We start from the raw sequence: 113,327 nt of genomic DNA, 5'->3' as shown, positions 1-113,327 counted from the left end.
TCTAAAAAAATCAATTTATTAATGGTTTAAACGGCTCTCTTGAGATAGGGAGCGCAATTTATTTACATATGAAAAACTTTAAATCAGGCACATACATAAACCAAGGTTACTACAAGAGTTTTCAACCGAACTTAATTAACAACCCTTGGGTAATTGAAAACATGGAGATAGTAACATTGTTAAGCAAAGCAGACAGAATGCTTGGCAGACTAGACATGTATTCAGAACATATACCCAATATCGATCTTTTCATTAGCATGCACATAATGAAAGAAGCGACTCAATCTTCTAAGATAGAAGGTACTCAAACAAATATGGAAGAAGTACTCATGTCTAAAGAAGATTTGCCATTGGATAAAAGAGACGATTGGACCGAAGTTCATAACTATATATCTGCGATGAATGAAGCTATTAAAATGCTCGAGACATTGCCTTTTTCTGCAAGGCTTATAAGAAATGTACATAAAGTATTACTTGCCGGGGTCAGAGGTGAATATAAACAACCAGGAGAATTTCGGAAAAGTCAAAACTGGATTGGAGGTTCTTCTATTAACGATGCCATTTTTATTCCTCCGGTTTGTACTTCAATCCCTGAATTAATGGAAGATATAGAGAAATTTGTACATAATAATTCTATTTTCTTTCCTGAACTATTAAAGATAGCCCTGATACATTATCAGTTTGAAACGATTCACCCTTTTTTAGATGGTAATGGCCGAACAGGGAGATTACTAATTACCCTGTACCTTGTAAGTAAAGGTATATTAAAGCGTCCTATTTTATATTTATCCGATTATCTGGAAAGGCATAGAAGTTCATATTATTCTAATCTGATGAAAGTTAGATTTGAAAATGATATTGAAGGTTGGCTTAAATTCTTCCTCCAGGGAGTTATTGAAACAGCAGAAAACGGAGTAAAAACATTTGAGGAAATATTACTTCTACAAAAAGAATATGAAGAGTGTATAAAACAATTAGGCAGCCGATCAGCCAACGCTTTAAAAGTAATAACCGAACTGTATAAAAAACCGATTATAGATGCAGCCCAGGTTTCAACTATAACAGGTATAAGTCAGGCATCCTCTTACAAACTTATTGAAGAATTAGAGAAGCTTGATGTTTTAAAAGAGATTACAGGTGGAAAACGTGGACGAATCTATATCTTAAAAAAATATGTAGAGATATTCAGATGATATTTTTTATCTTTGTTCCTGTGAACCTTAAATTGAATAAAATGTACATACGAGTAATTCTCTATCTGTTGCCATTTCTGATACTATCCGGAAATATATCCGGACAAACTATTTCTGCTGAGACTGAGAAAATGCTGGCCAGCCTGGACTCGTTGTTGGCTAAAAATGAGACTTTTGTCATTGCCAAGGAAAAAAGAATCGAGGACCTGAGGAAAATGGAACAGAAAGTTGCAACAGAGGAAGAGCAATACTGGATGAACAAACTGTTTTATGAAGAATATATGGTCTATGACAGCGACTCTGCATTTAGTTATATCCATAAAAATCTGGAAATAGCACAACAACTAAACAATCCCCAATGGGTTGCACAGTGGAAGATCGAACAGTCGTTCATCCTGACAGCCACCGGTTTTCTGAAAGAGGGACTGGATGCCCTGAATGAAATAAACCCCGAAAACCTGTCGCCTTATTACAGAACGGACTACTATGGACAAATGATGTATCTTTACTCTCATTACGGGCAATATTCCGGTGAAAACACCGCTCAAAGTACCTTCTACTATGCGAAAGAACAAACCTATCGGGATTCGATCTTCGCCAGTATTCCTGACAACCATCCATATGGTTTATGGTACAAAGGCTGGCAATACAACAAGACTCCACAAGCTGCAGAAGTAAAAGAGCAATTGAAAGAAGAACTTGCTTCCGCCTCCTTCGATTCCAGAAAAGACGCCATGAACGCTTATATCCTGGCAATCATGTATAGGGACGAAGGTAACGAAGATGAATATTTTCGTTACCTCATTTTATCAGCCATGGCTGATATACGGTCGGCCAACCACGATATCGCTTCGCTGGAAGAACTCGGAAAAACCTTGTATGAAAGAGGTTACATCGACCAGGCATATTCTTATCTGAACTACTGCCTGGGATGTGCACAACTCTATAAAAACAGGATACGTATGGTCGGCATTTCGTCCGCACTGGACGCCATTCACAAGACATACGAACAAAGAAACAAAAAGCAGGAAGCCGACTTGCGCCGGTATCTGTACATCGTCAGCACCTTGTCGCTGGTCCTGCTGGCAGCACTGTTCTTTATCGGACTACAGATAAAACGGCTGAAAGAGTCCCGCAGAAAACTGAACGATGCCAACCAGACCCTGAACAAGCATGTAAGCGAACTGGAAAAAGCGCATACGCAACTGGCAGAAGTAAACAGCCAGCTCCAGTCACTGAACGAACAATTACTCGACACGAACTCCAAGCTGACGGAATCCAACTATGTAAAGGAAGAATATATCGGTTACGTCTTCAACATCTGTTCCAGCTATATCAGTAAACTGGACGAATACCGAAAAAATATCAACCGGAAAATCAGGACCGGTATGGTCGACGAAGTCAAAAAGATGACAGACTCCTCCACGCTGGCTGTCAACGAACTAAAAGAGTTTTACAGTAATTTCGATGCCATCTTCCTGCATATCTATCCTGACTTTGTCTCGGATTTTAATGCTCTATTACAACCCGACAAACAAATCATACCCAAAGAGGGAGAACTGCTGAACACCGAACTTCGTATCTACGCTCTGGTACGCCTCGGCATCAGCGATAGCGTGAAGATTGCCGAGTTCCTGCACTGCTCCCCTCAGACGGTCTACAATAATCGGCTGAAAACGCGCAGCAAAGCAATCGTTCCTAAAGAACATTTTGCAGATATTGTGAAATCTTTAGGGAAAATAGAGCGTTGAAACCACTCGAAAAAGCCTCCCAGACTACATTCGGAAACTTACTTTTTACGTATCAAACCACATATTCAAACCACTATATATCAACAATATAACAATTTTATAGATTTACCGATCCGGTTTACCAGTCCATTGGCACCGGTTATTCGCGCTATACTTTTGCAAGTACAAAAAGTGTAGAACAAATTAGTACGTTAACTTTAAAAAATGTATTCGTCTTATGAAAAACATTTTATTAAAAAAGAGGCTTCTTAAAGGTATGATACCTTTGTTGTGCCTATTGTTATTTCCAACATTTGTGTTTGCCCAAAAACTGACAGTCAGTGGACAGGTCAAAGACGCCCTCGGCGAACCGGTCATCGGCGCCAATGTAGTAGTAAAAGGAACCACCAACGGGGCCATGACGGACCTGGACGGTATGTTCACCATCAATGAGGTAGAAAAAGGCTCTACCATCGTCGTTTCTTTTATCGGTTATTTACCCCAATCCATCGTTGTCTCAGGCAATGCGCCATTATCCGTTACGCTGGCGGAAGACAACCAGGCGCTGGATGAAGTGGTCGTTATCGGTTACGGTGTGCAGAAAAAGAGTGTGGTAACGGCCTCCATCGCCAAAGTAGGTGCGGACGAATTGGCCCAGACAGCTCCCGTCCGTGTCGATAACGCGTTGAAAGGACTGGCAGCCGGTGTACAGGTGACCACACAGAACGGCCAACCGGGTACAGGTTCAGTTATCCGTGTACGCGGAACAGGCACCATCAACACCGCCGACCCTCTTTATATCGTAGACGGCATGCCCATCAACGGAGGTATCGACAACATCAATCCGGCCGACATTGCTTCTATCGAAGTATTGAAAGATGCCGCTTCGGCAGCTGTGTACGGTTCACGTGCCGCCAACGGGGTCGTTTTGGTTACGACCAAGCAAGGGGCCATCGGCAAAGTTAAAGTGTCTTACGACTTCTCTTATGGCTGGCAATCCGCCTGGAAAAAACGCAGTATGCTGAATGCGTCCGAATACGCGACCCTGATGAACGAAGCACAGCAGTATTCCAACGGCACCGACCGTTTTTCAAACACCAATCTGGGTGTAGGCACCGACTGGCAGGATGTATTGTTTAACGACGGCGCTCCCGTACAGAACCATCAGTTAAGCATCAGCGGGGCAAACGAGAAAGTAAGTTACTATTTCTCCGCCGGTTATTATAACCAGGAAGGTATTATCGGTGGAAATTATGACCGTTCCAACTACGAACGCCTTTCATTCCGCAGCAACACCCTTTATACCTTATTCGACGAAACGAAGAACCGCAGCTGGTTAAGAAAAATGACCGTCGGTGTCAATATGTCTTATTCCCGTATAAACAATATAGGGGTAAGCGCCGGTAACCTGACCGGTTCCCCGCTGGGAGATGCCCTTTTCCTGGACCCGACCATGGAAGTCTACGCACAGGATGAGGACCATGTAAACGGCTATACGGCAGATATCCGCAGCAAGTACGGCGACCCTGTACGCGACCAGCTCACCGGACAGGTATTGCAGATTCCGGAAAACTTCAACGAAATTACGAATCCGCTGGGCCGCATGTCCGCACAGCCCGGAAGAAAAAACAATTCAGACAAAGTCATTGCCAACCTGACAGCCGAACTCGGTATCTGGGATAACCTGAAATATAAGTTCTCCTGGGGCTCCGACCTTGCATTCTGGGGATATGACGAATGGAACCACCCTTATTATCTGGGCAGAAACTGCAACCAATCCATTGCAGACGGACGTTCCAGCGTGATGTCCGAAATGAATCGCGGCTATACCTGGCAGATTGAAAATGTGTTGACTTACGATAAAACAATCAGCCAGCATACTTTCAATGTGGTATTAGGACAGTCTGCCGAACGCAACACAGGCCGCCGCCTGTACGGTATGGCAAAAGATTTGATTGCCTACATGGGTGATAAGGCCAATATAGACTTTACGACCTCCCTTCCGAACAACGGAAACCGGAATACCGAAGGAGGATTAACCGACCCGCACTCGCTGGCTTCTTATTTCGGACGTTTAAGCTACAACTTCGCCGAACGTTACATGTTGCAGCTCACCGTACGCCGCGACGGTTCATCACGCTTCGGTGAAAATAACAAGTGGGGTACTTTCCCTTCCGTTTCTTTAGGATGGAATTTAACGAACGAATCGTTTATGGAAAAACGCCCGGACTGGCTGACCAATACAAAAATACGCCTTTCATGGGGTAAGAACGGTAACGAGGCTATCGGTAACTTCCGCTACACGGCGAATGTATCGATGAATAATAACTATCCTTTCGGCGCTTATGGCAGAGGCCAACAAATCGTAATGGGTTCCAAACCTTCCGGCACTCCTAATGCCGATTTGATGTGGGAAGAATCAGAACAGTATGATGCCGGTATTGATTTCGGCTTCCTGGGCAACGCATTGACCTTTACGGTCGATTACTACCAGAAGAAGACCAACGGTATGCTGAAAGAAATGGCCATACCGAACTATCTGGGCGAATCCAAGCCCTGGGGGAATGTCGGTTCGATGAAAAACGAAGGGGTTGAATTTGAAGTCGGTTATAAATATAGCCACAAGGACTTCCGTTTCGGCGTCAACGCCAACCTCTCTTATTTGAAAAACAAATTGGTAGACTTAGGCACAGCCGACGGTTTCGAGATGATGGACCAGGTACATATCCTGGGAAATGTCGGCCGTGCGGAGAACGGTATGCCTTATCCTTACTTCTACGGTTACAAGACAGCCGGTATCTTCCAGAATCAGGCGGAAATCGACGCTTATACAAACAGCAAGGGAGAGAAATTGCAGCCGCTTGCCGTTCCCGGAGATGTGAAATTCGTAGACTTTGACAATGACGGTACAATCGACGATAAAGATAAAACCATGATTGGTAAAGGTACTCCGGACTGGACTTTCGGTCTGAACCTGACGGCCGCTTATAAAGACATTGACTTTTCAGTCTTATTTTCCGGTTCATTGGGACAGGACATTATGGACGTAACCCGCCGCCTGGATGTGTCTTCCGTAAATGTGCCCCAGGAGTTTATGAAACGCTGGCATGGAGAAGGTACTTCCAACACAATGCCCCGCTTCTGTTACCCGGGTGACGACATGAACGGTAACTGGAAGAAAGTTTCCGATTTATACGTCCACAACGGTAGTTTCGCCCGCATTAAAAATATGCAGATAGGTTACACCTTGCCGAAGAACCTGACACGCAAATTCTTTGTCGACAGACTTCGTCTCTATGTCGCCGCCGAGAACTTGCTGACACTGACCTCCTATAAGGGTCTTGACCCGGAAATAAATGCGACAGACGTAGCCGGAGATAAATCAAACGGCATCGACCGCGGCTATTATCCGCAAGCACGTACATTCACAGTCGGCTTAAATCTTAATTTCTAATCACTAAAAAATGGAATCGATATGAAAAAGAATAAACTATATACTTTCGCCGCTGCCATACTACTTGCATCAGGACTTGTTTCGTGCGGCGACAGTTTCTTAACCGAAGAACCGGCAAGCAGTGTGCCCATCACAGGGTATTATACTGACAATGCCAAAATGATAGAAGCCATGGCAGCCGCTTACGACCCGATGCAGTGGTTCGATTACTATAACGGCTGGTTCCCTCTGAACCTCGCCTGGGATGCTGCAAGCGATGATATTTACCCGGGTGGTAGCGACACGTCCGACCAGGGTTATCTTCACGAAATCTCCTGGTATGGCTGTAGCCCTACCAATGACATAAAAGGAGCATGGACCGTTGCCTACTCCGGCATCAACCGCTCCATCCGCTTAATGGACAATGCTGAAGAGGCAAACATATCCGAAGCAGATAAAAAGTCTTACAACGCAGAAGGACGGGTATTGCGCGACTGGTATTATCTGGTATTGTGGAAAACCTGGGGGAATGTTCCATTTTATACGGAGAACCTGACTTTCCCGTATATCGCAGAACAGTTGAAAGCAGACGAAGTATACAATAACATGGTAACCGACCTGGAAGAGGTGCTGGATTCCAAAATTCTTCCGATGAAACGTGAACTAACATGGGCCGGACGAATGACTCAGGCAGCCGCTGCCATGATCTATGCCGATTATGTCATGTATCAGAAAGACGAAAGCCGTTACTCCAAAGCATTGGGTTATGTAAAAGAGGTTATCGCTTCGGGACAATATAAACTGGTTACGGACTACGACGACCTGTTCACTTATGCTACGGAATGGTCCGATGAAATCATCCTCGATATCAACTACATCTCTGCCGGTGGTAAACGCGGCTGGGGCAATGCTGGGGCCTGTGGGGGTACTGTAATCCCTGCTATGATTGGTGTAGACGGTTTGACTTACGTCGGCGGTCAGGAAACGGGACATGGCCCGTATACCGAATTTGAAGGTGGCTGGGGTTTCTGTGTGATTACTCGGGATGCATATGAAGCCTTCGAACCGGGAGATATCCGTCGGGATGTAGCAGTCCTGAACCTGGATACGTACCAGGAGGAAATGATGAACAGGGGAATCGCCGTGAATTATACGGGACGTTACCAGAACACCGGTTATTTCCTGCGCAAATATCTGGGCCGTCCGGGTGGTAAGGCCGACCAGGCTGGCGATGCGGACCTGAACTGGGAAAACAACTTCCACCTGTATCGTTATGCAGAAACTCTGCTGGTTGCAGCAGAACTGGCATGGCGCACCAATTCGGGAGAAGCACAAGGTTATTTCGACCAGGTACGCGAACGTGCCGGTCTGAGTCCCAAAGCAATTTCCGAAGAAGCCATCATGCAGGAACGCCGGGTAGAATTACTGGGTGAAGGAAAACGTTATTTCGACCTGGTTCGTTTCGGTAAAGCCGCTGAAGTCTTGAAACCGGGTGGCGGTGCTATTTATGTGACAAAGGATGCCCATCGTTTTGTCTGTACGGATGGTACCGTTACGCAGGACAAGCCGAAAGGCGAAGTTAAAACCAATGCAGACGGAAAACCTCTCAACCTAGTTATCAACGGCGAACTGAAATGGACAGGGAAAGGAGCTGCTATTCCGCAGCGTCCGCAGTGGACCGAGAACAAAAAGTATCTTCCGATTCCCCAGATTGAAATTGAATCATCTCATGGAGCTACTGTTCAGAATCCATATTAATTGATTATTAAATAGGGGATATCCAAAGAATGAAATAAGCTGTTTCATCCCGGAGGATATCCCTGTTTATCTTACTATGCCATGAAAATAAAACGATTATCTGTCTACCTGCTGCTTTTGCCATTCTTATCATGCGCAGAACCCCAGGGAACCCAAGAAGGAGATATTGAAAGCCGGGTGAATGCCTTGTTAGGGCAAATGACCTTGCAGGAAAAGATTGGCCAGATGAACCAGTTAAGTCCTTTCGGCGGCCTGGAAGAAATGGCCGGGTTAATCCGGGAAGGGAATGTCGGTTCGCTGTTGAACCTGACCGACCCGGAGCTGGTAAACAAAGCGCAAAGAATTGCAGTGGAAGAATCCCGCCTGGGTATTCCCCTGCTTATGTCGCGCGACGTCATCCACGGTTATAAAACCATCTTCCCCATCCCGTTGGGACAGGCGGCGACTTTCAACCCGCAACTGGTGGAAGACGGTGCCCGTGTGGCGGCTGTCGAAGCGTCGGCCGACGGCATCCGCTGGACCTTTGCCCCGATGATCGATATATCGCGCGACCCACGGTGGGGACGCATCGCCGAGAGCTGCGGTGAAGACCCGTATCTGAGCTCCGTGATGGGGGTAGCCATGGTGAAAGGTTTCCAAGGCGATTCCCTGAACAATCCGACGGCTGTTGCTGCCTGTGCCAAACACTTTGTAGGCTACGGTGCATCGGAAGGAGGACGCGATTACAATTCCACCTTTATTCCCGAACGCCAGCTGCGCAACGTCTATTTTCCTCCGTTCGAAGCGGCTGCCAAAGCCGGATGCGCCACGTTCATGACTTCTTTCAATGATAACGACGGAATTCCCTCGACAGGGAACAGTTTCATCCTGAAAGATGTGCTGCGCGGCGAATGGAATTACGACGGACTGGTGGTAACAGACTGGGCATCCTCGGCCGAAATGATTTCCCACGGTTTCTGCAAAGACGAGAAAGAGGCAGCCATGAAGTCCGTGAATGCCGGCATCGACATGGAAATGGTAAGCGGCACGTTTATCCGTAACCTGGAAGAACTTGTCAAGGAGAAGAAAGTATCGGAAGCAGCGATTGATGAAGCAGTCCGTAACATCCTCCGTCTTAAATTCCGCCTGGGACTGTTTGATAATCCATATACAGACACAGACCAACAAGTAAAATATGCGCCCGCCCACCTGGCAAAAGCCAAAGAGGCGGCAGAACAATCGGTTATCTTATTAAAGAACGACCGCGAAACCTTACCTTTTACCGATAAGATACGTACCCTTGCCATAATAGGCCCGTTGGCCGATGCCGCCCACGACCAGATGGGAACCTGGGTATTCGACGGAGAAAAAGCACATACGCAAACGGTTCTGACCGCTTTGAAAGAGATGTATGGCGATAAAGTACGAATCATCTACGAACCCGGATTAGGTTATAGCCGCGACAAGCATACAGCCGGCATCGCCAAAGCCGTGAATGCCGCTATGCGTGCCGATGCCGTACTGGTATGCGCCGGAGAAGAATCTATCCTCTCAGGCGAAGCGCACTCGTTAGCCGACCTGCATTTGCAGGGAGCGCAAAGCGAACTGATAGCCGCCCTGGCAAAGACAGGGAAACCGCTTGTGACGGTGGTTATGGCAGGCCGTCCGCTGACAATCGGACAGGAAGTCGAACAGTCCGACGCCGTTCTCTACGCTTTCCATCCGGGAACAATGGGCGGATCGGCCCTTGCCGACCTGCTCTTCGGAAAAGCGGTACCAAGCGGAAAAACACCCGTTACCTTCCCGAAGATGGTAGGTCAGATACCTGTCTACTATGCACATAACAATACGGGCCGCCCCGCCTCCCGCCAGGAAACATTGATAGACGATATCCCGCAGGAAGCCGGACAGACCTCCCTGGGCTGTACATCCTTCTATATGGATGCCGGTTTCGACCCTTTATTCCCGTTCGGTTACGGATTGTCTTACACCACCTTCGGCTATGACAACCTGCAATTGGCAACGAATCAGTTGGCTGTCGACGGAACACTGGAAATCAGCTTCGACCTGACAAACACCGGTAAGTATGAAGGCACGGAAGTCGTGCAACTGTACGTACAGGACAAAGCCGGCTCCATCACCCGTCCGGTCAAAGAGCTAAAAGGCTTCCGGCGGATTCCTCTGAAGCAGGGTGAGACAAAGACAGTCTCTTTCTCACTCCCCGTCGAAGAACTGGCCTTCTGGAACATCGACCGGCAAAGAGTAGTCGAACCGGGCGAATTTAACCTCTGGGTCGGCCCTAACAGCGCCGAAGGATTACAAACAACATTCACAGTAAAATAACAGACATGAAAAAGAATATCTATTTAATGCTCATGCTCCTGCTGGTATCCGTTACCGGATGCTGGCAGCACACCGGCACTACAGATGCGGATACGGCCGACCTGCCGCCGGAAGCATTCATGCGTATCTCCGGCACCGACCTGATTACCCCCAAAGGGCAGAAGTTCTTTATCAAAGGGACGAACCTTGGCAACTGGCTGAACCCGGAAGGGTATATGTTTGGCTTCAACAAGACAAATTCGCCGGGACGCATCAACCAGATGCTCTGCGAACTGGTCGGTCCCGACTTCACCGCTGAGTTCTGGAAAGCGTTCAAAGATAACTATATTACCCGCGACGATATACGGTTCATTGCGGCGACCGGTGCTAATACCATCCGTCTTCCCTTCCATTATAAACTCTTCACTGACGAGGATTATATGGGATTGACGGCCAATCAGGACGGTTTCGCCCGCATAGACAGTGTAGTCGGTTGGTGCCGCGAGGCAGGCCTCTACCTGATTCTCGATATGCACGATGCTCCGGGCGGACAGACCGGTGACAACATCGACGACAGCTACGGGTATCCCTGGCTATTCGAGAGCGAAGCCAGCCAGCAGCTATTCTGCAACATCTGGAAAAAGATTGCAGCCTATTACAAGAACGAGCCGGTTATCCTCGGCTACGAACTGGCAAATGAGCCTATCGCGCCCTATTTCAGCAATATGGAAGAGTTGAACGGCAAGCTGGAATCGTTGTATAAACGAGCCACAGCCGCCATCCGCGAGGCAGACACCAACCATATCATCCTGCTGGGTGGCGCGCAGTGGAACGGTAACTTCCGCCCGTTCACCGACTTCACCTTCGACGATAAAATCATGTACACCTGCCATCGTTACGGAGGCGACGCCTCCAAAGCAGCCATCCAGGAGATTATCGACTTCCGCGACCGGGTAAACCTCCCCATGTATATGGGCGAAATCGGACATAACACAGAAGCCTGGCAGAACGCTTTCTGCCATGTGATGGAAGAGAACAATATCGGTTGGACGTTCTGGCCGTACAAGAAAATCGACAAATCCTCCTTTGCCGGCATCAAAGCACCGGCCGGCTGGGACACTGTCGTTGCCTTCTCCGAAGCTCCCCGGGGTACATACCAGGAAATCCGTGATGCCCGGCCGGACCAGGAAACAGCCAAAGCAGCTTTAAAGGAGTTTATCGAGAACAGCCGTATACAGCAATGCGTCATACAAAACGAATATATCCGCTCACTAGGTTTAAAGACACAATAACAATATGAAACTGATTAAATACATCGCTTGCAGCCTGTTGTTGCTGCCCGGTTTCGGGCAGGCACAGCAGGAAGTCCCCACTTATCTGGACAGTAGCAAACCCATTGAAGAACGTGTGGAAGATGCCCTGTCGCGCCTCACGCTGGAAGAAAAGGTAGCACTGACACATGCCCAGTCCAAGTTTTGTTCGCCGGGCGTCGCACGCCTGGGCATTCCTGAATTCTGGATGACCGACGGTCCCCACGGCATTCGTCCCGAAGTCTTATGGGATGAATGGGAGCAGGCGGGATGGACCAACGACTCCTGCGTAGCCTTCCCAGCTCTAACCTGCCTGGCTGCCAGCTGGGACCCGGAAATAGCCAGGTTATATGGCAAAAGCATCGGTGAAGAAGCCCGCTATCGGAATAAAACGGTCTTGCTGGGCCCCGGTGTAAACATCTACCGTTCGCCACTGAACGGACGCAATTTCGAGTATATGGGCGAAGACCCTTATCTGGCCGGAAAGATGGTAGTCCCCTATGTGCAAGGCGTCCAGCAGAACGGCGTGGCTGCCTGTGTGAAACATTATGCACTCAACAACCAGGAAGTAAACCGCCATACGACCAACGTCATCATAGACGACCGTGCCCTCTATGAAATCTACCTGCCCGCCTTCAAAGCGGCCGTTCAGGAAGGAAATGCCTGGGCCATCATGGGCTCCTACAACCTGTATAAGAATCAGCACGGTTGCCATAACCAATATCTCCTGAACGATATACTGAAAGGTGAATGGGGTTTCGACGGCGTTGTCGTCTCCGACTGGGGAGGGGTTCATAACACGCAGGAAGCCATCACCAACGGACTCGATATGGAGTTCGGAAGCTGGACCAACGGATTGTCCAACGGAGCAAGCAACGCTTACGACAATTATTACCTGGCAGATCCTTACCTGAAACTGATTCGTGAAGGCAAAGTCGGAACAAAAGAACTGGACGACAAGGTAAGACGCATCCTGCGCCTCGCCTACCGCACTACGATGGATAGAAACCGTCCGTACGGCTCGCTCTGCTCGGAAGCCCATTTTGCCGCAGCCCGCCGTATCGGTGAAGAGGGCATCGTGTTGTTGCAGAACCGGAATAACCTGCTCCCTATCGACCTGAACCGGGCAAAAAGAATAGCCGTCATCGGCGAGAATGCCATCAAGATGATGACTGTAGGCGGCGGTTCTTCTTCCCTGAAAGTAAAATACGAACTCTCCCCGCTGGACGGCATCCGGAAACGGGTGGGCGACCAGGCGGAAGTCATTTATGCACGTGGTTATGTAGGCGACCCGAGCGGTGAATACAATGGTGTGAAATCCGGTCAGGACCTGGAGGACAGCCGTTCGCCGGAAGAATTGATAGCCGAAGCCGTTGCCGTTGCCAAAGAGGCCGATTACGTCATCTTTATCGGCGGCCTGAATAAGAGCGCGCATCAGGACTGCGAGGATGCAGACCGTAAGGAACTCGGTCTGTCTTACGGCCAGGATAAGGTAATAACCGCCCTGGCAAAGGCTAACAAGAACCTGATTGTAGTAAATATCTCAGGCAATGCCATCGCCATGCCGTGGGTGAAAGAAGTCCCCGCCATCGTGCAGGCATGGTATCTGGGGTCGGAAGCAGGCAGTGCCATTGCTTCGGTATTGACGGGCGATGTCAATCCGTCCGGCAAGTTGCCGTTCACTTTCCCCGCTTCTTTGCAGGATGTAGGTGCGCATAAGCTGGGCGAATATCCGGGTACTCCCCGCAACTACGGCAGCCCTATCGTGGATCAGAAGTACAACGAAGGAATCTTCGTCGGCTATCGCTGGGCGGACAAGGAAAAGACAAAACCGCTGTTCTCCTTCGGTCATGGCCTGAGCTATACTACTTTTGCCTATGGGAAGGCCATAGCCGACAAGAAAGTGATGGGACAGGATGAAACGCTTACCATTACCCTACCTGTCACCAATACTGGCAGTCGTGAAGGATCGGAAGTAATACAGCTATATATCAGTGATTTGAAATCATCCCTGCCCCGTCCTGTAAAGGAACTGAAAGGCTTCAGCAAGGTAAAACTGGCTCCGGGAGAGACCCGGGAGGTAACCTTCACCATTGGAAAAGAGGCGTTGAGTTTCTTCGATGACGCCCGCCATGAATGGGTAGCCGAACCGGGTAAGTTCGAAGCATGGATCGGCGCTTCCTCAACAGATATTCGCAATAAAGTAGCATTTAAATTGAAATAAATTCCCCCAAACTTTCCCTAAGAGATGCTTATCCGACTTAAGGTTTGGTAAGTATCTCTTTTACAGAATCTATGAACAGGCTGGCCTGTGGGTATAATTCTTCGACCATGCTTTGGTCGCAATAGACAAAGTCATCATAGTCACCACTCTGCCTCTTTTCAAAGAGAGTAGAGAAAGTCTTGCCTATTTTTAATGACAGCTTTCCTGTAGAAATAAAATGCAACCCAAGCATTGTTTTCACACCATTATGAGTCTGAGTCTGAATATCATATTTCAGTAATAAAGCTACAGCTGCATAATAACATGCATAATACATACGGTTAACGGCTGCATTATAAAATGATTCCCGTATCATGACCTCTGCCTCTTTCAACGTCTCATAAGCCCGTTGAAGCCTGTAAGCTATCAAAGCTTTCCGGCTTTCTTCATCCAATATTTCTTTCATAATACAATCCCTTCATTTATAATGTTGACATAAAAAGGAGTTTTGAAAGGACGGTTATCCCATAACTTTTTTAAAACGATCATTGGACTGATAGAGACGCCTGTTCGTAACTCCAACTCATAGAGAGGAAGCGTTATTTCTTCTTCCTGTGCCAGTGTCATTGTATCACCGTCAACCAGAATAAGAAGATCGATATCGCTGTCGGGACGGGCATCACCCCGTGCTTCCGAACCATACAAGATAGTCTTTGCACCGGGAGCAATACGACGTATAGTCTCTTTTATTAACTCTACAACTTCAGAACGTTTCATATCTCAATGGTTTCTTTAATACAGTTATAATCAGTAATAATGCAAAGATATAGAATCCTCCAGTCATATACAAACAAAAGGTGCGCCTCCGTTTTGGAAACGCACCTATCTATTCAAAGCTTAGTATCAAGCTTTTATTCGGCGGCAACAAACGTATACACGTTTCCTCCGAAATCAACAGCTATCAACGTATTCCCCGAAACGGCTACCGAACCGAATACCGGAGCGCCTGTCGCATGCTTCCAGGCAAACCTTCCGGTCTCCTTATTCACGCCATAGATAGTACCGTCGGAAGCTCCTACATAAACCGTATTGCCTGATAAGACAGGACTTGTCTCGATAGTTGCAGATACTTTACGGGAGTAAGGGGAAGTATATACCAATGCATCTCCGGTATTAAACTTCCATTTAATCTCTAGCGTCTCGCTATCCAATGCGACCAAACCGTCTTTTGCGGAGCCGAAGATGATCTCCTTATCTGTCAGTAACGGTGTTGAGGTTACATCGACACTGAAAGGCAGTTCCTTGCGAACAATCACACGGCCTGTATTGGCATCGAGGATAAAGAAAGACTTGTCGGAGATAAGGTAGAGCAGGTCACCATGAACGGCTGCCGATGCGCCGCGGTTACGCAGACCGTTAGTGTCGGCTGTCCATTTCAACTCACCGGTCTTCAGGTCGTTGCCGTAGAGGGCACGCCATTGGGAAGAGGCGATCAGCATATTCTTTCCTACGGAGAAGGTGGTGGTGGTGCCTTCGCCCTGCCCCCAGTCTTTATTGCGCCAGATCTCACGTCCGTCTTTAGTGTCGATGGCACAAAGACCTTTGCCTGTCCCGGCATACACAACACCGTCGGAAGCAACCAAACCTTCGATCAGAGAAGGCAGACCAGCAACCGGCAGTTGTTTCTCCCAGCTTAATTTACCGCTTTGGGCATCTACGGCATACAGATATCCCTGGGCGTCTTGTGCCAACACACGACCATTGTCGATAGCGATAGTGTTTTTAATGGAATTACGTGTCTGGTATTTCCAAAGCAACTCGCCCGTTTGTCCGTTCAGGGCATAAATATGAGCATCACCTTGCAGGTTCTCATCGACAGAGGCAACATAAATCATACCGTTGTAAACCAATGGGGAAGTCATATAGATATTGGCCCCAATATTCTTCACCCAGGCCATTTCGAGAGGCGGGTTTACGCTCGAAGAAGCAGTTACAACATGTTCGGGAGTACCCAGCAGGTTATTCCAGTCGGCTGACAAATCCGGTTTTACATTTGTTGGTTGATAGGTGAATACCGCTTCGGTTTCCGCCACTTCGCCATTGTTGAAGAGTGCTCTTACTTTCAGGGTAGCCATCTTCCCACGTTGAGCGGCAGTAAAGGGTACTTCGGAGTTCCAGCACCAGTCCGTAGCCTGGCTCAACTTACGATTGCTGACAAATGTCTTTCCATCTATCTGACAAGAATAAGAAACCTCTTTCACGGGAGAGACTGACGAATAGACATTCACTGTCACAGGCACAGCACCCGAAGCCAATACCGGAACTTGTCCTTCGGCCGGAGTAGAGATTTGGATACTTTTATCAAGATAAGTGTAACGCAATTCAGAGGTGAAATCACCTTTCTTGTCCACGTGCAGCACGCGAAAAGCGCTGGTAGAATGGTCGATACCTCCCTTGTCCAGGGTAGCAGTAGAGACAGAGTAGACGTTACCCTGTTTCTTTATGTAATTGATATGCCAGTGACCGTATACCCAGGCTTTCAGGTTATGGTCATTCAAGTTAATTTGTTCCTGGTCGTTGATACCGAAGATAAACTGGTCGCCGTAAGTCAGCAAGTCATGATTGAATACGACAATGGGCTTGCCTTGCGGGATTTGCGCCAGATCGTTCTTCAGCCAGCGATAGACATCTTCCTTCGTATAGCCCGGCTGATAATCGCCGCCCGCCATCGGAGTCACAATATAATGCACGCTACCGGCATCAAATGAATAAAAGACCGGACCGTAGATGCTTTCGAACAGTTCCTCACCGTATTTTCCTTTTACCAGGTCGTGATTGCCGACACAGTAGAAGATAGGGCAGTTCATATTGGCCGTATTCATCAATTTGATATGGGCTTTCAGACCGTTCTCATAACAGATATCGCCGGTATGGATAATAAAGGCGGCCTCCTCGTTGGAGGTATAATCGCGTACGTTGGATACCCAGTCACCATGATTGTCGGTGTTGAATATCTCCGTATCGGCGATATGCACATATTTATGACTGCCGTCGGATTTTATACCTCCGCTATAGGGTTGCAGCCCGAAATCGTACGAAATTTGGTCGCCATCAATACGGTGATAATGCTTATTGTTTGTTTTATAGCCGGAAGGGGTGGTGATAAAGATGAAGCGTTCCCGTTCGTGGCCGGGTAGGGTGAAAGAGCCGTCGCCAGCCGTCTTTACGACGTTCAGACCGTCAGAAACGAGAACACCTGCCATAGCTTTCTCGCCTTTATCAAATACTCCATTGTTGTTTTTATCGACAAAGACATGCCCAGTGTAGGCTGCATTGGCAAAAGAAGCGATGCCGCTCAGCAGGGCGATGCTCAAGATTGTTTTCTTCATGTTATTAATGTGTTTATTTAGAATATTAGTAGTAAGTTTTCTATTTTCTAATCGTAAAGGTTGTCAACACAAACCCGTGATCAGAAGCATAAAAGAAGTCTTCCCCTTTGAAAGAAAATGTTTCACCCAGAATATTGTCATAGCATTGGGACTCTACCGCCTGTATCGTCTTTCCTTGGTAATAAATGAAGTCGATACGATCCTGGCGATTGACTGTTTCCAGCGAATCGGCATCCGTCAGCCAAGTCGTCCCGATATTCTTCACCGGATCGGGATTAATCTCACGGAAGCTATCCTTGAAGTTAGCAGCCTGCATTTCTTTAGAGACAGTCCAGTTCACGACGGCACCACCGTGATTATACATATCTTTGGTCGCCTCTGTCCAGTCCAGATGCGAGTGGCTGTTGAAATCGCCGCCCATGACGATAGGGATACTATCTGATTCGGCAATCATTGGTTTCAAAACTCCGAGTATCTTTCGGATTTCTTCATCGCGTGTTCCGGCATCATCCCAGGCCAATATTTCTTCTTCTGATTTATCGGTCGGAACAAGGCGCATATCCGGCAAATAGTGAATCCAAGTATCGAACAGACGGACAGGAGTCCCGTCCATATCGATCTCTACACCTCCGAAATTGAAGGTATCTATCACATCCGGAAATGTATATTTCTTTATGATCGGATAACGGCTGAAGATACAAAGATTACTGGATATCAAATAATAATCATAACCGAGCGAATCAGCAATCATAGGAGCGGCTCCATATGTTTCCACCATCAAGATGACATCAGCCTGACTTTTTTCAGGATACCGATCGTCCCATCACAGGCTTGCTGTCCATAAGCTTTGGAATGCCCTGCATGCCAAACGTTCCAAGCAAGGACAGTGAGTTGTTGTTCTTTTTTCTGTTCAGAGCAAGAAATAAAAACACTCAAAACAAGTACTACCAAGGTAATACTAACAAAACTTTGTGTTTTCATGTATATAATTTATCAATATTAAATGTAATTCAACCGCAAAGATAGAAAGATAAAAATGATTCAAAAATATATCCCAAAAGTTCACACCTAAAATAAAAGATGTAACTTTTGAGATATATAATATTCATTTCCTACTCAAAGAGTAAAAAAGCGCTCCCGACTATTTAGTCCAAAATTTATTCTGAATTAAGTTTTTGTTCAGTACGATATCTTTTGTTGATATCGGACTATAATAATACTTCGGTTCAATAAAATTCCATTTATTAACCTGAGAAATCAAACGAATATATCCTTTATCTCCACCAGTCAGTTCAAATGTATTTCCTGCCAAAATCTCTATATTCAATTTATATTTTTCCTTATCTGCCTGTGGAATAGCATCGGCATCTGCCTGTGTTGCCACAACTGCATAATCAGGTTGTCCGTCACCGGTCAAGTCAATATAGCCTAATTTACCGATATACATACCCTCCGGAGCTTTTTCCATTAACTTACCAGCACCCCAACGCATTAAATCCGCATAACGGAATCCTTCGCAAGCCAATTCAATACGTCTTTCACGTCTAACTTCCAAAATTGCACCTTTTTGTGCAGAAGTAACATTCGGATAACGATTAGCCTGAACCGGGTCGACATTTGCCATCCAATCTGCCAAAGTAGCCCGAGGCACACCGGCACGATCTCTAATTAAATTGATACTCAAATCAATATCCTCCTGAGTTAATTCTCCTAACTCAGCTTTCGCTTCTGCATACATCAATAAGACCTCTGCATACCGGATCAATGGCAAGTCTGTATAGGCTTTACCCCATTCTGTCTGATCGAATGTCAGCGGAGAATATTTCACCTGCGGATAACCACCGATCGTTATTTTCTGGCGATGAGGTTCTGTTTCACCCGGACGCATAAAACCAGGCATCATGAAAGTTTGTCCCAGGCGGGGATCTCTGTTTTCAAAGATCTCAAGAAATGTTTTCTTATCATAACCAGGCACATCCTGAAATCTTTTTGTCTTACCATCTTCAATTACATAATAATCTTCCATTAAGTCGCGTGACAAGCCGGTTGTCCAATCAAACCGGGCACCGGCACCATGCTTACGTCCTAATTCATTACTGTAATCTTCAAAAATGATCATCTCCTTATTAGAAGAAAGATCCTGACTATTAAACAAAGCCTCATATGCGCCTTCACCGGTAGACAACTCATAATTACCTGTATTCATAATCGCTTTACAAGCATCAGCAGCCACTTTAAAGAAACGATCAGCATCATTCAGTCCTAATTCCGAATGATATTTGCGCCAACAACCTTCTGACAAGGCGATACGTGCCTGCATAGCCAATGCACCACTTCTATACCAACGTGTTCGTGCACCACTTTCATCCTTCATATGAGTTACAGCGAAATCCAGATCGGCCATGATGGAATCAACAACCAACGCACGCGGATCCTGCGGTTTAAATAATTCTTCCGTATCCGTAGTCTGCAAATCACGACTATACCAAGGTACATCCGAATAAGACAATACTTTATCATAATATAACTTTGCTCTGAACATACGAGCCAAGCCGATATAGTGATTAATTTCCGCCATATCACCTTCTGCTTTATCTGCTCTTGCCAGCATAAAATTGACATTGCGAATACTACCCCATCCCCATACACTTGCATTATCAGGATTCAGCTCTCCTCTCATCTTAGAATAGATACTTGCCTCCTCTACATATATCACATTATCGGATGCGACATCCCAATAATCGGAAGTAACATATCCGTACATATTATTTGTATAGATTTCCAAATCACCAGCCGACTTGAAAAAACCTTCTTCCGTAATGGAAGTCTCGGAATATTTGTCCATAAACGAATCGTTACATCCGCTTAACCCTAAAATGCCAACGAATCCTATCGCAGCTATTTTCATAATATTTTTATTAATAGTCATAACTTTCAGCAATTAAAAATTAGAACGTAACATTTAAACCAAACGAATAAGAACGTTGCAACGGATACATTTGGCCACCCAAACATTCCGGATCCAGTTTATAATGCTTATACAAACCTGTTATTTCACACAAGTTGTCACCAGAGAAGAAAAGACGTAAACGTTGGATATTTGCTTTATCTGTCCACTGTTTTGGCAGTGTATATCCGAATGTCAAGTTCTTCAAGCGAGCATAAGTCGCATTTTGCAAATAACGGGTCTGAGTAAGAGCAGCTTCTGCTCCACCTTCCGCAACATACGATTTAAAACGCGGGAAATAAGCATCCTGACTTGGGTTTTCTTCTGTCCAACGATCATAATAGTTACCATAAGTAATATTAGTCCAAGGTTGTGCATAGATACCCCAGAAATACAAGTCCCCACTCGGACTGTAATTCTTTTTCAAAACTCCCTGTACAAACAGACTCAAGTCAAAACCATTCCAATCTGCATTCATATTGAACCCGAAACCATAACGGGCACGACTATTACCGATAATCTTATAATCACCATGGTCATCAATTGTCCAAGCGCCTTTATCAATTTTGCCGTCACCGTTTAAATCCTTAAATTTCAAATCGCCCGGTGCAATCGGTCGTGTACCGATATAAGAAGCGACCTGTGTCTGGTCGGCATGGTTATCAATATCTTCCTGAGAAGTAAAGAAACCTTCTGTTTCCAACCCCCAGATAGATCCCATTTCCCAGCCTTCATAATAACTATCCAAAGACCCTGTATCATTCGAGAACTTAGTGATCCAAGAACGACTATCACCGATATTGAAGCTTAATCCGTAATTCAACGTTTTCCCTGCCAGCTTCACATTATCACGCCAGCTAACCGTTAAATCCCAACCGGTTGTTTTCAAGTCTGCCGCATTTTCCAAAGGTTCACTGGTTCCTAAAACATTAGGTAACTCTGCACCACCTGTCAACATATCTTTTGTACGACGAATATATCCATCGACAGTGGCAGTCAAACGATTATCTAAGAAATTAATATCCATTCCCCAGTCGGCAGTCGTCACTTTTTCCCAAGTTAAGTTACCAGCAACCAGTCCCGGTGCAGAAACACCTATCGGTTGTTTACCATCTAAAATTTGAGATATCTTTCCGGAACCCATAGTAGCCAGATAAGCATAATAGTTCTCTTTCAAATCCTGATTACCCAAACTACCATAAGAGAATCTGAGTTTCAAGAAATTAACAACATCTCGTACCGGTTCGAAAAAGTTTTCCTCCGAAAGTACCCAAGCCACAGAACCGGAAGGGTTGAATGCATACCGATCATCATGTGGGAAACGTGATGTTCCATCATAACGACCATTAAATGCCAAGATATACTTATTGTTATAAATATAATTCAAACGGCCGAATACACTACGCATAGAAAGTGAATAGATTCGTTGTCCGACATTCATATCACCCGAAGCCAATCCCAATGTAGGCAAAGAAGATGAAATCAATTCTTTACGGCTCGCAGAGGTATAATTATCCCGCCAATCTTCCTGGTTGAAACCAACCATCGCCGTGAAATCGTGTTTGTCATTAAACAACTTGTGGAAAGTAGCATATGCATCAAATGTAAGTGTACGTGCATTGGTATGGTTCAAGTAAGCTTGAGATACCGGGTCTTGCTGAGCAGCCGGTCTATCCGGACCATCATAGTAATCGACAGGCAAAGAATATCCCTCTTCAGCATTTTTATTCGTTGAATAGTTGAACGAACCATTTACAAAAAGAACATCCTTGATAATATCGATCTTTGTTGTAAATTGTGTCGAGAAAGTTGTCTTCTGCTGGTTCCAACGACCTCCGTCTACCAAACGCCCGAATACGCTACTACCAGCCTTTGTCCAAGAACCATCCGGATTATAAGTCACATCCAACGGATTGATACGGTTTACTTCCCAATAATAAGAATCTCCCAGATAGTTTGGAGAATCATAGTCTGAATTTACAAAGCTGGTATTATTACCCAACGTCCACCAGTCAGTCAATTTAAAATCCAATTTGGAACGAAGGTTATAACGGTTATATTTATCAGTTCCGTACTTCACCATACCATCCTGAAAATTGTAATTGGCAGAAAAATAATAATTTAAACGATCTGTCTTACCTGAAACATCGACCGTGTGATTGGTAGAAAATGCCAAATTCTTATAAGCCTCATCAAACCAATCTGTACTACCAAAATAAGAATAAGTACCATCCTGATTTAGATAATAAGGAGAAGTGCTCGGATCTTCCGAAACTTTCTTGGCATATGCCAATTGTTCTTCATTGTATAAGTTATACCAAGGGTAAGACATCGTATTACGGGTGGAAGCTACGATATAAGGATCAGTAATTACATCTGCCATCCCCGTTAACCTACGCATTGCAAAATTATTATTATAATTAATTGTCAACTTTTCCTGTCCTGCCGTCTTAGTCGTAACCAAAATCACACCGAATGCAGCACGCGAACCGTAGATAGCAGCCGACGCAGCATCTTTTAAAACGGAAATACTACCGATATCGGTAGGGTTCATTCTGTTTAACTCTTCTGCTGAAGAAACCACACCGTCTATCACAACCAACGGATTACCACCGTTGATAGAAGTCGTACCACGAATATTAAAGCTAGGTGAATCTGTTGCTTGTCCACTACCGATCGAAACAGTCAAGTTAGCAACCGATCCCTGCAAAGCCTGTCCAACGGTCAAAACCGGACGGTTTTCCAATACTTTTTTCGGCACTGTAGCTACAGCTCCGGACAGGTCCGCTTTCTTCTGTGTACCATAACCGATAACTACCACTTCATCCAAAGCCTCGCTATCTTCACTCAAAATCACATTTACTGCAGTTTTACCATTTAAAGCGATTTCCTGCGTTTTATATCCAATATAAGAAACACTAATAACTGCATTCGGAGCGACATCCGATAGAGAGAAATTACCATTGGCATCCGTTATATTCCCCATGGTAGTTCCTTTTACCATCACATTTACCCCAATCAACGGTTCGCCGGTAGCATCTTTTACATTACCTGTTACGGTGATTTTCTTTTCCTGCTGGGGAGCAACGACTGCTACCTGCTTTTTGTTTGTTTCATTCTTGCGAACGATGATTTGGCGGTCATTGATGATATACTCAATGTCCGTTCCTTCAAACATCTTTTTCAATATGGCTTCAACAGTCTGATTATTGACATCCACATTCACCTTTTTATTCAGATTGATGTTTGAACCATGGTACACAAAAATAAATTCACTGTTCTTTTCGATGTAAGAAAATACATCTTTTACAGTCCGGTTATTCATGCGGACAGTCAACGTGGTTTGTTCCGCATAAGTAGAAGCTGCGTAGATAGCAGATCCTCCATAACTTACCAGACATAAGGCTAAACATGCACTTTTAAGAAAATGAGTCGATTTTCGACTGAATTCTTCATTCTTTTTCATACATTTGTAACGTTTTTTCTTTGATACATAAATTAATAGATTAAACAAGAAACTTTAGAACCGAGTGATATGGCCGTATCGTTCGGTTCTTTTTTTTAACTCTAGGGCTTTTACATAGGCATTTTATTTTGATATTATTATATTATTATTTGCATCTGTCTTATACTGAAGGAACATTGACTGGCAAATGATATTGATTACATCTTCCATATTTTCCCGCAAATCCAACTTCCCGGAAATAGGAATATTTCCAATCTCTTCATTATACCAAATGTTACGACCGTAATAACGGGATAACCGATCCAGTGTCTCTCCAACCTTCCGGCCGTTCAACATCATCATATTATCTTTCCAACAGATATATTCAAAAACATCTACCTCCTTTATATCCGTACCTTTATCATTTACTTTAATCATCTGATTGGGAGAGAGTACTGATCTATTATTCTTTCCGGAATTAACCTCCACACTACCGTTAACCAACACAACAGAAGTGAAAGCATCTTCTTTATATGCACAAACATTAAACTGCGTACCGAGTACCTTTACTTCAAACCTGTTGGTTTTGACAATAAAAGGACGAGAAGGGTCTTTCTCTACTTCCAGAAAGACCTCACCTTCTACAAGTATTTCTCTCTTATCTTTTTTAAAGACAGCCGGATAAAAAACACGTGTTCCGGCATTGACATACATTTTCGTTCCATCCGAAAAAGTAATGTCCGCCCGCCGGCCCTTTGGCACGATAATCTGATTGATTTCCTCTTTTTTCTCTTTCTTCTCTTCTGTTATTTCCTTTTTTACGACATGCTGCTCCGCATTTGATTTTCCATCCATATCATATTTGATCGATGATTCATCTTTCAATTGCATCTTATCATCGCTTTCGATCAAAACAATCTCATCGTCGGCCAAAGACGATGTGTTGTTTTCAAGCAAGGCAAGCGACATAGAAGTATCACTCTTCGTATCCATCCAAAAATAAAGGCCTACAGAAAGAAATACAGCTATTGAAGCTGCCACAGACAATATATAACGGGAACGTAATCTGAATGAAGTGCGTGGCTGAGTCGTCCGGACTTCAATCTCCTTCCACGATGCCAGTGCCTCCAGCAAGTTATCAGACTCTGCATCATGAACTTTCCGGAGTAGGTCTTTCCCGGCCTGCTCAAATGATCTTTTATTTAATATGTTTTGCTTTTTATCCACAAGTAACCTCTTTTATCCCTATTACGGGAGAGGTCTCATTTGGTACTCACTTTTTTTGAATAAAATCAATCTTTTTTCAGATATAATCTCTTAAGACTGGATAAAGATCTGAATAACAGGTTTTTACTGGATTGATAATTTATACCCATTATCTCCGCTATTTCTTCATGCTTCAGTTCATTTACATAATACAAATAGATAATTTCCTGCTGATGGGAGGACAGCAGAGAAAAAACCTGCATGAGACGTCTGGCACGGTCATCTGCTTCCGAATCGTCGAAAGAGAGTAAAGGGAATAACTCGTCTGTTATAAATACTTCTTCATACAAGGTGATATCATCAGTCGGTTTTTCCTTTTCCAATGCATCATACAGCTTGTTACGTAAGGCTTTGATCAGATACCCTTTCACATTTGGAGTTGGAGAAAGAGAGGGATAGTTCTGAATCAGTTTAATGAAAATATCCTGAATGCAATCTTTTACCAGATCTTTATCGGAAACCAGTTTGGAGCCATAATTATACAACAAAGAATAAAAGCGGCAATAGATTTCCTTGAAAGCCTCCTTATCCCCTGTCAAACATGATTCCCATAATTTCTCATCGGATATTTGCATATAAACAATTGCTTATAATTTTGTTATAGCGTCTCAACTATAATTGGTGCGCAAAAATAGATACATAGTATTTCACTCATATTACATCAAAATTAAGTAAGCATTAGTATTAAGATTGTATCATTCATAAACCCATAAATAGTATTTATCTTAAAACATATATCTATCTCTTAAAAGAGTTAGGAAATAGTTCTGTTAGAACTGAGGCATATATCGTTAGTTTTTACTAACAAACAATGATTTTGAGCGCTTATAGCTCTCCAGCTATTAACAGATGTTTCTTAAAACATTCATTCTTCCTGTCTATTTAACCTATTATAATAAAAATGAACTATATTTGCATGCGCAAGGGATTTAGTTCTAACAGAACTAAGGTGAAATTTTAAATATAATTGATTTAGATTGCGTACTAACAGAAATAACATCCGGTTCTATAAATAATTTTCTGCCTTACTAATCTGTTTACGAAAGCTATCGGTAATATAATCGATAACTATCAGTAATATTGTCGACAGCTATAAATAATATTACCGATAGCCATCGACAACCAGTTAGTAAGGCAGAAAATTATATACAGGACGGTATCTGAATAGAAGCCGAACCCTTATAAATAAATCTATATAGCTATTATATGGAATTATTTTACTTTAATATGGTCGAACCCTTCGCCATACACACCGATGACGGCACTCTGAGAGACAAATGCTTCCGGGTCTATATCTTTAATCAAGCGGAAAATAGTTGTCGACTCACGCTTCTTGGCCAATACGAACATCATTTTCACTCCCAACCCGGTGTACATTCCGGTCCCGTCTATCACCGTCACACCACGGTGGAGATCTTTATTGATGCGATGTCCAATTTCTTCATATCTCTTGGAAATAATAAAGAACTGTACAGACTGGCGGGCACTGTTTACCACCTGGTCAAGCACAAAACTAGATATATAAAGCGTGGCAAAACCATAAACGACCTTTTCCCAATCATGCAGTACAAAATAACTGGAAGAAATGATAATCATATCCGTCATCAGAATAACACGTCCTAAAGTGATATCCCTGTATTTATTTATAATAGCAGCGATGATATCCGTTCCTCCCGAACTGCCATTGGCCGAAAAAGCGATACCAATACCACTTCCGCAGAAAGAAGCACCGATGACACAAGCCATAAACGGTTGGTCTTGCAACAAATGCAGATTAGATGTAGCACTTTGAATAATGGGAAGGATAGTAGTCATCACTATTACGGCAAAAATAGTTTTCACACTGAACTTCCATCCCAGAACAATAAGAGAAGCGATCAGCAACCCACCGTTAATTGCAAAGTACGTATACTGCACATTTATTCCGGTCGCCCAATACACGATAGAGGCGATACCAGGCACCCCTCCGGTAGTAATGTCATTAGGCAAAAGGAAAACAGTCCACCCAATAGCATAGAAAAGCATGCCAAGAGCGATCATTAAATAATCGTGCATCTCTCTCAGCATTAACTGCCTTGAGGTAATTGATAATGTTGGTTTCATTTTAAATGTTTATTATATATCCATATTATAAAGATCACCTATCTGCCAAAAAAATTGCAGCCCCACAAAAACGAAGCTGCAAAATTAATGAAGATTAAATCAATTTAGCGGTATGATTTCGATGAATTTACAAAAACATATTGTTAAATTTCAAATACAACAGGACAACGACATCAATAACTCCATTTATCCTGCCATTCGATGATCGGCTGATCTCCTTCAAAACGGATCGGAAGCCAGATGTAACGCCCGTCGATTGCATTCTCGGGCGTCCAGCGGTCACCCATATAGATGAACTGTCCGGGCTTACCGGGAGCCGGCAATACATAGGTACTCTGGGAATGGAAAGAAAGGTCGGAGCCTTCACCGACAAACGGATCCTCTAATTCTTCCCAAGGCCCCCAGATAGAAGGTGCGACAGCCGAACGACCGGCATTCGGAGCCCAACCTGTACAACCGGACATGATCAGATAATATTTTCCGTCACGTTTGAACATCGCCGGTGCTTCCATGAAACGTCCGGGGAAAAAGCGGGCATACGTACCGGAATAATTAGTATAATCGTCCGTCAACAGGGAGATATGCAATGTGCTGTTCTCTTCCGAAGAATAAATATGATAAGCCTTGCCATCGTCATCAACAAAAAGGTTCATATCACGCGCCATCTGTCCACCTTCCATATCACGGCCCAGCAGATTCAGACTGTCCGGGTGAGCCGGCAGACTTCCGCCTGTGAATCTACTCTTGTCAGATTCAGGAACTCTCTGTTTATGAATATCCTGCACATTTGTCGGCCAGGAACCGGCATTCGGACGCACGGCACAAAGAAATTTATAAGGACCTGCCACCTTATCGCTTACGGCAATACCGCTGAGCGCACCGGAATATCCTGCCCCTTTAGGCTCCAGATGGAACCACATCACATAGTTGTTATTCTTTTTATTATAAATTACTTTAGGGCGTTCCAGAATACATCCTTTCGCTATGCTATGTGTAGAATCGTCGGTCACAACGGATAAAGCAACGCCTTCGTCTTTCCAGTTATATAAATCTTTGGAAGAGTAACAGTGAACTCCCACCAGCGCATTATTTCCGGCAGTTCCTTCTGTTTTATGCTCGCCGAACCAATAATAAGTATCGCCGTCATGCAGGATTCCTCCGCCATGCGCATTGATATGCACGCCGTTATTATCCGGCCATAGTTCGCCCGGGGTAAATGCACCGCCAGCCTGTTCCGAACCGGACTTTCCTTTACACCCAGCAAAAGCAACAGCAAACAACAGAAAACAGAGTTGTATAATTCTTGTCTTCTTCATATGGCTAGACATCACAAATACGAATACATTTCTCCAGGGAAGCTATCTTATCCTGCTGGCGGGGAACAAACTCCTGCCCTACAAATCCTTTATACCCGGTTTCTACCAACGCTTTCATAATTGCCGGGTAATAAAGTTCCTGGGTTTCGTCAATTTCCGCCCGTCCGGGATTACCGCCTGTATGGATGTGAGAGAAGTATTCATGATACTTTTGAATATTTTCAATGATATTTCCTTCCATGATCTGCATATGATAAATATCATACAAAAGCTTAAAGTTTGGCGATCCGACACGGCGGCATAATTCTACCCCCCAAACAGTATGGTCGCATTGATAATCTTTATGGCCTACACTGTTCAACAACTCCATCGTCAGGACCACATTATGTTTTTCCGCCAGCGGCATCAGACGTTTCAATCCTTTCTCACAGTTTTCCCATCCCTGAAGATCAGTCAGTCCATTCCGCTTTCCGGAGAAACAGATCAAATTTGTCAGTCCGGCTGCCGCCACCTGGGGAATTACCGCTTCATAACTGGCAACCAGTTCGTCGTGCAATTTAGGATCGTTAAATCCACGATCGATACCCAAACCGGCCCCTTGGCACATAGCGACAGTCAGACCGTTTTTTTGTACAACCGGCCAGTCCTTCGGGTCGAGCAATTCGATCGATTCGATTCCTATATTTTTACATATCCCACAAAATTCTTCCAACGGATAGTCACCGAAACACCATTTACTAACGGAATGGCGTACATTACCCTTCAACGGTTCCTTTGTTTCTGCTTTTTTCTTTTTAGCGGGATTTGCTGCTTCCAAACCTGATACGGCAAGTGCTGCCCCGCCTACTAATGCGGTCTTAATGGCTGTTCTTCTTGAGATGTTTTCCATGTTATTCAGAATTGATAATTAATTAGATGGTACAAATATAAAGAAAAGAATCTATTTCAGAACCTTGTCTATCCACGGCAACACCCATTCCTCCTTAAAATAATGATTCTTCGGGTCGACGTTTACCAAGTTGAAATAGGTATCCCTATCAATACCTTCAGGTACTTGTTCTATTTGTTTTCGGTCTTTTGGGTCAGCAAATTTCTTATAATGATAATATGTAAAGTGATCCGGTTTGCCTGAAATCTCATAGGCTTTCCGGATCAAGTCAAAATCACGGTCGAGTCCTCCTTCCGTACAAATAACCGGACGAGGGGCCAGGGCGACAACCAGATCGGGAAAGTCAAACTGAGTTAAAAAACCGGGAATTAAATGTTCAATAGAATTAGGAAAAAGACGGATACCTTTAGGATCAGGCTTTGTCATGACAAGAATCCTTTCTAGCGTACGACACAAAAAATCATTATAAACAAAAGCATAAATAGAAGGGTCCAAAGTTCCCAAAACCATCAAAGGTTCAGTTCCCAAAGAGAAACCAGAGACAATAAGCCGATCTTTATTCACAAAGTCCAGCTCTTTCATCCAACTCAGGACATTCCAATCCTGATAAGCAGTAAGTCCCAGATAACTCCATCCCATTTCCAATAAAATTCGGGATGTATTCAAATAGTCAAAATGACCGTTATCCGAGAGTTCGGCACATGAGGGATTATCCACTGCAACTGCTACCAGGCCTCTTTTTACATAATGTAAAGCCATTGCTCCCTTCTTTACTGGTTCGACAGGAAATGAGGTCAATTCATAATCCCCTTCGGTTTCACCAGCCAGCCCTTCTTTGCTACCGCCAAATCCTGGAATGCAAAGCACGGCAGGAGCTTTATGGCCGGGATCGACGCCATCCGGAATTAACACCAAATAAGGAACAACACTGCCCGGCAACGGATAAGATTCCCATTTCTCAACCCGGTAACCATCCCGCTGAACCGTTTTGATACAAACCGGAGCAGGTAAATCCGCTATCTCCGGAAAATGCATCAACTCTTTCATTGCTGTACGCAGACCGGATTGCCATTCTTTAAACTCAGCAGGTGTAAAGGATGGATCAAAGGCATAAGCCGGTTTCATTTGTTTCAGCATATACTGAACTGTTCCTCTTGTACTCTGAAAACGCCCGTCCTGACGATCGGTGGTTATTTGAGCTTGTCCTACGACCGGTATAATAAACAACAAGGCTAAGAATAGATTTATAAGTTTATTCATGATGATTATTAGTTTAGATTGTTAACTGATCTACTTTGGGAATACAAAGTACGCTTTTTTTAAGTTTGGCAGCAAAACAATATGCCAGTTTAACTTTTTTCAGAATCTTTTGCACGGAATGAAAATCCGTTATTATCAAACACAAAAAAGCTCCGATACCCCTAAAGAATACCGAAGCCTTTTTATGTCAAGAGTTTTTTAATGTACCAAATCGAAATCAGTCATCAAACCATAATCCAGCATCTGATATTCACTACCTGGAATCTGCTTGTCTATGTTTTTCCAATGCCACGGAGAAGCCAGACCCGGGGCCGGATGACGATAATGCGGACCTAACAGGTTCTTATGGCTACCGATCACCCGGACATCAACTTTATTTTTACCCTCTTTCAGATAAGGGGTTATATCCAGACGATACGGATCATAAGCGATTATTCCGGCTTTCTGATCATTCACATACACTTCAGCCAAAGTACCTTTCCAGTCATTCAACTGAACGGCATACGGGGTTGAAAGAGATTTCACCTCATATTCTTTGGAATAGCTTACTCCCCAGGAATAGAACGGTTGTTTCTGTGCCTTCCAGCTACCTAACGTAAGATTCTTAACCGGAGCACTGATGCTCCATCCTGTTTGTTCAGGAATAACAGCAAAATCACCCACTATATAAACCGGCTCTATCTCTGCAAAAATACTCATCGGACTCACACTCAGTTCTACGGTATTTATTCCTGTTGTCACCTGGCCGCCTATCGAATAGACACCAAAGGAGCGGTCCAGCCACCATTCTCCCGGTATCGGTTTCACCTGTTCGCCGTTGATTTTAACAGTAAACAATTCGGGACGTTCCGCTACCAGTTTCATGTTTGAATAATCGAACTTGTCATTTACTTTAAAGCGGTAAGTCGTTGTGAAACCTCCGGTTTTAAACGTATCCCGGTCTAAAATATTCCGTTTATACTGTACCGAAGTATTCCAGGGATTGCCATTCGTAAAACCATATTCGCGGAAAGCGATATCGGCAGCCTGTGCAAAATAGACATTCTTTGTTGTTTTCCCGTTTACACTCACATCACAGAAATCGACATTCAATGCATTATCCTTCAAACGGGTAACCTGAACCGGACTAATAGCCTGAACCGGGGTAGAGCCGGCAACAGCCGGTATTTCCGGATAAGATTTCAGCGAACCTTTCGAACTATATAACAATAAACTTCCAGCCGGTTCCAAATGGAACTTCATTGTCAATTTGCCATCCGCCTTTGTCGATGGGTACGTATAAATATTTCCACTCATGGCATCCATTTGCACTGCCGATTTCCCGTTAACGGTAACCGTACCGTCTACAGCCTCATCCATGGAAGAATTAACCAAGAACAATAATTCCCCGTTGGTAAACTGACGACGTTGATGGTATAAGTTACCTCCGCTAAATGAGAACCGGCAGTCTGCATTCGAAAATGTGTCCCGGATAACCTCGTTCGTCAACCGGGGAACAGACGTTACAGACTGACCGCCAAGCAGAGTCTTCCAGGCTGTATTTTCTGCTCCGTCAACCAACGTCGGAGAAGAAAAAGTTATCACACGGCCACCCTGTTGTACAAAATTCTGCAATAAATCAAATGTCGGTTTGTTCAATGTCTCCATCATCGGAGGTAATACAACGGTCGTATAAGCGACTTTACCTACAACGAACTTGCCATCGGCAACAACCCCATGATCTTTTATGATATTCTCAGAACCAAGGTCATATTCTACCTGACCTTTTTCCAGAGTCGTTATAAAGTCCTGGAAAGCCTGACCTACTTCCATCAGTTTCGGGCTACTCTTGGTATGTGAATAATAACTCCATAAAGTTGCATTCGGCTCTATGACCAATATATCATTCTGCTGGACACCTTTACTCATCAACAATGACAGGCGGGCAAAATAATCATTCTGCGATTTATAATCGGCCCACCAGGGTGAATGATAAGTAAATACCGGCGGATAGTCGTATTTACGGGCACCGGTCAGTGTCATATGTGCCAGATGCTGGTTCATAAAGTTCACACCCAGGACATATTCCCAATCACCAAGCCGTTTGAAATCCTTGAAAGTTTCATCCCAGCCTCCGCCACCATATGTTTCACTCAATGTACGGGAATATCCCATCTGGTTAGCCACACTACGCAACTCTTTTACCGAACGGACATTACCAAACTGTGCGACAGGACTTTTCTCATCAAACTGATTGAACAGCATATCAATCGCCGGCATCTGATGCCAGGCATACATAGCCATATTATCCGGTCCGTCATTCATGTAAGGCCAACCATGTTCCCAATAATGGCCGGTCCATTCCAGCTTGTTTTCCTCGCAATACTGGTGGAAAGGCTTTGACCAACGGTCGATAAACAACTGCAACAAAGTCTCCATATAGTTATGGCGTACCTTCTTCCAATCTCCTGTTTCTTCCTCCAGCAACGGTAATAACGGTTTCAGGTCATATCCCCACTTCTGCTGAAAGACTTCAAATAAATCCGGTGTCCATCGTAATCCGCCCGGACTGCTGATGTTCGGTTCATCAGAAAAGATACCTTTGATAGATGAGCCGAAATCCTCTTTGAACTTTTTCTCATATCCATTCTTCATCGTTACTTCCAGAAACTTTTCCGTTACTCCCGGAACCAACAGGTCTACATATGAATAACCTCCGTACCAGTCAGACTTACCCATATAAGTTTTCTTATACAGGTAATATTCTCCTTTAGTTCCTTTATAGTCAGCTATTTGGTCTGTAATATCTTTCCAGGCATCGTTTTCCTTTTTTAAACACATGTAATAAGGGGCTGTATCCTCCGGCAGTAATTCGGCCTTTGTCAAAGCCAATCCCTGACCCTGATTATAAGACTCAGGCATTTCCTGTGGCACATGCCCACCGGCAAATCCGCTTGGATAGGAGTTCTCATCATAAATCCAGACATTCATACCTATCTCTTTTCCGAACTCTACCGCATGTTTATAAAGAGAGAACCATTCATCTCCCAGATATTCTGTAATCATACCCGGACGGGGATGAATGAAAAGACCTCCGAAACCAGCCTCTTTCAGCTCGCGCATCGTACGCTCTACTTCGGCCTCGGTCACTTTACTATTCCAGACTGCCAGCGGGGCACTTCTAAAATCGGCAGACGGATCCTTAAAATCCTTTTCTATAGTGGCAAAAGAATCCTGGGTTTGCACGCTGGTATCCTGACAACTAACCAGGCCGAATGATAGGGCACTTCCTGCAATAACACCGGATAAGTATTTTACAATGTTTTGTGCTTTCATATACTTAAAGATTTATTAGTTTGTACAAAAGAATAGATTAAGCCTTTCTTTTAAATTATAAAATTGACAATTTAGTTGATAAAAATGATATTTCACTACTGCCTGTCATTCCCTACAGAACACATGTAATCCGATAATCCCCTGATTGCATTTCCAACTGATCCAATTTGTCCGACTTTACATCATTAATCGAAACACTTTTGGCTTTAACGGGTAACAAAACCGTAGCTTTACAGCCAACAGGAATACTCAGATCCAGGGTAAAAGATACGTCCGTCTTTTCCCATTTTACATCTAACATTCCGAAAGGAGTTTCTTTCGCTGCGTTTACCCATGAAATGCCTTTTACCAGTTGAGGCTGAATAAATACATGCTTGTATCCCGGATTCGCTTCGTCTGGGTTGATACCTCCCAAAGCCTGGTAAAACCAGGAGCCGATACCGTTATAACAGTTGTGGATATGACTACGCTCTCCGTTCCAGTGCTCCCAGGTCGTAGTCGCTCCATTATCCAGCATATACAAATAGCCCGGATACTCTCTCTTCTTCAACATTCCATAGATAAAATCGGCCTGTTTATTCTTCACAGCCCATTCGGTTATTACAGGAATCCCCACCAGTCCTGTTGCCAGATGTCCGTTAAAACGGTCTTTCGTGACACGATACAAGGTATTTCTGACATCAGACTGTTCATCTTCCGGTGTTGCACCGACCAGCATCGGATAGATTAAATCGATCTGCGTACCTGTAGCATAACTCTTCTGCCCTGGATCATAAAATGTTTTATGGATAAGCGCATTCAGATCTTTATATTTAGCCGCATACGCCTGTTTATCCTGTTCCTTTCCCAATACATTCGCTATCTTACACATCGTTTGATAGCAAACCGATATATAGCAATTATCTACGACATCTACCGATAAAGGATTTGTCTGGTCGATCCCGGTCGGAGTAGCCCAATCACCCAGATACCAATTCCGGTAATCGGTGTTCGGCCATGTTTTCAGCAGACCGTTCACGGTATATTTATCCACATACTCCAGCCATTTTTGCATATAAGGATAATAACGTTCTATCAAACGACTGTCTCCATAATTTACATAAGTAGCCCAGGAAGCTGTAATGATAAATCCGCACCAGTACGGGCCTCCTCCTGCCATATAAGGATTAGGGGCCGTATGAGGCATACCTCCGTCTTCTCTCATGCAATCCGCCCATGCCTGCATCCAGTTCATGTATAAAGGAGTAAGGTTATACATTGTCTGAACGGTCTGCGTCGAAGCATTCCCGTCGCCACCATACCCCAATCGTTCGATCTGGGGGCAGTCTACCATATAACCACCTAACGTCAAACAACGGAGTGTATAGTGGATCATATCGTGAATTGCATTTAAGTCTTCATCCGAACAACTAAAAGAGGCACTTCCGTTATAATCCGTATGAACTAGGCAAGCTGTTATATCGGTTAGGGCCGGAGCCTCACTCAGATTCGTCAGTTTCAGATACCGATAGGCCTGGTAATTGAACTTATTAACGAAGCTTTCCCCTGCTTTACCGGAAGCGATATAATAATCTTCATAAAGTCTGTCTCTGAACTGCCCCTCTTCGTTCAAAAAATCACAATAGCTAATCCGTATCTTCTGACCGGAAGCCAATGCCGGAAACTTAATTTTCGTCCACCCCGTAAAGTTCGTTCCCATATCGAAGATCCAGGCTGTGTCACCGGATACCTGGCACGATACCGGATGGAACTCTTTCTGAATCCGGTTCAACTCAGCCATTTGCGGTGTAGCCTTATGGACCGGTATCAAAGCTACTTTCACTTTTCCCCATTCAACGCTGTTCAATGTAGAAGCCGTTAAATCCGGAAGCAGTTCGGAAGCCGTTACAACCTCACCGCCAAACTGATGCGGTCTCCAGTTTCCAGTCGAGACATAACCGCTTTTACGAGCCAGCCAGGAATCGTCCGTAACCAAAACCGTAGTCCAATCTCCTTCGTCTCTGCTTTCCAGCTGGGCGCGGACAAACGGACCACCTTCCACTACCCCCGGAAGTCCGTCGCGGTACCACCCTTTACCTAACCAAAGAACAATCTCATTACTACCTTTCCGGACAAGTCCGGAAATATCATAAGTAACGATCAGGGAACGTTTATCGAACTGGGAGACAGCTGGCGTCAATACAGCATCGCCGACATGTTTCCCATTGACATATACCTCATGGTAACCCAACGAATTCACATGGAGCAACATCTTTTCTCCAGGCGTATTACATTGGAATGTTTTCCGGAATAGCGGCGATTCCATTTGACCTTCAGCCTGGTTCATGCCGATATACCGGGCAGTCCAATCTTCCGGATGCAGTAATCCCACTCCAAAACAAGCAGGTTCACTCCATGCGGACACATTCCCTTTTCCGTCCCAGACACGCACTTTCCAATAAGAAAAGCTCCTGGAACTTAGAGGACTACCCTGGTATAAAACCCCATTGGATTTGTCTGACTCCATCTTTCCCGAATTCCACAGGTCTGCTTTTCCTTCCGACAAATACTTTTTATCCGAAGCGACCAGTATCTGATAAGCTGTTTGTTCGGCACCTTGTTCCTTTGAATTTAACACCCAACTGAAGTGAGGAGAAGTATTGTCGATTCCCAACGGCTCATTTAGGTTTTCACACTGCAAACCATCGACCTCCAACGACGAACGGGTACTGCACGAAACGACTAACAGCGAGATAAATGCAAATAATACTTTTAAAGAAATTCCTTTCATATCCGTAATTATTTATTTACCTCAAATTTATAAGTACCTGCAATCAACTCTTTAGGAGTATTTTCCCCTTCCAGATGCAATGTAGCCGTTGCACCGGGAGGCACAGTTACTTTATAAATAATTTTATCACCCACTCTTTCCCAAGCTGATTTTATCAACCCGTAAGGAGAATTATAAGAAGCTTTTACATAGGTCAGTTCTTCTACAAAATGAGGCTTCAGGATCACATTCTTAAAACCAGGGTTCTGCGGATCGACATTAATCCCCGCCAAGGCCTTATAGAACCATGCACCGATCTCACCATACATTATGTGATTCTGCGAATATCCCCAGGCAAGGCCATTATAATCCCAGTTCTCGTAAAGAGTTGTCGCTCCCTGGCGTAACCAGTTTCCCCATGAAGGATAATCCTGCTGGGTCACCATACGGTAAGCCTGTTCTACATTTCCCGTCTCCGTCAATGCATTAAGGATCGTTTTACATCCCATAATACCCACATCCAAATGATCTTTGTCCGCTTTTACCCGTTTGGTTAACTGTTCTGCAACCTTTTCTTTACAGTCTTCCGGGACTATACCCCAATATAAAGGCATACTAAGCTCCGTCTGATAGCCGTTGGCATAAATACCGGTTTCCCTATTCAGGAACTTCTCATTGATCGCATTCTTTATTTTTTCAGCCGCTGCCTTATAATACTCATAATCTTTCTCAAAACCGAACAGTTTGGCAGTACGGGAAACGATATCCGCATTTTTGTAATGATAAATAGAAGCTGTCAGTTCCTTATCTGCAATCGACTTATGAGGGACCCAGTCACCCAGACAGTAATCTCCGATCAACCCTTCCGGATACTTATTCAGCCAATAATCCGTATGCATCTTCATTGCTTCATAATTATCTTTCAAGCAAGTCGGATCACCGTAAAACTCATACAGGGTCCAGGGAATAATGGTCATCGAGCAAGTCCAGTCAGCGATATCGCCTCCCCAACCTCCGGAAGGAATGATACAACGCAGCCTGCCTCCGTCATACATATTATCCCGATGGTCTGCCATCCATTTTTCATATAGGGTAATTGCATCAAAACTATACAAGCCCGTTTCAATAGCCAGATGGGCGTCACCCGTCCAGCCATTTTTCTCACGATGAGGACAATCGGTCGGATATCCGACCAGATTCGATAAATAAGAATAATTCGTAGCCCTCAGCAATCTGTTGATCAACGTATCTGAACATTCGAAAGATCCGTTTGCCGGTGAATCCGTATGAATAAAATGAGATGTTATATTTTCTGTCGTCAGATGCAGAGGCTTATCCGAGGAGACTTCCACATATTGGAATCCCTTATAATTAAAACGGGGTGTAAATTCGTTTTCCTTACCGTCCAATATCAACACATCCGTCTGGAACAATTCATCTTCAGGGTGAACCCCATATTTCAACGGCTCGTTTACATTTTGATAAAACTGGATATTATTATCATCAAACAATCGTTTCCTGCGGGAATCCAGTTGTTCTCCATGACGTATTTTCACTTTTGTTCCGGGCGCACCCTTCGCCTTAAACGTCGTCACACCTGACCAGTTTTGCCCAAAGTCGTACAAATAAAGCGTATCATTCAACTTTTTCAGATCAACAGGCTTGCAATATTCCGTAGCACGAATCGGATGCATGGTCTGCGATGTTATATTTGCACCCGGCCAAACAACTTCCGTTGCGTTTTTCCAGGAAGAATCATCATAAGAAACCGTATTCCAACCCGGCAGTTCTTTCCTGAAATCATAATTTTCAGCTACATAAATAGCATTGAATGTAATGGGACCGCCTTTCACCTTGAAACTTTCATCGGATGCCAGAATCTCTTTTGTCCCATCCGTATATGTTATATGCAAATTCAGGCAGAAAGAAGGACGCTTACGCCATGGAGCTTTATCAAAGGACCATTCAGCAACCGGCTGATGGTTATACCAGCCATTTCCGAGAATTACCCCCACTGTATTATCTCCTTTACTCAAAAGATCAGTGACATCATACGTAACATACAATAACCGCTTGTCATAATCGGTAAAAGCCGGATCTAAAAAATGGTCACCGACCTTCTGCCCGTTAATGGATAGTTCATATAATCCGGCTGCCACTATGTACGCCCTTGCCGATTGGACGTTCTTGTCTAATCGAATAGCTTTCCGGAAATAGGGAGTCTCACGGGACTCTATATCCTGTCCATCTGAAATAAATGTTCCCTCCCAGTTTGAAGGCGTCAACATACCTGTTTCAAAAGAAGAAATTACTTTCCGGGATTCCTGCTTGTCTTTGTCCCAAACAGTAACACTCCAATAATATTTCGTAAAAGGCTCCAGGGCTTTCCCTTTATAACCTGCCATCGTTTTTCCGTCTGCCTTTTTCTCCTGCCACAAGATCTTCTTTCCTTTGGACAAAGCGACAGAATCTTTTCCTACAGTGATCCTGTAGGCGGTTTGAACGGCTCCGCCCCTGCTATCTTCCAGATGCCACGAAAAACGCGGAGCCTGGCGGTCGATACCTAACGGAGCAACCAGATGCTCGCATTTCAAATCTGTAGGCACACACTCTCCGGCTTTCTCCTGCGCCTCTAGTCCACAGATGTTTACAGAACATAAAAACACAATAACCATCCCCCTAATAATCTTATCCTTTTTCATCTCCTAATGAATTTAGTTTTAACAAACTCGACAGACACTGTATCCGGAATCCTCAACCGAAGGGTCCGTTTCCCTTTCTTTCCTTGGGAATAAAAATGTACTGCTCCTTTTGCTGTGTTATATTAACCGGACCGAGTAAACCTGCGTCAGTCAGTAGAGTACTTCCCCTCAGCATATCGAAACGGAAAACATCATATGTTTTTGTAAAACGCTTCTCTACCGGCAATAGCCCCTTGGCTTTGCATGATCCGGTGGTGAGACAAACAGATCACTAAGGTCACCTACTCTTTGACCTGCGACCGAATTGCAGCAAAAAAATATGACCAGTAAAAAGAAGATAAACCTTAATCCAGTATGTTTCATGGTATTTTTCTAATACAAATATTAACAAAACAAGGAGATTGTTACAAAGAACAATCTCCTCACTACTATCTATTTATCAATATCCCGGATTCTGTTCCAGCAAATAATTGATCTGTCTTTCTCTTAACGGGAAAGCGAATACCAAACGGTTTCCCGTTACCTCAAATGCAGAAGGAAGAATCCACTGATACTTTGCCTTCATCGTCTTTCCAAATTCGGTCATTGTTTCTATGGCTTTACCCGTACGAACCAAATCTGTCCAACGATGGTTTTCAAAGGCCAGTTCATGACGCATCTCATCAGCTACATCCTCTGCAGTAACGCTGGTCAGCGGCTCCAATCCGGCACGGGTTCTTACCTCGTTTATATAAGGCAAAGCCTCTGCATTCCGATTTTGTGCAACCAAATTTTCTGCCAGTAACAACAAAGTACCTGCATAACGGTAAACCGGGAAGTTATCTCCTGCACGCCCAGCATACTGATAAGGAGGGTGATAATACTTCCGGATGAAGTAGTAGAAATTTTTACCAGTTGTCGGAGTAAAATCCGATACCGTCTTGACTTCTTCGCAAGTAAACTGTTCAGCGTCATCTGTCTTACCTTCTGCTACAGCAATGGAAGCATCCAAACGCTTGTCACCCGGTTCATAAGACTGAATCATCTCTTCCGTAGGAACGCACCAGCCACCGCTTGTACCTGCATAGTTCGAAAAAGTGATACCCATCAGGAAGTCATTATTACTACATTTCGGAATCAAACGCCAAGGAATATCATTATGTACGCCTGCATTAGAGCCATCTTCGATGTACTGTATTTCAAAAATAGATTCTTTCGAGTTCTTATTGGCAGGATTAAATACAGCTTCATAACTGTCCAAAAGACCGTAATTCATCTGTGTGATATCTTTCAAATCCTGTTCAGCAGCTTTGTAATCACGAGTAGGCTGTGACATGTAACAATAAGCACGCAACATTTTAGCAGCTCCCATCGTTGCCCGGCCACTCTGCGGGAAAGTGCTTGCAACCGGCAATCCCAAAGATATTGCTTCCGAAACATCTGTAAGTATTTGTTTATAAACATCTTCTGCCGGAGATTTAGCAGCAAAAGCTTCTGCTTCGGTAGTAACCTCTTGCAACATAAGAGGAACACCGCCCCAATGCTGTACCAAATCGAAATAATAGAAGGCTCTCAGGAACAAAGCTTCTGCTTTTACCGTTTTCTTTTCTTCTTCCGTCAATTCGGAAGCATCCAGTCTACCCAAAATCGTATTTACCTTGGCAATACTAGAATAAACGCCTTTATAACGGTCCGGACTCCAACCGACAGTTTCGTCATCTAAAAACAAAGCTAGTTTTTCAGTCGAGTTATAAGGACCTCTATCACCGCTATAGTAGGTATAGAATGTATTATCTGAACGCATCTCATCCATAAATATACCACTCAAGGCGATATTTCTCAAACCTGTATACGAAGCAACTGTAGCTTGTTCAAAATGATCTGCAGTTTTATAAAATGTTTCCGTCGTAATAGTTGTCTCAGGAGTCAGATTCAAGAAAGAGTCACTGCAAGAAGAAAGAGACAACACACTTGCCGCAAAAATATATATATTCAACTTTTTCATATTCTCATGCTCTTTAAAATTTAACATTCAAGCCAATTGTATAAATTCTGGCAACAGGATATGTTGTATGATCCACTCCCTGATATAATCCGCTGGTGTTCTTGTTTACCTCCGGATTCATACCCGGATAAGAACCTACGGTAAACAGATTTTGAGCACTTCCATAAACACGTATTCCCTTGATATAAGGATTTGATTTCATCGGAATCGTATATCCCAACGTGATATTCTTTAACGTTATGTAATTATTCTTGAATACCCAACGAGAATTGGTATATCGGAATAACTCGGTCGTACCTGTTCTTGTTCTCGGAATATTACCATTACCTGGATTATCTTCTGAGCGCCAGCGTTCTGCGACTTCCTTACGAACATTAAATACACCGTCTATATTTTCCGTCCATTCATAAGTTCCGTCTATAATGTCTCCACCTAATGAACCGGTAAATACAACACTTGCATCAAAATCTTTCCATGAGAAAGTATTAGTCATACCAAAAATACAATCCGGATTCGGGTCGCCGATAAAAGTACGGTCATTATTATCAATAACATTATCGCCATTCAAGTCCTTCATACGAACAGTACCGACCATAGAAGAGGCATGTTTAGGTCCGGCTTCATATTCTTCCTGAGTCATGAAAACGCCATCATAGACGTAGCCGTAGAACAGACCTAATGGTTTACCGACTTCCGTACGGTTGTAATCTTCCTGATTGTTATTACCGCCAATCGGCGTATTGTTCGTACCCAGCTTCATTGCTTTATTACGGTTAAATGTCAAATTCAAGCTGGTATTCCATTTAAACTTGCCTGTCATATTCTTCGTTTCCAAGCCAACTTCATGTCCCCAGAATCTGAATTCACCAATATTGGATTGGATGTTTTCGAATCCGGAAGAATAAGGAATATCAATCTGATACAACAAACCATCCGTTTTCTTCCAATAGTAGTCATAAACCAAGAATACACGGTCATTGAATAATCCTAAATCCACACCGAAGTCGAGCTGTTTGGTTGTTTCCCAGGTAAGGTCCGCATTACCGATACCACTTGTTCCACGTCCGGCAGAAATTCCGTTATTGAAGACATAGTTGTAAGTTCCGATCGTAGCCAAATGATTATAGTTACCGATATTATAGTTACCTACGATACCATAACTTCCACGTAATTTTAAATAGCTCAACCTATCGAATCTCTCCATGAAGCTTTCATCCGAAGCAATCCAACCGGCAGAAACAGAGGGGAAATTAGCCCACTTCGCATTCATACCAAAACGAGAACAACCATCCCGACGGAAAGATACAGACAGTAAGTATTTACCCATATAATCATAATTGGCACGTGCCAGATAAGAGATCATTGCCCATGAACTTCTATCACCTTCACCGACCTTTGTTGTGGCGGCATTGAACCAACCCACTTCATCATCAGGATAATCTGATGCATTGATTTTTGCATTTTCAGAGGTCGTCTTCTGAGTTGAATATCCGAGCAAAAGATCAACATTATGCTTATCCGCAAATGTCTTATTGTAGGTCAACATATTCTCGATCAACCAGTTCACATATTTACTGGTACCATAAGAACCGACAGCCGGTTGAGGAGGAGCAGTGAACATGGCACCATTTGCAATAGAAGGAACCCATGATTCGGTTTGATCCGATCCCAAATCAGCATTTGCGCTGATACGATATTTCAATCCGTCTATAATTTTGACATCTGCATAGGTATTGAGAGTACCTCTCATTCTCTTTTTCGGATCGTCGCGTTCATTCAGCACGAGATAGAAGTTTGGATTGGCAAACATACCCGGTTGTGAATAAGATATCGGATATGTCCCGTCATCATTCTTGTATTTCAACTGTGGATCCATCAAGAAGGCAGAACCAATTATATTACGTCCGCCGCCCAATCCGGGAATAATCTGCCCGCTCATATAAGAACCTGATAAATTCAAGCCAAACGTTACACGGTCCGAAGCTTCATAGACATTATTGGCACGTGCCGAGAAGCGTTCCGAATAGGTATTGATAATAACACCATCCTGCTTATTGTAGTTCAGGTTCACAGCCGATTTCACTTTTGTAGTTCCTGACTGCAAACTCAGGTTATAATTCTGCGTCAATGCAGTCTGCAAAAGTACATCGTACCAGTCCGTACCATTCTGCAATGAAGAAGGATTCTGATAACATTCGGGAACTCCTCCGGTATAGCCTTCATACTTAGCCTGGTCTTCATAATACTCTTTTTTGAACTGGGCAAATTCCTGTGCATTCATTACATCGGGACGTCCTCTTTTTGATACTTGTGTTGCACCGAAATAAGCACTGAACTCGACATCAGTTTTTCCTTCTTTTGCTCTTTTAGTCGTTACCAAGATAACACCGTTGGCAGCCCTGGAACCATACAAAGAGGTAGAAGCAGCATCTTTAAGGATTGTAATATTTTCGATTTCTTCAGGACTTATCGACTCCAGTCCTGTACCTTCATTCGGAGTGATCGGGAATCCATCTATTACTACAAGAGGGCTGTTACCGCCATTCACTGAAGCAGCGCCACGGATACGGATAGCCATACCACCACCGGGTTCACCGTTTGCCTGTGTAATCTGTACTCCGGAGAATTTCCCCTGCATTTTCTGACTGATATTCGGAACTGGGATATCTTCCAGCTCCTCATTATTCAATTTGCTCATGGAACCAGTTACCGCACGGGCTTTCTGAGTACCATAGGCCACAACAACAACCTCATCCAGAGCTTCTGAATCTTCCGAGAGCTTTACTGCAAAAGTAGTTTGATTACCAACCACGATGTTTTGTGTATTATAACCAAGATAAGAAATTTGTAGTGTTGCATTACGAGAAATATCCAAAGAAAATCGTCCGTCTGCATCTGTAACAGTTCCGTTTGTTGTCCCCTTCTCCAAGACATTGGCACCGATAACCGGTACTCCCTCTTTGTCTGTTACAACACCCGTAATTTTCTTTTGTTGCTGACTAATTGTTATTGACACATCCTTCAAATTAGAGTCATTAGCCGCATATACATTTGCTCCTGAGAGCATGCTTAAAAGTAATAATGGAAGTGTGGACTTTAATATAGGAGTATATTTACCCCCCCCCCCCCCGTTAAACATTTTTTCATACTTATTTCACATTTGTTATGTTATTAAGAATAGAGTATTTTATCAGTCTTACCTGATATGTTTAAGATTATCAAAATTGTACTTTGTATAAATTTGATACTAGTGCTTTCAATTACAATTAGGGCATAGGCATATTACATTTAAAGTTAAACATGATAGATTCTTTGTATTATATGGCCAGTATATTTACAACAACAAAAGTATTCACTCGGAAATAAATATTGTTTAGAAAAATGACTTTAAATGTTATAAAAATGACAGAATGGTTCTTTTTGTACAAAACGCCCTATACACTTAAGTTTTATAGACAATAAAAGACTTTTATAAAGGACAATAAATAACATATATTTACACACAAATAAAGATAGCCTGCCGGTATCGTTAGATGGGATACCTACTATATTGATACCCATACAATAGACATAGGTATGCTTACACAGACTATGTACCAACCCGGATTCAAACGGGCACAATGCAATTATCCCCATCGGTCAACAGGTCGGTCACGTCGTATGTATAATATCCCAACACCTCGCATTCCGGCATAGCTGTAGTTGCAAAGAAGGTGAATGGCTTTTATATTCATTAGTCTGCCGTAGAAAACAGGCGGACGATCAGATCGAAATTGGAATCACGGAAAGAAGTTTCCCACGGGGTCGTATCCGCTTGTTCATTGCGGGACTTGAGCATTCCGGAGGCTTTTTCCATCTCGCCGCGGTAAACGGCTGCACACCACTGGGTAATCCGGTTTTCAGGGAAATCCGTTTCCCAGGAGGCAACCATACGGTCCGCTTCCACTTCTTTTCCCAGCTCACGCAAGGCCAGTGCAGTCAGGAGATTGCCGGAACCAAACCGGGAACGTGACGTTTTATAACCGGCCACAGACGACAAGAGTGTCGCTGCTTTTTGATTATCCCCCTGCCCCGTCAAGGCTTTTGCTTCCAGATAATCTTCCAGACGGCTATCAATCATATCGTCATAAGGTTTGCCTACTCCCAGGTTTTCGGGCCATTCCTTTGAGGCTTCCACATTTCGCATGACCTGCCTGTAGTTCTTCCGGCTCAGCTGTTCCATTGCCTGGTAGAGGTTAGCGGCACGATAAACGGCACGTCCGGCATACGAGCCTTCATTCGGAAGGACCTGCATCTTGTTCAGTAAGGAAATGCAAGGCTGGTACTGGCCTGTTTCACATAAAGCCTTTGCATATTTCAGGCCGATATAATAATTAGACGGATATTTCTTTATGTACTTCTTTCCGGTCTCTACAGCCTGCTGCCATTGGTTGTTCGCAGTATACTGATTTATCAATGCAAACCCTGTACGCCATGACATTCCGACCTGCTCCGCTTTCAGCAAGTCTACCAACCGCTCTTCACCACTCTTCAAAGAAGCACGGCTCAGATAGAAGGGGGCATAACCGGTCTCCCCGCAATCATTGAACAAAGACAATGCTTTCTCCCTGTTTTGATTTGCCCAGTAGATCAAGCCTTTATAATAACTGATCTTCCAGTCGGGACGCACGGTTGCGGCCCATTCCAACGCTTTCAAAGAGCCGGGGCGGAAAGGGAAGACCATCTCCGGAGAAACTTCATTAGCACGTTGCAGCACGCGAAGGCTTTCATCGTCATTGCCTGTCCGGTGCAACAGGTAAGCCTGTTTGTAGAGGGCAACCGGATAGTTGCCGGCACAGGACAAGAGAGACAAAGCTTCTTCTGTGCAACCGACCGACTCATACCATTCAGCCAGCTCCATATAAGTTTCAAAAGGAAGTTCGTTGCGTATCAATGACTGAAAATCATCTATCGGATGCCCGGAGCCGTCGCCCTGATAGAGTTGTTCAAAACGTGCTGCATGGTACAACGGAAGCTCTTCCAGCAACGGATCGATAAGCGCTTTTGCTTCCGGCAACCGGGCTGTCTTACGATAGACTACCATTAATACCTGATCCGCACTCAGGTTGCGTTTATTAAACTCTTTGCTCTTCAACGCATATTGTTCCGCCTTTGTCCAGTTACGGTCGATCAGATACATCTCTGCCAGCTTCTCATAAGCAGCACTGCGCACGGAGGGGGAATAAGACGCTACCGAGAAACCGTCTTTGGCATCCGTGTTATTTCCTAAAGCCATATTACACAAGCCATACAAATAATTGGTTTCACCCTGATACGTATTGATGCCAAGTGCCGTCCGGCAATGCACCAATGCCTCTTCATAACGTCCCTGACGGTAATACAAAGAAGCCAGGCTTGTCAGTGCCGGAAGGAAATAAGGGTCTGCTTTCAGAGAGGCAGCCAGATACCTCTCCGCTTTGTCATAGACCTTCTGATTCATCCATTGTTCACCCTGCGTATAAAGACCATATACCGAGTTCCAGTCGAAATCGGCAGGCAATTGTTTCGGGCGACTGGTGATGTTATCCGAAGGTACCTCCGAATAAACCAGCAGATCTTCGCCCACAACCACTTTCAGGTTTCCCCGGGCTACAACCCCATTCAACGGAATGGAATCTTTCCAGGTCTCCAATACGCCACAGGCCAATGGGAAAGAATGTACTTCCTTTCCATCGCCGTCATACAACTTTAAGGTCGTGGAAAGTTGCTGTAACGGGGAGAAATATAATTTCAGATAACCATCCTCACGCAATACATTCAATGCCCCGACACGGCCGGCTTTCGACACGCCTTTGATCCCCTTTACCGGGAACCAGTATTCTGTCCAACGGTCTGTCGCCTGAGGGCCGAAAGCGGTATGCTTATAAGGAGTAAAACCACTGTTGGAAGCAGGCTGGTTATACATACGGCCGGATTGCAATTCGATGTACTGCCCGTCGGTATCGGTTAACAGATCTTCCCAGATACCACCTTCACGGGACAGGCCCCAAAGGAAAATCTTCATCCCCAGTTTCTCATCATAATCCGCATGATGGATAGATCCGAAATCATCATCGTGCCAGTAAGCGCCATAGAAGTCATTGTATTTGCCCAGTACATGATAAGACTTCGAGTTTCCGAAATCATTCTTTTCATACCAGGAAATATCGCGTCCCTGTTCATCGAGCGGGAACGAATGGAGTTCGCCGCCATGACCGATATAATTGGTTCCCGGATAACAGAACTGTGCATTTCCGGCCGCCCGATAACCGGCATTCATCCACTGGTAATAAGGCTGATCGATGGAAGATCCGTTATGCCAGGTTGTCGTGGTAGTAAAATAAGCCTTGTCTTTCGGCAGATTCACTTCCACAGTCCAAAACGTACGGGTCACCAGGTCGTAGGAAGAGACGTAGCAGCTTACACTGCCATCGTTCTTCTGTTGCGTCAGGTAATCGACAGGTGTGCTGGAGGTCGGCGCATGGCCTATTATACCGAAATTAAATTCGATACCGCCCGAAGTCCAGGGTCCGCGCATGGCAATATCACGGAACTTCACCACATGGTTATTATAGATAAACTCCTTTCCGGAGGTCTTATCCACAGCTCCCCATATCTTCCCTCCGATCTCCGGGAAAAGGGTCAGGCGGATATAGTCGTTTTCAAGCGTAACGACTTTCCACTCCTTGTCTATTACTTTGGCAGAGAATCCGTCGAAACGGAAATAGGGATAAAACAAGTCGGAAGGATCGGCCACCGGATCGGGGTCGGAGAACGGGTAGGTTTTTACTGTTTGCAACGTTTCCGTTACAACCGCCTGCTGCTGTGCTGATAATGGTTGCAACATAATTATTGCAACTAAAAGAAGGATTATATTACTTTTCATATAATGATATTTAGGCTAATAATACTGTTGAAATGCCGGAAACAATGTTTCTGACCACTTGACGCAGGGTCGAAATGGAATTCACAATGTTTCTGGCAGGTTCACCCAGGGGCGAAATCAAATTTACAATGTTTCTGGCATATTTACTCAGGGTTGAAATGGAATTTACAATGTTTCCGGCAGGTTTACTCACGGTTGAAGTGGGAGAAACATTGTTTCCGGCACTTCAACCGTAAATCACCTCAGCTATTTTTGTTGCACACTAATCAGTAACCCTTTTCCTTTAGGGACAGTGATCTCATCTCCCGGTTTCCAGGTTGTTTCCGGCTGGAAATTCTCTATTTCCGGTGCATACAACGTTACTTTCGACGGATCCAGGCCAAGCGCCGTCCAATCCACGGAAAGAGTCACTTTAGCATCCGTATCTTCCCAGGTTGCCAGCGAGATCAATGTTTTTTCTCCTGTATGGCGGTAGATAGTCGCCAATGTCTTTTCGCTGTTTGTCTTTACCGGATTATCTTTCACCCAGTAGCCGATCATTTCGCTGTGCTGCATACCGAACGAATCCCATAACTTCCACAACGGGCCGTTATCTACACGCGGGCTGCGGCCGGTCATGCCGTACAACATGCCCCGCCACGGGTTGCCGCCGCCTTCCAGCATTTCCCCCATCAGTCCGTAAGGAATACCGGAGACTTCTATCAGCCAGAACTCGGGAGGAAAATCATAATTGAAATACTCGCCGAACCACAGGCGGTCGAGATACGGGAAATGTTCGAGATAAAGGTTCGCACTGTTGGCAAAGCCGTCGCGCTCATTATACTGGTTTGCCGAATGCAGGTCAATCATCGCGCCCGGATTCGTGCGGTTCATGATCTTTCGGATACGCTTCATCGTCATGCGATCGAATGCCAGGTCATCGATATACAAGCCATCGATACCCACGTTCTTTACCAGCCAGTCGAGGCCTTCCAGATAATAATTATGCCAGCGGGAAACGCCGCTGTTTACGATTGCCGCATCTTTCAGGTGGGGCACAAACCAGGCGCCGATGTAGTTCTGGTCCAAATGTTCCTGCAACCAGGAGAAACCGCCGCCGGGACCTTCCGAGAAAATCTCATTCCCCAGGCTCCGCAAAGCGAACATCTCCACACAACTGTTGGACAGTTCGCGAACCGTATTATAAATCTTCACCTTCATATCCCGGGCATGCGCTCCGTCGATATAAGCCTTCATCTCCTTCGTCCGCAGGAACGGATAGTTGATAAAAGGATTGATGCCGTTTGCATGATGTATATTAATCACATTAGCACCCACCTTTTCAACCTTCTCTATAAAATCATAACTATGATAATAACGTTCGCGCCATTGCTTATCGGTATCGACCGGACGGAACGGGGTGATGGCGATATTAAAATAATAATACAGTCTGTCCCCCTTCTTTACCTCCCGCTTCCCGGAATAGGCATTGATCCGTGTGCCGTCGGCAGCCTTGTTGATATCGATGCCGCCGTTTCCGTTATTGCACCAGGAAACGGGCATATGCAGCGGTTTCTGGTGATAGAAATTCGTATTCAACGGACGTTCATATGTATTGTCGTAGAAACGGATCTGGAGGCCGGCATTAACATCGCCTACCCAGGGGCCATCCTGGTTTTTCTCCACGTTCCATTTCCAGCGGAGGTCTTTCGGGCAATAACCGCCTTTCTCTCCCAGCCCCATCATATAACGTCCTATGCCGGGTGCCAGATGCGTACGCAGTCCTATATCTTCCACGGAAGCATCTTCGCGGGCAACCAGCGTCACTTTATATTCGATATTCCCATCCGATTCCATCTCTCCTTCCAGATCCATCAGGAAACGGCTGTTCTGGTTCAAAGCCTTCCAGGCGATAGCTCCCTGTTTGTGCTTCGTGATCTCAAAGTTCAGATTCTCCCAGGCACCGCCATCCGCTGCCAGTTCCATCGGAGCCGATAGGACAGACCGCCCGTCGGTTCCGATTCCCGTCATCGTTTCCTTAAAATAACTGGTAATGCCGGCAGGCAATCCCAAGGACGAAAGCGTAACCTCACGCCCCAGGCAACCGATTGTCTTATCTTTCATCACCAACGGCGTATAAGGAGCGATCACCTCGTCATCAAAACCTATCTGCGAATTGAGCCACCGCAGACGGGAATGGCGCCAGGGTTCATTATCACCGTGGTTCGCTATTACATTTTCAGATACACGCAAGGAGACCTGCACCGTTTTACTTTCCGCATTGGCAGCAGAGACCGTCACCGTCCCCTGATAGGTTCCCGAAGAAAGATGCTCCGGCAGTTGTGTACCGATCCATAAAGCCTGTACCTTACCCTGTTCGACGGAGCAGTTCTTCTTAAATACGGTTCCCGTCACATCCGTCCCTTCCGTATTGAAACAGGTAAACGAAGAGGCGGGTATCTGCTCGCCGGTCACAGCATTAGACAGAGCCGAAAAGTCCACATGCAGATTCTCCACATCCGTACGGGCCGCCCATACGCCCAGCTGGAATACATAATATTCGCCTTTATCGGCCTCTCCCGTAAAGGTATCGTGCCGGTCATCGGCAATCCACTTATAAGGGATATCGGTCGTCATGCGAATCGGATATTTCCGGTCCTCGGTAAACAAAATATAGTTCTCGGAAGGATGTTTTTTCAACAGGCGGGCAGTCTCGTCGGCCGTCGCGATCACCTCCATCGGATAAAAGCTATTCAACTGGTCGATCGCCTGAAACTGCACGATCCGGGCAGCCGGAAGTGAAGGAGCTTTCTTGCCCGACAATTTATTTTTCTTTACCCAGTCGGCCGAAGCGGTATTCTCGAAAGGAGGATAATTGACAGTCGGATAGTAACGGCTGCCGCTCATCACATTTTTCAGGTAATAAATGTAATACTCTCCCGGAACAGTCTGCGGCTGGAAAGCCACTTCCCCTCTCTCCCGGTTCACAGCGAAACGGCATACATTGGTAATCCGTTTTCCGGTCGTCGCATCCACTACGATCAGATTCTTATCTTCCGGATTCAGGTCACGGCGACGCCATTCGATAGTAGCCAGTACCGCATCCGCCGGTTTTTCCACCGATACGACAACCCGGTGATTACCCAGCGAGTCGGCATCCCAGTTTCCAAGTCCATACAATTTGTCGGCAGGTATGTTCTGAGCTTGCAAGCCTCCGAAGGTTAACAAACCCAACAATGTAAATAGTAATCGTTTCATATACTTAGTATTTAAAATTCAAATCCGACTGACCAGTATCATAAGTTTCTTACAACAGCGTTTATCCTCCACTTACCGGATAAACTTTTCCTTCGATAATTCTATTCATCAAAGATAATAATATCTTCTTAAGTAACTTATGTAAAACTTATTATCATTTACTTTTTATTGGCAGAATAACTGTTTCAACTCCTTTTACACTACTATTCCGACGGTACCCATATACACATGTGAAAGGAATCAGGACTGGTATGCAGTCCTAATCCCCTTCATATTTATTGTCGATGCTATTTTTCCAGATCTTCACATGGCATTTTTTCTTTAAACCTTCAGTCCATTGCCTGACATATTCAAACCAGGCATCCGCATCTTTATAACCAAAAGACTCCTTCATAGAAGTGAAAACGATATGATAACTAAATGAACACCTCCCTTCCGCCTGTATAATATACAAGTCATTGTATCGATCTTCAGTTTCCTGCCGGATCAAATCGTCAGGAAGAGAAATGGCTAACCCTACCGTTTCCTTAGCGTATTTAACCGTATCGCCTACAGGCCAGTCTGTTCCCCAACAAGCCAACGTTCCCTTATGATCGGAATAAGACCGGGAATCCTTCATTTTCAGAAGCCCTGTACTAAACACCTCCTTTTTCAACGGTTCACTAAAATAAACCTGCACTTCACAATCGCGATGTCCTGCATACAAAATATAACGGATCGTCATCTGCAAATCGGAACCCTGGTATTTCCAGTGATGAGAACGAACATCTACCACCGTCCGGATCGGACCATAGGCACATATCGTTTCACTAAAGGCTTCCGCATTCTCTATATGAGTAGCCTGCACTCCATCCCAACCTTTCAACGTACCTAGTCCGCAACTATTCCCGACAAGCAGGACATCATCCCCATAGCCTTGGGCAAGCTGCTCATCTGTCGGATAAAACTGGCTTTTCTCAATCTCCAACCGTTTTGTGAACTTTCCGTAAATATCTACCGTCTGTTTCTTATCGAAATAAATACGATAAGCAACCAACTCCGATTCGAAAGCAGGACCATGATGATGCAGATGATCATAGACATAACTGGAAGCAGGGACCGTCAGCGACCGGACCGGTATATGTTTTCCTTTAGGGTCACTGATCAACATTTCTGCATAAACACGGGACGTATAATCATTTGGCTTATCAATAGAGAAGAATTCGATTCTGAACTCCTTTCGGGAGCGAGGCGGTATATCTGCTACAAAAGCCAGTTCATCCGCTAGCCCGTTCCCATCCAGATCATCCAGTTGGGAAGCGATTTCCCGCTCACCATCCCACACCCTTACCGACCGGACATCAAAATCAATGTCAATATCTTTCAAACCGACCACAACCGGTTCATCCTGTTTATGGATTTCCCAGTCATTTACAATTTCTATCTGCCGCACAATCCCGGCAGCAAAAAGCCCGGCCGGTAACTGAACAAAAACAATAAAACACAACCAATGACCGAACTTACTGAATCCCGATTTCATATACATAGCTCTTTTTAAGAAAACCCGGATGTACCTTCCAGCCTGTCCGGTACACCCAGACCGATTTATTCCATAAGTGCCGTAGCACACCAAAGATAAGGGGCCTGCCCGTGATAATCCCCCGCAATACGCGGACGATCATAATAATACTGTTTGTCATTTTTCTTATTCGTTCCTACACAAACCTCACGAACATCTCCCTCTTCATTAATATAAGGAACCAGTGCCAACCAGGCCCTGCGTGCAACCGGAGCATATTCTTTCTTATCCAGCCATCCCTGTTTTACACCGGTGATAATCGCATAAGCAAACATCGCCGAACCGGATGTCTCAGGCCAGCAATCCGATTGATCTATCAACTGATTCCACATGCCGTCCTTTCCCTGGTAAGCTTTCAAACTATCCATCATTTTACGATAACCTTCCAGTATCCGATCCCGGTCCCGATTATTCTCAGGCAATGCCTTTAACAGCTCCGCCATGCCCGCAGCCATCCAACCGTTCCCTCTTGCCCAAAAGAAGGGGACGTCGGGAGCATGATAAAACAAGCCATTCGATCGTTGTAACTCATCCAGGTAATAGACCATTTCACGGGCAGCACGGTCAATATATTTCTTCTCTCCGGTTACCCGGTATGCCTGGCTCTGCACGATCGTGATCATGAACATATCATCGATCCAAAGACGTGTCTGCCAGGAGAAACCTTTCTCTGCATTCCTCTTTTCTTCCGGTGTGGCATCTGTCGGCAACTCCCACTGCGTATCGGCATAAGGCATCCCCAGATCATAATATTTCTGCTCTTTAGTTACCTGGTAAAACTCCAGAGGCAGGCAGCCGAACATGTTCAGATCGACATGGTTCTTGATCGGCAAGTAGGCTTTTTCCTCATTAAACAAAGGCTCAAAACGTTTCTCCAGCATTCCTGTCAATTCGTTATCGCCGGCGATCTGCGCATATTTCAAAGCCCCCAACCAAGTACAAACTTCCGCATAATGTATCCACTTTCCTCCGTGCAGAAAATGTTCTCCCGGTATAAAATGCCTGCCAAGCTTCGCCCCGATCTCTCTCGGAGTAAAACCTTCAGGAAAACTCGCCGGGTCAAGGCTCTCATCCGGTGCTTCCCTGACCTGGCCGTTTACCTGGTCCGCCAGCGGCTTTACTTCCAATGGGAGAGAATGAGCGCCGTCTTTCCCTCCTATCAGCAGAACCAGAAGCAAACATAGAATTTGTCTCATATATTTCCTGTTTATCATATTTTACAAATTAGCCGGATTCTTACCGGGTTTCACCGGAGCCTGAACAGACAAATCCCCCCAGGAAGCGTTCAACACATTATCTGAAATAACAGCATCGGCTCCGTCGACCGACAGTTCATCCGACTGATTTCCAAATGACAATGCAAATGCATAAATAGCCTGTGCTACCTGAGTCAGATCAAAATCTTTCTCATTACCGGAATAGATCACATAATCCACCCAACTGTTCTCTCCGTCACCCCCTTTTTCCCAGTATCCTTTCAGATGATCAAAACGAGCTTCCAGCAAGCGAATAGCAGTCTTACACCCGGATGCTTCTGCTGTAAAAGCCACATTCTCCCTGACCGGCAGACTGACATCCAAATCTTTACAACTACCGAACTCAAAACGCAGACGAAGGTCTTTCGCTTTGAACTTCCCGTCCCGTATCCTGTCGATACTGATATGTTTATCACCGCCATTTGTTCCAAAGTTAATGACAGCCAACACCTTATTCTCCTTCTGCCGGGTAAAGACAGAAGCCGTACTGAAATCATACATATCATGAAGCAGGCGGACCTGTAAATAGTGAGCCATATTCAATTCGCCCCAGTAAGCAGTCAACGGACGGCGTTGGTTCCACATGCTCGATCTCGAAACAGAAGATAGGACATAGTTATCCGTCAGATAAGCCGTCCCGACAATCTGCGGTTCTTCCTTTTCAAAGATATCTGTCTCCGTACGCGGATAGTCAGGAGTCAGAAAATAAGACAGTAAGTTTTCCGGTATATGATGTTTAGTCTTCACATCTACTCTTTCCGGGTCATATCCCAGGTTTACTTTACCTTCGGAAGCCTCTTTCAATATGCCATAATAGGATGTCGACACCAGTGTCCGGTATGAACGGCTATGCGGGCCTGCCCACTGAGCCGACTTTTTATGGTAATGGCGTGCTATCATTTCCCAGCATTTCACATATAATTCATCAATCATCCGTTTAGCTTCCGGCTCGACGATATGGCGTTGCATACGGTTCAGTTCGTCGATAGCCACGATCGAATAAGTCGGACTGTTATATTCGGAAAAGCCACCTTTCTCCTGCGTATACTCATAGAACTTCTTCAACCGTTCATTGGCATACTCCTGCATTTCAGGCATATCAAAAAGATGAGAAGTGACATAGGTCACATAGGTTCCCATGATCGCTATATTCGTATAGCCGGGACCACAGTTTCTTTTCTGTACGGATTTAGCAGCCAGTACCAAGGCATTCTCTACCTTTTTCAACAGGGCGGCAGGTAACTTGTCTTTATGCCCCATATAAATATCCAGCAAAGAGACAGCGTTGAAATCAGCCCAGTTATAATCGATCGGCGATTTCTTTGTTGCCAACGGCTCTTCTTCATAGTAAGGCCATACACCACAGGACGGAGAATTCGGATCGGTATCCTGCAAAGAGATCGTTTTGTCTATTACATCGAAAGCACGCTGTTCGTACTCCTTCATTCCGCAGTCCAGCAAAGAGACAGCATAATAAAAGGAAGCGCGTACCTCATGAAAAGTTCCGTTCATAGCATCAGTATGGTAGTTCCAGTCTTTGATTACCTTCGTAATCATCCTGCCTTCCAGATCATACCTTTTATCCATCTCAGCAATATTCTTCAATAATATCTGTCTGTCGAAATCAGAGACGGTTACCGGTTCATATTTGATATAACCGTCATTATATTGACCGCCGTTACTGCAAGACCAGCCAATCAGTCCTGCCAACAGGAAACATAAGGAAACATATATTCGGTTCATAAGTCGCCAATTTAAGTATTAGTAAAAAAGAAAGGCAACCGCTCTCTATATGGAGAACGGTTCCTTTTATTCAGTCAGAGAATCAATAACCCGGATTCTGCCACATGATATTTTTATTGTTATACCGTGACAGCTCATCAAAAGGTATTGCGAAGATCTCCCGGTATTCACCATCCATAGAATAACGTCCGCCACCTTCGTCTTCATCGAGGAAATGTTTGTTTATGACCTCCTGTGCAATTCCCCAGCGAACCAGATCATTCCAACGTAGACCTTCGAATGCAAACTCTACGCGGCGTTCCTGCATGATTGCTTTCCGAAAAGCATCCTGGTCAGGTACCGTAGCCGACGTCAAAGCGGGAAGTCCTGCCCTGCCGCGTACTTCATTCAAAATCCTGAATGCCTCTCCGTTGGCAGCATATCCTTCTTCATTCAAACATTCGGCATACATCATTTTCACATCCGTATAGCGGATAACCGGCAGATTGTTCGCCCAGTCCGATTGTGTCTGCGGCGTATACGCATCATAATGGATATATTTCAGGATATAGTGATATTTCGATTCAACCACTCCGTTGATCACCAAATTCGTCACGATAGAGACATCTTTACGCAGATCGCCCTCCTCATAGGCTGCCACCATATCTTTCGAGACATACATGGCCGTTGAATAACCGGCAAAAGGCATCAATACCCCTTCTTTATATCCTTCCGGTAACAGGCCGGTGGTAAAAGTCTGTCCTTCCCCAGTCAGGTTTCCGGTGAACTGTACTTCCCAAACCCGTTCTTTTCCATTATCGTGCGAATCGGTAAAGCAGTTCACATACTCTTCTTCCATTGCATACAAACCGGAATTGATAATATCGGCAAGATAAGGTTTAGCATCCGAGAACCTGGACTGGAACATATACAAACGTGCTAAGCCACCTTCTGCCGCATACTTCGTGATCCGGCCCAGGTTAGAGCCGCTCCATGAATCCGGTAACAAGCCAATCGCATTCTTATAATCGTCTGCTGCAAACTCAAATGTCTGCTCCTGTGTAGAGCGGGCGATCGTCTTAATTTCTGACACCGACATCTCCTTATCGATCAAGGGCATACCACCGAACATCCATCCCAACGTATAATAGGACCAGGCACGTAACGTATAGGCTTCCCCTTTGATAGCATTTTTCAGGTTAGCATCCGGAAAATCGACGGCATCTATCTTATCCAGGATCATATTGCTACGGGAAATGATCGTCCACAACTTCTGCCAGGCGGAAGACAAGTAGCTGATATCGTCCGAATCGGTAAACTGGTCTACTCCAAAAGTATAGCCGGCCCCATTCCGGGTATCGTCACTCCGGGCGATCATTAAACGATACCAGCAGTCATTCGTTTTGTAAAGCTCCTGCTGAGCTGCATAAACCGCTGCTATTGCATAGTCGAAATCCGACTGTGACTGGTAGGAACCTGCCGCACTATAGGATGATTCCGGGATCGTGGTCAGAAAATCATTACATCCCGTCAATAGTGTACAACCACCCATCGCCAGCAGAATAAAATACTTATATAGACTTTTCTTATACTGTTTCATATCCTTTATTTTTAATTAAAATACGACACTCACACCAAAAATAACCCTTTTGCTCAACGGATAAGTACTGTAATCCAGTCCCATCATCGTAGTAGCATTCCCGAAACTGTTCGTTTCCGGCGTATACCCCGGATAACTGTCGAACGTTTTCAAATTATCCAGGGAAACATAACATCTCAGATTACTCAGGATAGTATTTTTCAACACCTGCTTAGGAATTGTATAACCGAATGTTATATTCTTTATCCTCAGATAAGTGGCATCATAAATACGGCGGTCGTCATTATTGTCATTCTTACCCACCGGATTAGGAGTTTCCCCATCCCATGACAGATCGATACCATGTTGCGACAGGTAATCGACAGGCATCGGATTTTCATTGCTGCCGTATAATGCCAGATAGTCCGGCTTATAAGAACGAAGCCATCTTCTCAAACCGTTCACATTGGCACCGCCATTGTCATACTGGCGGGATCCCAGGAAGAGGACATCACCGCCGATCTGTCCCTGTAACAAGATGCTCAGGTCGAAATTATTCCAGGAGAAACGGTTCGTCAAACCGAATACCACGTCCGGCAGGTTATTGCCATAAGGAACATAGTCGGCAGAAGTGATCTGACCGTCCTTATCCTGGTCTACATACTTCACGTTACCCACTTCCTGACCGGCAAGGATCGGAACCAACGCTTTGCCATTGGCATCGAAATCGGAAGGCAACAGGATACCATCTGTCCTGTAGCAATAGAACTGGGATACAGGTCCTCCTACTTTCGTAATGAACTGGGCATCCCAGGAAGTAGAAGTGAACTGGTCAATCTCACCCATATCCAATACTTCGTTGCGGTTGCGGGAGAAGTTGAGAGAAGTCGACCAGTCAAATTTCCCAACAATATTATGAGAAGTAATATCCAACTCCCAACCTTTGTTCCTGATAGAACCGACATTCGCCGTATAAGAGGAGAAACCAGTCGTATAAGGGATGGGAACACTGAACAACAGGTTGTCCGTGGTATTGATATAATAGTCGAAATTAAACTGTATACGGTTTTTCAGGGCGGAGAAATCAAGGCCGAAGTCCAGTGTCTTCGTCGATTCCCATTGCAGGTCTTCATTAGCGATCCTGCTCGGGGCAACACCCGAAGAGACCTTATCTCCCCAGGAAGTATTGTAGCTTCCCAAGAGTGCCATATAGGTATAATCGCCGATACGGTCGTTACCCGACATACCCCAGGCAGCTCTCAGTTTCAATAAGGAAATCCAGTCGAGGCTCTCCATAAAAGACTCTTCATTGATTTTCCAGCCGGCAGAGAAAGAAGGGAACACCCCCCATTTCTTGTTTGAGCCGAAACGGGAGGAACCGTCATAACGGGCACTGACTGTCAACAGATACTTTTCCTTATAATCATAGCTAGCACGCCCGAAGAAGGAAGCGGTAGTATAAGCAGTACGCTGCGTTGTCGCTGTAGTAGGCGTCGTCGCCACATTTAATGTTTCGATCGACTCATACGGCCATCCGCTGGCAGCAGCAGATATTATATAATAATTTTTCTCTTCCGCACTTTGTCCCAGCAAAACACTCAGGTTATGATCCTTGAACGATTTATCGTAAGACAATGTATTCTGGAAAACCCAGTTACGGGTATTTGAAGAGTTACTGTTCCCCCTGGTCACATTCCCATTGGAATAAGTCACGTTACCCGGCTGGAAGAACTCATACGTTTTGCCGTCATAATTATAACTGTACTGGGTTTTGAAGGTCAACCCGTCAAGAATATCATATTCTCCCCAAACAGATGCGGCCACACGCATGAATTTAGTATTATCGGTCGTGTACTTCAACTGTTCTACCGGATTCGGATAAGTTGTCCCTATATTCTCGGGGAATCCCCAGTCGCGGGTACCTTCCGTCAGTTTCATTAACGGAGTAAGCATAAGAGCATGGTGCAAAGACGATTCCTTTCCTTTACCGTTGCTACCTCCATTTGAATCTGCACCGTCACGGTCAGAATGCGAAATGGAAACATTCACCCCAGTCCGTAATTTCTTCGTGATATTCATCATCGCATTCAGGCGGGCATTCAGTCTTTCATAGTAAGAATACTTTACAATACCTTCCTGGTTCATATAACCGGCAGAGAAATAGATACTCCCGATATCGCCTTTGGCAGAAGCAGAAGCCTGGTAGCTCTGGATCGGAGCCGTATGCATGACCGCATCCTGCCAGTCGGTAAATTCCGTAGTAGACGCCCAGGAGGAAGGGATCTGATTCCCTGCACTTCTTGCCGACATCGGGTCGCTCATGGAGCCGCCTGCACGCAGGTGATTCAGGTTTCTGCGGAACATATTCCACGCTACCCATTCTTCACCGGACATCACATCCAGTTTCTTCTCCGGAGTAGAAACGCCATAATAGGCATCGAATGTGATCGTCGGTTTACCTTGTCCCTGCTTTGTTTCGATCAGGACCACCCCGTTCGCTCCCCTTGAACCATAGATAGAAGTAGCGGAAGCATCTTTCAATATCTGAATAGAAGCGATATCCGTCGGGTTAAGATCACTCATGTTGTCACGGGGAACGCCGTCGATAACATATAATGGACTGCTATCCCCGTTGATCGTATTCATACCACGGATACGGATCACCAGTTCTTCCCCCGGAACACCACCGCCGGAAGCAGAAGAACGGACACCCGCCAACTGTCCCTGAAAAGCTTCTCCCAGCGTTGTGATTGCCCTGTCTTTCACAGCTTCGTCCGTGATCTTGGATACGGAGCTGGTCAGGTTCTGCCGCTTCACCGAACCATAACCGACTACGACCACCTCGTCAAGAGCCTGTGTATCTTCCGACAGAATAACGATAACAGAGGTTTTCCCTTCCAACTTGACATCTTCAGATACATAGCCGATAAACGATACCTGCAAAACGGCATTCGGCGAAGCATCCAATGTGAATTGTCCGTCCAGATCAGTCATTGTTCCCGTAGTAGTACCTTTGACCATCACATTTGCTCCGGCGATCGTTTCGCCCGATACATCTTTCACAACTCCCGTAATCTTTTGTTGTGCCATTGCCTGTAGTGTCCCCAACAAAAGAAGAAGAAGGACACAACTCATTATTTTACGGCTTTTAAACCGCCACGACAGTTTTCTCATATTGCAATGCGTGTTTTTTATGATAAAATCCATACAATAAATTAATGATTAGTTAGTAATAAATTCAGGTTATCTCAAATACATAAGACATTTGAACCATCCCGGAAAACAACGTATCCGGTTCCTTCTCTGTACTCAGCATATCTTCATAGGCACTCGTTTTTTAATCAATTATACTATTCGTCGATCTCCTTTCATATCCCAGTAATACATACGCGGTCATCTGACCACCTCTCCAACGACAAGGATCTTTCCTATATAAGTATTGAACTCATCGAAATAGGATAATTCTTTCACACCGGACGGTCGTGAAGAATAAATTTCCTTTTTATCGAACCACCGGCTGTCAGGCTTGATTATAACGGTATGCATCCCATTGTCAAGCGTATCGAACAGGTGGTAGGAAGTACGGTTTGTATTACCGCAATACACATCGAATCGGCGTATATACTGCGATCCTTCCCCGTCCGTCTGTACGGAAATACCTCCGGAAGAAGGTCCGATCACATCAAAAAGCCCGGCACGGATACCTTTAAACCGTACCACGATGGAATCTTCCGGATCGGCGGAACTCAATAAAACAGGCAGCTTACCCGAGTCTCCCTGAAAATATTGGTACACCTTATCATCTTTCGTTACAGGCTGCCAACCTCCCGTTCGGACGAATTCATCTACAGAATACATCTTTGCCTGTTCATAATGAGTCGGATACAAAGGGGCAGGCATACGGAAAGCAGCAGAACCGGCTTGTTGCTTTCCTAATTCCGTCAGTGCCGCGGCCAGTGTCCGGGTATAGATCACATGACCGCCATCGAAAGTGGGGTGCGTACCGTCGTTCGTAAAAACAACCTTCCCCGGATAACTTTTATCTTTCTCTCCCTTAAAAACTAATTGATCTTTATTCAGTAAGTCCATCACATCATAAGCGAAGTTGACGGATGGGATGCCGTAGTGCCCGGCGACGTTTTCCATAAAACGGACCGAACGGTAAGTCTTCCCTGCTTTCAGATCATCCAGCATCCCGATATTGAGGGTATACAGAAAGCAGATATCCGTTGCCGGATCCTGCTGTTTGATCTTACGGACAATCCCTTCCATCGAATTGCAGATCAGCAACGAATCGGTTTTCGAATCGTTCACTGCAAACTCAACGAACACCAGGTCGGGATCGTGGCGGAGCACATCTTCATCGGTCCGGAAAACACCCAGGTCGGAACCGGTTCCCCCGATACCGGCATTCACGGCATGGATCTTTATCTCCGGATAGTTCCGTTCCATCCACTCCGTGATCTGCACCCTGTAACCCCGATGGTTCGTAATACTTCCACCCAGAAAGACAACCGTCACTTCCTGCTTCTCCCTGATCTTTGCAAAGAAAGCAGGAAGTCCTCCGCGGGACTGCAAACCGTCCGGATTAATACCTTTTGCCGGATTGCAAAAGAGCAACCCTCCCAAAAGAAATATACAGATCAATGGTAATATGCGGTTTCTCATCTTTATCTATCATTAAAGTTAAACAACGGGGGATTCAGACTGACCGGCGAAACTCCCCGGAACGGTAGTTCACCCGTCAGCACTTTCAGCAACGCCTGATGTGTGGAAGCATCGTTCGAATACGTATTGATATAGGTCGTTACGCGTTCAAAATACTCAGTCCCTACATAGGGGCTTCCCAAAGAAATGACAATGATCTTCTTTTTATCCATCGCATTGGCCGCCCAAACCGATTGTGCTTCATCATCCCATAACTGCAACGGGCCGAAAGGAGTATGCGTATTACGTGCCACAAGGAAAATAACCCGATCGTACTTTTCGGTCGACTGGTCTTCCCATCCCTGATTCTCATATAATATGTTCCGCTGAAAATCGACATCGAATCCCTTTCTGACAAACTCTTCCTTCAGATTCAGTAAACGCGTATAATCCCGATCATTCCCTTTTTTCGCAACAGGAGTTACGGCAACCAGCAATATTTTCTTATCCTTTTCCGGTGATAAAGGTAACTTTTTATCGATATCCCTGACCAACGTTATGGAAGATTCCGTAATCTCCCGGGAAGCCTTTTTTATATCTTTCTGTTCGTCAGCCGTTAAGGCACGCAACAATTTCCGGTCAGGCGACAATAATCCGAAACGCTCCTTCATCGCCCACACACGGCCGACGGCATCATCCAGCCTTTCCATCGGGATCTCTCCCCGGGTAATGCGTGCCTCCAGCGTATCCATATATTGATAGGAGGGCCATAACAAGATATCCACTCCCGCCAAGAAACTCTGTATTTCACCCTCCAGCCGGTCTTCATACCATCCCCGGAAACCGGCCATCGTCATGGCATCAGAGACAATGACTCCTTGGAAATTCATTTCTTTCTTCAGCAGGCCGGTCAATAACTCTTCGGACAAGGTCGCTGGTAGATAATGACCATTCATCTTTTCCTTCTGGTAACAGGGTAAAGTGATATGCCCCGGCATGATACAGGCGACACCGCTATCTATCAATGCTTTAAAAACCTTTCCATGATACTCGTCCCACTTCTCGCGGGATAAGGAATTACAGGTAGTCATCAGATGCTGGTCGCGGTAGTCCACACCGTCGCCGGGAAAATGCTTGATCGTTGCCGCCACACCGTTATCCTGTAAGCCTTTTATCTGACGGGAAAGCAGACGGATCGCCTTGTCGGGGTCGTCCGAGATACTTCTTGTATTGGCGATAGGGTTCAAGGGGTTCAGGTTCAGGTCGGCTACAGGATGAAGTACCCAGGAGATCCCCAATGAACGGCATTCCAATCCAACGCTCTTACCATAGTTATATGCCATCTCTTCCGAATCAGTAGCTCCGAGTGCCATCTCCTTCGGAAAAGGGGTCATTCCCTGCATACCGACACCCATCTCGTAATCTTGCTGGAAGATCAGCGGCATATAGGAAGCCTGCTGGTATTCTTCGACCGATTTTCTGACATACTCCACCCGGTCGGCATCGGGTATTCCGGTAAACAACTTCCAACCCATAAAGTAACCGCTCACCGGATACCGTTTGAAATAAGCTTCCAGCGAACCGTTCCCCAGCTCCAGTTCCAGTTTCCTGTCTGGAAGCATCAGCATGGTCTGCCCGATCTTTTCCCGCAGGCTCAACTGTTTCCAGGCAGTATCTTTCGGTTGCGAAAAGGCGGAAGCTACATATACCAGACTGAATAAACAAATGATTCGGATTTTCATGATAAACTATTTTCGATATTAGATTCTGTTGATTATTCTACGAGGCAAATGTATCTCCTTTACAACGGAACGGCCTTACACACTGGATTCATAAGTTAAGAACATCGTTACTTCTATATGACAGATGTTACATCATTGGGAACTACGTTACAGGGGAACTGAAAAAAGTAAAAAAAGTACCTTCCGACACTGTATATTAACATTCAGAAATCCGTTACTCTAAATAAATACCTATATATTTGGCGTGTTACTTTAATCAAAAATAAGAATGAAAACCATCATTACTCTACTTATCCTGTTACCCTTCATCCAACTATATGCACAAGAAAAGACCGCCTTGTTCAAGAATTATACCGTAAAAGACGGCCTATCGCAGAACACGGTCATCAGGACGTTGGAAGACAGCAAAGGCTACATCTGGTTCTGTACCCGTGACGGCCTGAACCGTTTCGACGGAACCGAATTTGAAGTCTACCGTGCCGACGGCTCGGAAAACTCACTTACCAGCAGCGACGTGACCACCATCACGGAAGTAGAGAACGGCGTGCTCTGGATCGGTTCGCATAAAGGGCTGACCCGGTACGACACCAATACCAAACGTTTCTACCAGTATTATAAAGAAGAAGGGGGCGGAAACAGTCTCTCCGACAACTGTATCAAACATATCTTATGTGACAAACGGAAAAGATTGTGGGTCGGAACGATCAGCGGACTCGATCTCTACAACTCCGAAACAGATGATTTCGAACGGATATCGGATGAAGGTTCCATCTTCTGGCTGATGCAACGGAAGAACGGGAACATCTGTTACCTGGTGAACAACACACTCTGTATTCTCGAACCGGAGTCGATGAAAACAAAGAAGTTCCACTTCGACAACGATGAAAAGCTGTTCTTCCTCTTCGAAGATTCGAACAACAAATTATGGGTCGGCATGTGGAGCTCCGGCCTCAAGTACTTTGAAGAAGAAACGGGAAGACTTATACAGGCTGACTTGTCGTGGACGGACGGTATCACATTCAACAACGAACAGGTTAACTACATCGTAGAAACTGAGGAGGACAATCTGATGCTGGCAACCCGCAATGGACTATTGGTGTACGACCAAAGTAAAAACAAACTGATCAACTGCTTCCGCAGCGAAGATGTAGGCGGTCTAAGCGAAAACACCATTATCTCCCTGTATAAGGACCTGTCCGAGAACATCTGGATCGGCACTTATGGCGGCGGTGTCAACTTGTACACGCCTTACAGCAACTTCTTCATCCCGTATTACCCGGCAAAGTACCTACAGAAAAATATCGGGAACATCAACTCCATCGTCGAATACAAAGGCGACCTGTGGATGGGCACCGACGGCGGACTGATCGTCTACGACCGGGAAGCCGGGACATACGAATATTGCCATTTCCAAATACCCAACTCGAAAACCAACCGGGAGATCAAATACATCCAGAAAGAGGGTGATAAATATCTTTGGATCAGCATCTACTACTGCGGATTATACCTGTACGACATGGAGAAAAGGCAGATCGTAAAAGAGATACCAGACTTCCCCTACAACCAGGTCAGACGTATCACCCGGACTGAAGACGGCATGTATTGGATCGCACTGGGTGTAGACAACCCGATCCTTTTATACGATATGGAAAAGAACACCCTGGCGGCCAGCTTCCCCGTCAAAGGGCGGAACAAGGATGTCTCCCTGATAAACGTACAGGATATATATGCCGAATCCGAATATATATGGATGGGCACCCGCGCCGAAGGACTGTACCGTTACAACGTGCAGACGCAGAAACTGGACCATTTCAGGAACGATAAAGAATCGCCCGACTGCCTCAACAGCAACCACGTCACCTGCATTTACAAAGACAAGAAAGGGAATCTGTGGATAGGTACTTTCGGTGGCGGACTAGCTCTGTACGACCGTATCAAAGAGACTTTCCGCACATTCGACCGGAAAGCGGGACTCGACAACGATGCGATCAGCAGTATCATGGAAGACGAGAAAGGATATCTCTGGATCACCACCCTGAAAGGCATCTCCCGTTTCAACCCGAAAAAGGAATCGTTCGACAACTGGGGATATAACAACGGCTACTCGCTGCTGGAAACAAACCTGCACTCCTGCCTGCGTTCGGGCGATAACCTATTCTATGTGGGAGGAAACAACTTGTTCCTCTCTTTCGACCCCACACAGCTGAGGGTGAACACACGGATCCCCCGCGTCATCATCTCGAAAGTGCTTATCTGGGCGGATAACTTCGGAGAAAAAGCAACCCGCACCTGGATAGAACCGCAAAACGACCGAATAGAACTGAAATACGACCAGACTTCGTTCACCATCCGTTATTCCGCCCTCAACTATGTCTACCCCGAAAGCAACTCGTTTGCCTATATTCTGGAGGGCTTCGACAAGAACTGGACCTACATCGGTAACGAACGGAGCGTGAACTACACCAATATCCCCCCCGGCGATTACATCTTCAGGGTCAAGGCCCGCAACAACGACGGTATCTGGAACAACGTAGGAGCTTCCCTGCATATCAAAGTTTTCCCTCCTTTTTGGAAGACCTGGTATGCTTATCTCTTCTACCTAGCCGTCTTCATTGCGATCATCATCCTCTTTATCCGTTATAAGACAAGAGAAGAAAGGCTGAAGATGGACCTGAGGATCAAGCAGATCGAAAAGACCAACATTGAGACAAGCCACCGGATAGGCGTGCAGATGTTCACCAACTTCTCGCATGAACTACGGACACCGCTCACGCTAATCATCGCCCCGCTGGACGAACTGCTGAGCAAGACAAACCTGTCCCCCGAACTGAAACGCCCGCTCGAACTGATCAACAAGAACGCCCAGCGCCTGCTTTGGCTGGTTAACCGCCTGATGGATTTCCGGAAACTGGAAGCGGGAAAGATGCATCTAAAGGCAGGACAGTACAAACTGGACGATTTCGTCAACGAGATGCTCTTATCTTTCCGCCCGCTGGCTGATAAGAAGAATATCCTGCTGGAATATAACAACACGGGGCGGGAAGCAAAGATATGGTTCGATTATATCCTACTGGAAAAAGTATTCTTCAATCTCTTGTCGAACGCCTTCAAGCACACACCCAAAGGAGGATACGTCATCATCAGCGCCAAAGAAATCGGAGAAGAGGAAATAGTACACACAGAGGAGCTGAAAGATTACCAACCCGTCGGCAATAATCCGAAGTTATTACTCGTCACCGTCGAAGATTCCGGCAAAGGCATCCCGCAGGAAATGCTTCCGAAAGTATTCGAAGCATTCTTCCAGGCGGGGGAGAACGACTATACCAGTGCCTACGGGACCGGTATCGGGTTAAGCCTGACAAAGAGCATCATAGAACTCCACCACGGCCACATCTGGGTGACCAGTGAAGAAAATAAAGGGACCCGCTTCTCGTTTGTCATCCCTCTGGGCAGGGAATTCCTAAAGGAAGATGAACTATTATCGAAGAACAAGGCGATCAAGGTAGAGCATGCCTACGACAAACCGCAGGTTGTTCTCGACGACTCGCCGGTGGAAGAAAACAAAATTCCTGCCCCTCGGAAACGTTACCACCTGGTGGTCATCGAGGACAATGCGGACGTGAGGAACTACCTTTGCGACATGCTGCGCAACGACTACAATATTACTGCCACCGAAGACTGCATGGAAGGTTGCGAAGTTGTGACCAAAGAGATGCCGGACCTGATCATCAGCGACATCATGACACCTCGGATGAACGGCATCGAGTTCTGCCAGAAGGTGAAAAGCAATATGGTCACCTCGCATATCCCGATCATACTGCTGACAGCCCGGGTTACCCTGTCACAGATCAAGGAGGGCTACGATTCGCTTGCCGACGATTACATCATGAAGCCATTCAACCCCGAACTGCTCAAGGTCAGGATAGCCAATCTCCTTGCCAACCGCCAAAAGCTGAGAGAACTGTATGCCCAAAAGATCGTAACCGGAAATTTCCCGACGGAAACGGTTTCTACGGAAGACAAGTTCATGGCAAAGGTTCTCGATTATATCCACAGCAACCTAGACAATACAGAGTTGTCTATCGACAAGTTCAGCGACGATATCGGCATGAGTCGCGTACAGCTTTACCGTAAGATCAAGGCTGTCACCGGCTCTTCGCCGAGCAAGCTGATCCTGGATATCCGTCTAAAAAAGGCTGCGGAGCTATTGTCCACCACCGACGATACAGTCACCGAAGTCTCTTACAAATGCGGTTTCAACGAAGTTTCCTACTTTGGAAAATGCTTTAAAGCAAACTATAATATCTCTCCTTCCGAATATGCCCGGAACTACAGATAAACCCATACCTGCCAGCCTTACGAGGGCCGGCAGGTTTCTTCGGGAACAGTAAGCCTCTGCATGCAAATAACTAAGTCCAAAGGATAGCATCACGGTATCTTCTGACGAAAGGGATACCGTATCAAAAAAGTTACATCAAAGTAACAAAACTCTTATAAAACCGGCTTTATGTAACCATTGTCATACATTTTGAACGACCAGTCCTACTATCCTCCCCCTTTTGTCACGTACTTTTGCCTCGTATCAAACAAACAACAACTTAATTCATTCCATTTATCAGCATGAAGATATTTTATCTGACAATACTGTTCGCCTACCTTTCCCTGGCAACCCTTCCGGCAAAAGGAAGAAAGGTTTACATATCGCCTTTACCCCGGACAGCGGTGCCCGACGGCTCCGTACAGGCTCCGTTCTCTACGATTGAGGAAGCTCTGTCTGCTTTATCTGCCGGGAAAGAAGAAAGTGCCGAACTGATTTTACTCGACGGCGATCATTTCCTGTCCGAAGGTATCCGGCTGTCTGGCAACACCTGTCCGGTCAAAGAACTGACCATTAAAGCCCTCAACTTACATAAAGCCGTCCTTCGTCTCGACAAACCGCTGGCAGGATACCTGAAACCGGTGACCGACGACCGGATCAGAAAACGGGTAAGGAAAGAAGCGGCAGACCGTATCCGGGAGATCGACCTGGAAGCACTCGGCATCCGGGTGGAAACTTTCCCCGAACGGTTCAAAGCCCGGGAGAATTTCCCGCAACTGATCTATCAGGAAGAACTGTTACCGCTTTCCCGTTATCCCAACGAAGGATATCTGTATATGAAAAAGGTTCTCGACAACTTCGGGAACGCAAAGAGAGGGGGTATCTTTGAATACGACGATCCCCGCCACGGCGCCTGGACGGAAGCACTTCCATCGGGTGTATGGTTCACCGGCTACTGGAGGATCCCATGGCAGGCATGGACCGTAAAGATACAGGAGATCGACACCGTCCGCTGTATCGTGACACAGGCGGTAGGCATCGAAACGGAAAATGGGAAAGATGTCGGTATATTCGGAGGCATCGGCTCGAAATACGACCGTCCTTCCGGCTCGGGAAAAGAGAACTATTATGTGGAGAACCTGATCGAAGAGATCGATCGCCCCGGAGAATGGTGTGTCGACTTCACTACCCATAAAATCTATTTTCTGCCCCCCGAATCTTTCGATGAAAGGCAACTGAGCCTGGTTTCACATCCGGCGACCTTGTTCGATATCACCGGAATGAAGAACCTGAAACTGGAAGGCATCATACTGAAAAACCATCTGGGAGATGGCATCCGCATCGCGGAAGGGGAGAAGAATCTCATTGCCGGATGCAGTTTCCGGAATATCCTGGGAAACGCAGTCTCCATAACCGGAGGAAAGGAACACCGGGTACAAAGCTCCGATTTCAGCCATATCGGGCGGACCTGTATCGAGGTGTCGGGCGGTGACCGCCCATCCCTGCAAACCTGCGGTCATAGCATCGACAATAATTATTTCACCCGCTTCGGAGAGATACAGCAGAGTTATGCCCCTGCGGTAAAAGTCGGCTTCTATGAAACCGGGATAGGAATTCACGAAGGGAATGCGGTCGGGATAAAGGTTTCCCATAACCTCGTCCACAATGCTCCCCATGCCGCTTTCATTTATGGAGGAAACCTGAACGTCCTCGAATACAACGAGGTGTTCGATATTGCCCGGAAGACTGGTGATGTCGGAGCGTTCTATGCCCGCTGGGACTGGACTTCAAGAGGGAATGTGGTACGGAATAATTTCATCCACCATATCCCCCGGGCAAATGCCATCTACGGGGATGACGGACATGCGGGCGATTCGATCTACAACAATGTCGTATATCGCGCTTTGGTCGGCACGATCATCGGCGGCGGACATTATAATTACATCAGCCACAACCTCTATGCCGGTTGTACTACAGCCGCCGTCAGCATCGACGCACGAGGCAAACAACGCAATTATAATGCCGGTAACCCGGACTTTGCCGACCTGTTCCGTCTCTTCAGGATACCGGAAGGAACCTGGGACAACCGCTTTCCCGGAATCAGCACTTTCCTGGAATGTCCTCATCTGGAACTCCCCCAGGAAAACGAAATAAGCGATAACATTTTCATCGACTGCAAGGAGGGCGTCCGGAAAGAAGGCCAAGAAGATGATTTCAGATATTCAAGGATAGGAAAAAACAACTGCTTACAACTTCCGGCACCGGACTTCGATGGAGTGATCTTACACAAGGACTTGAAACGAATACCCGAAGTGCAGCCAGACGAACGGTACGAACTGAAGAAATGTGGCTTGTATACCGATCACTACCGGACGGTGTTACCCGACAGAAAGCAATTACTGGATTCGATTGGGAAGCAGGAAGCCGGATTCGATTCGCTGAAAGACCAACAGACCACCAACCGGCACTTCTAAAGAAATAAGTTATTAATAGATATATATTCAAGTATTTATGAAGAAGATATTAGCATGTACCCTCCTGTTTCTGGCGGGAGTACAGGGATTGTTCTCCCAAAACAGGCAGAAAGAGACTTCACCCACAGTCATCATGGATATGGTCCATCATAACCCGGGCGAGGCTTTTACGAAAACCCAATTCAACGCCCCGTCCACGCTGGTGGATTACCATTTCAACGCGCAAGTCATTAACGAGTTCCAGTCGGTACATTGTGCCGTCACCTACGAGTCGCTGAATCCGGCGATCTTCCCGGCAGGCTCTCCGGAAAGAAAGTGGGTCGACTCGCTGGCAACGCGCATCGACCGGAAAATCGAAGAGATACATAAGCACCATCTGAAAGCCTACTATTTCACCGACATCATCGTCCTTCCCCAAAAACTGGTGGAGATATACAAAGACGAAATCTGTGATGCCGCCGGACGGGTAGACTTCAGGCGTCCGAAGACACAGGAGATACACCGTATCATGTTACGAGAGATATTCGACCGGTTCCCAACCCTCGACGGGCTGGTGATCCGTGTTGGCGAAACTTATCTGCACAATATCCCTTACCATACCGGCAACAATCCTATACCCCGCGACGAGAAATCGTGGGACCATAACTTCTCGTACAAAAGCGACGGAGGAGAAAAGATACACCGCGACCTGATCAACCTGCTGCGCGACGAGGTTTGTGTAAAATATAATAAGAAGCTGTTCTATCGTACCTGGGACTTCGGCTACTTCCATACCAATCCCGAATATTACCTGAACGTAACCGATTACGTCCCCATCCACCCGAACCTTTATTTCTGCATCAAGTATGTGCAGGGCGATTATCACCGTACTTATAAATTCAATCCGACGCTGGGAATCGGGCAGCACAAGCAGGTGGTAGAGATACAGTGCCAGCGGGAGTACGAGGGGAAAGGGGCTTATCCCAACTATATAGCCGACGGACTGATCAACGGATTCGAGGAACTGAAGAAAGATACAGTCGTTCATAGCCTCCGTCAGTTGAAGGAAACGCCCAACTATGCCGGTATCTGGACCTGGTCGCGCGGTGGCGGATGGGTCGGACCTTATATCAGCAACGAGCTATGGTGTGATGTCAATACATTCGTTCTGGCGGAGTGGGCGAATCATCCGGAACTGGACGAGAAAGAGATTTTCGCTCGGTATGCCGCGTCAAAAGGCTTCCAAGGAGAAGATATAGAACGTTTCCACCGGATATGCCTGCTATCGGCAGACGCGATCGTCAGGGGACGTGCTTCCCTGGTACAGCCCATCAATGTCTGGTGGACACGCGACCAGTTCATCGGGGGAGAAAAGGAACTGGAGAAGGATTTCAGGCAGATTGTCGAAAAGAAGCTGGTGGATGCCGTCCTTGCCGAGAAAGCCGAAAGTGTAAAGATATGGGAACAGATCAACGCAATTGCAGGAGCGATTGGGAGCGGAGACAAACCGGTTGCCGATTATATCCGGACATCTTCCCGATACGGTCTGCTGCTGTATTCCATTTACGAACAAGGATGGATCATTTTGCTAAAAGGTTATGAAGGAGAGATGACAGGCCATTTCAACAAGCCATTGATCAGAAAAGCGATAAAAAGATATGACAAGCTATGGAAAGATTACCGGAAGCTGAAAGAAACGAAAGCGGACTGTGCGACACTTTACCTGCCGTATGGTTTCAACTTCAGCTTGCCTCCTGCTTATCACGATGAAAATGGAATAAAGAAAACCGTCGACAAATACAGGAACTTATAAAAAAAGGGACTGTCCAAAAAGTCATTCTTTCGTCCTTGAGAATTGAATATTTGAAATCAATCTCAGATAGGTATCCGAAATACTTTTTAGACAACCCCTTTTTTCAATGAAGCACCGCAGGAACCAAACAACGTAAGTTATTTTTCCACCACCAGCCAGGTATTTCCGCGGGCAGGAATAGTCACCTTGATGTCTACCGTATAGTCTCTGTTCAGCTTATAGGTAACCGGAGCGTTCTCTTTCTCCCTAATCTTCGCTACATCGGAGATACCGGTGTAATAAAGCGGAAGCCGGATCGTACGAGTGATCGCCTTGTCGGTCGGGTTAAACAATAGGGCAAAACCTTTCTCCTTCCCTTCCGGATCGACATGCATGAAACCGTCCCAGTCGCGTCCGTCGGCACGGCGCAGATGGATCAGTTCGCTGTTCAGGATAGTCCGGTATTTCTTGTACCAGTCGATCACCTCTACTACGGCTGCTTTCGTTTCCGGTGTATCATACAGACGCGGACCGCGGTAACAAGCCTGTACCCCCGCACCGTAATTCTGGATCATGTGCGCCTTATAATCAGGGATATGATCTTTCAAAGGTTCGAGCGTAGCGGCAGCCCCACCGCCATGATATTGGGTAAGCGGAACGAATGTCCAGCACATACCCGGCAGGCGCTCCCACAAGCCATCGTACATCACCTGGCGTCCCAACACCAACTGCCGTTCGCGGGGAAGCGACCAGTTTACTTCACGGTAACCGATACCGACTTTCGTACCACCGTTCAACATATAACCGAAATCGGGTATATTGGTATAAATGCCATTCTCACACATCCATTGATACAGGTTCACAATCTGCTGGCGTTGTTTCCACTGAGAGTCTTTCAAACCCTTATGATGGGCATGGCTGGTCGAAGCACAGACATTGCCCGGATACGAACCGTCGTTCTCAAATACTGTCATTCCTGTCTTCTCGTAGAAAGAACGTATCTTGCGGAAATAATCGTATCCCCATTCACTGGAGAGGCAGGGAGAACTGCCGAAGATCATACCGCCGCGCTTTCCTGTTTCGGGATTGATCACGTCGACCTCATCGCTAATCCAACGGCTGGACAACAGGGAATAACCGCCCAGTTCGATGCCTTTGGAGTTGGCATATTCGGTGAACTCCTTGAATTTGGTGATATTCGCTTCACTCTCATCCTCCATATTCAGTCCCGAACCGAAGCTGAGGATCACCATCTCATAACCGGTTTCCGCACACTGGTCGATAGCCGTCTTCACCACCTTCGGATCGGAAGATACACAATGCAGGAAGATCGGGTTTTCAGTCGTCCACGGGGCGATCTTACGGTACATCCGCTTCAGGAAAAGTCCTTTCCGGTCACGGTCATCGCTGTCAAAAGGCATCAGCCAGGTACGGAAGCTATTGAACTTAGCACCGTCGGGGATATCTTCGTCCGGCCCCATCGGCAGTTTTACCTCCAGCAGGCAAGGAGTAAGCAGCGGATAATTACATTGTGAAGTATAGCGTGGATCGGTATTCCAGAATTCCGTGCGGTCGGCCTCCCGTTCGGTAAAGCCGAGAAACGCCCAGTCACTCTCGACATGGATATTCGGTTTCAGGAACTGCTCCGGCCTTTTGGCTTCCACCGGTGATTCCGGTTCTGCCATCGCCAGTTGCTCCAAGGTAAATTCATCCAGTGTGATTCCCATACCGCTCTTATTCTCGATCTCCATCCATTTACTGATACAGGGAATACCGTCATAGAGGGCATAATTCAGTTTCACCTTCACACCTTTCAGGTAATCCGGTCCTTCCAGATAGAAAGAGAGAACCTTCCCTGTCGTTTCACCCGGCTTCACCAGCGACCAGCGTTTGTTCGCCCAAGCGATACGGGGAGCCAGTTCAGTAATATCGAACCCGGTCACACGAAACGAATTCGGAAGGATCGTCAGGCTGTCGACCCATTTATATTGTGTATAGCCATACTCAAACTGCCCGTCGAGGCCACCAAGCGTATACACTTTATCATCGATTTTCAGAACACCTTCGTTACTGACGGCACGCAGCATACTTTCCCCTGTCATCTGGTTAACCAGGTCGACAGTCGCCAGATTCGGATAGATACGGAAGATACGGCTTACCAATCCATTGGAAAGGACAATATCTTTGCCGTTATGCGTCTGATATACGCCGGCCTTCACCCCTTTGGCATCGAGCAGCCAGTCCGACTCCGGACGCGCCACCGGCAAATCGATGGCAGGCAGAGCAGCGACCTTACTGCGCAACGCCCTTTCCACCTCAGCAGGCATTGTCTCGATAGCCCCTTTATAATCAGCATTCACCAGCGAAGGCTTAATCTCATTATAAGAAAAAACAGGCTCGATCCAATCGGCATGGTCACCGCTTACACCGTCGCCTCCATCTTCAACGACCAGTTCCAGTACATCGACCCCTGAAACATCGAGCGACACCTCACGAGCTTTCTCGCCTCCACGGACCATACCGCTGTTATACAACTCCTTTCCGTCCCCCACCAGGCGAAAGACAACGCTTCCCTTATCAAAGGAGCCATCACCGGCACCTACTCCGACAAACTGCTTCTTTCCTCCAGCACCGTCGGTCTGATAAAACAGCATCGTTCCGTCCGTCATCGGTATCTTACTGAAATCTTCTTTTTTATAATCCAGCGAACGGTCGTTCACACCCACCTTGCAGGTAAACAACCCGGTATTCTTCCGCAGGCTCAGTTTGATCTTACTGTTTGCCTGTACGCCTATCCCTTGTCCGAAATGCTCACCGCCCACCGTCAGTTTCTCACCGGTAACAGCTGCATTCTTCATCGGCGAACCATACTGCTGGTAGGCCAGGGATAAATCCATATCCGGCAGGGATATTTTATTCTGGGCACTGATATCCCAGCTTGAAAAGAAAAATCCTCCCATAAGGAGAAATAAAGAGATCGTCTTTTTCATGTTAGTCAGAAGTTAGAATATATAAGTCCCCAAAGATACTTAAAATATCTCCGGAGACTGCATTAGTAATATACAACATCAAATCATCGCCTATTTTCCCCAGGCCTTATTCGGGGTATCCCCCATCCATAACTCCAACAAGCCTCCGTCCGAAAAGACTGCATGAGGTATCCGGAAAGAGTTGTACTCTTTTCCGTTAAGCCGTGCACATTGGATATAACAATTGGCTGCCGAATTATTGTAAGTCTTTATTTTAAAGGTTTTCCCCTTATAATAATCAGTATCCAGCGAAATAGTCACCTCGTCGAACACCGGACTTGTTATATCGTATTGCGGATCACGGGAAGAACCGCCGTCCAAGGCAAACAACCCGATCGCCATCAATGAGCTCACGCCGCCCATCTGCCCCTGGTCCTCATCATGTCCGCCATATCCCCTGTCGGGAGTAACCGCCCCGTAAGCCTGTTCCTTCACACGGCGCACCCAGTATTGAGTCAGCCAGGGTTTCCCGGCATGCGAAAAGACATGTGCATTCGAACAACCCGGCTGGTTCGCATAACTGACATAACCACTGCCGTATCCATAGACAAAATCTGTTGACTCCGACTGCTTGAAAGCAAAATCCAACTTACTGCAAAGACTGTCATTTCCTCCCATCAACCTTGCCAACACAGGGATATCGTGCGAAAGTCCGAACGTCGCCTGCCAAGCGTTGGCCTCTACATATCCGTTACCGCTCAAAGGGTCAGTATGCAACCATTCACCGTTTGCCCTCTTCGGCAAGATCAGTCCCAGTTCTTTATTAAAAGAAGCAGGCCAGCCTGTAGCCCGTTTATGGAAATAGTTATAATCGCTTTTCTTTCCCATTTTAGCAGCCATTTCAGCCAAAGCCCAATCTTCAAACGCCCACTGGATGGTCAGACCGGCATTACCGGGACAATATCCGTTACGAACATAAAAATCTAACTCCTTATCCATTCCCAATGCCAGCATTCCTCCTTTGGAATGATTCCGTTTCATCGCCTTGAACGCTTTTTGCTGATCCTACTTCCTGGTCAGTCCTTTTTGGAAAGCACTCGTGATAAGAGAGGTAGCAGGACATCCGGACATGATATATGAATATCCACCGGCGCAAGGCCCGCGGGGAAGCAGATTCCCATTCACATCGTATTCCAGCAAAGAAGCCGCAAAATCATCCAATACCGAAGGATAAGCCAATCCCCAAAGCGTATTCAGGTTCCATTGTGTCAACCAAAACGCATCAGAGTTATACATGTGATGTTTCACCTTCCCTTCCCGGTCCTTAGCCAGTTGCCTTACATGGAAACGGATATTTTTCGTTTTAGAACCTTCCCGGGTACCATCCGTATAATCCGGATATTCGCCGTTATAATCATCCAGTTTATGCCTTCCCAGTAAAGAATGCCACAAATCGGTATAGAACTTCATTTGTTAGTCATGGCTTCCTCCTTTCACATCGATCCGTCCCAACCATTCATTCCATTCCTGCTGTGACTCCTGCCGTACCCGATTAAAATCCCAGTGGCTGCAATCCTGCTCCAGATTCTCCCAGGCATTGTCCGTACTGACATAGGAGATAGCCACCTTCATCTGTACCTGTTCGCCCGGTTGTACCTGATAATTCGCTTTCACACCCGAAGTGCGAGCATCATGGTAACTCATTCCCTGGTTTCTCGGAGTACTCTCTCCGGCACCCTGCAACTCGCTGATATCTTTGAACTGCTCCGATCCGACCCAGCCGTCCAGCGACCTGAAAGGAGTATCGAATGTAACGGCAAAATAAATCCTGACCACATCGGGACCGCCCCACAAGCGTCCGGTCGTATCGAAATAGCCTTCCACACCTTCATTTCCCTTTTTATAAACATGGGCATTTACCATTGTCGAAGTGTCGACATAACCACCCAGGTTCAGCAAAATATCAGCCGGATTTTCCTCCGTATACGTAAACCGGTAGAAGCTGACGCGATCGGTAGCTGTCTGCTCCACCCACATTTTATAAGTATCCAGAAACAACCTGTGATAACCCGGTTGTACAATCTCTCCCTGATGCAGGAAAGAAGATTTCCAGGACTGTTCTCCTCCCGTCGGGTCCACCTCGCCCGTCACCGGCATCACCGTCAACCCGGACAGCATCCAGCAATGGATCTGCGGGAACCCCAGCACTTCCGTCGAATTATAATTATACCCGCCTCCATACTGATTCTTGTTTCTTGTCAGAGGCGCCGCCCCTATCATCCCATAAGGTTGGTTCCCTGTGATAAAGAAAAAATACCGTCCACGGGCAGTCTCGATATAAGGATTTACCCAGGATACATGATCCGTATAATCATCGGGAGAAGGAAACACCTCGATCTCCGAAAGCCCTACCTGCGTACCGGCGGCATCAGTCACCTCGAACCGTACCCACTCGACCTTCCGCGACTCAAACTCAATCTCTTTGGGAGTCCCGTCATTAGCCATTCCCCAGACATTGATCTTACTGCCGTCACTGAAATGCAATACGCCTCCGGCTACATGTGCCTCCATGGCCGGACGGTCATACAGAATAATTTTATTGATATTCACGGGGCGTTCCCAATCTAACTGTATCCAGGGATAATCGATCTGTCCCCAGAAAGTCTCCGTACTTTTAGATACCCATTCCCCTTTTCCCGGTACCCGTATCAGGCCATCGATCACCTTTGCCGCATCGTGACCGGCATCAATCGAAGAGGAAGCCGATACACGTGCTTGCGGGGCAATATTATAGGGAGTTGCCTGCACTATATTCCAAGGAAAACCTCCTAGAAGAAGGAGCATGCAAAGTTTCAAATATACTTTCATAAGATAAAAGACTTTTATCGGTTATTCTTTAATCTATTATTACATCTATGCCGTCCTGAACCCTTAAGTTTCTGACCTTATCACGATAACGGACTTTAACCTTTTGCGGTTTGTCGGAATATATCCGGGCAGAGATCAATTCGCCTTCCTTCCATTTCATATCAACCGTATAGCCACCCCGTGCACGCAATCCGCGTATCTCTCCCGTTTTCCAGAAAGAAGGCAACGCAGGAAGCAAATGAATCTCCCCGTTATGACTCTGCAACAACATCTCGGCTATACCCGCCGTACCCCCGAAATTACCGTCTATCTGGAAAGGAGGATGGATATTAAACAAATTGCTTTGGGTTGTTTTAGCCAGTAACATCTGTACATTGTTGCCTGCCTCTTCCCCATCCTGCAAACGGGCGTAAAAGTTGATCATCCAGGCACGGCTCCAACCGGTGTACGAACCTTGTCGGTTCGATTCATTCTCATTGTAGAAACGACGACGTTCAATGGTTTTACGGGCAGCTTCAAACAAATCCTTCTTGGTTGAGTTGATCGAAGTACCCGGATAAAGCCCAAAGAGATGAGAGATATGGCGGTGCCCCGGTTCGACCTCTTCATAATCTTCAATCCATTCCTGAATTGTCTGATAACGTTTGCTTATCCGTATAGGCGGAAATTTACGCAAAATTTCAGATAACTTCTTATTATTCTTGGAGTCTGCACCAACAATCTTACCGGCATCCAGGCAAGCATGAAGCAACTCATATATGATCTCGATATCCATCGTCGCACCGTATGTCAGCATATACGTCTTGCCATTCGGTAACTTATACCTGTTTTCCGGTGAATTGGAAGGAGCTGTCACCAGATACCCGTTATTATCTTCCACCAAATAAGACATGATAAACTCAGCAGCTTCCATCATAGCTGGATACGCCTCGTTCTTCAAATACTCCTTATCGCCATTAAACAGGAAATGTTCCCATTGATGTAAGACCAACCAAGCACTCGCAATCGGGAAAGTACCCCATCCCACTCCATCGGCAATGGCTGTACGACCGAAAGGATCCGTCAGGTGATTCATCGTCCACCCTTTAGCATTGTAAGTTTTACTTGCTGTCACCCGACCTGGTACCCGGAGCGCATTAATGAAATTGGAAAAAGGCACTACCGTCTCCGACAAATTACAAACCTCAGCAGGCCAGTAGTTCATCTGGATATTGATATTCGTATGGAAGTCGGAACTCCAGGCCGCATACATATCTTCATTCCATAACCCTTGCAAATTAGCCGGAAGCACACCGGGAGCGCGGGAAGAATTCATCAACAGATAACGTCCGTATTGGAAATAAAGCGTAATCAGGGAAAGATCGGTTTCTCCGTTTTTCACCCGTTCCAACCGACGGTCGGTTGGCAACGTGGAAGACTCGCCCATATTGAACGTCACACGGTTGAACAGACTACTATGATCTGCCACATGCGCCTGCTTTACTTTCTCATACGAATCCTTACCCAGCCGGGCAAGAATTTGTTGGCACGTTTTCAACGGATCGATTTCCCTGTCGACATCCAACTTAGCAAAATTATAGTCTGTAGCAGCTGTCAAATAAAAAACAACTTCGTCTGCCTTTTCTACATAAAACGCATTGTTCAACGCCATCAACTGCCCACCTTTATGAAACCCGGCAATCCGGCCAGCAAAACGCATGTGAGGACCGATCGCACCCATTTCCGCTTCCGGCAAATCTATGATCTGGCCCTTTATCTCCAACTCATTGGCCGATACCGGACAGGCTGTAGCATCCTGTTCCCTGTCATAATGCAACCGGAACGTCAGAGCACCAGGCGTATCGGCCGACAAACGAATGACGACAACGTCATTTTCAGCAGAGACGAACACTTCACGTTTATAAGTCACCTGATTTAACGTATAAGAGACAGAGGCAATACCAGTCTCCAGATCCAGTTCCCGCCGGTAATCGGAAACAGCCGAATTAACGTTCCGGCCGGTCAATAAGTCTATATAAATATTTCCAAACGGCTGATAAGAACGAATACGCAAGGGATCGCTTTTCATGTATTTTTCCGATAACTCCACCGCCTTTCCGATCTCTCCATTTAGCAACAATTGTTGTATTTCAGGCAGTTTGTCGGCAGATGCCGCATTGGCATCGCTTTTGGCTCCGGCCCACAGACTTTCTTCATTCAACTGAATGGTTTCGCGTCGATAGTCACCGTACACCATCGCTCCCAAACGGCCGTTTCCCACCGGAAGAGCCTCGTTCCAATCTTTTGCCGGCTTGTCATACCATAACCGGCAATCCTGTTGTTGCGCCGATAGCGCGATCGAAACTATACAACAAAGTGTGATAAATAGATTCCGTTTCATAAATACAATATTTTAATACCTGCTAATACGAGCCACGAAGCCACCGCCCGACATCAATTCTTCTTTAAGCCGCTGGCCGGAACGAACTTTACTTTTCTTCACCACAAGCTGTTTCCGGTTGCCGGGGGCATCCGTAGCTATTTCCATCTGATATTTCCCTTTCGGCAAGAAATCCAGCTTCGCATCAAACGTACGGGCATCCTCTCCGTTAAGGACGGTCAGATACCAAACATCCCCTTTTCTGCGTGCCAAAGCAGCCAACCTGCCGATCTCGCTTTCCGGCAATACAACCGTTTCATCCCAAATCACCGGTACACTTTCTATAAACGAGCGTCCGGGGCAGGACAACATTTCATCCACATCTGCCGCAAAGATCAACATCGGGGAAGTAAACATATAAATGGATGACAACTGGCATCCAAAGGTGACGGAGGGAGAGCATTGCGTAGTGAAACTCATCGGCGTATAATCGGCAGCTCCTACCAACCAACGGGTAAAGGGCAATACCGTATTGTGATAAGGCCAAGCCGGTCCCGGAGCCCAGCTATCCTCTCCACCTACACATTCCAAACCTCTCACCGCCTCTTTCGCCAACAAGTTCGGATAGGTATAGGAGTCGCCGGTCGGTTTATTCACACCGTGGAAGATAACCATCAACTTTTCTTTGGCGGCATCTTTCAAAATATTCTCCATCAAATTCACCGTAAAGAGGTTTTCGGTATGGAAGAAGTCTATCTTCAACCCTTTCACCCCAACTTCTGCGCACTTCTTCATGAAATTGGTGCGTTCTTGCGGATCTACCAGACCAATGTCTGATTTATTACCAGAGCGGGGAGACGAAGAACGCCATACCCAAATATCCACATTCTTGGCTTTGGCATAATCCACCAACTCTTTCAGTATTTCCCATTTAGTCCGTCCGTTTGCCTCTTTCTCTGTTTGTTGCCACAACTCCCAGCCATCGTCTACCACTACGGATTCAATACCCAGTTCAGCACATCCGTCTACAAACCGTTTTTGCGTAGCTACACTTAGTTTTTCACTACCCTGCACATACCACGTAAAGGTCGCCCTACCCGGTTTTATCCAATCTGTCTTTGCTCCATCCGGGAAAAGCGTTTTATTCGGCTGATCAGAAACCTGAGCAATGATCTGGTTATTTACCAAGCCATTCAAATCTTTTGACAACATAAGGATACGCCAGGGAGTTACAATTTCCTGACTTTCCGCTTTCGGGGAAACAATCCACGGGATATTACGCACTTCTTCATGCCAGTATTTAGCAGGAGGAAGACCAGTAACTATTCCCGTTTCCACATGTCCCTTATTTTCCACATAACCAAACTGTACCTTGTTCGGAGCTGTACCCAACAGTACTGCACCATGATAATTGAACAGATTTGCTTCCGTGATCGCTGCATAAATTCCATTCGGTAAATGAAAAGTCGCAGGCGGAGCCAACAACTCGCCTTCTATACGGTCAGTCTCCCGTTCCTGGTACTGTTGCAACCAGCCGTACTGAAATGGACCGCTGGCATACCAAACTTTAGTCTGTGACGGGAAAATAAACGATGTTTCCTCTCCATAAATACATACAGGTCCATCTGCCGGAACGCGGTAACGCAGGGCAATCCCGTCAGGAAATATCCGAGCATCCAAAAAGAAACGGCAACCATCAGCTTGTTGGAACTCATAGACCAGGGTATTGTTCTCCTTTTTCTCCTTGCTCAACTGTTGAGCATCTTTCCCCAGCAGACGGTGATCAACATTCAATCCTAAAGGAGCTTCCCGAATAACTGAATTTTCCTCATAAGAGACATCCAGTACCAATTGTTTATCGGCATTCGCCTCTATTTTCAACTTTACCGGAGTAGCACCGGTAACAGCGTCTACCGCCTCTCCTTTTACAATCTGACTTATATTCAATAAGAACAGAGTTATGGCTAAAAATTTCGTTATACGATTATTCATCTTAAGTTATATTAGGCTTCAAAACATTGAAATGGTAAAAATAAGAAACAAATCCAATAGATACTTTTATAAAATACGGGTATTATTTTGCAAAATCCGAGATTAAGGGAAGAAAACTATCCGCACCTCATAAAGATAGCGGATGCGATTAAATAAACAACGGAAATGATAAAATATTCTGTTTTCTTGTGTTTTACTAAAAAAATTATCCTTACTTTGCCATGACAATTAATACGTTTGTTTTCAAACACTTACCCTTATCGTCCTTACTTCACTTCCCATTCAAATCAGCGGCCGATAATTGTCAGCCGTTTGGTTGATAATCGTGAGCCAATCGGTCGATAATTATGAACCATACGGTTGATGGTTATCAACCACTGATTACATGGCATACTAATTCTAATTAGTACGTATACTTTTTCCGGTTAGGTCGGTATAAAATTCTATTCATGCCATAGTAAAAATATGAGCGGTAATAACCACTACAAAGAGAGGTTCCGCATGTCTTCAAAAAAATCAGTCCTGCGAAAGACTTCGGCAGGACTGAACTTTTCAACTAGATTACAACTGTAACCACAGCCTTCGGGGCAATTATCAATTCCGATAATTTATGTTCTCCCGTATATTCCAGATTTTTATCCATATCAGTAACATACATTTTCCCTTTGGTTGAATTACCACATCTAATCTTCACTTCTTTCTGCTTATCTTCATAATTGATAAAAACCAACACTACCTTTTCCCCATCCGTATAAGCAGAACTCATTAACGAAGTTGCCGCCTCCTGTTCAGAAATTTCCGGTTCTCTGTCCAACGAAATCCTCCACATCCCCGGACGAATAAACAGACTAAAATTACCTGTCGCCCACAGCATCTTCGTAGGACTTACAATTCCGTCATATTTCAAACTTTCGGCTGTTGAATGCTCGTTAGGCTTCAACTGGATAGGAACATCTTCACCCAAAGAAACAGCAGTCCACCACTGCCATGCCGATGCATTGGCTACCGCCAAATCAGTATGGATAATCCGTGCAACATATAATCCCAGATTCAGACTTTTGGCAGGGGAAGGTTCACCGGATATTTCATCATTTTTCTCCAAAATACAATATTCCGAAGCCCAGAACTTAGTACCATTATCAGCCGCCGACAGAGCCCCACGTATTTTCTGTCTCAACCCAACCAATGTTTTCGCCGGGTAAGCACTCCAATAATCATGGGCAGAAACACAATTATACACATTGGGCATCCCCATAATATTGTACTGTCCTTTACGAGTAAAAAACTCTTCTATGATATTATCCGGCATTGTCAGACTGGTGTCGCAGTCGAACAAATACTTCATATCAGCCGCCTCTCCAAACACAATTTTCGATGAAACGCCATGTCTGGTTAATGCTTTATCCAATTCTTCGACAAGCATATAAGCATCTTGATTGGTTGCAAAACTACCTTCCTGCCACTTATTTTCTCCCCAATCAATCTGAGGTTCATTTATAGGACTTATATACCTGACATTAAACCCTTCATCAATGAAATGCCTGGTTGTTAACGCCAGAAAATCGGCAAAATCATCGAATTTGTCATGCTGCAAATTAATCCTCTTCTTATCCGACGCCAATGTCGAACCACTTCGCGTCATAAAATAAGGAGCCGAATTGGTAAAAAACAGAAAGTCATCGACTCCTCTTTCTTTTGCCGCCTTCATAAACCACTGCTGTCCGGCCTGCTTACTAAAATCATACGAGCCATCCGGTGATAAAAAACACTCTGTACGATTCCAGGTGCTCGTGACTTCTTTATTTTCCCGGTTTTCAAAACTCCCGGCACCAATATTCACTCTCCAGTTACTCAGACCTATACCAATCGGATTTCCGTTGGTATCCATCTTCGTACTAAAAAGTAAGTCAGCAATCCTTTCGCGTTTTTCCACCGGCCAATACCGACCGACAAAAGCGATCCTCCAGGCATCCGATGCCCCGAAATTATCGATCACCTGATATTTTATATCTTTCCTTACCTGAAACATCACCGGTTTCTCTTTCTTTTGCGTAACTCCGGCAAAAAGATTCGGAATAATACAGGCAGAAAGAAACAACAAACCTAGATATCTTTTTAATAATCCATATACCATAATCATTCCTTTTATTCAAAATTTGTTTGAACCAGATTCGGATTTCGGTCTAGTTCCGATTGTGGTATAGGAAGATAAGTATTTTTGAAGGAACGTATTTCCAATACGACTTTATTCTCCTCTCCAGTTTTGATAACAACCCGTTCTTCCTGAGGAATATTCGTATCCATAATGACTGTACCATAGTTGGTTGCATAAATAGGTCCGTTAAGTACTTCTTTTGCAATACCCCATCGTACGATATCACTACGTCTTAATCCTTCGAATGCAAACTCAACGCGTCTCTCACGCCTTAACAACTCACGCAAGGTTGCCTGTGTCGAATATTTATTTCTATCTACCATCGGCATCCCGGCACGTTTCCGCACCTCATCCATCAAATTGCAGGCTTCATCAAGATCTCTGTTGAGCTCGATCAATGCTTCTGCCTTTGATAAAAGCACCTCGGCATAACGAAAAACAATAAAATCGAGTCCTGTATTGTTGATATCCGAATATTGCGTAAGAGGCGACATATATTTACAGCATGTATATCCCGATTGTGAAGCATTACGTGAATCATTTGCATTATCCTTGTTCGGTTTCCCGTCTATAGTCCTATCGAGTGTATTATATATTCTGTAAACGCCGTTAGGATTCACCCAATCTGCTCCGGAGTACAAAACTGTTGCATAAAAACGGGGATCTCTATTCTTATAAGGATGAACCGGGTCATATTCTCCGTTTTTCTCAGCTTCTTCGATCGTCAGACCGGAAGATGTTTCATAAGCGTCGACCAGGCTTTGTATAGGAACAAATGCCGACCATCCCCCGTCGTTCGCATTACAAAATTCAATAATTGTCTGATTCTTATAATCATTCTCCACCTTTTTAGCAGCCAGGATAATCTCGCAATTATCTTCATTCGCTTCTTTAAACAAATCAGCATAAGGAGTCGTTCCGGCAGTAAACAAATTATAAACCCCCAGTTTCTCTATTTCATCGGCTGCTGCAATCGCTTCTTCATACTGCTTGTAATACAAACACATTCTCATTTTAAGTGCCAATGCCGCCCCTCTTGTGATACGACCAGACTCTTTAGGTGTAACATCCAAGTTTCCATCTGCCGAAAGCTCATTCAATTCATCCAATATAAATTTAACTATATCAGTTTCGGGCGATGCCGGTATTTTGGATTCTTCCAATGTAGATATAACTTCTGTTACCAAAGGAATATCTCCATAGGCTGTCGCCATCATATAATATCTCCAGGCACGAAGAAAGCGAACCTCATTCCTCAGTTGTTTCAGCCTGTTCGGATCTTTAAACGGAACTTCGGTGTTTTCGGTAAGAGCCAAGAAATTATTACAACGAGTGATCAAAGTATAATCAAACCATCCGATTCCTGGATTTGAATGCGTCGCTTTTCCGTTGGCATAAGCAGACCAGTTCGTATTGATGGCACAATAGCCATTATCACTAAACACATCATTATAAACAGTAAACGTCTGATCCACATAACCATCATAACAACCGACCACTAACATTTCAATATCTTTTTCCGTTTTCGGGAAAGTAGCAGTCGATAAAGAATCTTTAGGTGCACGATCCAGAGAACAAGAAGTAACCAGAATACCTATAATGAATAAAAATAATATCTTTTTCATACGATTAATCTTTATAAAGTGATAGAAATTCCAACCGAATTAGTTGTTATATGCGGATAATATGCTCCCCAACCGCTCGGAGCCTCAGGATCGATTCCTTCCGGACATTTTTTTATTGTCAGCAGATTTTGTCCGCTGTAATAAATACGGACAGAAGTTATCTTCATATTAGTACACCATGTCTTAGGGAATGTAAAGCCAACTTGTACATCTTTCAATCTCAGATAATTCGTATTGACTAGCCAGAAATCAGAGGTTGTCACTTCCGGCATATTATAAGTTCTGAATTTGGATGCACGCGGCATTTTATTCGTCGGATTTTCAGGAGTCCACCTATCCAACCACAACTTGGAAGGATGACCTGAATCACCGTTAAATTCACCGTACATTTCATCCGTAAAATAACGGGCAACGCCTGCCGCCCCTTGGAAGAATAAAGAGGCATCAAATAACTTCCATTTAGCCCCCAGATTAATACCAAATGTAAACTTAGGATTTTCTGAGTTCAGAATAATCTTATCCTTTTCATCGATGACATTATCCTTATTCCTATCAACCAGCTTAATGTCTCCTGGTATCAGACGTGCATTGTCAATCATCGTATATTTAGGAGCCTTATCTATCTCTTCCTGACTCTGGAAAATTCCGTCAGACTGGTAACCGTAGAATGCCTGATACGGGCGACCAACCATTGTTATGGTGCGGCTACCTTTCTGGTCGTCGAGGTCTCCCAGTGACAATACTTTGTTTTTATTATAGGCAAAATTCACACCGGCATTAAAAGCCACCTGACTAATCTGCTTATTATAATTCAGAGAGGCCTCAATACCTTTATTGCTCATCTCACCGATATTGTCATAATATCCTCCGTAACCAAAGGTAGTAGGAACATTAACCTGCATCAAAATACCCGTCGTTTTACGATTATACCAATCAAGAGTCATCGACAACGAATTCAGTACAGTCATATCCAAACCGACTCCCCAGGTATAGGTTGTCTCCCATGACAAGTCATTTATTTTATTATTTGTCTGTGCTGCTCCAGTATTGATTACATTACCAAAAGGATATTTAGGAGATGTAGAATATGTATTAATATACGGATAATAATCATTCGGAATTTCCTGATTTCCTAATACACCCCAGGAAGCTCTGACTTTCATATCATCAACAAAAGTACGTGTACCAGCCATAAAATCCTCATTAGATAAACGCCAGGCTCCGGAGAAAGAAGGGAACCATCCCCATCTATATCCTTTAGCAAAACGGGAAGAACCATCCCCTCTGATATTACCTTCGAACAAATATTTATTATCAAAATTATATTTAGCTCTTGCAAAGAATGAATTCATGGCAAGTTCACGGGTATATCCGCTATTAGTCATTCCGACAACCGAACCTCCGTTCAGGTCGGTTACATCCGAAGAAGGAAAGTCTTTCCTGTAGGCTTTCGTTTCCTTGTATTTATACAATTCCGAATGGAAACCAGCCAATAGATTAACCGTATGCTTTTCTATAAATGTCTTATCGTAAGTCAACATAGCATCTGCTTGTGTACGGTTATTCGTATAATAAGATTGTGTATACTGGGTAGGTCCGTCATATTTGGCTTCATTATATTGAATTTCTTTTCTATATAAATTATAATCCTGATTTTGTACATAATATGAACCGTTCACTCTGGCTACCAATCCATCCAGAATATCATAAGAAAATTCCGCAAAAGCTGTAATATAGTCATTCTGTCTTTCACCTTTTGCCCCCGAATCCTGGAAAGCAATCGGGTTACCATCACTGATTGTTCCATATGTACCATCTTCATTCTTATAGGGAACCATCGGAGATATTCTATTTACTTGGCGGTAAGTCTGTTCGCTTGTTCCCGAATCCCAGGATATCGGATTTGTAGGCTCCTGAATCAAAGAATTGACATAATCCAGATTTATTTTGGATTTTAACCGCTCTGTAATTTTCATATCCAAGTTTACACGCAGGTTGAACTGCCTGCTTGCTGCATTTTTCACTATACCTTCCTGTTTAGAATATCCCAGCGAAGTACGGTAATTTACCCATTCGGTACCTCCACCGACACTTACATTATGCCGGTTGGTAAATCCGGAACCCACAAAGAAAAGTTTATTCCAATCTGTATTTGGATGTCCGTACGGATCGGTTCCATTTGCATACAAGTCGATATCGGTCTGAGAATAAGGCATACGCTTTGTAGCCTGTTCCGAGGTAGCACCTTCGGATATAGCACCCCAATATTCTGCTTCATTAGTCAACTGAGCTAATTCTGCCGAACTGGTACGCGGCATCAATTCCGAAGGGGAAGACCACCCGAAAAGAGCGTTGTAATTGATCTTGGGAGCCCCCTGTTTTCCCCGCTTCGTGGTAATAAGAATTACCCCGTTAGCAGCTTTAGAGCCATATATAGCAGCTGAAGCAGCATCCTTCAAGACAGATATACTTTCGATATCCTGTGTATCCACTATATTCATATCTCCTTCGATACCATCAATCAATACCATCGGTGTCGATACATTGAAAGAGCCGACACCACGAATAAGTATTTTGCCGGCATCCATACCCGGTTGTCCTCCACTATTTGTAACAGTCATACCCGGAACCAGGCCCTGTAATCCCTGAGAGACATTGGATATTGCACGATTAGCCAAAGATTCTGAATTTACGGTAGCCACCGATCCTGTCAGGTTTACTTTTTTCTGGCTGCCGTATCCGACAACGACTACCTCATCCAACGCCTGAGTATCTTCCTCCAAAATAACAGTCAATACTGTATTGTTCCCCACTTTTACTTCTTTAGGACGATAACCTATATAAGAAATCTCAAGAGTCGAACCTTCCGGCACTTCTATATCAAAATTACCATCCAGATCAGAAATTACTCCATTTACGGTTCCTATCTGAACAATATTTGCTCCTATAACAGGTTCGCCATTCGCATCTGTTACGGAACCTTTCACTGACTTATTTTTACCTGTACTCGTATTTTGAGGCTCAGACTCGGCAAGAACTACCTGAGTATCCCCTTTTATAGTATAAGAAACAGGAATCTGCCCCACAATCTGTCCCATCACGGCTTCAATACCCTGATCGTTCACTTCAACGGTAATCGGAGTAGTCATACCAGGAAGTCCTTTCTTATAGAAAAAGCGGTATTTGCTCACCTTTTCAATTTGCTTCACCACTTCCGAAGCGGGTTTGTCTTTGATATGTATGGTTATCTGAGCGTGAATCTCCAGCAACGGAAAGGTTAACAAGATTGTCAGAAAAACCATCTGTTTAAATAAATGCTTCATGTTACTCATTTTTCTTTTAATTAGAAATAAGATGTAGATAAAATAAATGTTTGTAACTTTGTAAGCAGAAGAGTCCCGTTAACAACGGCCGGTCTCCTACATCGGCTGTATCAACATAAGGGATATCTGCAAAAACAGTAATGAGGAGGTAGCTCGAAAGAGTTACCTCTTTTTGTTAATTTTTTATTCCTTTCTCATAGGCGTTGTATTAGATTAGACATATTCGTTTTATTTTTCCGTACGGTTAACTCCTGCTAAGGAACCCTCTTTCTCAAAAATACGGTATCTCCTTTATTTTCATATACAACCGGAGTTGTCAGGTTAATAATGTCGATAAAGTTTTCAAGGTTGTTATTTCGAATGGTTCCTATGTAACATACTTTTTTCAAAGATTCGTCTTCTATACATATTGTTGTATTATACAGGCGACTCATAATATGGGTTATCTCCTCCAAAGGCTCACCGTCAAATGTGATCTCATTTTTTCTCCAAAGAGCTATATTCTGCATACTCTCATCTTTGTACCGGGAAAAACTTCGGTTCAATAAATCGACCTTAACCGACTCATGCGGCTTGAGGATTGCCACATGACGATCATAGCTTACCCTGACAGAACCGGAAAATAACGATGCAATAATTTTATTATCATTCTGATACGCATTAACATTGAATGAAGTCCCCAAAGCTTCGACCTGCATACCTTTTGCTTCTACAATAAAGCGTTTATCCGGATTTTTGGCCACTTCAAAATAGGCCTCTCCTACTAATGTTACGTTACGTTCTTTCAAGCCATAATCTGCCGGATAACTAATTTTTGTATCGGAGTTCAGCCACACTTTCGTACTATCAGGCAAAGTAATGAATGCCCGTTGCCCTTTTTCTGCCAATACCGTGAAATTCTGTGTCGACAGTTGCTTTTGTTTATCGTTCATACGATAATTAACCAGGCCTAAAACAATGATAATACAAGCTACCGCAATCTGTGGCCAAACCTTCCATGAAAAACGTGAACGTAATAAAATAGTTTTAGTTTTCTTCTCATCCAACTCCCGGCTCAGCCTGCGGTACATACGTTCCTGTACATCCCTGGGCATCTCATCCGGACTCTCTTTCCATGCTGTCTCAAAAAGCATGAAGAACTCCTCTTTGGATGCGCACTGCCGGAACCATTCCATCAACTGCCGGTTTTCTTCTTCGGTAGTCGTACCTGCTATCAGACGGTGAAGTAATTCTATTCTCATTATTAATCCGTTTATATATTATAGTGGGATAAATATACCTACTACTTAGTCAAAAGATAAAACAAGCTCATTTTTAACTTTAGTTCACAAACAAGCTCTACTTAAAGACAAGGAATATTCAGAAAAGAGGGAAGTCCGTTTTATAAGGAAAGATAGATAAGAATAAAAGCGACCGCTTTATTTCCAAGCACTTTACGAAGTTCTTTCAGAGCCTGATAGATATGTGCTTCTACCGTACGTTCAGACAAGGATAGTCTTTTCGCAATTTCTGCATGCGACAAGTTTTCAAAACGGCTCATGATAAAAACTTTCCGCCGCATTTCCGGAAAGGAAGAGATGACATTGAAAATATATTCTCGTAAGGAGTCGGCTTCAATCGCATCTTCTTCCGAGCTGGAAACCAGTTTCGCATCCCTGATTTCTTCCACCGGAAGGTTTCTATGAAGGGCTTCTTCCACATATTTATAGGCTAAATTACGGGCGATGGTCGAGATATAGGCTTCAAAGTTAAGCTCAGGTAATATATTTCCACGCTTTTCCCAAATAGTCAGGAAGAGTTCCTGAACGACATCTTCAGCCAAATCTGCGTCATTCAGCAAATACAGAACGGTGTTGTATACCTTCGGACTGTACCGCCAGTAGACAGTATTAAAAGCATCCCTGTCTCCCTCCTTCAGACGATATAAAAGTTCACTATCCATGTTTATACTGTAATTCTCCTCATTAAATAGCTGTCAGGTTAACAATTCGGCAAAAGATAATTATTTTTCACCTAGCAACATATCCTAATTCCGATACAAATATAAACCTATTATTATTATTACAAATAGTATTTGCCAATACATGAACCACAAAGTTATAAACAACCGGATCACAGTTATTTCTTGGAAACCGTCACATATCGTAAAAGTTCGCAATGCCCGTTGACATCCATTATTCCTTTTTTGAACAATTCCCTTTCCAACCTCTTATACGAGACTTCTCCCAAGTTATGTAGTGTTTTCAATCTTTCCATCTCCTCGTTTTTTAAAATATACTTCATTAAGTCCTCCAGCGTTTCTATATGGTTACTATTTAAGGCTGTGTTGGTCCTTGTATCTAGATCAAGAGAGACGTTCAATGGCTTCTTCAGTAAGAGTTGCTGGTCCTTTAGTGAAATCTTTTCCCCAGCAAATTTCATGCGTAAGACTTGCTCATTTTGTAATTCCTTTATTCTGGCATTTAATAATATTACCTTCGATTTCAGTTCCCTGATTTCCTTATCTTTCTTTTCTCTCTCATCCAGATAGTTCCTAATAAATCCGGTTTGACTACCGATATCCACCAGGGCTTCCTGAAATATGATCTTTACTTTGCGTTGTGTAATTTTCAGATGTTTTGCCACCTTTTTAATACTTATATGGGTTGCCAACGCATGGAATACGAATTTTTTGTTCTCAGAGTTAAGCAAGTTGCGCATTTCCGTTATAATAAACAGATATTCCGGAGTGAGCTTTTTAAATGATTCATATACAACATCTTTTTCGGTCACATATTTTTTGGGGGGTACAGGTTGTGGCTGTGCTTCTACGTGTTGTTGCTCAGGCACGGAAGGTTGTTCTTCGGGTGTTGGAGAGACAATAAGAACTTCTTCCTGCAACGTTGCGTCAGGAGCTGTAAATGCGTTATTTACAAGACAAAGCTTCTGTTCTCGGGTAAAAAGAAGTTTTGCATAATCGCGTAATCTAGTTAACATACTCATCATAACATAAATAGTTTAGTTAAGTCAAAATATAAAGAATGTGATATTACTATCTCAGCCGAAATTAGAACCGGGGATAATTTATGCAAACTGAAATAAAACTTTAAAATACCTTTTTTCCATAATTATAACGGAAGGAAGTCAACGCCATGGCTTCTAAAACATTCCCCACAGGAACAAAGGTAACAGATATGATTAAAAAAACAACAGATTACGGTAAGAAAATCAATGCTAAAGATTAAAACTGCCCTATCCTCGCGAACCAGACAGCTATTTACATATTTGAATATATTGTATATTATTTCAAATATGAATAGTTGGGAGCTTATAAAAAAGCCCTAACCCCCTTTTAATGTTTACCAATCCTATCTCCTTTCGCATCTTCTACATATATGAATCCAAAACCTGTTATCTTCTTTTTACAAAGAAAGCCAGAATATCCCATGCCCCAATATTCATGGCTAGGTAAAATACATAAACATCTGAATATTTTACATAGCATGGAGGAAAAGAAAAAAGCAGGACAGATTGTTATTTCCCATGTGATAAGTAAGGACTTTATCGTTTTGTCCTTATATTTGTCTCAAATAAAATAAGTTCGATATGGAAAAAGAAACAGAAGAGAAAACCGGAAAGAACGTTCACCAAGGTGCGAACGTTCGCAGATTACGTAATATAATGGGTGTCAAACAAAGCTCATTGGCGGAAATGCTCGGTACCACGCAGCAAAAGGTTTCACGCATCGAAAGCCAACGGGTGATCGAACAAAATATGTTGATCCAAATCGCGAATATCCTCCATGTTTCCCCCAAGATTATTGAAGAACTGGATGAGAACCCGCTGTCAGTTGTTATTGAAAATAATAATTTTGAAAGCGGAAGCTATAATACAGGAGTTGATAACTCGAATGTTGGAGAAGAAAATCATCACAACACGATTAACAATCCCCTGGACAAAATAATGGAATTGAACAAACAGACCACCGATCTTTTTGAACGCATGCTGGCTGTTGAGAAAGAAAAATCCGCCTTGCTAGAACAATTGTTGAAGGAAAAGGGGAAATAAAGCCTGCGCTATTATAGCACATATCTTGTCAGATATAAAAAATATAACCGACCTCGTAAGGGTAGGTTTGAAATCTACCCCTACGAGGAAATCGGCTAAAAAAGTATCCGGCATTTATCTACCGGTTATACTTTCTTTATTACCCAAGGACTTGAATTCTACCTCCACAGAAGGAGCTTTTGAAGAAGAGAAGTCGCATTGTACCGTCACATTGTTTTTCCCCTTTCCCCATGCAGTAGTTTCGGATACGGCAAAGCTTTTACGAGGCTTCCAGTATTCATCACATACATATACAGAATTGCCATCGCAATAGAGTTTGTCGCCCGCTTTCAATATCTCTTGCACTTGGATCGGAGCACAACCTTCCACCAATATTTGCAGGTTGGTGATTTGTGCACCCGCTTCGTCTCCGGCTTTTATCGTTGCATAGAATTGTACTGGTTGCTTCTCATACGGATTATCAAAAGTAAACTTACTTAACAAAGGTTCTCCCGTTTGTACCGAACGATACTTATGGACATTATCCCCTTTCAAGGTTACTTCATACAAGTTCCAAACACTATCACCCGCTTTTTCCAAATGGAATTCGTTTTTAGGGTTCTTCATCTTCTCTCTTTGTGCAGCTGTCAACAAATGATTGTTACGTACTTTCTGCCATTCACGGATGGCCTCAAAGAGGTGACTCTTAAATCCGCTCTGTTCGATGCTTTCGTCTACACGCAACAAATAGCCGGCATCAAAAGCGGCACTACGTGCCTGGATCCATTCAATATCTTCCGGTCGATAAGTCTGTTCCAATTTAAACCAACCCAACATACCCGGCATCAAGTTACGTTCGAAATAACGCTGGTTCTCCAAACGGTAATTGACCTGGCTTTCACGCAAATTATCGTACCAAGGTTCTCCCCAGTTCATGAAAGAATAGATATGCCACCAATAATGGAACGGCGATGAACCACAAGAGATAATACCTTTCTGATCCAGATCGTCAAACCATTGTTTCAAGAACCTGGAAGCCCCATATAAACCATGTCCCGTAGGTGATCCACCGTAATAACCGTCGAAGTCCATCAATCCGACTCCCGTTTCATTGCACACTTCAGCCAAACGTTTAGCAAAAACATCACTCAAATGAATATCCGGAAAGAGACCGCTATAACAATTATTCAGCAGCTTATCAATCTTATCGCCTGCCTGATGAGCCGTAGGCTTCGTTCCGAACTGTCCACGCGTACAATCCAGCAGTTTATAAGGCTTCTCTGTAGTTACCTCCCGATACGACACAATCTCCGTACCTATCTTTGCCGAATGCGTTTCACCCAAATAGGTAAAAAATTCCGGTGATTCAATTTCTATATCCTTATCCGTTGCACTGATCTCTTTTGTCAAAACGGAACTTCCTGAAATGGCCAGGCTATCACTAGGTACGGGAGAGACATACGGGTCATGCGTAGAAGTAAACATCGTCAGCGTATGTACACCGATTTCAATGCCACGAGCTTTCGCCTTGTCGGTAAAAGCTTTAATTTGCTCTGCTCCCTCCGGAAAACGAGAGGTGTGTAAATCAAAATGTCCCCAGCTTTTGAATATGTCTCCGATATGAACCAAATTGAAGTTACAAGAATCGGCATAATTCAATGCATTATCCAACGAACGACCCTCATATAACATATAAGCCGGATTCTGGAGCTTCCGTTTTTTGATCCACTCTCCGTTCATCATCGGATGTGGCAATCCTTCCCCTACCTCAATCTTACCGATGACATCGACAGCTTCCGAAGATGGTGCGGCAAACAAGGCAATAGAACTTCCTATGAAATCCTGATCCAAAGCCGTCACAGTCTGTCTTCTCCCTATATAGTCTATCACTTTTTCTTTTCGCCAATCACGTGCGAAAAATTGAATATCACTACCATACGGACGTGCAACAGCCGCATTCCCCCTTATCATACGTACATATTCGGGCATATCTCCTTCTTCATTCACATTGATATCGTACGTTTGCTGTCCGATCTTATCTTTCAAATCATCGGGCACCTCTTGTCCTGGCAGCGGATCGATGTAACAGCCACCTGTAGCATCATCCCCCAAATGAGGTCGTCCCTCTGTCGTATTTATGCCGAGAGCCTGTACACCGACAGCAAAAGTCGTATCACGCACCACTCCTACCGTCTCTCCTATATATTGAGATATATTGGTTGCATACGGTCCCCAAGCTATGGCATCAATCCGGTCACGATTACTTAATGAAACCAGAACCAGGCGAATATATCCGTCTTTCACTTCTTTTGAAACAACAGCTTCCGACTGGTTTGCAAAGGTTAGCACCCATTTATCTCCTTCGACTTTCAGGTTGGTGGGCATGATGTATTCTTTTCCATCATAGAGACTCAACAAGGGAGATGCCCCCTCTTCCGCCAGATAATTCACGCCTGTTCCGTTATCTGCTATCTGGCGAATAAAACCTTTTCCATCCACACTGAATGTTGCGTATTGGGTCGAGAGCTCATCGACATACGATTGTTTGCATGAGCATAATATCAAAAATGCAACAGCACAAATACTACTAATTTTTCTAAATCTCATAAGGCCACAAATTAGATTATCAGATTTCTTAATTTACATATATTTACTACACAAAAATAAAGACAACCATTCACATTAAACATAGCAAATAATTGCCTATTCAATGGATTATTACTGTTTACTGGTGTCCGGCTATTAATCCTTAAAAGAGACATAATACCGAACATACTTGTTATTATTTGGATATGGATGAAACTGGGCAAATCTTATATTTGTAATATTGAGGTTTATGTTCAAAATGAACTTGATCAGCTAAAGGGACTTGGTTTATCACTGTTATGATATTTCCATTCTTATCTATAGCTTCTATATCTACGCCTAACTCCGAAAATCCAATTAAAGACAAATTGAAATCAACCTCCTCTAAATCCTTCAGAGGGATGATTTCCCATCCAAATTTTTCTTTCTTCAACATATAAGAACCCTTACCTCCAAATTCTCCCTTTTCTACTTCCCCATACGTATCAATATAGAATAAATGATCAGAATAAACTTTATCAAGTAATTTACCTGTTGATGAGCCAGGGTTTGTAGAAGAAACAGAAAACAAACGGCTTCCAGGCAAAACAGCCAAAGTTCCATATTTAGGTAATGAATAATCATGGTTATCTTCTTTAACCAACCACGGTTGATCGGAAAAGTTGGCATAAATCTTCAAACCACTATTATATTCAACCTGGATACAAGGAGATTTTAACAGATCTTTTTTGATTGCATCTGAAGATGACACATAAGATTTTCCATCAAAATACCGGATACTTTTCACCGGAATCATCGAATAGCTATTTTGGAATGGTTGCAAGAAAGCATATCTACGAACTGCATCAAAACCATCAGACAAAATACCGATATTACCGAAAGCGTAAGCATAAGCGACATAGGCCTCGTTAGAGACATTAGACATTCCATCCATTTCCAATGGATTAATCTTCAACAGTTGAAAATCAGGAAATATAGGCAAACTATGATTCATATGTGAATAATTCCCATCTAACAATCCTGCATAGAACCAATGTGTGCCACCTTCCGAATAAACTGGACCTTGATATGCGCGGCGTTCGTTCATCAAAGTCATACCAATATATTCAAATACAGTACGAAATTTTCCTGCTCCAGGAGTACGATAATCGTAATCCACCCGGTCCATAGGAGAAATACAAGTCTCCACATCGCAATAAGAAAAGTTGGTGCCAAATGTCTTATGTATTTGCGGTGCCAAAAGGGCCTGTTGTTCCCAACCGATCGTTACTTTATTGGCATAACATCTACACCAAGCAGGTCCCCAACCATAATCCTTGTGGCTGATACGTACCCAATCTTCATTCCACAGAGCATTTACAGGGGCAAAATCCATGTAATTTGAGTAAAAACCAATCCTCCAATCTTGACCTTGTACAAAACGGACATATTCTTTCAAACGTTCCGTACCCAGATCAGGGTTAGGTATTGTTCGAAATGTATAGCTCTCTCCACCAGCACGCCAAAAATCTTCGTGATAGCGAATACTAACATTTTCTACACCTTTAGACCGTAAATCAGTCACGAACTTTCCTAATTTAGGAAGATCACTTCCCCCGTTGATCGCCCACAAACGATCTACCTGGTTAGAACGCATCGGAGAAGCCGGATTATCAATCGTCGGGAATACTTCGTGTACATCCGGTGATACATTAATGAAAAGACGTTCGCGCAACGGGTTGCGCTTTTTATTGTTCAACGGATAATATCTGACACCTCCATTATAGGTCGCTTTACCCTCTTTGATACCCTGTTCTCCACCATAATACATGGAAGCATTGGTATAATACCAATCAAACATCGTCAAATAGAACAGATTGTCGGCATACAGTATACTGGGAGCATCAGCCGTATAGGAATCATTGGCAAAAGGGTTATACACCAAGAAAGGAACACCCACCAATTTACCATCCGACACGTTATCTGTTGTGCCTAAACAGATCTCTTCCACTTTCCCATCCGCTGCTTTTTCTTCAATCGTCCAAATCAAAGACTTCTGCCTGATCGTATAGGAACAGTCAAAGCGTTGGTTCAAACCTTTTCCTACTGCTTTATAACGAATGAACAAAGTATCGTTTTCTACTCTCTTATCCATAACTTTCCACTCTGCTTCTGTCCGTTTTTCAAAAAGGATCTTAGCGTTGGCATTCACCTTTTTCTCTTGTCCGTCACACAAGAGTGTCACGCCGCCTATCGGATAAGCCGGATCTACTTGATACGTCAGCTTAGCATCTTTCCCTTCGTATGAGAAAAGGAATTTCTCGCCTTGTTGCTCCACACGATTGCTAAATCCGGTCGTCTTATTCGTCGGCAAGATCGTCTCTTCACGAAGCGGAAAAGGCAATTTCTCCGGGAACGGTTTAAACTTCATTGGCTTCAAAACTTCTTGATATCCATAGATAGGACCCAAGAAAATATTGTTCTCCACATCCGGCTTTGTACCATTTCCTTTAAATTCCAATCCGATGAATGTAATCGGTCGGGCAATACTATCATTTAATTTGATATGGTTCAAAAACCAATACTTATAATTCATATTCCGCCATAACCATTCTTGCATGAACGGAATTGTTATCTCCCGGCCTTTGGCATCCTGGATAACGGCATAATGGGTCATGGCTTCTCCACTGTTCTCCCATAACCAATGGTTTCCATAATTCCAAAAGTTAATGCAATCCCACTCTTTATCGAATTTATAAGGTTCAACAAGCTCTACACGAAATCCGGCTTTTGCCTGTTTGGTTTTGTAAACGACTTTTCCGCTGTAATCGCCTATTACCCGTTGTTCTTTAGTTCGATATAATGCAACTTCGGATTGATTTGCCCGAACCTGCCACTGCGTACAATCATCAAAAGTAAACAGTGGTTCTCTGGCTTCCCTACGCCCTTCCATTTCATAAGGCTTACTACCGATGCTTTTTTGCTTCGGATCTTGATTCACCCCTTGGATCGCCTCTCCATATTCCAATTCGTTTGTCTCTTGTGCTTTTCCTTGTTGGATATTCAGAGCCAAACACAGCAACACACATGCGCGTAATAATTTATGTTTTAACATATTGTCTAATTTATAAGAGTTCTCGGATTGACATGCTCACCGGAGATATCCACTGTATATAGCGTCCATATATGATCATTGATACGTTCCAAATGGTACCGGTTCTCTTGAGCTTTCATTTCTTCTTTCAATTCTTTAGAAAAAATGTCTGCACGTCGGGCATCTTCCCACACACGAAAAGCTTTAAACACACGCTCTTTATCCAAACATTTTTCAACAGCATTTTCACTTAAACCAAGCATATAAGTAGCATTCCATGCAACAGCTTTTGATTGTAGATTCTCTATCACTTGTTCATCCCATTCCGATTGGAAATTTTGGATACCGAAAGTGGGACAAATGAAATTATTAACATTACCGTTCCTTTCATCTTTCCCCTGAATTCCGAAAGAATTGGTTACAGGGTTAAACATATTGTTTCCTCCACCAATATTTCCATTCCCCATATATAGCCAATTACCATACATGATACCAGATCCCATCACACGAAGTTCATTTCCTCCATACGTATGAAACTTCTCAAACAAATTCCGATAGAATCGTTTCATTGAATAATAGCCATGTCCTTGATACATGAAACTTTCCTGTCCATCAAAATCAACATAATCCATGCCACCGTCAACCAATAACCGGGCATAATAATCAGCATAATCGTCTTGCAGATTCATATCCGGAACAAATCCATTATAACAGTTCATCTGTAATTTTGCTACCACCTCACCCGCTTTATGTGTTTGAGCCACCGTATTGTAAGCACCACGCTTCACACCTTTCAATGTATAAGGTCGGGTTATTGTAACTCCTTCGTAAGTAAGTAGTTCTTTTCCTAATTTCAAAACATTGAGTTTATTGCAATGCCAAGTGCCCCATTCATTTAACCAACTGGTATCAGCCACACAAATATCCGTCTGGGTAGCATTCAAATCGTGAGTGATCGTTGTCTTCAACACCATGCATAAGCTATCATTAGGAATGGGACTGACATCACTGCAATGTGGTTGCAAAAACTCACACAACGTATGTAACCCATAAGCGATTCCAGCTTCGTTCGTCATTTTTGTAAACTCAGCGATAGAAATTTGTTTTCCACCATACGAAATCATCTTATCCGCCCATCGATTTGCCGGGTTGACATAATACTCTCCCAAACCTTCATCCTGTACAGCACGTACTCCCAACTGAGTTGCATAAGAGATCAAACTATCATGCCGTCCCCACCATGCTAAATCGGCACAAGCAGCTTTCGGATCACGAACCCATTTCCCTTGCTGGGTAATATAAGGCAGTCCTTCCTCCAAAACGACCTTCTCATAAAGTTTTAACGTATGCTCTTTAGGACAAACAAAAAATGCAACCGATGATCCTAAAACATCCTCATCTACAGCCTCTACCCGATGATGCTTAGGTACATTCACATTTTCAAAACCGGGTATAAGTGTAAAAAATATATCACGGGTAGCACGGCGATCACGCGAACTCATTACAATGTAAGAACCATATTCCGGTATATACTCAGCCCCATTCCCTTTATTGAAAAAGAAATGACCTTCTTTCCGATTCGTAAAAGCAACATCGCTAATGCCATCTCCACCTATACGCAATCGCTGCCCCTCATATAACGAATCCGGCAAAGGATATTTGATCGGATCTGGTGTATGTACTCTGTAATACATTTGGTGCATATCTCCATCTGTAGGAAGGCCGGTATTCGTATTGTCATTACAGGCGACCATACCAATCGTACAACGTTCATTACTGACTACTCCCAACAAATCTCCAATATATTCACGTATCGTAGTATAATAAGGTCCCCATACTACATGATCCGCTTTACCACGATTAGTAAGTGATATAAGTTTAAACGTCAAGTACTCTTCTTTTTCTCCTATTTCTATAACAGCTTCAGCTCCATTGGTATACGTTAACATCACCTTTTCGTCGATTTGCCAAGCCGAAACAGGCAAAATTACCTGATCATTACCGGCATAAAGAGCCAATAATGGAGAACTTTTCTTATCAGATAAATATTCTATATTATCGACTTTACTGTAGATACTTGTTAAGAATCCAGTAGAATCTATCTTTAATACTACATAATCCGTTTCAAAGCAAATATTCATCTCTACCTGATTGCACGAAAAGAATAGTGAAGATATAACTACCCACACCCATTTTAATAAACAATTTTTCATTTGTCTCATATAAGATTTGAAAGGTTCAAAAAAACGGAGTAAAAGATCATTAAGACAAATATCTTCTACTCCGCTATAAAAATAATGAGTTTTTAGTATTACTTCAATGGATCAAATGAGCCACCCCATTCATTGTTTTGTTGTGACATATCATTGTCGAAGTTTGCTCCCATAGTCTTATCCCCAATGGCACCGAACCAATGCTTGGTGGAGATATTAAACGTGGAAACTTCAACTTGCTTCACATTAGGCACGAAATCAATATGGAAAAATTTCTGCGTTTCAGCGTCTTCCAACGTACGTGTCCAGTCGAATTTTCCAGCTTCTTCCTCATCCCCGTTAAATACCACATACAGGTTGTTGTAATGTTTCTGGGCATTGATGTTGTCGAAATTCATCCAACGGCGGAGGTCGCCATAACGGAAGTTTTCTTGAGACAACTCAGCTGCACGTTCGTTGTATAACAAACGACGAACCCCTTCGAGCGTATTATACACATCCAGCCCATACCCGATAGCGCCCGCACCTTTATCGATACCTGCACGTTTACGGATTGCAGCTACATAACCCAACGCTTCATTTATATGACCTGCTTCGGCAGCACATTCGGCAAGGTTCAGGTAAACTTCACCCAAGCGTAAACAGATAGCATTATTTTCACCTTTATATGAATCTGCATTATTCAATCCCGGAGTAATGGCTTTTAACGGGAAGAATGAGCCATAATGGGTAGTTCCGGCATTACGTTCGAGCTGTATGTTGGACATCGCTTTATAGAACGGGGTTACCTTCACATACGAAGTCCAGAAATACTGTCCGGCAGGAATTTCCAACGACGGGAAATCACAACCCGGAACCGAATAAGAGTCATAGAAACGCGGATCCATTTCGTTCACCAACTTGTCGAGAATATCTGCATTGTAGGCAGCATCTGTGGAAAGGCGGTTTACATCCAGCTTCTGGCTCTTATACTCTTCGTTTTCGTAGATAGCCATAGAAGAACCATCCTTCAGCGGGAAAGCGAGAAGCTGGGGAGTCTGCGGTACTTGGCGGCATGCCCATCCATGGGTAATATCTTCAGGTAGATACTGATTCATATCGTAATACGTATCTGGATATTTGTAATGTCTAAAGATCAAGGCTTCCGTATTGGACTTTCCCTTCGTCAGCCAAATATCACTAAATTTATCCATCAACTTATAACCATTCTTTTCAGCATATTCAAGAGCTGCCTTATTAGTTTGATAGGCAGTTTCCCAACGCCCCTTGTCGTTGGAGCGATTGAATAACTTACTAGCATACCACATTTGTACGCGTCCTTTGAAAGCCATGGCAGCACATTTGTCAATACGTCCATAGTCAGCACTTGACCAACGATCCGGAAGTGCTTGAATGGCATCGTCCAAGTCTTTCAGAATCTGAGCCATACAATCCGATGTAGAACTTCGTTTCACCATCAACGAAGGCAGATCGTTCACATCCTGCGATTTGAGGATCAGGGGAACACCACCCAAGTCCTTTACGTAAGACCAATACCGGTAAGCCCGCCAAAACTTGGCTTGTGCCACCACAGCATCTTTGTCTTTGAGAGCCATGACACTTTCCGGCACCGTCTCCATCTGTTCAAGCAAATAGTTGATCTTGTCAATAATTCCATAATCGAAGTTGACCCCACGGCTGGAAGCAGAGATGTTTACCCCCCGCAACCACTCGCTCATGCTATCGTTTGAATCCGTTGTAAGGTCCGTGTCAGTATCAGACGTAGAAGACCATCCCGGCACCATACCGCTATAGATATCGGTCAGATATGCTTGGATCATTGTTTCATTCTGCCACACATTATCCGGATTAATTGCTGATTTGTTCTCGTAATCTAATTGGCAAGAAGACAACGCCAATACGCATACCGACAAAGTCAGGAATTTACGTCCACTTTTCTTTATTATATTTAAGTTGTTCATAAAATTTACGTTTAAAAATTAACACTTATACCACCACCCAGAGTTCTCATCACAGGGTAACCAACACCGCTCCATCCCGGGTTCAATTCCGGATCCCAGTGTTTGAATCCGGAGATATAGAACAGGTTTGTACCTGTTGCAAACACCTTGATACTGGAAATTGCATTACCCAATGGTTGGGCGAAATCAAAGGTGTAACCAATATTCAAATTGGAAAGACGGATATAATTCGCCTTTTTCCAATAATAATTAACGTCGGTCCAAGCATATGAGCGATAATCGCGCGGAGCTAGCATAGGCAGTTCTGCATTGGGATTCTCCGGTGTCCAGGAGTTTTCAACCCATTCCCTGTTCCACATCTGACCACCATGATAATCAGCTAGTGAACCAAAATTCTTATAGTTGTGGAATTTGCCAGTGAATGTAGCTTCCACAGAAAGCCCTTTCCAAGTCGCGCCCAAGTTCAAGCCCATATAAATCGGGTTGTTATTGTTATAAAGAATCTCCTTGTCATAACGGTCGATGATGCCATCTTTCTTTCCGTCAGGACCGCTCTTGTCAATGTAGACAAACGAACCGGGACGAAGGTCTACACCACCACCTGTCGGCATAACATAATTAGGATTCTCTTTTTTAAACGCATCCACCTCTGCTTGCGAACGAAGAATACGTCCTTCGTAGGCAGTAATATAACTACGGTCTTTACCGACAGGGATCTCCCAATCAAGCAAACCGGCAGCATAATCCTGTACCTCTACTTTGTTCCATCCGTAAGAGAGGTTTACGTCAGCATGCCAATTCACTTTACCAAAACGGTCTTCCCAACCCACGCTAAAGTCGAATCCCTGTCCATTAATCACACCATAGTTCTCAGCCGGCATCGTCTTGGAGAAAGTGGTCGGTAGTGAATTTTGACGGTTACCAAGGATATCAAACGTATGCTTGTGCCAATATTCAACAGCACCGTGCAGATGATCCAGGAAGCGGTAATCTACACCGACGTTGATACCGGTAGATTTTTCCCAAGTCAGGTACTCATTCACCAAACTTCCATACTGCAAACCATTATTCACAGCTGCGTTTTCGCCAAACATGTAGTTACCGCCACTCTTGTAACTGGTCTGCCATTGCCATCCACCGACAGCATCGTTACCAGTTAAAGCGACAGATCCGCGCAGCTTTAAGAAGTCGATCCATTCAACATCTTTCAAAAATCTTTCTTCAGACGCTACCCAAGCAGCCGATACAGCCGGGAACACCCCCCAACGTTCGCTAGGTGCAAAATTCATAGAGCCGTCATAACGTACAGAGAAATTCAAGATATATTTATTAGCATAATCATAACCGCCAATAAATACCCAAGAAGCACGTCCGCCATCCGTGTCAGGACCACCATTGGAAAATTGTTTGTCTGTAGAAGAACCGGCTGCCCAGAACTGGTCGGTCTGATACAACGGGAACTGGTCGCGTTTTGCCCATACATAGTGATAATCGTTGTTCGAAGCCTCGTATACGGCAGCTGCGTTGACATGATGGTCTCCCCAGCGATTATCGTAGTTGATCTGGAAATTCAACTGCTGGTTAACCCACCATTTACCCCAGCCGGAGATACCGGCGCCTTCATTACTGACATAATAATTACTCAAATCGTTTACATCGATGATATGATTGTTTGCACCCGATTTCTTAGGATAATAGAACTTTTGCAACGCGGTGTAGTCTTTGCCACGTTGCGTCTTCCAACTTCCCATGTAAGATACTTTTGCACTCAATCCTTTTACCCATGGTAATTTATAAGTCAAGCTGACATTAGCTTCCGGATTCATCGTGGTATTTCTTCTGTAACCGGAAGCACCTTCAGCAGCCGCAGCCGGGTTACCGTATGCCCATCCGTCTCCAATCCACTTACCGTCAGGCGAACGTGAAGGCATGTATTCAAATGATACACGTGCTTTCGTGTAAGTTGCATCTGTACCTTCCGTCGGAGAAGAACCATATTTAGTATTCGTATTGGCGATAGAAGCATACAACTGTAAGTCTTTGGTTATGTCAGCCGTCACATTCAAACGCATGTTCAACTTATTATATTCTGTTGATTCCATGAAACCGTTCTGGGTATAGTAATTAGCAGCCCCGAAAAATTTAATTCTTTCCGAACCGCCGCTGACGCTTAATGCATGATTCATCACGTAAGGCGTATGCCATGTGTCATCAAGCATACTAAAACCTTGTCCGGGAAGGTTTTTGGCCCATTCAAGCTCTTCATCGCTCCAGCCTTCTCCTTGTGGAGCAGTCAAGCCGAAATTCTTATAGGCTTGGTTTACCGTCAACCCCTGTTGGTAAAGGTTGTTCAACTTTACCTCCTGCGTAGCAAAATCGGCAGAGAAATTGGCTGTATAGTTAACCGATATCTTCCCTGAAATTCCGGAACGTGTCGTAACCAAAACAACCCCTGCATCTGAACGTGCTCCATAAACAGCAGCCGAAGCGGCATCCTTCAATATGCTTACCGACTCAATTTCATTGGGGCTTAAATTGTTGAACGTAGTCGCATCGCGTACTGCCCCGTCAATTACATACAACATCGGTGAGGTATTCCACGTCGTACCAGTACGTACCCCTACACTTGCCTGTTCTCCCGGCTTACCGGCAGGAACGGAGATATGCACACCAGACATTTTACCAACCAACGACTGTGCGGCACTGTTTGTCGGGATCTGTGCCAACGATTCTGTAAATTTGGTTGTCTCTACAGATCCAGCCAATAGTCCTTTCTTCTGAGAGGTATAACCAACTACGACCACCTCTTCCAGAGCCTGGGTGTCTTCTTTCAGAATAATCGAAAAATTATTTTTTTTGCTTACAGATATACTTTGGGTTATATAACCAATATAAGAGATTTCAATTGTTGCATTGTCGGGCACTTCCAAGGTAAACTTTCCGTCCATATCCGTAGTTGTTCCTGTACTTGTTCCCGGAATGGACACGTTTGCACCGATAATAGGTTCGTTATTATTATCAAGCACGACACCTGTTATTGCTTTAAGTTTCTGATTCACACCTGGTAATTCAGATTTATCAGCTTTATATAATACAATATGCTTATCACTGATCGTATACCTGATATTCTCACTTTTGAATATTTCATCCAGAATATCCGTCACCAGTTTATTCTTTACATTAACAGATACTTTACGGTTTACATTTACCTGATTCAGGTTGTAAGTAAAATAGAATGAACTTTTCTGCTCTATCATCGACAAGACATCCTGCACTGTCATGTTCTCCACGTTCAACGATAGTTTTACCGATTGCGAGTAAGTGACACTCGCCGTGATTTGCATTGTACCCAATAATAAAAACAATAAGATACACCTCATAATAAATAGACTTTTCCGGAGCCATGACGATTTATGCGTACCGCATGGCATACACTTCTTAATAAAATTCATACATTTGTAAATGATTAGTTAGTAATAAATTTAGGTTGTCTCTAATGCGTTACTCGCTTAATCCGAACCGGGGATGTTTGCAGCATCTTCGGTTCTTCATTTTTATAACATCCATGTCTTCTTCATAAGCATTCTCATTTTATAGGTTTATAAATCTGTATATGATCCCCCTGAATTTTATAATCCAGTTTGCGGGTATCTTTCAATAAGGTAAGTATCTGATTTATTTTAGCTGTTTCCTTGAAACGGCAAGTAAATAATTCCGTATTGAGTTCCTGATCTTTCACTGTGATATGAACATTGAAACGACGTTCCAGATCAACTACAATATCGATCAGTCGTTTATTAATATAAGCCGCTTCGCCCACCGTCCACGATTTGACTAAAGAGGCGTTGACCGTTTTATTGACTACCAGGCCGTCATCTTTGGAATAGGTAACCTGCTCATTCGGTCTTAGAGTTACTTTATGTTCATTGTCATTTGTAGCGACTTCCACTTTTCCTTCTGCCAACGTTATGGAAGACGGTTCTTCATTATATGCTCTCACATTAAACTTCGTGCCCAATACTTTTACCTGGAGTAAATCAGCATGTACGACAAACGGCGCTTTTTCATTATGTGCGACTTCAAAAAAGCCCTCGCCTTCAAGCTTAACATCCCGCATCTTTGATGAAAACTGAGCAGGATAGGTAAATTTACTATGAGAATTCAGCCAGACTTTTGTACCATCGGATAAGGTCAAAGAAGCCCTTTGCCCATTAGGGACTTCAATCGTATTCATGGAAGAGGGTTGTTCCTGCAATAAAAAATAAAGATTAGTACTTAATAATCCGATCAGCACAATTGCAGCAGCATATTTCATCCATGAAATATAAACAGGACGTCTCCGGCTTATTTCCACTTTTACTTCCTTTTCCTGCAATCCGGACATAAAACGCGCATAGGCCCTTTCGACCTCTTGTTTGTCGGAAAAACGTAGCTGGTCTTTCAAACTCCAGATACGCTCCATCTCAAACAGCCAATCTGCATTTGCCTGATCAGAAGCAATCCATTGATCGACCACCTTTATTTCTTCCGAAGTACATCGGTGGATTAAAAATCGTATTAGTATTTCTTCATTCATAGATCTTTCTTATCGTTTATATAAAGAAGACAACTAGGGCATCGGAAACTACGTAGTCAAAAATGAAAAAAGTTCAAATTAATTTATAATCCGACAAAAGGCGATATATAGTATCAGCAAATCTTTTAAATCTTCCCGCAGGAAAAGTACTGCATTACGGACATGAACTGCTACCGTACGTGGTGATATTCCAAGCTTATCAGCAATTTCTTTATGCGGCAAATCCTCATGATAACACAACCGGAACACTTCTGCCGCTTTAGGTGGTAATTTTTTCACGGAAGCTTCGATCTGTTCACGAATATCACAATCGATCACTTGTTTCAGTACATCATTTGAATCGGTCCGGTCATTTAGAAAAGCGATACGTGCTTCGGCTATTCGTATTTTAGCATTATACTCTTCTACGACCATTTGATGTTTTAAATAATTCAGACAGCGATTTTGAAGGGATTTAAAGAGATAGGACTGTACGCTATTTACATCGATTTGTTGTTTTTGTTCCCAATAGAATGTAAAGATATCCTGCACCAGATCTTTCGCTGCCTGTTCATCCACAAAACGACAAGCCAACGACAGCAGTTTCGGATAAAAGTGAACAAAGAATCTTTTAAAAGCTTCCTGATCCCCTTCCTTTATTCTATGTATATCAATAGGCCCCAAGTTATATAAGTCTTAATTAACAACAATATCTATCAGTGGTAATACCAAGTTCTTGAGGAACTATGGCTTTGTTTCGTGATAAGAAGCTCGAAATCAGCCATCTAATGAGAATAGCGCAATCATCTTCGAATATTCATTTTTAAATATTATTTTTCTGTTTATAACAGATCAATGGATTTTCCTACCTGAATTAACTATTTATAATATAAATAGATTATATTTGCGGTGGGAGAAATATATTAGTTCCTCAAGAACTTCATACCAATACCTAAAACGAGGGAATAGCCTGAATCCTTTAATTTTTATAGTCTAGAAAACAAAAACAAAAAAATGAGATACAAAGACTATAATAAAAATAGCTTTGAACCTCATTTTTTATGTGAATAGGATATTATTCTATATCCTTACTTATTCGGTCAGTTCATTGAAATACCGAATGCACTCTTTTATATCCGGTACGGAATTTTCCCAGTTGTATTCGTATTCAATAGAGAAAACACCTTTAAAATGCTGCCGTTTCAACTCATGCAACATTCCTTTCACGTCGAGGATACCGGTTCCCCAGATTACGTCGTGTTGCTCTTTTTCTCCTTCCTGTTTTGCTGCAATGTCTTTGAAATGGAGAGAAATGAGGCGTCCTTCGAGTTTTTTCAGGCAATCCAGCTGGTTCAGACCCTCACGACGCCAATGGCCGACGTCCGCACAGGAACCGATCAGCTTGCTACGGCCGGCAATCGCTTGCAACAGATTATCCGGATTCCAATAGTCGGATGGTTGCGGGTGGTTGTGCACAGAGATTTTTATGCCGTACTGCTCAGCCAGTTTTTCTACGAGGTCCCAGTCGTTTAAGGCAGGCTCGCAGGTGATAAACTCCATGTCCATATCTTTTGCAAATCTGAACATCTTCTCCCAGTCTTCCGACTTATCGGCCACATACACACCCGTAGCTATAATTTTTATACCTTTGGAAGCAGCCAATTCTTTCAGCTCTTTCCGGGTCTGGGTATCCAGGTCGAAACCAAAGACTTTATCGCCCCATTTTCCGCCCAGCTTATGGCCCGGATATACTTCTATATACTTCACTCCCAGTTCCTGAGTTTTATCCAACGCTTCCGTCAACGGAAAGAGATGGAATGTATAAGACTGTATGGCTATCCTCCAATCTTGTTTTTCCGCTTTCGCCTGTTTGCAGGCAGACAAAAAGCATGCAAACAACAAAAGACAAACAACGGGGAATAATACTTTCTTTATTTGTTTCATAACATTATTCTATTAATTATTCAGGCATATCGGGTAACGAGAAGCCATTTTCGTAGGTATGCCTGATCCATTCGGATGCCATATCTGCCGCACTGAAGTCGGCATAACGTCGGTCGAAACGGGGATCTCCGTCAATTACCTTGAAATCGTCTACCGTTACAATCTTTATCTTATCATTGGGGGAAATATTCGTAAAACGCATATTCTCTCCATCCCATTGGAGTTCACGATGGAGACCGTATAAACCGGAGAGACGGACAGCCAGAACGCCCATCACAACCATCTCATTGAAAGGTCCGGAGAACTGGAAGTTGGACGATGCCTCCGTTCTACTACCCGCCGGTTCCTTACACGCACGAATCCAGTCCTGTTCATGTGCATTCGTATTCCAGATATCGCCGTTACCTCCTTTGACACGAGGTATAGTCGGTTTAGGCTGGTTGAAATTCTCCATGGCAGAGAACGGCAACAATGTGGGATTCATACCATAACAACCGGTCATTATCTTCCCTTTCGTTCCGACGAAGATAATGCCTCCGTTCTCATCTCCCATCATCTCCCCGTCTTTCAACTCTTCCGGCCGGGGCGGCATCAGGCCACCGTCATACCAATATACTTTCACCTCCGGCATCTTCACGTTGCCTTTTGGCGGACGTGCCGGGAAGGTATAAGTCACCACCTGGGCATGAGGAGGGGAATACAGGTTGCTAAGGGTAGAGCTGCCGATCACACTTGTCGGATACTTCAGGTCGAGCGCCCAATAAAGCGGGTCCATGATATGACAGGCCATATCGCCCAGTGCACCGGTACCGAAATCCCACCAGCCACGCCAATTCCAGGGAGTATAAACGGGATTATACGGACGTTTCCGGGCAGGGCCGATAAACAGGTCCCAATCCAGCGTCTTCGGACATTTCACGACCGTTTTCGGTTCCTGCAAACCCTGCGGCCAGATAGGACGATCGGTCCAGCAATGTACTTCATACACATCTCCTATTATACCGGATTGTATCCATTCCGCCACCTGGCGGCACCAGTCGAAAGAGTTGCCTTGGTTACCCATTTGTGTCGCCACCTTATATTTTTTAGCCAGACGGGTAAGCAGACGGGATTCGTAAACAGAATGTGTAAGCGGTTTCTGGGTATAACAATGCTTGCCCAGCGTAATTGCATGGGCGGTCACACCGGCATGGGTATGGTCCGGGGTAGCCACCATTACGGCATCGATTGAACTGCCGATCTCATCAAACATCACTCTCCAGTCTTTGAACCTGCGAGCATTAGGATAATCCTTAAAGGTCTTATCCGCATAGTGCCAGTCCACATCACATAGGGCAACGATATTCTCCGTGCTCATGTTCGCCAGGTTACGGCGTCCCATTCCACCGACTCCGATCCCGGCAATATTCAGTTTATCACTCGGTGCTGTAAACCCGAAAGAACGCCCCAGTACATGTCCGGGAACGATGGTAAGACCGGCGGCGGCAAAGGCCCCGGTCTTGATAAATGTTCTTCTTGAAATGTTCGTCATGGTATTCTGATATTTATATTAAGAACACCCATTACAAGAAATATTACTCATCTTTATGAAGAAAAAAAAGTATCGAAAAGAACTTTAACACTTTGTACCTATCCTTCCTACTAAAAGAGAGACCTTGGTCAAAATGCACGCAGTGAATACATTGAGAAAAATACCGTATTTTCATTTCACAAAGCCGATCTTTGGTCGTGACTTGTTTAGTGCCTTATTCTTGCTCTGTAGCTCTGCTAACGTTTCGTTGATAAGCTCTAACTGCATACGGGTATCATCGTTGATATCGTTGTAGTCGGCGAATACATCCTCTATGTATTCTTTCAATTCCTTTACCTGATTCTCCAACTGTCCTACTCTGTCAACCGGAGGATTTAATACCAGGTGACGGACCGCAACAAAAGCTCTCATAATGGATATATTTATTTCAATAGCCGTATCAGAGTTGAGAACACTACTCAACATTGAAACCCCTAACTCACTGAAAGCGTACGGCATGTATTTAGGATGCTGCCCTCTACCTTTGTTTAAGGTGCTAAAATTGCACCTTAAAGACTCCCACTCATCCTTTGTTAACTCAAACATGAAATCCGGTGCCGGGAAACGCCTAATATTATTCTTTACAGATCGTTTCAGGTATTTTGTTTCAGTACCGTACATCTCAGCTAAATCAAAGTCCAGCATAACCTTTTGCCCTCGTATCTCGTATATCTTACTTTGTATCAATTGCAGCTGTTCCATATCATTCTACTTTGATGTTGATATTCTTACCATAAACAAAAAACCGTTTACTATCATATTGATAATAAACGGTCTATTTAGATTGTGTTGTCTCACGAGGATTCGAACCTCGACAGACAGAACCAAAAACTGTAGTGCTACCATTACACCATGAGACAATCCGGCGCTTTATCTAAAGCGATGCAAAGGTAAGAATAAAATCTTACCTTGCAAGCGTTTTCAGCATTTTTCTTATTTTGCAATCAGCAGATAATAGTTCTTTTTACCTCTCTGAACCAGCAGGTATTTTTCATTCAACAGAGAAGAACAGTCGATAACAGTTTCTGTTTCAGCCAGTTTTTCTTTGTTTACACTGATACCGCCACTCTGCACCAGTTTACGCATCTCACCTTTTGAAGCGAAAACGGCAGCTTTCTCTGTGAGCAAGTCGATAGCCTTCACACCGGCACTCAGTTCGTCACGGCTGATCTCAAACTGCGGAACACCTTCAAATACGGCCAACAGTGTGTCTTCGTCGAGCCTCATCAAAGATTCGTGGGTAGAGCTACCGAACAGGATATTGGATGCTTCAACAGCAGCTTCGTAATCTTCCAGGGAATGAACCATCACAGTGATTTCCTTTGCCAGACGTTTCTGCAACGGACGAAGGTGGGCAGCTGCGGCCTGTTCCTCTTCCAATGCGGCAATTTCTTCTTTGCTCAGGTCTGTGAAGATCTTGATATATCTGGCGGCATCGGCATCGCTTACGTTCAACCAGAACTGGTAGAATTTGTAAGGAGAAGTATAACGACGGTCCAACCATACGTTACCCGATTCCGTCTTACCGAACTTGCCACCGTCGGCCTTTGTGATCAGCGGGCAGGTCAAGGCGAATGCCTCACCACCTGTTTTACGACGGATCAGTT

56 protein-coding genes and 2 pseudogenes (1 of these 58 only partly in view) are annotated in these 113,327 nt (G+C 44.4%); 11 read left to right on the top strand and 47 right to left on the bottom strand.

Translation table 11 applies throughout. The features are described 5' to 3' along the window. The first annotated feature begins 68 nt into the window (after window positions 1-68). The 7 genes from HMPREF1535_RS09060 (at window position 69) to HMPREF1535_RS09030 (ending at window position 13,949) form a co-directional block, all read left to right on the top strand. A complete protein-coding gene (locus HMPREF1535_RS09060) occupies window positions 69-1,193 on the top strand; it encodes a Fic family protein (protein ID WP_044215059.1) in 1,125 nt (374 codons plus the stop codon). Continuing rightward, window positions 1,190-2,944, top strand: coding sequence for a DUF6377 domain-containing protein (locus HMPREF1535_RS09055; protein ID WP_046145933.1), 1,755 nt, complete (start codon window positions 1,190-1,192; stop codon window positions 2,942-2,944). The genes HMPREF1535_RS09060 and HMPREF1535_RS09055 overlap by 4 nt, the downstream gene beginning before the upstream one ends. A gap of 217 nt (window positions 2,945-3,161) precedes the next feature. Next, the gene (locus HMPREF1535_RS09050) at window positions 3,162-6,377 is read left to right on the top strand and encodes a SusC/RagA family TonB-linked outer membrane protein (RefSeq protein WP_010801081.1); all 3,216 of its coding nucleotides are present in this window, start codon (window positions 3,162-3,164) and stop codon (window positions 6,375-6,377) included. 21 nt (window positions 6,378-6,398) lie between these two features. Further along, a complete protein-coding gene (locus HMPREF1535_RS09045) occupies window positions 6,399-8,114 on the top strand; it encodes a RagB/SusD family nutrient uptake outer membrane protein (RefSeq protein WP_046145932.1) in 1,716 nt (571 codons plus the stop codon). Between the two features lie 81 nt (window positions 8,115-8,195). Further along, window positions 8,196-10,436: a glycoside hydrolase family 3 N-terminal domain-containing protein gene (locus tag HMPREF1535_RS09040; protein WP_046145931.1), complete on the top strand. Its 2,241-nt coding sequence runs from the start codon at window positions 8,196-8,198 to the stop codon at window positions 10,434-10,436. 5 nt (window positions 10,437-10,441) lie between these two features. Beyond that, entirely contained in the window at window positions 10,442-11,707 is a 1,266-nt protein-coding gene (locus HMPREF1535_RS09035; RefSeq protein WP_046145930.1) for a glycoside hydrolase family 5 protein, read from the top strand. Between the two features lie 4 nt (window positions 11,708-11,711). Further along, on the top strand, window positions 11,712-13,949 hold the full coding sequence (locus tag HMPREF1535_RS09030) for a glycoside hydrolase family 3 C-terminal domain-containing protein (RefSeq protein WP_046145929.1): 2,238 nt from the start codon (window positions 11,712-11,714) through the stop codon (window positions 13,947-13,949). 37 nt (window positions 13,950-13,986) lie between these two features. On the opposite strand, the gene HMPREF1535_RS09025 is transcribed toward HMPREF1535_RS09030, so the two are convergent. The 26 genes and pseudogenes from HMPREF1535_RS09025 to HMPREF1535_RS08900 form a co-directional block, all read right to left on the bottom strand. Next, window positions 13,987-14,394 carry a HEPN domain-containing protein gene (locus tag HMPREF1535_RS09025; RefSeq protein ID WP_046145928.1) on the bottom strand — a complete coding sequence of 136 codons (408 nt, stop codon included), beginning with the start codon at window positions 14,392-14,394 and terminating at the stop codon, window positions 13,987-13,989. Further along, window positions 14,391-14,705: a nucleotidyltransferase domain-containing protein gene (locus tag HMPREF1535_RS09020; RefSeq protein ID WP_046145927.1), complete on the bottom strand. Its 315-nt coding sequence runs from the start codon at window positions 14,703-14,705 to the stop codon at window positions 14,391-14,393. The genes HMPREF1535_RS09025 and HMPREF1535_RS09020 overlap by 4 nt, the downstream gene beginning before the upstream one ends. Window positions 14,706-14,839: 134 nt before the next feature. After that, complete coding sequence (locus HMPREF1535_RS09015) at window positions 14,840-17,317, bottom strand: outer membrane protein assembly factor BamB family protein (RefSeq protein ID WP_009860351.1); 2,478 nt, start codon at window positions 17,315-17,317, stop codon at window positions 14,840-14,842. Between the two features lie 40 nt (window positions 17,318-17,357). After that, window positions 17,358-18,298: pseudogene (locus HMPREF1535_RS09010) on the bottom strand (endonuclease/exonuclease/phosphatase family protein). Window positions 18,299-18,458: 160 nt separating this feature from the next. Continuing rightward, window positions 18,459-20,246: a RagB/SusD family nutrient uptake outer membrane protein gene (locus HMPREF1535_RS09005; RefSeq protein WP_046145926.1), complete on the bottom strand. Its 1,788-nt coding sequence runs from the start codon at window positions 20,244-20,246 to the stop codon at window positions 18,459-18,461. A gap of 19 nt (window positions 20,247-20,265) precedes the next feature. Then, window positions 20,266-23,730: a TonB-dependent receptor gene (locus tag HMPREF1535_RS09000; RefSeq protein WP_009860354.1), complete on the bottom strand. Its 3,465-nt coding sequence runs from the start codon at window positions 23,728-23,730 to the stop codon at window positions 20,266-20,268. 123 nt (window positions 23,731-23,853) lie between these two features. Then, window positions 23,854-24,936: a FecR family protein gene (locus HMPREF1535_RS08995; protein WP_046145925.1), complete on the bottom strand. Its 1,083-nt coding sequence runs from the start codon at window positions 24,934-24,936 to the stop codon at window positions 23,854-23,856. Window positions 24,937-25,001: 65 nt separating this feature from the next. Next, window positions 25,002-25,550, bottom strand: a complete 549-nt coding sequence (locus tag HMPREF1535_RS08990) for an RNA polymerase sigma factor (protein ID WP_046145924.1) — start codon at window positions 25,548-25,550, stop codon at window positions 25,002-25,004. Between the two features lie 637 nt (window positions 25,551-26,187). Next, window positions 26,188-27,078 carry a YitT family protein gene (locus HMPREF1535_RS08985; protein WP_009860357.1) on the bottom strand — a complete coding sequence of 297 codons (891 nt, stop codon included), beginning with the start codon at window positions 27,076-27,078 and terminating at the stop codon, window positions 26,188-26,190. Window positions 27,079-27,251: 173 nt separating this feature from the next. Further along, window positions 27,252-28,394 carry a glycoside hydrolase family 43 protein gene (locus tag HMPREF1535_RS08980; protein ID WP_046146480.1) on the bottom strand — a complete coding sequence of 381 codons (1,143 nt, stop codon included), beginning with the start codon at window positions 28,392-28,394 and terminating at the stop codon, window positions 27,252-27,254. A gap of 4 nt (window positions 28,395-28,398) precedes the next feature. Further along, complete coding sequence (locus HMPREF1535_RS08975) at window positions 28,399-29,283, bottom strand: TIM barrel protein (protein ID WP_046145923.1); 885 nt, start codon at window positions 29,281-29,283, stop codon at window positions 28,399-28,401. Between the two features lie 51 nt (window positions 29,284-29,334). After that, a complete protein-coding gene (locus HMPREF1535_RS08970) occupies window positions 29,335-30,543 on the bottom strand; it encodes an alpha/beta hydrolase family protein (protein WP_046145922.1) in 1,209 nt (402 codons plus the stop codon). A 198-nt stretch (window positions 30,544-30,741) separates the two neighbouring features. Then, window positions 30,742-33,858 carry a glycosyl hydrolase gene (locus HMPREF1535_RS08965; RefSeq protein WP_046145921.1) on the bottom strand — a complete coding sequence of 1,039 codons (3,117 nt, stop codon included), beginning with the start codon at window positions 33,856-33,858 and terminating at the stop codon, window positions 30,742-30,744. 112 nt (window positions 33,859-33,970) lie between these two features. Then, window positions 33,971-36,628 (bottom strand): alpha-L-rhamnosidase, encoded by a 2,658-nt coding sequence (locus tag HMPREF1535_RS08960; RefSeq protein ID WP_046145920.1) that lies wholly within the window; start codon window positions 36,626-36,628, stop codon window positions 33,971-33,973. Between the two features lie 8 nt (window positions 36,629-36,636). Then, window positions 36,637-39,309 (bottom strand): glycoside hydrolase family 78 protein, encoded by a 2,673-nt coding sequence (locus HMPREF1535_RS08955; protein WP_046145919.1) that lies wholly within the window; start codon window positions 39,307-39,309, stop codon window positions 36,637-36,639. Between the two features lie 439 nt (window positions 39,310-39,748). Next, complete coding sequence (locus HMPREF1535_RS08950) at window positions 39,749-41,293, bottom strand: RagB/SusD family nutrient uptake outer membrane protein (protein ID WP_046146479.1); 1,545 nt, start codon at window positions 41,291-41,293, stop codon at window positions 39,749-39,751. 13 nt (window positions 41,294-41,306) lie between these two features. Continuing rightward, on the bottom strand, window positions 41,307-44,360 hold the full coding sequence (locus tag HMPREF1535_RS08945; RefSeq protein ID WP_233567179.1) for a SusC/RagA family TonB-linked outer membrane protein: 3,054 nt from the start codon (window positions 44,358-44,360) through the stop codon (window positions 41,307-41,309). A gap of 666 nt (window positions 44,361-45,026) precedes the next feature. After that, the gene (locus HMPREF1535_RS08940) at window positions 45,027-48,197 is read right to left on the bottom strand and encodes a DUF5107 domain-containing protein (RefSeq protein WP_046145917.1); all 3,171 of its coding nucleotides are present in this window, start codon (window positions 48,195-48,197) and stop codon (window positions 45,027-45,029) included. Window positions 48,198-48,443: 246 nt separating this feature from the next. Continuing rightward, window positions 48,444-51,434 carry a glycoside hydrolase domain-containing protein gene (locus HMPREF1535_RS08935; protein ID WP_046145916.1) on the bottom strand — a complete coding sequence of 997 codons (2,991 nt, stop codon included), beginning with the start codon at window positions 51,432-51,434 and terminating at the stop codon, window positions 48,444-48,446. 259 nt (window positions 51,435-51,693) lie between these two features. After that, window positions 51,694-52,953: a DUF4861 domain-containing protein gene (locus HMPREF1535_RS08930; protein WP_052716711.1), complete on the bottom strand. Its 1,260-nt coding sequence runs from the start codon at window positions 52,951-52,953 to the stop codon at window positions 51,694-51,696. 65 nt (window positions 52,954-53,018) lie between these two features. Then, a complete protein-coding gene (locus tag HMPREF1535_RS08925) occupies window positions 53,019-54,188 on the bottom strand; it encodes a glycoside hydrolase family 88/105 protein (RefSeq protein WP_046145915.1) in 1,170 nt (389 codons plus the stop codon). 21 nt (window positions 54,189-54,209) lie between these two features. Beyond that, window positions 54,210-55,991, bottom strand: a complete 1,782-nt coding sequence (locus tag HMPREF1535_RS08920) for a hypothetical protein (RefSeq protein ID WP_046145914.1) — start codon at window positions 55,989-55,991, stop codon at window positions 54,210-54,212. A gap of 82 nt (window positions 55,992-56,073) precedes the next feature. Then, window positions 56,074-57,570: a RagB/SusD family nutrient uptake outer membrane protein gene (locus HMPREF1535_RS08915; protein ID WP_010801104.1), complete on the bottom strand. Its 1,497-nt coding sequence runs from the start codon at window positions 57,568-57,570 to the stop codon at window positions 56,074-56,076. 15 nt (window positions 57,571-57,585) lie between these two features. Beyond that, window positions 57,586-60,723, bottom strand: a complete 3,138-nt coding sequence (locus tag HMPREF1535_RS08910; protein WP_010801105.1) for a SusC/RagA family TonB-linked outer membrane protein — start codon at window positions 60,721-60,723, stop codon at window positions 57,586-57,588. A 219-nt stretch (window positions 60,724-60,942) separates the two neighbouring features. Continuing rightward, window positions 60,943-62,217, bottom strand: coding sequence for an SGNH/GDSL hydrolase family protein (locus HMPREF1535_RS08905; RefSeq protein ID WP_046145913.1), 1,275 nt, complete (start codon window positions 62,215-62,217; stop codon window positions 60,943-60,945). A gap of 2 nt (window positions 62,218-62,219) precedes the next feature. Beyond that, window positions 62,220-63,938 carry a glycoside hydrolase family 3 protein gene (locus HMPREF1535_RS08900; protein WP_010801107.1) on the bottom strand — a complete coding sequence of 573 codons (1,719 nt, stop codon included), beginning with the start codon at window positions 63,936-63,938 and terminating at the stop codon, window positions 62,220-62,222. Between the two features lie 268 nt (window positions 63,939-64,206). Between HMPREF1535_RS08900 and HMPREF1535_RS08895 the strand changes: the two genes are divergently transcribed. From HMPREF1535_RS08895 to HMPREF1535_RS08885, 3 genes are all read left to right on the top strand, one after another. Further along, on the top strand, window positions 64,207-68,277 hold the full coding sequence (locus HMPREF1535_RS08895) for a hybrid sensor histidine kinase/response regulator transcription factor (RefSeq protein WP_046145912.1): 4,071 nt from the start codon (window positions 64,207-64,209) through the stop codon (window positions 68,275-68,277). 281 nt (window positions 68,278-68,558) lie between these two features. Next, a complete protein-coding gene (locus HMPREF1535_RS08890; RefSeq protein ID WP_046145911.1) occupies window positions 68,559-70,730 on the top strand; it encodes a right-handed parallel beta-helix repeat-containing protein in 2,172 nt (723 codons plus the stop codon). Between the two features lie 37 nt (window positions 70,731-70,767). Further along, window positions 70,768-72,522 carry a hypothetical protein gene (locus HMPREF1535_RS08885; RefSeq protein WP_046145910.1) on the top strand — a complete coding sequence of 585 codons (1,755 nt, stop codon included), beginning with the start codon at window positions 70,768-70,770 and terminating at the stop codon, window positions 72,520-72,522. 137 nt (window positions 72,523-72,659) lie between these two features. On the opposite strand, the gene HMPREF1535_RS08880 is transcribed toward HMPREF1535_RS08885, so the two are convergent. From HMPREF1535_RS08880 to HMPREF1535_RS08835, 10 genes and pseudogenes are all read right to left on the bottom strand, one after another. After that, window positions 72,660-75,491 carry an NPCBM/NEW2 domain-containing protein gene (locus HMPREF1535_RS08880; protein ID WP_046145909.1) on the bottom strand — a complete coding sequence of 944 codons (2,832 nt, stop codon included), beginning with the start codon at window positions 75,489-75,491 and terminating at the stop codon, window positions 72,660-72,662. A gap of 90 nt (window positions 75,492-75,581) precedes the next feature. Next, a pseudogene (locus HMPREF1535_RS08875) lies at window positions 75,582-78,314 on the bottom strand (GH92 family glycosyl hydrolase). A gap of 52 nt (window positions 78,315-78,366) precedes the next feature. Next, window positions 78,367-80,718: a glycoside hydrolase family 95 protein gene (locus HMPREF1535_RS08870; protein ID WP_046145908.1), complete on the bottom strand. Its 2,352-nt coding sequence runs from the start codon at window positions 80,716-80,718 to the stop codon at window positions 78,367-78,369. A 12-nt stretch (window positions 80,719-80,730) separates the two neighbouring features. Continuing rightward, window positions 80,731-82,689 (bottom strand): glycoside hydrolase family 97 protein, encoded by a 1,959-nt coding sequence (locus HMPREF1535_RS08865; protein ID WP_046145907.1) that lies wholly within the window; start codon window positions 82,687-82,689, stop codon window positions 80,731-80,733. 556 nt (window positions 82,690-83,245) lie between these two features. Continuing rightward, a complete protein-coding gene (locus HMPREF1535_RS08860) occupies window positions 83,246-84,823 on the bottom strand; it encodes a glycoside hydrolase (RefSeq protein WP_046146477.1) in 1,578 nt (525 codons plus the stop codon). Between the two features lie 11 nt (window positions 84,824-84,834). Then, complete coding sequence (locus tag HMPREF1535_RS08855; RefSeq protein WP_046145906.1) at window positions 84,835-86,469, bottom strand: RagB/SusD family nutrient uptake outer membrane protein; 1,635 nt, start codon at window positions 86,467-86,469, stop codon at window positions 84,835-84,837. Window positions 86,470-86,480: 11 nt separating this feature from the next. Further along, on the bottom strand, window positions 86,481-89,792 hold the full coding sequence (locus HMPREF1535_RS08850; protein WP_229060969.1) for a SusC/RagA family TonB-linked outer membrane protein: 3,312 nt from the start codon (window positions 89,790-89,792) through the stop codon (window positions 86,481-86,483). A gap of 254 nt (window positions 89,793-90,046) precedes the next feature. Further along, window positions 90,047-91,033, bottom strand: coding sequence for a FecR family protein (locus HMPREF1535_RS08845; RefSeq protein WP_046145904.1), 987 nt, complete (start codon window positions 91,031-91,033; stop codon window positions 90,047-90,049). Window positions 91,034-91,173: 140 nt separating this feature from the next. Beyond that, window positions 91,174-91,734 carry an RNA polymerase sigma factor gene (locus tag HMPREF1535_RS08840; RefSeq protein ID WP_010801118.1) on the bottom strand — a complete coding sequence of 187 codons (561 nt, stop codon included), beginning with the start codon at window positions 91,732-91,734 and terminating at the stop codon, window positions 91,174-91,176. Between the two features lie 176 nt (window positions 91,735-91,910). Continuing rightward, a complete protein-coding gene (locus tag HMPREF1535_RS08835) occupies window positions 91,911-92,777 on the bottom strand; it encodes a hypothetical protein (RefSeq protein ID WP_046145903.1) in 867 nt (288 codons plus the stop codon). A gap of 600 nt (window positions 92,778-93,377) precedes the next feature. Between HMPREF1535_RS08835 and HMPREF1535_RS08830 the strand changes: the two genes are divergently transcribed. After that, the gene (locus HMPREF1535_RS08830) at window positions 93,378-93,839 is read left to right on the top strand and encodes a helix-turn-helix domain-containing protein (protein ID WP_046145902.1); all 462 of its coding nucleotides are present in this window, start codon (window positions 93,378-93,380) and stop codon (window positions 93,837-93,839) included. A 114-nt stretch (window positions 93,840-93,953) separates the two neighbouring features. Here the strand turns inward: HMPREF1535_RS08830 and HMPREF1535_RS08825 are convergent, their stop codons facing one another. The 11 genes from HMPREF1535_RS08825 to tyrS all read right to left on the bottom strand — a co-directional run. Beyond that, entirely contained in the window at window positions 93,954-96,425 is a 2,472-nt protein-coding gene (locus tag HMPREF1535_RS08825) for a hypothetical protein (RefSeq protein WP_148499105.1), read from the bottom strand. A 175-nt stretch (window positions 96,426-96,600) separates the two neighbouring features. Continuing rightward, a complete protein-coding gene (locus HMPREF1535_RS08820) occupies window positions 96,601-99,498 on the bottom strand; it encodes a hypothetical protein (protein ID WP_046145900.1) in 2,898 nt (965 codons plus the stop codon). A 5-nt stretch (window positions 99,499-99,503) separates the two neighbouring features. Beyond that, window positions 99,504-101,618, bottom strand: coding sequence for a hypothetical protein (locus HMPREF1535_RS08815; RefSeq protein ID WP_046145899.1), 2,115 nt, complete (start codon window positions 101,616-101,618; stop codon window positions 99,504-99,506). A 170-nt stretch (window positions 101,619-101,788) separates the two neighbouring features. Beyond that, window positions 101,789-103,651, bottom strand: coding sequence for a RagB/SusD family nutrient uptake outer membrane protein (locus HMPREF1535_RS08810; RefSeq protein ID WP_046145898.1), 1,863 nt, complete (start codon window positions 103,649-103,651; stop codon window positions 101,789-101,791). An 11-nt stretch (window positions 103,652-103,662) separates the two neighbouring features. After that, window positions 103,663-107,031 carry a TonB-dependent receptor gene (locus HMPREF1535_RS08805; RefSeq protein ID WP_167769556.1) on the bottom strand — a complete coding sequence of 1,123 codons (3,369 nt, stop codon included), beginning with the start codon at window positions 107,029-107,031 and terminating at the stop codon, window positions 103,663-103,665. 206 nt (window positions 107,032-107,237) lie between these two features. Then, window positions 107,238-108,227, bottom strand: a complete 990-nt coding sequence (locus HMPREF1535_RS08800) for a FecR family protein (protein ID WP_046145896.1) — start codon at window positions 108,225-108,227, stop codon at window positions 107,238-107,240. Between the two features lie 78 nt (window positions 108,228-108,305). After that, window positions 108,306-108,890 (bottom strand): RNA polymerase sigma-70 factor, encoded by a 585-nt coding sequence (locus HMPREF1535_RS08795; protein ID WP_046145895.1) that lies wholly within the window; start codon window positions 108,888-108,890, stop codon window positions 108,306-108,308. 408 nt (window positions 108,891-109,298) lie between these two features. Beyond that, on the bottom strand, window positions 109,299-110,150 hold the full coding sequence (locus tag HMPREF1535_RS08790; protein ID WP_046145894.1) for a sugar phosphate isomerase/epimerase family protein: 852 nt from the start codon (window positions 110,148-110,150) through the stop codon (window positions 109,299-109,301). 16 nt (window positions 110,151-110,166) lie between these two features. After that, window positions 110,167-111,681, bottom strand: a complete 1,515-nt coding sequence (locus HMPREF1535_RS08785; RefSeq protein WP_009860392.1) for a Gfo/Idh/MocA family protein — start codon at window positions 111,679-111,681, stop codon at window positions 110,167-110,169. 171 nt (window positions 111,682-111,852) lie between these two features. Further along, window positions 111,853-112,422, bottom strand: a complete 570-nt coding sequence (locus tag HMPREF1535_RS08780; protein ID WP_046145893.1) for an ORF6N domain-containing protein — start codon at window positions 112,420-112,422, stop codon at window positions 111,853-111,855. A 231-nt stretch (window positions 112,423-112,653) separates the two neighbouring features. After that, window positions 112,654-113,327: the 3' portion of a tyrosine--tRNA ligase gene (gene tyrS, locus HMPREF1535_RS08770; protein WP_046145892.1), read on the bottom strand. The gene runs 619 nt beyond the window's last position; only the last 674 of its 1,293 coding nucleotides appear in the window; its start codon lies off the right edge, out of view; its stop codon occupies window positions 112,654-112,656.

The sequence above is a fragment of the Parabacteroides goldsteinii DSM 19448 = WAL 12034 genome (genome assembly GCF_000969835.1).
In the GTDB taxonomy this organism is placed as follows: domain Bacteria; phylum Bacteroidota; class Bacteroidia; order Bacteroidales; family Tannerellaceae; genus Parabacteroides; species Parabacteroides goldsteinii.
The sequence above is the reverse complement of the archived record's forward strand: the minus strand, read 5'-3'. Positions and strand labels throughout refer to the sequence as shown.

What these genes read in the sequence shown, in the direction of transcription:
- HMPREF1535_RS09060 (WP_044215059.1), top strand. Translation starts at nt 69, where the DNA reads ATGAAAAACTTTAAATCAGGCACATACATAAACCAAGGTTACTACAAG.
- HMPREF1535_RS09055 (WP_046145933.1), top strand. Translation starts at nt 1,190, where the DNA reads ATGATATTTTTTATCTTTGTTCCTGTGAACCTTAAATTGAATAAAATG.
- HMPREF1535_RS09050 (WP_010801081.1), top strand. Translation starts at nt 3,162, where the DNA reads ATGAAAAACATTTTATTAAAAAAGAGGCTTCTTAAAGGTATGATACCT.
- HMPREF1535_RS09045 (WP_046145932.1), top strand. Translation starts at nt 6,399, where the DNA reads ATGAAAAAGAATAAACTATATACTTTCGCCGCTGCCATACTACTTGCA.
- HMPREF1535_RS09040 (WP_046145931.1), top strand. Translation starts at nt 8,196, where the DNA reads ATGAAAATAAAACGATTATCTGTCTACCTGCTGCTTTTGCCATTCTTA.
- HMPREF1535_RS09035 (WP_046145930.1), top strand. Translation starts at nt 10,442, where the DNA reads ATGAAAAAGAATATCTATTTAATGCTCATGCTCCTGCTGGTATCCGTT.
- HMPREF1535_RS09030 (WP_046145929.1), top strand. Translation starts at nt 11,712, where the DNA reads ATGAAACTGATTAAATACATCGCTTGCAGCCTGTTGTTGCTGCCCGGT.
- HMPREF1535_RS09025 (WP_046145928.1), bottom strand. Translation starts at nt 14,394, where the DNA reads ATGAAAGAAATATTGGATGAAGAAAGCCGGAAAGCTTTGATAGCTTAC.
- HMPREF1535_RS09020 (WP_046145927.1), bottom strand. Translation starts at nt 14,705, where the DNA reads ATGAAACGTTCTGAAGTTGTAGAGTTAATAAAAGAGACTATACGTCGT.
- HMPREF1535_RS09015 (WP_009860351.1), bottom strand. Translation starts at nt 17,317, where the DNA reads ATGAAGAAAACAATCTTGAGCATCGCCCTGCTGAGCGGCATCGCTTCT.
- HMPREF1535_RS09005 (WP_046145926.1), bottom strand. Translation starts at nt 20,246, where the DNA reads ATGACTATTAATAAAAATATTATGAAAATAGCTGCGATAGGATTCGTT.
- HMPREF1535_RS09000 (WP_009860354.1), bottom strand. Translation starts at nt 23,730, where the DNA reads ATGAAAAAGAATGAAGAATTCAGTCGAAAATCGACTCATTTTCTTAAA.
- HMPREF1535_RS08990 (WP_046145924.1), bottom strand. Translation starts at nt 25,550, where the DNA reads ATGCAAATATCCGATGAGAAATTATGGGAATCATGTTTGACAGGGGAT.
- HMPREF1535_RS08985 (WP_009860357.1), bottom strand. Translation starts at nt 27,078, where the DNA reads ATGAAACCAACATTATCAATTACCTCAAGGCAGTTAATGCTGAGAGAG.
- HMPREF1535_RS08980 (WP_046146480.1), bottom strand. Translation starts at nt 28,394, where the DNA reads ATGAAGAAGACAAGAATTATACAACTCTGTTTTCTGTTGTTTGCTGTT.
- HMPREF1535_RS08975 (WP_046145923.1), bottom strand. Translation starts at nt 29,283, where the DNA reads ATGGAAAACATCTCAAGAAGAACAGCCATTAAGACCGCATTAGTAGGC.
- HMPREF1535_RS08970 (WP_046145922.1), bottom strand. Translation starts at nt 30,543, where the DNA reads ATGAATAAACTTATAAATCTATTCTTAGCCTTGTTGTTTATTATACCG.
- HMPREF1535_RS08965 (WP_046145921.1), bottom strand. Translation starts at nt 33,858, where the DNA reads ATGAAAGCACAAAACATTGTAAAATACTTATCCGGTGTTATTGCAGGA.
- HMPREF1535_RS08960 (WP_046145920.1), bottom strand. Translation starts at nt 36,628, where the DNA reads ATGAAAGGAATTTCTTTAAAAGTATTATTTGCATTTATCTCGCTGTTA.
- HMPREF1535_RS08955 (WP_046145919.1), bottom strand. Translation starts at nt 39,309, where the DNA reads ATGAAAAAGGATAAGATTATTAGGGGGATGGTTATTGTGTTTTTATGT.
- HMPREF1535_RS08950 (WP_046146479.1), bottom strand. Translation starts at nt 41,293, where the DNA reads ATGAAAAAGTTGAATATATATATTTTTGCGGCAAGTGTGTTGTCTCTT.
- HMPREF1535_RS08945 (WP_233567179.1), bottom strand. Translation starts at nt 44,360, where the DNA reads ATGCTCTCAGGAGCAAATGTATATGCGGCTAATGACTCTAATTTGAAG.
- HMPREF1535_RS08940 (WP_046145917.1), bottom strand. Translation starts at nt 48,197, where the DNA reads ATGAAAAGTAATATAATCCTTCTTTTAGTTGCAATAATTATGTTGCAA.
- HMPREF1535_RS08935 (WP_046145916.1), bottom strand. Translation starts at nt 51,434, where the DNA reads ATGAAACGATTACTATTTACATTGTTGGGTTTGTTAACCTTCGGAGGC.
- HMPREF1535_RS08930 (WP_052716711.1), bottom strand. Translation starts at nt 52,953, where the DNA reads ATGAAATCGGGATTCAGTAAGTTCGGTCATTGGTTGTGTTTTATTGTT.
- HMPREF1535_RS08925 (WP_046145915.1), bottom strand. Translation starts at nt 54,188, where the DNA reads ATGAGACAAATTCTATGTTTGCTTCTGGTTCTGCTGATAGGAGGGAAA.
- HMPREF1535_RS08920 (WP_046145914.1), bottom strand. Translation starts at nt 55,991, where the DNA reads ATGAACCGAATATATGTTTCCTTATGTTTCCTGTTGGCAGGACTGATT.
- HMPREF1535_RS08915 (WP_010801104.1), bottom strand. Translation starts at nt 57,570, where the DNA reads ATGAAACAGTATAAGAAAAGTCTATATAAGTATTTTATTCTGCTGGCG.
- HMPREF1535_RS08910 (WP_010801105.1), bottom strand. Translation starts at nt 60,723, where the DNA reads ATGAGAAAACTGTCGTGGCGGTTTAAAAGCCGTAAAATAATGAGTTGT.
- HMPREF1535_RS08905 (WP_046145913.1), bottom strand. Translation starts at nt 62,217, where the DNA reads ATGAGAAACCGCATATTACCATTGATCTGTATATTTCTTTTGGGAGGG.
- HMPREF1535_RS08900 (WP_010801107.1), bottom strand. Translation starts at nt 63,938, where the DNA reads ATGAAAATCCGAATCATTTGTTTATTCAGTCTGGTATATGTAGCTTCC.
- HMPREF1535_RS08895 (WP_046145912.1), top strand. Translation starts at nt 64,207, where the DNA reads ATGAAAACCATCATTACTCTACTTATCCTGTTACCCTTCATCCAACTA.
- HMPREF1535_RS08890 (WP_046145911.1), top strand. Translation starts at nt 68,559, where the DNA reads ATGAAGATATTTTATCTGACAATACTGTTCGCCTACCTTTCCCTGGCA.
- HMPREF1535_RS08885 (WP_046145910.1), top strand. Translation starts at nt 70,768, where the DNA reads ATGAAGAAGATATTAGCATGTACCCTCCTGTTTCTGGCGGGAGTACAG.
- HMPREF1535_RS08880 (WP_046145909.1), bottom strand. Translation starts at nt 75,491, where the DNA reads ATGAAAAAGACGATCTCTTTATTTCTCCTTATGGGAGGATTTTTCTTT.
- HMPREF1535_RS08870 (WP_046145908.1), bottom strand. Translation starts at nt 80,718, where the DNA reads ATGAAACGGAATCTATTTATCACACTTTGTTGTATAGTTTCGATCGCG.
- HMPREF1535_RS08865 (WP_046145907.1), bottom strand. Translation starts at nt 82,689, where the DNA reads ATGAATAATCGTATAACGAAATTTTTAGCCATAACTCTGTTCTTATTG.
- HMPREF1535_RS08860 (WP_046146477.1), bottom strand. Translation starts at nt 84,823, where the DNA reads ATGGTATATGGATTATTAAAAAGATATCTAGGTTTGTTGTTTCTTTCT.
- HMPREF1535_RS08855 (WP_046145906.1), bottom strand. Translation starts at nt 86,469, where the DNA reads ATGAAAAAGATATTATTTTTATTCATTATAGGTATTCTGGTTACTTCT.
- HMPREF1535_RS08850 (WP_229060969.1), bottom strand. Translation starts at nt 89,792, where the DNA reads ATGAAGCATTTATTTAAACAGATGGTTTTTCTGACAATCTTGTTAACC.
- HMPREF1535_RS08845 (WP_046145904.1), bottom strand. Translation starts at nt 91,033, where the DNA reads ATGAGAATAGAATTACTTCACCGTCTGATAGCAGGTACGACTACCGAA.
- HMPREF1535_RS08840 (WP_010801118.1), bottom strand. Translation starts at nt 91,734, where the DNA reads ATGGATAGTGAACTTTTATATCGTCTGAAGGAGGGAGACAGGGATGCT.
- HMPREF1535_RS08835 (WP_046145903.1), bottom strand. Translation starts at nt 92,777, where the DNA reads ATGATGAGTATGTTAACTAGATTACGCGATTATGCAAAACTTCTTTTT.
- HMPREF1535_RS08830 (WP_046145902.1), top strand. Translation starts at nt 93,378, where the DNA reads ATGGAAAAAGAAACAGAAGAGAAAACCGGAAAGAACGTTCACCAAGGT.
- HMPREF1535_RS08825 (WP_148499105.1), bottom strand. Translation starts at nt 96,425, where the DNA reads ATGAGATTTAGAAAAATTAGTAGTATTTGTGCTGTTGCATTTTTGATA.
- HMPREF1535_RS08820 (WP_046145900.1), bottom strand. Translation starts at nt 99,498, where the DNA reads ATGTTAAAACATAAATTATTACGCGCATGTGTGTTGCTGTGTTTGGCT.
- HMPREF1535_RS08815 (WP_046145899.1), bottom strand. Translation starts at nt 101,618, where the DNA reads ATGAATATTTGCTTTGAAACGGATTATGTAGTATTAAAGATAGATTCT.
- HMPREF1535_RS08810 (WP_046145898.1), bottom strand. Translation starts at nt 103,651, where the DNA reads ATGAACAACTTAAATATAATAAAGAAAAGTGGACGTAAATTCCTGACT.
- HMPREF1535_RS08805 (WP_167769556.1), bottom strand. Translation starts at nt 107,031, where the DNA reads ATGAGGTGTATCTTATTGTTTTTATTATTGGGTACAATGCAAATCACG.
- HMPREF1535_RS08800 (WP_046145896.1), bottom strand. Translation starts at nt 108,227, where the DNA reads ATGAATGAAGAAATACTAATACGATTTTTAATCCACCGATGTACTTCG.
- HMPREF1535_RS08790 (WP_046145894.1), bottom strand. Translation starts at nt 110,150, where the DNA reads ATGAAACAAATAAAGAAAGTATTATTCCCCGTTGTTTGTCTTTTGTTG.
- HMPREF1535_RS08785 (WP_009860392.1), bottom strand. Translation starts at nt 111,681, where the DNA reads ATGACGAACATTTCAAGAAGAACATTTATCAAGACCGGGGCCTTTGCC.
- HMPREF1535_RS08780 (WP_046145893.1), bottom strand. Translation starts at nt 112,422, where the DNA reads ATGGAACAGCTGCAATTGATACAAAGTAAGATATACGAGATACGAGGG.